General features: G+C 56.4%; 104 protein-coding genes, 3 pseudogenes and 1 riboswitch. Of the genes and pseudogenes, 56 read left to right on the top strand and 51 right to left on the bottom strand.

Translation table 11 applies throughout. From position 1 onward, the window contains the following. Positions 1-174 precede the first annotated feature (174 nt). Positions 175-828, bottom strand: a complete 654-nt coding sequence (gene fsa, locus D9K61_RS16455) for a fructose-6-phosphate aldolase (protein ID WP_120634506.1) — start codon at positions 826-828, stop codon at positions 175-177. Between the two features lie 90 nt (positions 829-918). Here fsa and D9K61_RS16450 point away from each other — a divergent pair, with 90 nt between their 5' ends. The 4 genes from D9K61_RS16450 (at position 919) to D9K61_RS16435 (ending at position 5,816) form a co-directional block, all read left to right on the top strand. Next, on the top strand, positions 919-3,114 hold the full coding sequence (locus D9K61_RS16450; protein ID WP_120634286.1) for a primosomal protein N': 2,196 nt from the start codon (positions 919-921) through the stop codon (positions 3,112-3,114). Positions 3,115-3,193: 79 nt separating this feature from the next. Beyond that, the gene (locus D9K61_RS16445; RefSeq protein WP_120634285.1) at positions 3,194-4,426 is read left to right on the top strand and encodes an MFS transporter; all 1,233 of its coding nucleotides are present in this window, start codon (positions 3,194-3,196) and stop codon (positions 4,424-4,426) included. A 66-nt stretch (positions 4,427-4,492) separates the two neighbouring features. Further along, a complete protein-coding gene (locus tag D9K61_RS16440; RefSeq protein WP_120634284.1) occupies positions 4,493-5,371 on the top strand; it encodes a 50S ribosomal protein L11 methyltransferase in 879 nt (292 codons plus the stop codon). A 100-nt stretch (positions 5,372-5,471) separates the two neighbouring features. Next, a complete protein-coding gene (locus tag D9K61_RS16435; protein ID WP_120634283.1) occupies positions 5,472-5,816 on the top strand; it encodes a hypothetical protein in 345 nt (114 codons plus the stop codon). 99 nt (positions 5,817-5,915) lie between these two features. Here the strand turns inward: D9K61_RS16435 and D9K61_RS16430 are convergent, their stop codons facing one another. Further along, complete coding sequence (locus D9K61_RS16430) at positions 5,916-6,131, bottom strand: DUF1127 domain-containing protein (protein WP_120634282.1); 216 nt, start codon at positions 6,129-6,131, stop codon at positions 5,916-5,918. Between the two features lie 333 nt (positions 6,132-6,464). Between D9K61_RS16430 and ruvC the strand changes: the two genes are divergently transcribed. From ruvC to folD, 17 genes are all read left to right on the top strand, one after another. After that, positions 6,465-6,962: a crossover junction endodeoxyribonuclease RuvC gene (gene ruvC, locus D9K61_RS16425; RefSeq protein WP_120634281.1), complete on the top strand. Its 498-nt coding sequence runs from the start codon at positions 6,465-6,467 to the stop codon at positions 6,960-6,962. After that, complete coding sequence (ruvA, locus tag D9K61_RS16420) at positions 6,959-7,636, top strand: Holliday junction branch migration protein RuvA (RefSeq protein WP_120634280.1); 678 nt, start codon at positions 6,959-6,961, stop codon at positions 7,634-7,636. The genes ruvC and ruvA overlap by 4 nt, the downstream gene beginning before the upstream one ends. A 4-nt stretch (positions 7,637-7,640) precedes the next feature. Continuing rightward, positions 7,641-8,660 (top strand): Holliday junction branch migration DNA helicase RuvB, encoded by a 1,020-nt coding sequence (gene ruvB / locus D9K61_RS16415; protein WP_120634279.1) that lies wholly within the window; start codon positions 7,641-7,643, stop codon positions 8,658-8,660. 63 nt (positions 8,661-8,723) lie between these two features. Beyond that, complete coding sequence (locus tag D9K61_RS16410; RefSeq protein WP_120634278.1) at positions 8,724-9,347, top strand: hypothetical protein; 624 nt, start codon at positions 8,724-8,726, stop codon at positions 9,345-9,347. Further along, complete coding sequence (gene ybgC, locus D9K61_RS16405) at positions 9,344-9,727, top strand: tol-pal system-associated acyl-CoA thioesterase (protein ID WP_120634277.1); 384 nt, start codon at positions 9,344-9,346, stop codon at positions 9,725-9,727. The genes D9K61_RS16410 and ybgC overlap by 4 nt, the downstream gene beginning before the upstream one ends. Positions 9,728-9,836: 109 nt before the next feature. Continuing rightward, positions 9,837-10,532 (top strand): protein TolQ, encoded by a 696-nt coding sequence (tolQ, locus tag D9K61_RS16400; protein WP_120634276.1) that lies wholly within the window; start codon positions 9,837-9,839, stop codon positions 10,530-10,532. A 1-nt stretch (position 10,533) separates the two neighbouring features. Further along, positions 10,534-11,010, top strand: coding sequence for a protein TolR (gene tolR, locus D9K61_RS16395; protein WP_120634275.1), 477 nt, complete (start codon positions 10,534-10,536; stop codon positions 11,008-11,010). Positions 11,011-11,019: 9 nt separating this feature from the next. Then, positions 11,020-12,123 carry an energy transducer TonB gene (locus D9K61_RS16390; protein ID WP_120634274.1) on the top strand — a complete coding sequence of 368 codons (1,104 nt, stop codon included), beginning with the start codon at positions 11,020-11,022 and terminating at the stop codon, positions 12,121-12,123. Beyond that, positions 12,120-13,439, top strand: a complete 1,320-nt coding sequence (gene tolB / locus D9K61_RS16385; RefSeq protein WP_120634273.1) for a Tol-Pal system beta propeller repeat protein TolB — start codon at positions 12,120-12,122, stop codon at positions 13,437-13,439. Before D9K61_RS16390 ends, tolB begins: the two co-directional genes overlap by 4 nt. Positions 13,440-13,522: 83 nt before the next feature. Then, positions 13,523-14,026, top strand: a complete 504-nt coding sequence (gene pal / locus D9K61_RS16380; RefSeq protein ID WP_120634272.1) for a peptidoglycan-associated lipoprotein Pal — start codon at positions 13,523-13,525, stop codon at positions 14,024-14,026. Positions 14,027-14,030: 4 nt separating this feature from the next. Beyond that, positions 14,031-14,855: a tol-pal system protein YbgF gene (ybgF, locus tag D9K61_RS16375; protein ID WP_120634271.1), complete on the top strand. Its 825-nt coding sequence runs from the start codon at positions 14,031-14,033 to the stop codon at positions 14,853-14,855. Continuing rightward, positions 14,846-16,105 carry a tRNA lysidine(34) synthetase TilS gene (gene tilS, locus D9K61_RS16370; RefSeq protein WP_371688481.1) on the top strand — a complete coding sequence of 420 codons (1,260 nt, stop codon included), beginning with the start codon at positions 14,846-14,848 and terminating at the stop codon, positions 16,103-16,105. The genes ybgF and tilS overlap by 10 nt, the downstream gene beginning before the upstream one ends. A gap of 76 nt (positions 16,106-16,181) precedes the next feature. After that, positions 16,182-18,098, top strand: a complete 1,917-nt coding sequence (gene ftsH / locus D9K61_RS16365) for an ATP-dependent zinc metalloprotease FtsH (protein WP_120634270.1) — start codon at positions 16,182-16,184, stop codon at positions 18,096-18,098. 100 nt (positions 18,099-18,198) lie between these two features. Continuing rightward, the gene (locus tag D9K61_RS16360; protein ID WP_120634269.1) at positions 18,199-18,774 is read left to right on the top strand and encodes an MOSC domain-containing protein; all 576 of its coding nucleotides are present in this window, start codon (positions 18,199-18,201) and stop codon (positions 18,772-18,774) included. A 164-nt stretch (positions 18,775-18,938) separates the two neighbouring features. Further along, positions 18,939-20,615, top strand: a complete 1,677-nt coding sequence (locus D9K61_RS16355) for a formate--tetrahydrofolate ligase (protein WP_120634268.1) — start codon at positions 18,939-18,941, stop codon at positions 20,613-20,615. A 57-nt stretch (positions 20,616-20,672) separates the two neighbouring features. Continuing rightward, positions 20,673-20,978, top strand: coding sequence for a chorismate mutase (locus tag D9K61_RS16350; RefSeq protein ID WP_120634267.1), 306 nt, complete (start codon positions 20,673-20,675; stop codon positions 20,976-20,978). A 51-nt stretch (positions 20,979-21,029) separates the two neighbouring features. After that, on the top strand, positions 21,030-21,932 hold the full coding sequence (folD, locus tag D9K61_RS16345; RefSeq protein ID WP_120634266.1) for a bifunctional methylenetetrahydrofolate dehydrogenase/methenyltetrahydrofolate cyclohydrolase FolD: 903 nt from the start codon (positions 21,030-21,032) through the stop codon (positions 21,930-21,932). Positions 21,933-22,174: 242 nt separating this feature from the next. Here folD and D9K61_RS16340 read toward each other — a convergent pair whose 3' ends face one another. Continuing rightward, positions 22,175-23,020 (bottom strand): DMT family transporter, encoded by an 846-nt coding sequence (locus D9K61_RS16340; RefSeq protein ID WP_120634265.1) that lies wholly within the window; start codon positions 23,018-23,020, stop codon positions 22,175-22,177. 140 nt (positions 23,021-23,160) lie between these two features. Here D9K61_RS16340 and D9K61_RS16335 point away from each other — a divergent pair, with 140 nt between their 5' ends. Next, positions 23,161-23,595, top strand: a complete 435-nt coding sequence (locus D9K61_RS16335) for a group II truncated hemoglobin (RefSeq protein WP_120634264.1) — start codon at positions 23,161-23,163, stop codon at positions 23,593-23,595. A 47-nt stretch (positions 23,596-23,642) separates the two neighbouring features. Here the strand turns inward: D9K61_RS16335 and D9K61_RS16330 are convergent, their stop codons facing one another. The 7 genes from D9K61_RS16330 to D9K61_RS16300 all read right to left on the bottom strand — a co-directional run bounded on the left by D9K61_RS16330 (position 23,643) and on the right by D9K61_RS16300 (position 30,553). Beyond that, the gene (locus D9K61_RS16330) at positions 23,643-24,353 is read right to left on the bottom strand and encodes a type 1 glutamine amidotransferase (RefSeq protein WP_120634263.1); all 711 of its coding nucleotides are present in this window, start codon (positions 24,351-24,353) and stop codon (positions 23,643-23,645) included. 80 nt (positions 24,354-24,433) lie between these two features. Next, a complete protein-coding gene (gene glnT, locus D9K61_RS16325; RefSeq protein WP_120634262.1) occupies positions 24,434-25,762 on the bottom strand; it encodes a type III glutamate--ammonia ligase in 1,329 nt (442 codons plus the stop codon). An 80-nt stretch (positions 25,763-25,842) separates the two neighbouring features. Beyond that, positions 25,843-27,171 carry an FMN-binding glutamate synthase family protein gene (locus D9K61_RS16320; RefSeq protein ID WP_120634504.1) on the bottom strand — a complete coding sequence of 443 codons (1,329 nt, stop codon included), beginning with the start codon at positions 27,169-27,171 and terminating at the stop codon, positions 25,843-25,845. A gap of 20 nt (positions 27,172-27,191) precedes the next feature. Continuing rightward, positions 27,192-27,875, bottom strand: coding sequence for a protein GlxC (locus tag D9K61_RS16315; protein WP_120634261.1), 684 nt, complete (start codon positions 27,873-27,875; stop codon positions 27,192-27,194). Between the two features lies 1 nt (position 27,876). Then, on the bottom strand, positions 27,877-28,806 hold the full coding sequence (locus D9K61_RS16310; RefSeq protein WP_120634260.1) for a glutamine amidotransferase family protein: 930 nt from the start codon (positions 28,804-28,806) through the stop codon (positions 27,877-27,879). A gap of 146 nt (positions 28,807-28,952) precedes the next feature. Next, a complete protein-coding gene (locus D9K61_RS16305) occupies positions 28,953-29,168 on the bottom strand; it encodes a hypothetical protein (RefSeq protein WP_120634259.1) in 216 nt (71 codons plus the stop codon). A gap of 11 nt (positions 29,169-29,179) precedes the next feature. Then, positions 29,180-30,553, bottom strand: a complete 1,374-nt coding sequence (locus tag D9K61_RS16300; RefSeq protein WP_120634258.1) for an ammonium transporter — start codon at positions 30,551-30,553, stop codon at positions 29,180-29,182. Positions 30,554-30,892: 339 nt separating this feature from the next. On the opposite strand from D9K61_RS16300, the gene D9K61_RS16295 reads away from it, so the two are divergent. From D9K61_RS16295 to D9K61_RS16255, 9 genes are all read left to right on the top strand, one after another. Continuing rightward, on the top strand, positions 30,893-32,038 hold the full coding sequence (locus tag D9K61_RS16295) for an aminomethyltransferase family protein (RefSeq protein WP_120634257.1): 1,146 nt from the start codon (positions 30,893-30,895) through the stop codon (positions 32,036-32,038). Between the two features lie 55 nt (positions 32,039-32,093). Beyond that, a complete protein-coding gene (locus tag D9K61_RS16290) occupies positions 32,094-32,690 on the top strand; it encodes a dimethylamine monooxygenase subunit DmmA family protein (RefSeq protein WP_120634256.1) in 597 nt (198 codons plus the stop codon). After that, positions 32,687-33,649, top strand: coding sequence for a PDR/VanB family oxidoreductase (locus D9K61_RS16285; protein WP_120634255.1), 963 nt, complete (start codon positions 32,687-32,689; stop codon positions 33,647-33,649). The genes D9K61_RS16290 and D9K61_RS16285 overlap by 4 nt, the downstream gene beginning before the upstream one ends. A gap of 13 nt (positions 33,650-33,662) precedes the next feature. Continuing rightward, the gene (locus D9K61_RS16280) at positions 33,663-34,730 is read left to right on the top strand and encodes a DUF3445 domain-containing protein (protein WP_120634254.1); all 1,068 of its coding nucleotides are present in this window, start codon (positions 33,663-33,665) and stop codon (positions 34,728-34,730) included. Positions 34,731-34,748: 18 nt separating this feature from the next. Beyond that, positions 34,749-35,255: an N-acetyltransferase gene (locus D9K61_RS16275; protein ID WP_120634253.1), complete on the top strand. Its 507-nt coding sequence runs from the start codon at positions 34,749-34,751 to the stop codon at positions 35,253-35,255. Positions 35,256-35,698: 443 nt separating this feature from the next. After that, positions 35,699-36,868, top strand: a complete 1,170-nt coding sequence (gene iadA, locus D9K61_RS16270; protein WP_120634252.1) for a beta-aspartyl-peptidase — start codon at positions 35,699-35,701, stop codon at positions 36,866-36,868. Between the two features lie 42 nt (positions 36,869-36,910). Next, a complete protein-coding gene (locus tag D9K61_RS16265) occupies positions 36,911-37,786 on the top strand; it encodes a cyanophycinase (protein ID WP_120634251.1) in 876 nt (291 codons plus the stop codon). A gap of 37 nt (positions 37,787-37,823) precedes the next feature. After that, positions 37,824-40,625: a cyanophycin synthetase gene (gene cphA / locus D9K61_RS16260; protein WP_120634250.1), complete on the top strand. Its 2,802-nt coding sequence runs from the start codon at positions 37,824-37,826 to the stop codon at positions 40,623-40,625. A gap of 14 nt (positions 40,626-40,639) precedes the next feature. After that, positions 40,640-42,382 carry a Mur ligase family protein gene (locus tag D9K61_RS16255; protein ID WP_120634249.1) on the top strand — a complete coding sequence of 581 codons (1,743 nt, stop codon included), beginning with the start codon at positions 40,640-40,642 and terminating at the stop codon, positions 42,380-42,382. 357 nt (positions 42,383-42,739) lie between these two features. Here D9K61_RS16255 and D9K61_RS16250 read toward each other — a convergent pair whose 3' ends face one another. The 5 genes from D9K61_RS16250 to D9K61_RS16230 form a co-directional block, all read right to left on the bottom strand. Continuing rightward, complete coding sequence (locus tag D9K61_RS16250; RefSeq protein WP_120634248.1) at positions 42,740-43,108, bottom strand: hypothetical protein; 369 nt, start codon at positions 43,106-43,108, stop codon at positions 42,740-42,742. Between the two features lie 109 nt (positions 43,109-43,217). Then, positions 43,218-44,174: an AraC family transcriptional regulator gene (locus D9K61_RS16245; RefSeq protein ID WP_120634503.1), complete on the bottom strand. Its 957-nt coding sequence runs from the start codon at positions 44,172-44,174 to the stop codon at positions 43,218-43,220. A 293-nt stretch (positions 44,175-44,467) separates the two neighbouring features. Further along, on the bottom strand, positions 44,468-45,961 hold the full coding sequence (locus D9K61_RS16240; RefSeq protein WP_120634247.1) for an aldehyde dehydrogenase: 1,494 nt from the start codon (positions 45,959-45,961) through the stop codon (positions 44,468-44,470). After that, the gene (locus D9K61_RS16235) at positions 45,958-47,121 is read right to left on the bottom strand and encodes an epoxide hydrolase family protein (RefSeq protein WP_162946941.1); all 1,164 of its coding nucleotides are present in this window, start codon (positions 47,119-47,121) and stop codon (positions 45,958-45,960) included. The genes D9K61_RS16240 and D9K61_RS16235 overlap by 4 nt, the downstream gene beginning before the upstream one ends. 163 nt (positions 47,122-47,284) lie before the next feature. Next, on the bottom strand, positions 47,285-48,748 hold the full coding sequence (locus D9K61_RS16230) for a PLP-dependent aminotransferase family protein (protein ID WP_120634245.1): 1,464 nt from the start codon (positions 48,746-48,748) through the stop codon (positions 47,285-47,287). 172 nt (positions 48,749-48,920) lie between these two features. On the opposite strand from D9K61_RS16230, the gene D9K61_RS16225 reads away from it, so the two are divergent. From D9K61_RS16225 to D9K61_RS16215, 3 genes are all read left to right on the top strand, one after another. Next, a complete protein-coding gene (locus D9K61_RS16225) occupies positions 48,921-49,961 on the top strand; it encodes a TRAP transporter substrate-binding protein (RefSeq protein WP_120634502.1) in 1,041 nt (346 codons plus the stop codon). A gap of 92 nt (positions 49,962-50,053) precedes the next feature. After that, positions 50,054-51,343: a TRAP transporter large permease gene (locus D9K61_RS16220; RefSeq protein WP_120634244.1), complete on the top strand. Its 1,290-nt coding sequence runs from the start codon at positions 50,054-50,056 to the stop codon at positions 51,341-51,343. 16 nt (positions 51,344-51,359) lie between these two features. Continuing rightward, entirely contained in the window at positions 51,360-51,920 is a 561-nt protein-coding gene (locus D9K61_RS16215) for a TRAP transporter small permease (RefSeq protein ID WP_120634243.1), read from the top strand. Between the two features lie 218 nt (positions 51,921-52,138). Here D9K61_RS16215 and D9K61_RS16210 read toward each other — a convergent pair whose 3' ends face one another. The 3 genes from D9K61_RS16210 to D9K61_RS16200 form a co-directional block, all read right to left on the bottom strand. Next, on the bottom strand, positions 52,139-53,071 hold the full coding sequence (locus D9K61_RS16210; protein WP_120634242.1) for a M23 family metallopeptidase: 933 nt from the start codon (positions 53,069-53,071) through the stop codon (positions 52,139-52,141). Positions 53,072-53,086: 15 nt separating this feature from the next. Beyond that, positions 53,087-53,425 carry an STAS domain-containing protein gene (locus D9K61_RS16205; protein WP_120634241.1) on the bottom strand — a complete coding sequence of 113 codons (339 nt, stop codon included), beginning with the start codon at positions 53,423-53,425 and terminating at the stop codon, positions 53,087-53,089. Positions 53,426-53,566: 141 nt separating this feature from the next. Further along, entirely contained in the window at positions 53,567-54,697 is a 1,131-nt protein-coding gene (locus tag D9K61_RS16200) for a hypothetical protein (RefSeq protein WP_120634240.1), read from the bottom strand. Between the two features lie 91 nt (positions 54,698-54,788). On the opposite strand from D9K61_RS16200, the gene D9K61_RS16195 reads away from it, so the two are divergent. Genes D9K61_RS16195 through D9K61_RS16170 form a run of 6 tightly spaced genes read left to right on the top strand, consistent with a single transcriptional unit; the run spans position 54,789 to position 64,577 of the window. Beyond that, positions 54,789-55,850 (top strand): hypothetical protein, encoded by a 1,062-nt coding sequence (locus tag D9K61_RS16195; protein ID WP_162946940.1) that lies wholly within the window; start codon positions 54,789-54,791, stop codon positions 55,848-55,850. Positions 55,851-55,898: 48 nt separating this feature from the next. Next, complete coding sequence (locus D9K61_RS16190; protein ID WP_120634238.1) at positions 55,899-57,152, top strand: NHLP bacteriocin system secretion protein; 1,254 nt, start codon at positions 55,899-55,901, stop codon at positions 57,150-57,152. A gap of 59 nt (positions 57,153-57,211) precedes the next feature. After that, complete coding sequence (locus D9K61_RS16185) at positions 57,212-59,449, top strand: NHLP family bacteriocin export ABC transporter peptidase/permease/ATPase subunit (RefSeq protein WP_216825826.1); 2,238 nt, start codon at positions 57,212-57,214, stop codon at positions 59,447-59,449. 13 nt (positions 59,450-59,462) lie between these two features. Next, the gene (locus D9K61_RS16180; protein WP_120634237.1) at positions 59,463-62,435 is read left to right on the top strand and encodes an NHLP bacteriocin export ABC transporter permease/ATPase subunit; all 2,973 of its coding nucleotides are present in this window, start codon (positions 59,463-59,465) and stop codon (positions 62,433-62,435) included. Then, positions 62,432-63,364 carry a M23 family metallopeptidase gene (locus D9K61_RS16175; RefSeq protein ID WP_120634236.1) on the top strand — a complete coding sequence of 311 codons (933 nt, stop codon included), beginning with the start codon at positions 62,432-62,434 and terminating at the stop codon, positions 63,362-63,364. The genes D9K61_RS16180 and D9K61_RS16175 overlap by 4 nt, the downstream gene beginning before the upstream one ends. 7 nt (positions 63,365-63,371) lie before the next feature. Next, a complete protein-coding gene (locus D9K61_RS16170) occupies positions 63,372-64,577 on the top strand; it encodes a hypothetical protein (protein WP_120634235.1) in 1,206 nt (401 codons plus the stop codon). 63 nt (positions 64,578-64,640) lie between these two features. On the opposite strand, the gene D9K61_RS16165 is transcribed toward D9K61_RS16170, so the two are convergent. The 10 genes from D9K61_RS16165 to D9K61_RS16120 form a co-directional block, all read right to left on the bottom strand. Beyond that, positions 64,641-66,260, bottom strand: a complete 1,620-nt coding sequence (locus D9K61_RS16165) for a hypothetical protein (protein ID WP_162946939.1) — start codon at positions 66,258-66,260, stop codon at positions 64,641-64,643. A gap of 62 nt (positions 66,261-66,322) precedes the next feature. Continuing rightward, positions 66,323-67,552, bottom strand: coding sequence for a YcaO-like family protein (locus D9K61_RS16160; protein ID WP_120634233.1), 1,230 nt, complete (start codon positions 67,550-67,552; stop codon positions 66,323-66,325). Beyond that, positions 67,549-68,844: a TfuA-like protein gene (locus D9K61_RS16155; RefSeq protein WP_120634232.1), complete on the bottom strand. Its 1,296-nt coding sequence runs from the start codon at positions 68,842-68,844 to the stop codon at positions 67,549-67,551. The genes D9K61_RS16160 and D9K61_RS16155 overlap by 4 nt, the downstream gene beginning before the upstream one ends. A 3-nt stretch (positions 68,845-68,847) precedes the next feature. Beyond that, positions 68,848-70,662, bottom strand: coding sequence for a sulfotransferase (locus D9K61_RS16150; RefSeq protein ID WP_120634231.1), 1,815 nt, complete (start codon positions 70,660-70,662; stop codon positions 68,848-68,850). Between the two features lie 25 nt (positions 70,663-70,687). Next, positions 70,688-71,857: a PP2C family protein-serine/threonine phosphatase gene (locus D9K61_RS27910; protein ID WP_371688485.1), complete on the bottom strand. Its 1,170-nt coding sequence runs from the start codon at positions 71,855-71,857 to the stop codon at positions 70,688-70,690. A 677-nt stretch (positions 71,858-72,534) separates the two neighbouring features. Then, the gene (locus D9K61_RS16140) at positions 72,535-73,314 is read right to left on the bottom strand and encodes a hypothetical protein (protein ID WP_120634229.1); all 780 of its coding nucleotides are present in this window, start codon (positions 73,312-73,314) and stop codon (positions 72,535-72,537) included. Beyond that, positions 73,311-74,336, bottom strand: coding sequence for an ABC transporter substrate-binding protein (locus D9K61_RS16135; RefSeq protein ID WP_162946938.1), 1,026 nt, complete (start codon positions 74,334-74,336; stop codon positions 73,311-73,313). The genes D9K61_RS16140 and D9K61_RS16135 overlap by 4 nt, the downstream gene beginning before the upstream one ends. A gap of 82 nt (positions 74,337-74,418) precedes the next feature. After that, positions 74,419-76,653 (bottom strand): MFS transporter, encoded by a 2,235-nt coding sequence (locus tag D9K61_RS16130; protein WP_120634227.1) that lies wholly within the window; start codon positions 76,651-76,653, stop codon positions 74,419-74,421. Beyond that, positions 76,653-77,420, bottom strand: a complete 768-nt coding sequence (locus tag D9K61_RS16125; protein WP_120634226.1) for a hypothetical protein — start codon at positions 77,418-77,420, stop codon at positions 76,653-76,655. Before D9K61_RS16125 ends, D9K61_RS16130 begins: the two co-directional genes overlap by 1 nt. 13 nt (positions 77,421-77,433) lie before the next feature. Further along, the gene (locus D9K61_RS16120) at positions 77,434-77,901 is read right to left on the bottom strand and encodes an ATP-binding protein (protein WP_120634225.1); all 468 of its coding nucleotides are present in this window, start codon (positions 77,899-77,901) and stop codon (positions 77,434-77,436) included. Between the two features lie 218 nt (positions 77,902-78,119). Here D9K61_RS16120 and D9K61_RS16115 point away from each other — a divergent pair, with 218 nt between their 5' ends. The 3 genes from D9K61_RS16115 (at position 78,120) to D9K61_RS16110 (ending at position 79,761) form a co-directional block, all read left to right on the top strand. Then, positions 78,120-79,079 (top strand): pyridoxal-phosphate dependent enzyme, encoded by a 960-nt coding sequence (locus D9K61_RS16115; RefSeq protein WP_162946937.1) that lies wholly within the window; start codon positions 78,120-78,122, stop codon positions 79,077-79,079. 73 nt (positions 79,080-79,152) lie between these two features. Beyond that, positions 79,153-79,311: a hypothetical protein gene (locus tag D9K61_RS27335; RefSeq protein ID WP_216825825.1), complete on the top strand. Its 159-nt coding sequence runs from the start codon at positions 79,153-79,155 to the stop codon at positions 79,309-79,311. A gap of 120 nt (positions 79,312-79,431) precedes the next feature. Next, the gene (locus D9K61_RS16110) at positions 79,432-79,761 is read left to right on the top strand and encodes a Nif11-like leader peptide family RiPP precursor (protein WP_120634223.1); all 330 of its coding nucleotides are present in this window, start codon (positions 79,432-79,434) and stop codon (positions 79,759-79,761) included. A gap of 170 nt (positions 79,762-79,931) precedes the next feature. On the opposite strand, the gene D9K61_RS16105 is transcribed toward D9K61_RS16110, so the two are convergent. The 3 genes from D9K61_RS16105 to D9K61_RS16095 form a co-directional block, all read right to left on the bottom strand. Continuing rightward, complete coding sequence (locus D9K61_RS16105; protein ID WP_120634222.1) at positions 79,932-81,383, bottom strand: NAD(P)/FAD-dependent oxidoreductase; 1,452 nt, start codon at positions 81,381-81,383, stop codon at positions 79,932-79,934. A 24-nt stretch (positions 81,384-81,407) separates the two neighbouring features. After that, positions 81,408-82,664 carry an FAD-binding oxidoreductase gene (locus D9K61_RS16100; RefSeq protein ID WP_162946936.1) on the bottom strand — a complete coding sequence of 419 codons (1,257 nt, stop codon included), beginning with the start codon at positions 82,662-82,664 and terminating at the stop codon, positions 81,408-81,410. Positions 82,665-82,861: 197 nt separating this feature from the next. Continuing rightward, entirely contained in the window at positions 82,862-83,194 is a 333-nt protein-coding gene (locus tag D9K61_RS16095) for a Nif11-like leader peptide family RiPP precursor (RefSeq protein ID WP_162946935.1), read from the bottom strand. Positions 83,195-83,462: 268 nt separating this feature from the next. Here D9K61_RS16095 and D9K61_RS27600 point away from each other — a divergent pair. Beyond that, positions 83,463-83,646: pseudogene (locus tag D9K61_RS27600) on the top strand (IS6 family transposase); the annotation flags it as partial. A gap of 24 nt (positions 83,647-83,670) precedes the next feature. On the opposite strand, the gene D9K61_RS16090 reads toward D9K61_RS27600, so the two are convergent. From D9K61_RS16090 to D9K61_RS16065, 6 genes and pseudogenes are all read right to left on the bottom strand, one after another. After that, on the bottom strand, positions 83,671-84,000 hold the full coding sequence (locus tag D9K61_RS16090; protein WP_120634219.1) for a Nif11-like leader peptide family RiPP precursor: 330 nt from the start codon (positions 83,998-84,000) through the stop codon (positions 83,671-83,673). 20 nt (positions 84,001-84,020) lie between these two features. Next, complete coding sequence (locus D9K61_RS16085) at positions 84,021-84,221, bottom strand: hypothetical protein (protein ID WP_120634218.1); 201 nt, start codon at positions 84,219-84,221, stop codon at positions 84,021-84,023. A gap of 67 nt (positions 84,222-84,288) precedes the next feature. Beyond that, positions 84,289-85,137: pseudogene (locus tag D9K61_RS16080) on the bottom strand (carbohydrate ABC transporter permease). Between the two features lie 43 nt (positions 85,138-85,180). Next, positions 85,181-86,215, bottom strand: coding sequence for a carbohydrate ABC transporter permease (locus tag D9K61_RS16075; RefSeq protein WP_120634217.1), 1,035 nt, complete (start codon positions 86,213-86,215; stop codon positions 85,181-85,183). Positions 86,216-86,279: 64 nt separating this feature from the next. Continuing rightward, positions 86,280-87,518 (bottom strand): ABC transporter substrate-binding protein, encoded by a 1,239-nt coding sequence (locus tag D9K61_RS16070; RefSeq protein WP_120634216.1) that lies wholly within the window; start codon positions 87,516-87,518, stop codon positions 86,280-86,282. A 27-nt stretch (positions 87,519-87,545) separates the two neighbouring features. Then, complete coding sequence (locus tag D9K61_RS16065; RefSeq protein ID WP_254055816.1) at positions 87,546-88,841, bottom strand: sulfatase-like hydrolase/transferase; 1,296 nt, start codon at positions 88,839-88,841, stop codon at positions 87,546-87,548. 163 nt (positions 88,842-89,004) lie between these two features. On the opposite strand from D9K61_RS16065, the gene D9K61_RS16060 reads away from it, so the two are divergent. Further along, positions 89,005-89,937 carry a LysR family transcriptional regulator gene (locus tag D9K61_RS16060; RefSeq protein ID WP_120634214.1) on the top strand — a complete coding sequence of 311 codons (933 nt, stop codon included), beginning with the start codon at positions 89,005-89,007 and terminating at the stop codon, positions 89,935-89,937. Between the two features lie 145 nt (positions 89,938-90,082). Here D9K61_RS16060 and D9K61_RS16055 read toward each other — a convergent pair whose 3' ends face one another. Next, the gene (locus D9K61_RS16055; RefSeq protein WP_120634213.1) at positions 90,083-91,171 is read right to left on the bottom strand and encodes a serine hydrolase; all 1,089 of its coding nucleotides are present in this window, start codon (positions 91,169-91,171) and stop codon (positions 90,083-90,085) included. Between the two features lie 236 nt (positions 91,172-91,407). On the opposite strand from D9K61_RS16055, the gene D9K61_RS16050 reads away from it, so the two are divergent. Then, entirely contained in the window at positions 91,408-92,115 is a 708-nt protein-coding gene (locus D9K61_RS16050; RefSeq protein ID WP_120634212.1) for a hypothetical protein, read from the top strand. 341 nt (positions 92,116-92,456) lie between these two features. Here the strand turns inward: D9K61_RS16050 and D9K61_RS16045 are convergent, their stop codons facing one another. Continuing rightward, positions 92,457-93,494 carry a LacI family DNA-binding transcriptional regulator gene (locus D9K61_RS16045; protein ID WP_120634211.1) on the bottom strand — a complete coding sequence of 346 codons (1,038 nt, stop codon included), beginning with the start codon at positions 93,492-93,494 and terminating at the stop codon, positions 92,457-92,459. A 167-nt stretch (positions 93,495-93,661) separates the two neighbouring features. On the opposite strand from D9K61_RS16045, the gene D9K61_RS16040 reads away from it, so the two are divergent. The 5 genes from D9K61_RS16040 (at position 93,662) to D9K61_RS16020 (ending at position 98,428) form a co-directional block, all read left to right on the top strand. Then, the gene (locus tag D9K61_RS16040; protein ID WP_120634210.1) at positions 93,662-94,657 is read left to right on the top strand and encodes a TRAP transporter substrate-binding protein; all 996 of its coding nucleotides are present in this window, start codon (positions 93,662-93,664) and stop codon (positions 94,655-94,657) included. 68 nt (positions 94,658-94,725) lie between these two features. After that, positions 94,726-95,229, top strand: coding sequence for a TRAP transporter small permease (locus tag D9K61_RS16035; RefSeq protein ID WP_120634209.1), 504 nt, complete (start codon positions 94,726-94,728; stop codon positions 95,227-95,229). 1 nt (position 95,230) lies between these two features. Beyond that, positions 95,231-96,511, top strand: coding sequence for a TRAP transporter large permease (locus D9K61_RS16030; protein ID WP_162946934.1), 1,281 nt, complete (start codon positions 95,231-95,233; stop codon positions 96,509-96,511). A 149-nt stretch (positions 96,512-96,660) separates the two neighbouring features. Beyond that, entirely contained in the window at positions 96,661-97,551 is an 891-nt protein-coding gene (locus D9K61_RS16025) for an NAD(P)-dependent oxidoreductase (protein WP_120634207.1), read from the top strand. Positions 97,552-97,564: 13 nt separating this feature from the next. Beyond that, the gene (locus D9K61_RS16020) at positions 97,565-98,428 is read left to right on the top strand and encodes a sugar phosphate isomerase/epimerase (protein ID WP_120634206.1); all 864 of its coding nucleotides are present in this window, start codon (positions 97,565-97,567) and stop codon (positions 98,426-98,428) included. Positions 98,429-98,647: 219 nt separating this feature from the next. Here the strand turns inward: D9K61_RS16020 and D9K61_RS16015 are convergent, their stop codons facing one another. Together D9K61_RS16015 and gspG are read right to left on the bottom strand one after the other, a co-directional pair. Further along, on the bottom strand, positions 98,648-100,582 hold the full coding sequence (locus tag D9K61_RS16015; protein WP_120634205.1) for an FAD-dependent monooxygenase: 1,935 nt from the start codon (positions 100,580-100,582) through the stop codon (positions 98,648-98,650). 226 nt (positions 100,583-100,808) lie between these two features. Beyond that, positions 100,809-101,204: pseudogene (gene gspG / locus D9K61_RS16010) on the bottom strand (type II secretion system major pseudopilin GspG); the annotation flags it as partial. A gap of 44 nt (positions 101,205-101,248) precedes the next feature. Here gspG and D9K61_RS27010 point away from each other — a divergent pair. The 5 genes from D9K61_RS27010 (at position 101,249) to D9K61_RS15985 (ending at position 104,224) form a co-directional block, all read left to right on the top strand. Next, positions 101,249-101,923 carry a type II secretion system F family protein gene (locus D9K61_RS27010; RefSeq protein ID WP_120634203.1) on the top strand — a complete coding sequence of 225 codons (675 nt, stop codon included), beginning with the start codon at positions 101,249-101,251 and terminating at the stop codon, positions 101,921-101,923. Between the two features lie 28 nt (positions 101,924-101,951). Further along, positions 101,952-102,305: a Tfp pilus assembly protein FimT/FimU gene (locus tag D9K61_RS16000; protein WP_162946931.1), complete on the top strand. Its 354-nt coding sequence runs from the start codon at positions 101,952-101,954 to the stop codon at positions 102,303-102,305. Continuing rightward, positions 102,298-102,654, top strand: coding sequence for a Tfp pilus assembly protein FimT/FimU (locus D9K61_RS15995; RefSeq protein WP_120634201.1), 357 nt, complete (start codon positions 102,298-102,300; stop codon positions 102,652-102,654). Before D9K61_RS16000 ends, D9K61_RS15995 begins: the two co-directional genes overlap by 8 nt. Next, complete coding sequence (locus D9K61_RS15990) at positions 102,651-103,217, top strand: prepilin-type N-terminal cleavage/methylation domain-containing protein (protein ID WP_120634200.1); 567 nt, start codon at positions 102,651-102,653, stop codon at positions 103,215-103,217. The genes D9K61_RS15995 and D9K61_RS15990 overlap by 4 nt, the downstream gene beginning before the upstream one ends. Positions 103,218-103,591: 374 nt before the next feature. Further along, a complete protein-coding gene (locus D9K61_RS15985; protein WP_216825823.1) occupies positions 103,592-104,224 on the top strand; it encodes a GntR family transcriptional regulator in 633 nt (210 codons plus the stop codon). Between the two features lie 6 nt (positions 104,225-104,230). Here D9K61_RS15985 and D9K61_RS15980 read toward each other — a convergent pair whose 3' ends face one another. The 10 genes from D9K61_RS15980 to istB all read right to left on the bottom strand — a co-directional run. Next, positions 104,231-104,989: a methyltransferase gene (locus D9K61_RS15980; protein WP_162946929.1), complete on the bottom strand. Its 759-nt coding sequence runs from the start codon at positions 104,987-104,989 to the stop codon at positions 104,231-104,233. After that, complete coding sequence (locus D9K61_RS15975; protein ID WP_120634197.1) at positions 104,986-105,606, bottom strand: pimeloyl-ACP methyl esterase BioG family protein; 621 nt, start codon at positions 105,604-105,606, stop codon at positions 104,986-104,988. The genes D9K61_RS15980 and D9K61_RS15975 overlap by 4 nt, the downstream gene beginning before the upstream one ends. Beyond that, entirely contained in the window at positions 105,603-106,889 is a 1,287-nt protein-coding gene (gene bioA / locus D9K61_RS15970; RefSeq protein ID WP_120634196.1) for an adenosylmethionine--8-amino-7-oxononanoate transaminase, read from the bottom strand. The genes D9K61_RS15975 and bioA overlap by 4 nt, the downstream gene beginning before the upstream one ends. After that, positions 106,886-107,506, bottom strand: coding sequence for a dethiobiotin synthase (gene bioD, locus D9K61_RS15965; protein WP_120634195.1), 621 nt, complete (start codon positions 107,504-107,506; stop codon positions 106,886-106,888). The genes bioA and bioD overlap by 4 nt, the downstream gene beginning before the upstream one ends. Then, positions 107,503-108,636, bottom strand: a complete 1,134-nt coding sequence (locus D9K61_RS15960; protein WP_120634500.1) for an 8-amino-7-oxononanoate synthase — start codon at positions 108,634-108,636, stop codon at positions 107,503-107,505. Before D9K61_RS15960 ends, bioD begins: the two co-directional genes overlap by 4 nt. Further along, on the bottom strand, positions 108,633-109,613 hold the full coding sequence (bioB, locus tag D9K61_RS15955) for a biotin synthase BioB (RefSeq protein WP_120634499.1): 981 nt from the start codon (positions 109,611-109,613) through the stop codon (positions 108,633-108,635). Before bioB ends, D9K61_RS15960 begins: the two co-directional genes overlap by 4 nt. A gap of 447 nt (positions 109,614-110,060) precedes the next feature. After that, positions 110,061-111,860, bottom strand: a complete 1,800-nt coding sequence (gene thiC, locus D9K61_RS15950) for a phosphomethylpyrimidine synthase ThiC (protein WP_120634194.1) — start codon at positions 111,858-111,860, stop codon at positions 110,061-110,063. 91 nt (positions 111,861-111,951) lie between these two features. After that, positions 111,952-112,073: riboswitch (TPP riboswitch) on the bottom strand. Between the two features lie 166 nt (positions 112,074-112,239). Further along, positions 112,240-113,076 carry an MOSC domain-containing protein gene (locus tag D9K61_RS15945; RefSeq protein WP_120634193.1) on the bottom strand — a complete coding sequence of 279 codons (837 nt, stop codon included), beginning with the start codon at positions 113,074-113,076 and terminating at the stop codon, positions 112,240-112,242. Between the two features lie 75 nt (positions 113,077-113,151). After that, positions 113,152-114,000 (bottom strand): AraC family transcriptional regulator, encoded by an 849-nt coding sequence (locus D9K61_RS15940; RefSeq protein WP_162946928.1) that lies wholly within the window; start codon positions 113,998-114,000, stop codon positions 113,152-113,154. Between the two features lie 697 nt (positions 114,001-114,697). Next, positions 114,698-115,343: IS21-like element helper ATPase IstB (istB, locus tag D9K61_RS15935; protein ID WP_120634191.1), on the bottom strand; the 646-nt coding region annotated here is incomplete at its 5' end.

Below are 115,343 nucleotides of genomic sequence, written 5' to 3'. Positions count from 1 at the left end.
CGGCTTATAACATGGGCTGACAGAATTGCTTTGTAAAAAAGCGCGCGACGACGGAATTCGTCGCGCACTGTGATTTTTCGGGAAGCTCCCGCCTGGTACGTCCTGATCACAGATCAGAACGTGACAGTTTGGCCGGGCGCGGCGCCTGACGGCGCCGCGCATCAGCGCATTGGATCAGAGGATTTTCTGACCGGTCTTGGCCCAGTCTGCCAAAAAGGTTTCCAGCCCTTTGTCGGTCAGCGGATGATCGGCCAGCTTTTTGATCACGGCGGGCGGCGCGGTAATCACGTCGGCGCCGATGCGTGCGCTGTCGGTCACATGGTTCACGGTGCGGATCGATGCGGCGAGGATTTCGGTTTCGAACCCGAAATTGTCATAGATCTGGCGGATGTCAGCGATCAGATCCATACCATCAACGTTGATATCGTCCAAACGCCCGATGAAGGGCGAGATGAAGGTTGCGCCGGCTTTGGCCGCCAGCAGCGCCTGATTAGCTGAAAAACAGAGGGTCACGTTCACCATCTGACCTTCGTCAGTCAGTGCTTTGCAAGTTTTTAGACCAGCCCAAGTCAGTGGGACTTTCACGGCGATATTCGGTGCGATCTTGGCCAGCTTGCGGCCTTCGGCGATCATGTCGTCTGCCTCAGTTGCGACAACCTCGGCCGAGACTGGGCCATCGACCAGATCGCAGATTTCCTTGGTCACTTCCAGAATGTCGCGGCCTGATTTCAGTATAAGCGACGGGTTGGTGGTCACACCATCCACCATGCCCAGATCGTTCAGTTCGGCGATGGCGTCGATCTCGGCTGTGTCTACGAAGAATTTCATCTGGCAGTCCTTTGATGGGTTGGCCTTGGTCGCGGATGCCTTTACCTCAAAGAGACCCATGCTGAAACCCCTGCCGAGGATACGCGTGCTTTGAGCACTCAGGAATATTTCGACCAAGGTGAGCTGGTGGCGGTTCTGACGACGCAGCCACTGGACCGGACGTTGGATTACAAAGCGCCCGAGGGCGGGTGTTTTCTGGGGGCGTTTGTCGAGGTTCCTCTGGGACCGCGCAAGGTGTTGGGTGTGGTCTGGGGCGCGGGGCAAGGGGGCTTTGACCTTGCTAAGGCCCGATCTGTGATCCGGGTGTTGGAGGTTGCACCCATGCGCGAAGAGATGCGTGTGTTTCTGGGCAAAGTGGCCGATTACACTCTGACGCCAATGCCCGCCATGCTGCGTCTGGCGACCCGCGCGCCGGGGCTGGGGGATCCGCCATCGATGCGCAAGGTTTACCGGTTGGGGGATGGCGAACCCGACCGGATGACCGACGCGCGAACCCGTGTATTGGAGGTGTTGCGCGACTATGGTGGGCTGGCGTTTACCCTTAAGGAGATGGCAGAGCAGGCAGGTGTGACGTCTTCGGTCGTCAAAGGGCTGGTCAAGCTGGGGGCGGTGCGGGAAGAAGACAGCCCACGGGATCTGCCCTATCCGCATCTCGAGCCGGAATTGCCGGGCAAGGAGTTGTCGGAAGATCAGGCGCGCGCAGTGGCGACCCTGCAGACCGGGTTGCGCACCGGAGACTATGGCACCACGTTATTGAAAGGTGTCACGGGCTCGGGCAAGACCGAGGTCTATCTGGAAGCCGTGGCTGAGACGTTGCGGATGGGGCGACAGGCGCTGGTTCTATTGCCCGAGATTGCCCTGACCGCCGAATTCCTGACCCGTGTCGAAGCCCGGTTTGGCGCCCGGCCGGCGGAATGGCATTCTGGCGCGACGATGACCGAACGTCGACGGGTTTGGCGCATGGTCGGGCAGGGTGATGCACAGATGGTGATTGGCGCCCGGTCAGCCCTGTTCCTGCCGTTTCGCAACCTCGGGCTTGTTGTGGTCGATGAGGAACACGATACGTCTTACAAACAAGAGGATGGCGTGCATTACAGCGCACGTGACATGGCGGTGTTGCGCGCAGCCATCTGTGGCGCGCGGGTGATCCTCGCCAGCGCCACGCCGTCTTTGGAAAGCTGGGCCAATGCCGAGGCGGGCAAATATGATCGGCTGGATCTGACCTCGCGCTTTGGCGCTGCGGTTCTGCCAAAGATGAAGCCCATCGATATGCGCGCCGAACAGATGCAGCCGGGGACGTGGATCTCACCCTCTCTGCGACAGGCAGTGCTGCAACGGATCGAAAAATCTGAACAATCCTTGCTGTTCATCAACCGCCGCGGCTATGCCCCCGTGACCCTGTGCCGGGCTTGTGGCGAACAGATCGCGTGCGTTCATTGCGACGCCCGAATGGTCGAGCATCGGTTTCTGAAACGTCTGATGTGCCATCAATGCGGCGAGACCAAGCCAATGCCCGAGGCCTGCCCGTCTTGTGGTGTGGAAGGGAAGATGGCGCCGGTCGGGCCGGGGATCGAGCGGTTGGCCGAAGAAGCCGAGGCAACGTTTCCTGATGCCAAGATTGCAATGCTCAGTTCAGATCTGTTTGGATCGGCGCGGGCGCTGAAAGCCAAGATCGAAGAGATTGCCCAGGGCGACGCAGATATCATCATCGGTACGCAGTTGGTGGCCAAGGGTCACAACTTTCCGAAACTGACCCTTGTTGGTGTGATTGACGCGGACCTCAGCCTGCATGGGGCGGATCTGCGCGCAGCAGAACGGACATTTCAATTGATGCGGCAAGTGTCCGGGCGTGCTGGACGGGCAGACAAACCAGGACTGGCACTGTTGCAAACGTTCCAACCCGAACATCCCGTGATCCGCGCAATCCTGTCAGGCGATGAGGAAGGGTTCTGGACCGCCGAAGCTGCTGGCCGTCAGGCGGCAGGCGTGCCCCCTTACGGGCGAATGGCTGGAATCGTGTTGTCCGGGCCAGAGGTTGGGCCAGTATTTGATATCGGCAACGCGATGGCGCGCAACGACGCACCGCTGCGCGAGATTGGCGCGCAGGTCTTTGGTCCTGCACCGGCCCCGATCGCCCGAATCCGTGGGCGCCATCGCGTGCGCCTGCTGGTCAAAGCCCCGAAAGCAGCGCCTATACAGGATGGGATTGCCAAGTGGATCGCGCCGTTGCGCCTGAAAGGTGATATTCGGTTGACGGTCGACATTGATCCACAGAATTTCTACTGACTTCTGCACCAATGCAGTGTCGCTGTGCACACTTAGCTTTCCCCTCGCCAATTTGGGGATTTGGGCGTAGAGGACTCTCATGCTGAAACCTACGCCACTTTCTGAGGCGCAAAGCCTGCCATTTTGGCGACGTCCCGTGACGCTTTTGTTCGTGATGGCACTGACCATGCCAATCGCGTTCAATGCGTGGAGCGCGCTGCTGAACAACTTCGTCATCGAAGTGGCAAATTTCGATGGGGCGGACATTGGCCTGTTGCACACGGTGCGAGAGATTCCGGGATTTCTGGCCGTTGGCGTCATCGCAGTTATCCTGTTTGTACGAGAACAGGTTCTGGCGATGATATCCCTGATGCTACTGGGTGTCGCAACGGCGATCACGGCTTGGTTTCCCAGTCTTGGTGGCCTCTTGTTCGTTACATTTTTCAGTTCGATCGGCTTTCACTACTATGAGACTGTGAACCAGTCGCTGCAATTGCAATGGCTTCGCAAAGACCGGGCGCCTCAGGTGTTGGGATGGCTTGTGGCCATGGGGTCGGCGTCGACCTTGGTGGTCTATGGCCTGATCGTACTGACTTGGGACCGGTTCGATCTGTCTTATGATACAGTCTTCATGGCTGCGGGCGGGTTCACCGCCGTGTTGGCATTGTTTTGCCTGATCGCCTATCCGCAATTCGATGCCCCCACACCGCAGACAAAGAAGGTTGTGCTGCGCCGACGGTACTGGCTGTATTATGCGTTGCAGTTCATGGCTGGCGCGCGGCGGCAGATCTTTATTGTCTTCGCGGGCTTCATGATGGTCGAGAAATTCGGCTTTGAGGTACATGAACTGACCAGCCTCTATCTGATCAATCTGGTGATCAACATTGCCGCCGCCCCTATGCTGGGTAAGGCCGTGTCGATGTTCGGCGAGCGCCGCACCCTGATCTTCGAATACACCGGGCTCGCCATTGTTTTCGCGGCCTACGGAGGGATCTACTGGTTTGGCTGGGGCGTTTTGCTGGCCGCAATCCTCTATGTGATCGATCACGTGCTGTTTGCGCTGGCGCTGGCGTTGAAAACCTACTTTCAGAAAATCGCTGATCCTGCGGACATTGCTCCAACAGCGGCTGTCGCCTTTACCATAAACCACATCGCGGCGGTGTTTCTGCCCGCCCTTTTAGGCCTGTTGTGGGTGGTGTCGCCTGGTGCCGTGTTTGTGCTGGCGGCAGGTATGGCGCTGATTTCTCTGGCGCTGTCCCTGCTGATCCCGCGTCATCCGGAGCCGGGCAATGAAACAATCCTGTCCAAATACACCCCCGCACCGGCGGAATAGGCGGCAACGCTTGACCTTGGTGATCTGTCGCCATAGGCGCTGGGCCAACTTGAACAGGAGGCTTTCATGCCCACATTCACCGCGCTGACCACCCTGACCGGCAAATCCGCAGCCGAAAATCTGGGCGAAGCGATGGAGCGTTTGGATCCCGAACCCACTGGCGTTGGTGTCTTTGAGGTCGAAGACGGCTCGGGCCTGTGGGAAGTTGGTGGGTATTTCACCGAAGCACCGGACGAAACCGCTCTGGCCGTGCTGACAGTGGCGTTTGGCGCAAAGCCCTTTGTCGTCTCCGAACTACCGGAAACGGATTGGGTCGCGCATGTGCGCCGTGAACTGGCCCCGGTCGAGGCCGGGCGCTTCTTTGTCTATGGCAGCCATGACGCCGACAAACTGCCCGAGAACCGCATCCCCCTGTTGATTGAGGCGGCAATGGCCTTTGGCACGGGGCATCATGGCACCACACTTGGGTGCCTGAAGGCGCTGGATCATCTGTTGGATCAGGGCTTCAGCGCAACCAAAGTGGCCGATATCGGGTGCGGCACCGCTGTTTTGGCAATGGCAGCGGCACGGGTCTGGGATGGCGATATTCTGGCCAGTGATATTGATCAGGTCGCCGTAGATGTCGCCGAGGCAAACCTGAAGGCAAACGGCATGTCCGGCGCGGTGCGCTGTGTCGAAGCGGCTGGTTTCGATCACCCGGACCTGCAAGCTTTGGCGCCATATGATTTGATCTTTGCCAATATCCTGAAGGGCCCCTTGGTGGCGCTGTCTCCTGAAATTGCGGCGAATCTATGCGATGGCGGACATGCCATCCTATCGGGAATCCTTAACGAACAAGCTGATGATGTGGTGGCGGTTTATCTGCAAAACGGATTTAATCTTAGTCATCGCAGCGAGATTGGTGAATGGACGACGCTAATCTTAACCAAACAGGGCGCAATTTAGGCCATTTGCAGGAGCTTTGTGGATTCTTGCCCAGATTTTGACGTAATCTCTATTTACCGTTTCTTAATGGATTTGAGGGGGGCGGTTTGTGGAGGCTGCCATGACGGGAAAACAACTAGAGTTTGATCAGCGCGTTCATCGCCTGAACAAAAAACATCAAAAGATGAGCCGCGGCTACCGTGCGTCAATGCGCAGGGATGGTCTGGTTGTGATGAAACCGCAGCGTGTGCGCTCGGCGGTGCCAGCGAAAGTGCTGTTGCTAAGCCTGTTGGCGTTCTTTGCATTCAAAGCGTTCTTATTGTCCAGTCTCGGGCCGTCCGGGTATCAATACCGGATCGACAGCCTGAACGATGGCACATCGGTCGAACAGGCTGGTGCTTGGGTCATGCAAATCGATCCGCTGTCCGAAGCGATGGCAGTTCAGCTGAACAAAATCCTCTACTAAGCTTTTTCTGACGTAAAAAAACACCGCGTGCTATCCGGCGCGCGGTGTTTTCTTTGCCCCACAGGGAGGATGTGGGGTGTGTGAGCGATTGGCCGGTGTTTACCGACGACCCTCAGCAATGGCGTCGATGTCGCCACGGCACAGGCCGATATCTTCCAGTTCGCGGTCGGTCAGACCAGTCAGCGCGTTCCGCGTTGCGCGGGCGTCATTCCATTCGACAGCAGCATTCACAGCTGTTGCGAAAAATGCGCCGATACGGCCGACGAGGCCGAATGAGCCAGTGGTTGCGAAGCGGGTTGTGTCTAGTGCAGCCATATCCTGTTTCCTTCTGGTTTGTGTTAACTTTTCAATCTTGCGATCTGAGCGGCATGTAGTGCTGCGATTCGATATGTGCAAGTTCAGTTTTTGCATGTGTCCTATGCAATTTCTGCAATACTTCACGCAGGTGTAATACCCTTAAATAATTGGTGAATTTGCGTTCATGAACGTGTCGAATTCAGGCTTTCTGAGGTCGCAAACTACCCTTGGCGACACGGCTGCGACATGCGTGTCGTTTTCCAGCTTCAGGTCAATTCGCTTGGAAAATGTTCACGCTTCGTGCTAGGCGTTGAAAAAAGATCACATAACCCGAGCAGGCCGAGACAAACTATGCGAATTCTAGGCATTGATCCGGGGTTGAGAACCCTGGGATGGGGCGTCATCGAATCGAATGGCAGCCGCCTGAGCCATGTTGCGAATGGTTTGTGCAAATCCGACGGGGATGACCTAGGCGAGCGGCTGTTGTCGCTGCACAATCAGATTGTGGAAGTGATCGCAGATCATCAACCTGATCAGGCCGCGATCGAACAGACTTTCGTGAACAAGGATGGGGCGGGGACGCTCAAACTGGGTCAGGCGCGGGGCGTGGCGCTGCTGACGCTGGCGCAGGCGGGGTTGCCAGTGGGTGAATATGCTCCGAACCGAGTCAAGAAAACTGTGGTGGGTGTCGGGCATGCCGAGAAAGAGCAGGTCTTGCACATGGTCAAGTTGCAACTGCCTGGTTGCCAACCCAAAGGGGCCGATGCCGCGGATGCGCTGGCGATTGCGATCTGTCATTCCTACTATGGCACTTCTCAACAGGCACGATTGAAAGAGGTGCGGGCATGATCGGAAAACTATCAGGGCGGCTGGACTATCGCGCCGCGGATCACGTGCTGATTGACGTCCGGGGCGTCGGCTATCTGGTCTATTGCTCGGACAGGACCATGGCGGCCTTGCCAGGCGTGGGTGAAGCGATCTCGATCTACACCGACATGGTCGTACGCGAAGACCTGATGCAGCTTTATGGGTTTCTTTCGCTTGTCGAAAAAGAATGGCACCGGCTGTTGTGTTCGGTTCAGGGGGTTGGGGCCAAGGTGTCGCTTGCGATCCTGAGCGCTCTGGGACCCGATGGTGTCAGCCGCGCAATTGCTTTGGGGGACTGGGCTACGGTTAAAGCCGCCAAGGGCGTTGGGCCCAAAACAGCGCAGCGCATCGTGCTGGACCTGAAGGACAAAGCCCCGGGCGTCATGGCGATGGGCGGTACGGTGACCGAGGCGATGGACGGCCCCGCGTTGGACGTAGTCGAGCCGGCTGACCCCACTCCGCTCGCAAAACGAGCGCCAAAACCACCTTCTGGAGCAGCCGCAACGTCAGCTAACGCCTTGTCGGCACTGGCCAATCTGGGATATGGCCCGTCCGATGCGGCCGCGGCGGTGGCCGAAGCTGCGGCGAACCTGCCTGATGCTGGAGAAACAGATCTGATTCGCGCCGCATTGAAACTGCTGGCTCCGAAAGGCTGAGTGAATGGTAGACGCCGATCCCACCCTGCGCCCCGAGCCGTTGCCGGAAGACAATGACCGCGCCCTGCGACCACAGACACTGGATGACTTCATCGGTCAGGCGGAAGCTCGCGCCAACCTGCGCATTTTCATCCAATCCGCCCGTCAACGTGGCGAGGCGATGGATCACACGCTGTTTCACGGCCCTCCAGGGCTGGGCAAGACGACGCTGGCGCAGATCATTGCGCGCGAGCTGGGGGTAAATTTCCGCATGACTTCGGGGCCGGTGCTGGCCAAGGCCGGTGATCTGGCGGCGATCTTGACCAATCTGGAATCACGGGACGTGTTGTTCATCGACGAAATCCACCGGTTGAACCCGGCGGTCGAAGAGGTGCTTTATCCCGCGATGGAGGATTTCGAGCTGGATCTGGTGATTGGCGAAGGGCCGGCTGCTCGGACGGTGCGGATCGAATTGCAGCCCTTTACTCTGGTTGGCGCGACCACCCGGATGGGATTGCTGACCACACCGCTGCGCGACCGTTTTGGTATTCCAACCCGGTTGCAATTCTATGAGGTGGAAGAATTGCACGAGATTGTCACCCGCAATGCCCGTAAACTGGGCGCACCTGCGGATGATGAAGGCGCGTGGGAGATTGCCAGACGCTCGCGCGGGACGCCTCGGATTGCGGGGCGTTTGCTGCGGCGGGTTGTGGATTTTGCCATCGTTGAAGGTGATGGACGCATTACACGAGACCTAGCGGATGGGGCGCTGACCCGGTTGGGCGTCGACAATCTGGGTCTGGATGGGGCGGATCGTCGATATCTGAAGCTGATCGCTGAAAACTATGCTGGCGGTCCTGTCGGGATTGAAACCCTGTCTGCGGCCTTGTCCGAAAGCAGGGATTCGCTGGAAGAAGTGATCGAGCCCTTCCTGTTGCAACAAGGTTTGATCCAACGCACGCCGCGCGGGCGGATGCTGGCGCAAAAGGCGTGGACGCATCTTGGAATGGCCGCGCCCAAGGGGCAGAACGATCTGTTTGGTTGAAGCCGAGGCTCAGAGATTTTATGCCTTCGGCGAGAGTATTTTCGAAAAGATGAAGGATTGCGCGTGACACCCGACGAGATCGAAGCGCTTTTTACACGCGATAGCGGTGAGTTTCTGTTCGCACGTTGGGGCCGACCCATCGTGCCGATTGTCTTTGGTGTCGAAGATGAAACGCTGGCCACGGTGAAAGGCGCTTTCGAGGCCGTCGTGACACTGGTAGGCCACCAGATGGCCGAGACTGACCCAGAACTGGGCGCAAACTGCATGGTCTTCTTCTTTCGCGACTGGCAGGAATTGATAGAAGTGCCGGATCTGGATCGCTTGATCCCGGACCTCGGGCCGTTGGTGGAGCGTCTGATTGCGGCGGGCGCCAATCAATATCGCATCTTTCGATTTGAAGAAGACGGTGCAATCCGCGCGGCCTTTGTGTTTCTGCGGATGGACACCGAGTTGTCAGACGTTCCGGCCGAAACTCTCGCGCTGACCCAGGTGGTGCAGACGATCCTGCTGTGGTCGGACACTGCTTTTCGTAATGCATCGCCTTTGGCCGTGGCGGGGGACGCCACGATCCTGCGACCAGAGATTGCCGGGGTGATCCGTGCTGCATATGATCCGGTTTTGCCGGGGTCGGCGCAGGATAAGTCTCATGCGCTCAGGTTGTTTGCCCGGCTGGAGCAACCTCAATGACACATACCTATCCTGTCCGCGTTTATTATGAAGACACTGATATGGGCGGCGTTGTTTATCACGCGAATTATCTGCGTTACATCGAGCGGGCTCGCTCGGACTGGGTGCGGAAACTGGGCAATGATCAGAACGCCATGCGCGAGGAAGGGATCGTATGGGTCGTGCGTCGCGTTGAAGCGGACTACCTTGCGTCAGCGAAGTTCGAGGACGAACTGGTGGTCGAGACGGAAGTTGTCTCGCTGTCGGGTGTGCGGCTGACCATGTCGCAGCTTGTCCTGCGCGGCGAGACCGAGATTTTTCGCGCCACCGTCACTGCCGTTTGCATCAACCGCACCGGCAAACCGATCCGCCTTCCGGCAGAGATTCGCGCATTGATGTAACAAATTGCGCGACCGGGGTGGTTCTGTTGGCTTTTCGGGACCATCTGCGATAGCGTCTGGCAAAATAAGGCCAGTTAAATGGCCGTCAGGCAAAACAAAGAGCAGGTTCATGGAAGCTGAAACGCTGGCGCTGGCGCAGGAGATCGACTTCTCCATGTGGGGGCTGTTTGCCCGCGCAACTTTTATCGTCAAACTGGTGATGCTGATGCTGGTCGTCGCATCGGGCTGGTCTTGGGCGATCATCATTCAAAAACTCATTAACTACCGGTCTGCGCGTCGCGAGGCGCAAATATTTGATGAGTCCTTCTGGTCCGGAAATCCGCTGGATGAGCTGTTTGAGCAGATCGGATCGCAGCCCGATGGCAGTTCCGAGAAGATTTTTGCCTCTGGCATGATCGAATGGCGCAGGTCGCATCGAAACGATGGTGGGTTGATCGCAGGTGCCACGGCGCGGATCGACCGGTCGATGGATGTCGCCATCGCGAAAGAGGCGGAAACCCTGCAGAAAGGTCTGCCGATCCTGGCGACGGTCGGTTCGACCGCGCCGTTTATCGGCCTGTTCGGGACCGTTTGGGGCATCATGAATGCTTTCATCGAAATCGCCGAGCAGCAAAATACCAACCTCGCCGTTGTTGCGCCGGGTATTGCCGAAGCTTTGTTGGCCACGGGTTTGGGGCTGCTGGCCGCGATTCCGGCGGTGATATTCTACAACAAGCTCAGCGCAGACAGTGATCGCATCGTTGGCGGTTATGAGGCGTTCGCCGACGAATTCGCCACCATCCTATCGCGTCAGTTGGACAGCTGACATGGGTGCGACCGTTCAGCAATCCTCGGGTGACAACGGCCGCAGACGTGGGCGGCGTCGGGGCCGCGCTCAGCCGATGGCCGAGATCAACGTGACCCCGTTTGTCGATGTCATGTTGGTGTTGCTGATCATCTTCATGGTTGCCGCGCCTTTGTTAACCGTGGGTGTGCCTGTGGATCTGCCCAAGACCGCAGCCAGTGCCCTGCCCGGAGACAACGAAGAACCGCTGACAGTGACCCTGACCGCTGAAGGCCGGGTACAGATCCAGACCACGGACGTGCTGCGCGAAGAGTTGATTGGCAAACTGCGTGCGATTGCAGCAGAACGCAGCAGTGACCGCGTATTCCTGCGCGCCGATGGCGCTATTCCCTATTCGCAGGTGATGCAGGTCATGGGCGCGCTGAATGCGGGTGGGTTTTCCAATGTGGGCCTTGTGACCGATACCGGTGGCCCGACGCTGGATGATGGTGGAGAGTGAGGTCGCACGGTGGACACCGGCACCAAGATTTCAGCGATTGCTCATGTGAGTTTGATTGGATGGGCGCTGTTCGGCGGGACCTTCAAGTCAGAACCGCTGCCTATGGCTGTGCAGGATGTGTCCGTGATTAGCGCCGAACAATTCGCGGCCTTGACTGCGCAGCGCAATGCGCCCGAGGTGCCGACCCCGCCCGGCACTTTGCAACAACCTGAAGAACCAGAGCCCCAGGCCAATGCGCCAGAACCGGTTCAGGAAGAACAGCCAAGCCCCGAACCGGTAACGCCGAGGGAACCTGAGCCGGAGGCGGAACCGGAAACGGTCGAAGCCCCACCTGAGCCCGAAGTGATCGAAGAGCCGCCGGTTCTGATCGAGCCTGAAACCGAAACCGCCGCACTGCCTGTCCCTCCGGGGCCCGAGGCACAGCCGCGCCCGGCTGACCGGATTGCACCGGAAGCGATTGCGCCGCCGCCGCCAGAGGCGAAACCGGACGACGTTGAAACGCCACCTGTGTCGCTTGATGAGGGTGCGGAAACCCAGCAGGAACAGCAGGATCAGACAGCGCCCGAAGAAGCCGCGCCGGAGATTGTGACCGAGGCCGAGGAAACCGAGGACCAATCGCCCCGCACGTCGCCGCGTCCGCGGGTGCGGCCCAACAGACCGACACCCCCGGCCGAACCGGTTGTGGCAGAAACACCTGAGCCGGCGCCGGAAACGCCTTCGCAGAACGACGAAGCGGCGATCAACGATGCCTTGACTGAGGCGTTGGAAGGTGGCGCGGAACCTTCGGGCCCACCGCTGACCAGCGGCGAAAAGGATGCGATGCGTGTGGCTGTTTCGCGCTGCTGGAATGTCGGGTCACTTTCGACGGATGCCTTGAACGTGGTCGTCGTGGTTGGGTTTTCGCTGAACCGAGACGGCACAGTTGTGGGCAACAGTGTACGCAAACTCGACAGCTCTGGCGGGTCGTCTGCTGCTGAGGGCCAAGCTTACGAGGCCGCACGACGCGCGGTTTTACGCTGCGGGTCCAAAGGTTACGATCTGCCTGCTGACAAATACGACCAGTGGCAGGATATTGAGATTACATTCAATCCCGAGAGGATGCGGATCAAATGATGAAACTTCTGACAAGCCTCGTTCTTGGCCTGACGCTATTGTCGGCACCGGTACATGCTCAGAGTGGCCCTCTTCGTCTGGAGATCGACGAAGGGATCATCGAACCGATGCCCTTTGCCGTTCCGAACTTTGTTCCGGATGATGCATCGGCCGCGCAATACGCCACGGATATCTCCCGTGTTGTTGCAGCAGATTTGACGGGGACAGGGCTGTTCCGGGAAATATCCTCGGATGCGTTCATCAGCCGGGTCAGCAGCTTTGATGCGCCGGTTCAGTTTGCTGACTGGAAGGCGATCAACGCGCAGGCCCTTGTTACGGGTGCGGTCAACGTTTCGGGTCAGCGTCTGACTGTTCGGTTCCGGGTTTGGGATGTGTTCTCGGGTCAGGAACTTGGGGATGGTCTGCAACTGGCCGGAACAACTGATGGCTGGCGGCGTATGGCGCACAAGGTTGCCGATCAGGTCTACAGCCGGATCACGGGAGAGGGTGGTTACTTTGACAGCCGTGTCGCGTTTGTCTCTGAAAGCGGGCCAAAGAACCAGCGCCTCAAGCGTTTGGCGATCATGGATTACGACGGTGCGAATGTGCAGTATCTGACGGACAGCGCCGCGATTGTGCTTGCGCCACGGTTCTCGCCCTCTGGCGACCGGCTGCTATACACCAGCTACGAAAGCGGTAGCCCGCGCATCTATGTTCTGGACGTAGGCAAAGTGCAGCGACAAGAACTGAAAACCCAGGACGGCACCATGAGCTTTTCGCCCCGGTTCTCACCTGATGGGCGGTCGATTGTGTACTCGCTGATCCAGGGCGGAAATACGGATCTGTGGAGGATGGATCTGGCCTCGGGTCAAAGTGCGCGGCTGACCAATACGCCAGCGATCGAGACCGCGCCAAGCTATTCGCCGGATGGCAGCCAGATCGTGTTTGAAAGCGACCGCTCGGGGACACCTCAGCTTTATGTCATGCCGGCCAATGGCGGCGAGGCGACGCGCATCAGCTTTGGGCAGGGGCGCTATGGCACACCCGTCTGGTCGCCGCGCGGAGATTTGATTGCCTTTACCAAGCAAAACAAAGGTCGGTTCCACATCGGCGTCATGCGGACAAATGGTGATGAAGAACGGTTGCTGACATCCTCTTTCCTGGATGAGGGGCCCACCTGGTCCCCCAATGGCCGGGTGATCATGTTTACCCGCGAAACGCAGGGTGCCAGCGGCCGCGCCACCTTGTACTCGGTGGATATCTCGGGCCGTAATCTGCGGCCGGTGCGCACGCCCGATGGTGGCAGCGATCCCTCCTGGGGGCCGTTGCAGAATTGATCGCTGCCGAGGCGCGGCAAAGTTCACAACAATACGCTGCTGTGGTAGACAGGCGGCAATAATCAAAACACGAGGCACTTGAAATGAACGTATTGGGCAAAATCCTGGCATTGGGCGCGCTGAGTGTGATCGCCGCCTGTTCAAACAATGATCCTTCGGCACTGGGTGGTGGCGCTGGTGGCAGTGGCGCAATTGTGCCAGGCTCACCCAGTGATCCGCGCTCACCCGCGTATTTTCAGCAGACGGTTGGTGACCGGGTCCTATTCTCGGTGGATCAGTCGACATTGACGCCGCAGGCCAAAACCACTCTGCAGGGGCAGGCCGAATGGCTTTTGGCGAACTCGGATTATGTGGCCAAAATCGAAGGCCACGCGGATGAACAAGGCACCCGTGAATACAACCTTGCTTTGGGCGCACGTCGGGCAAACGCAGCACGGGAATTCCTGATCTCACGAGGGGTTGCGGGCAACCGTTTGCAAACCGTGAGCTATGGCAAGGAACGCCCGATTGAGATTTGCAGCACCGAGGAATGCTATTCCAAGAACCGCCGCGCGGTCACGGTGCTGACTGGTTCAACATTGGGGTGAGACAATGCGAGTTGCAGGATGGGTCTTGGCCGCGGTTGTGGCAACAGCTGGCGTAGCACAAGCACAGGATCAACAAACGCTGGCGGATATCCGGCAGGAACTGACGGTGTTACATGTCGAAATTCAACGCCTCAAGCGCGAGTTTTCAACCACCGGATCACCGGCGCCGAACCTGTCGGGCAGTTCGGTTTTGGAAAGGGTTGATGCGATCGAGGCCGAACTTCAGCGTCTGACGCGTCAGACCGAACAATTGAACCAGCGCGTGCAGAACGTTGTCACCGACGGCACCAATAGGATCGGAGACCTTGAATTCCGGCTTGTTGAGTTGGAAGGCGGTGATCTATCGACATTGGGCGAGACTTCTACGTTGGGAGGTGAAAGCCAAACTGACGTCGTCGTTGCGCCCACACCCTCTGAGCCTTCGGATTCGGGTCAGGGAGAACTGGCAGTCGGTGAACGCGCCGATTTCGACGCGGCATCTCAGGCGCTGGCGGATGGTGATTTTCAAACCGCCGCCACCATGTTTGCGCAGTTTGACACGTCTTACCCCGGTAGCCCACTGGCGCCCGAAGCAAACCTGAAACGCGGTCAGGCGCTGGAAGGGATGGGCGACACGCGCGAGGCGGCGCGGGCTTTTCTTGCCAGCTTTACAGGCGATTCCGAAGGGACGTTTGCGCCCGAGGCTTTGTTTGAACTTGGCGCTGCTCTGGGGCGACTGGGGCAAACCGATCAGGCCTGCATCACACTCAGCGAAGTTGGTGTGCGTTTCCCATCCTCGGTCACCGCATCAAGCGCCACGCAGGAGATGTCGTCGCTGGGGTGCTCTTGAGCAGCGACGCAGACAGCTTACGTTCTGACCTTCGCGCGCGGCTTCCCAAGATTCTGCCGAACCGTCTTGGTGTCGCGGTTTCGGGTGGCGGCGATTCGGTCGCGCTGATGCATCTGTTGCACGAGATCGCGCAAGCGGAAGGAATCGAACTGCGTGCTGCTACTGTCGATCACGGCTTGCGCGCTGCTTCAGCGGATGAGGCCCAAACCGTTGCGGAACATGCAGGACGATTGGGGATCTTGCATGATACGCTCTGTTGGCGTGGGTGGGATCAAATCGGCAACTTGCAGGACCATGCCCGTCAGGCCCGGTATTCTTTGCTGACAAACTGGGCCCGCGATCAGGACATCACTGCCATTGCACTGGGGCATACGGCTGATGATCAGGCCGAAACTGTTTTGATGCGATTGGGTCGGGCCGCAGGTGTGACGGGGCTGTCGGCCATGTCAGCCATGCGTTCTCAGGATGGGATTCAGTTGCTTCGCCCGCTGTTGGATGTGACGCGCCAGAGGTTACGCAATTATCTGACCGAGATCGATGTCAGTTGGATCGAAGATCCTTCGAATCAGGACGCGCGCTTTGACCGGATAAAGGCGCGAAAAGCCTTGCAGGATCTTGAACCTGTAGGAATTACGCCAGAAGTTTTGGTACGGGTCGCTGAAAACCTTGCACAAGCGCGTGAGGCCCTGGCGGTCTTTGCGCAGGAATCCGCGCGCAAAATCGCATCTGTGAGCCATGGTGATGTGGTGCTGGATCGCGCAGGGTTTGGCGAACTGCCTGATGAAATTCAACGGCGTATTTTGGTGGGGGCCGTCTTGTGGATCGCCGGGGCAGGGTATCCGCCGCGGCGAACAGCAGTTGAACAGGCGACCAAGGCCGTCCTGACCGGACAAGCCGGGTCAATCGGCGGCTGCCTTTTGGTGCCAAAGGGTAATAAAGCTTGGATTTGCAGGGAATTCAGGGTCATTGAGGGGCTGGCCGCCCCCATCGGTGAACGTTGGGATGGACGCTGGGTTATGTCGGGACCCAAGGCGAAAACAGCAGAAATTCGGGGGCTTGGCGAGGACGGTCTGTTGCAACTGCCGGACTGGCGCGCAACTGGCAGGCCGCGCCTTGCCTTGAAGTCTTCACCTGCGATTTGGCAGGGAGAAGACCTGCTTGCGGCACCATTGGCGGGACATCCAAACGGATGGCGCGCTGAACTGACCTCGGATTGGCCCGAGTTTCACGCGTCGCTTTTATCGCATTGAACCTGCCACAATCCTCTCTATTTTAAGAAGTAACCCGGCAGATCCCCATCTGCCGTAATCTTTTGGGAGAATTTCCTTGGGCAACGCTCGCAATATCGCCTTTTGGGTCGTTCTGTTTCTGCTGATCCTTGCACTGTTCAATTTGTTCAGCGGACCGGGCGGAACGCTTCAGAGCAATGAAAGAACCTATTCTGACTTTGTCACTGCCGTGCAGGGGGGCGACGTCAAGAATGTGACCCTTGATGGTGAACAGATCCGCTACACGACCGAAAGCGGTGGCACCTATGTCACCATCAAACCGGGCGATGCCGAAGTAACCAAGCTTCTGATCGACGAGAACATTCCGGTTCGGGCTGAAAAGCAGCAGCAATCAGGCTTCCAATCGTTCCTGATCACGCTTCTGCCCTTCTTGCTACTGATCGGCGTCTGGGTCTATTTCATGAACCGGATGCAAGGTGGCGGCAAAGGCGGTGCGATGGGCTTTGGCAAGTCCAAAGCCAAGATGCTGACCGAAAAACATGGTCGTGTGACCTTTGACGATGTAGCTGGCATTGACGAGGCCAAGGAAGAGCTGGAAGAGATCGTTGAATTCCTGCGCAACCCGCAGAAATTCTCGCGTCTTGGTGGCAAGATCCCCAAAGGCGCGTTGCTGGTTGGCCCTCCGGGCACCGGTAAGACGCTTCTAGCCCGCGCCATTGCGGGTGAGGCCGGTGTGCCATTCTTCACCATCTCGGGTTCTGACTTTGTCGAAATGTTCGTCGGAGTTGGTGCATCTCGTGTGCGCGACATGTTCGAGCAGGCCAAGAAAAACGCGCCCTGTATCGTGTTCATTGATGAGATCGACGCTGTAGGTCGCCATCGTGGTGCGGGTTATGGCGGTGGTAACGATGAACGCGAACAGACCCTCAACCAGTTGCTGGTCGAGATGGACGGGTTCGAGGCCAACGAAGGTGTGATCATCCTGGCGGCCACCAACCGTAAGGACGTTCTGGACCCCGCACTGCTGCGTCCGGGCCGGTTTGACCGTAACGTGACCGTCGGCAACCCCGACATCAAAGGTCGTGAGAAGATTCTGGGGGTTCACGCTCGCAAGACGCCTCTGGGCCCTGATGTCGATCTGCGCATCATCGCGCGTGGTACGCCGGGCTTTTCGGGTGCCGATCTGGCCAACCTCGTGAACGAGGCTGCGCTGATGGCCGCACGCGTGGGCCGTCGCTTTGTCACCATGGAAGATTTTGAGAACGCCAAAGACAAGGTGATGATGGGGGCAGAGCGACGCTCTATGGTGCTGACCCAGGACCAGAAAGAAAAAACTGCCTATCACGAGGCTGGCCACGCCGTTGTTGGCCTGTCGCTGCCGCTATGTGATCCTGTCTATAAAGCGACGATCATCCCGCGCGGTGGTGCGTTGGGTATGGTGGTGTCGCTGCCCGAAATGGATCGACTGAACTATCACCGGGATGAGTGCGAACAAAAGCTGGCAATGACCATGGCTGGCAAGGCCGCCGAGGTCATCAAATACGGCGAAGATCACGTCTCGAACGGTCCTGCTGGCGATATCATGCAGGCCAGCCAACTGTCGCGCGCCATGGTGATGCGCTGGGGCATGTCGGATAAAGTTGGGAATATCGATTACGCCGAGGCACATGATGGTTACTCAGGCAACACGGCCGGGTTCTCGGTTTCGGCGCACACCAAGGAACTGATCGAGGAAGAGGTGAAGCGCCTGATCCAACAGGGATATGAACGCGCCCACCAGATCCTGTCCGAACAAGGTGAGGAATGGGAGCGGTTGGCGCAGGGCCTGCTAGAATACGAAACGCTGACCGGTGACGAGATCAAGCGCGTCATGAATGGTGAGCCGCCCAGTGAAAACGACGATGAAGGGGACACCCCTGATGAGGGCAGCGCACCCAGCGTGACCGCGATTCCCAAGACCAAAGTCAAAAAGTCTCCGCCCGAGGGCGGGATGGAGCCGGAACCCACGGCGTAGTGACAAAGACCCGGGCCTTGTCCCGGGTCTTTTCATTTTCCCTTTTCATCAGATCGCATCAGGTCAATATGGCGGGCGAATATCTTCCAAAGGGGTACACATGCCGGTCTTGCGCGAAACAGAGTTTGTAGGTGAAATCGTCTGGCTGGGTCATGTCCCTGCAGGTAAGTCGTTGCGCGCCCAAACGGTGAGTGCATTAAACCTTGGGTTCTCCGGTGAAGGAGGGGCCCGGCACGAAGGCATCACTCGTGCATCCTGCGTGCGGGTCAAGAACCTTTATCCGCAGGGCACTGAAATCCGAAATGTCCGCCAGCTTTCTGTTCTATCAGCCGAAGAGCTTGATGCGATTGCGCTTAAGATGGGGCTGGAGCAGCTGGATCCGTCGCATTTGGGGGCTTCGATCGTTTTGCGCGGCATTCCCGATTTCACCCATATTCCACCATCTTCGCGGTTGCAGGCCGCCAACGGTCTGACAATAACGGTTGATATGGAAAACCGCCCCTGCGTATTGCCAGGGCGCGAGATTGAAGTGGATCAACCGGGGTATGGCGCGGCGTTCAAACCCGCAGCGCACGGGCGTCGTGGTGTAACAGCTTGGGTGGAACGACCAGGTGTGCTTAGGTTGGGGGACACGATGACACTGTTCGTTCCCGATCAGCGCAATTGGGTGCAATAGAGTCCTCCGGTTTCCGATTGGCGACCTCAGTTGTACCCTGACGCCGTTTCACGGTATGAAAATGTCGGAATCCACATCCACTGAAATTGTACACAACGGTATGGATTGCACAGCACCGACGCGCCGCGTCGGTTTTGCACGGCATTCAATCAGGGACCCTGCCCATGAGTTATAAATCTGACATTGAGATTGCGCGTGAGGCGCAGAAGCAACCGATTCAGGAGATTGGTGGTAAGATTGGCATTTCCAGCGATGATCTGCTGCCTTACGGGCATGACAAGGCGAAGGTGAGCCAGGAGTTTATCAACTCGGTTCAGGGTCGTGAAGACGGCAAGCTGATTCTGGTGACGGCGATCAACCCGACGCCTGCGGGTGAGGGCAAGACGACGACGACGGTTGGTCTGGGCGATGGTCTGAACCGCATCGGCAAGAACGCGATGATCTGTATTCGTGAGGCTTCGTTGGGTCCGAACTTCGGGATGAAGGGCGGCGCTGCGGGGGGTGGTTATGCGCAGGTTGTTCCGATGGAGGACATGAACCTGCACTTCACCGGGGATTTCCACGCGATTACCTCGGCGCATTCGCTGTTGTCGGCGATGATCGACAACCACATCTACTGGGGCAACGCGTGTGAAATCGACACCCGCCGCGTCGCGTGGCGTCGTGTGGTCGACATGAACGACCGGGCGCTGCGTCAGATCACGGCGTCTTTGGGCGGTGTCAGCAACGGCTTCCCGCGGGAAACCGGCTTTGACATCACCGTTGCGTCCGAGGTGATGGCGATCCTGTGCCTGGCCAATGACCTGAAAGATCTGGAAAAGCGTCTGGGTGACATCATCGTGGCCTATCGCCGCGACAAGACAGCCGTCTACTGCCGCGACATCCAGGCCGCAGGCGCGATGACGGTGCTGCTGAAGGACGCGATGCAGCCGAACCTGGTGCAGACGCTGGAAAACAACCCGGCCTTTGTCCATGGCGGTCCGTTTGCGAATATCGCGCATGGCTGTAACTCGGTCATTGCCACCAAGACCGCTCTGAAAGTGGCCGACTACGTCGTGACCGAAGCGGGCTTTGGGGCCGATCTGGGTGCCGAGAAGTTCATGAACATCAAGTGCCGCAAGGCGGGCATCGCGCCGTCGGCGGTGGTGCTGGTCGCCACCGTGCGCGCGATGAAGATGAATGGCGGCGTGGCCAAGGCTGAGCTGGGCGCCGAAAATGTTGATGCGGTCAAGTCGGGCTGCGCCAACCTGGGCCGTCACATCGAGAACGTGAAGTCGTTCGGCGTGCCGGTTGTGGTTGGGATCAACCACTTCGTCACCGACACCGAGGCGGAAGTTCAGGCCGTGAAAGACTATTGTGCCGAGCACGGGGTCGAGGCGGTTCTGTCGCGCCACTGGGAACTGGGTTCGGAAGGCTCGGCACCTTTGGCCGAGAAGGTTGTGGAAATCGTCGAAGGCGGCAGCGCCAACTTCGCGCCGATCTACCCCGATGACATGCCGCTGTTCGAAAAGATCGAAACCATCGCCAAGCGCATCTATCGCGCTGACGAGGTTCTGGCCGACACCAAGATCCGCAACCAGCTGAAGGAATGGGAAGACGCCGGATACGGCAACCTGCCGGTCTGCATGGCGAAAACCCAGTATTCCTTCTCGACCGATCCGACCCTGCGCGGCGCGCCCACCGGCCATTCGGTTCCGGTGCGCGAGGTGCGCCTGTCCGCCGGTGCCGGCTTTGTCGTGGTGGTCTGCGGTGAGATCATGACCATGCCCGGTCTGCCACGCAAACCAGCTGCCGAGAGCATCTGCCTCAATGACGCAGGTGAGATCGAAGGCTTGTTCTAAGCTGCCGAATAAGACATCTCGTGGTCCGGGGAATCCCCGGGCCATGAGGAGACGAACATGCCCACTCTGACATCGCCACAGGACTGTCTTTCCATGCGGGAATTGCGGGTTCAGATCGACAGGCTGGACCGCCAGTTGATCGAATTGTTGGTGACCCGCGCAGGTTATATCGACCGCGCGTCAGAGCTGAAACCGGGCGAGGGCTTGCCCGCCCGCATCCCGGATCGGGTGGAAGATGTGGTGCAGAAGGTGCGCGCCAGCTCGACTGAGATGGGGATGGACCCCGATCTTGCCGAGACGCTGTGGCGCAGTCTGATTGACTGGTCGATTGCACGTGAGGAACGTGTGCTCGGCCCCGAGTAAAGACCGGGCGCGCTCTGCGCCCGTTTGGGTTTTGAAAGAAGGGATCAAAGGATGGTAGCGCAGGTTATCGACGGAAAGGCCTTTGCCGCCAAGGTGCGCGCGCAGGTGGCCGATCAGGTTGCAAAGCTGAAAGAGGAAAACGGCATCACGCCGGGTCTGGCCGTGGTTTTGGTGGGCGAAGACCCGGCCAGCCAGGTCTATGTCCGTTCCAAGGGCAAGATGACCGTTGAGGTCGGCATGAACTCTTACGAACACAAGCTGGATGTCGACACGTCCGAGGCGGACCTGCTGGCGCTGATCGACACGCTGAACAACGACCCGGCAGTGCATGGGATTCTGGTGCAATTGCCACTGCCCAAGCATCTGAACGAAGACCTGGTGATCAACTCGATTGATCCCGCCAAGGATGTGGACGGGTTCCATATCTCCAACGTGGGTCTGCTGGGCACCGGTCAGAAGTCGATGGTGCCCTGCACCCCGCTGGGTTGTTTGATGATGCTGCGCGACCACCATGGATCCCTGTCGGGCATGGACGCGGTTGTCATTGGCCGCTCGAACATCGTCGGTAAGCCGATGGCGCAGTTGCTGCTGGGCGACAGCTGCACCGTGACCATCGGGCATAGCCGCACCAAGGACCTGCCCGATGTGGTCCGCCGCGCCGACATCGTCATCGCCGCCGTGGGCCGCCCGGAAATGGTGCCCGGAGACTGGATCAAAGAGGGCGCCACGGTCATCGACGTGGGCATCAACCGCATCGACGCGCCCGAAAAAGGTGAAGGCAAAACCCGCCTCGTCGGCGACGTCGACTACGCCAGCGCGTCCCAACACGCCGGCGCCATCACCCCCGTTCCCGGCGGCGTCGGCCCCATGACAATCGCCTGCCTCCTCGCAAACACCCTAACCGCAGCATGCCGCGCTAACAAACTACCAGAACCTGAAGGCCTAACGGCCTAAGCGCTGCTACCGACCAATGGCCGGGCAGTAGCTGCCGTATCTCGGTATGGGGATGCCTCTGGATCAGCGGTTCTGGGGCAGAATACGCCGATGGAGAATTGCTGTACGCATATGACGGACCAGAACGCACAGGAGCATGGAACAACGCAGGACCGGTGCGCCCGGACGAGGTCGATTGCTTGCAGGGCAGTGCGATTTCGGGCTCATTGGGCGCAGGGGGTGGCCATCTCTTGGTGTGATGTTCAGAGGGCCAGATAGCCAATTCCAGCAAATGCTATGACACAGCCAAACCATTGGCTGGACGCCATGGTTTCCTTCAATACGGCCCATGCAAGAACAACAGTCAGCATCCCAAATACTGAGGCCGCGACAGAGGCGAACTGGGCATTTGGCAGCCCTCCGGCTGCAACCACGCTAAGAATTGCGACAGCGTCCAACACACCCATCAGACATAACAGAGGCAAGGCCCGCATCCCCGGCCAAATCGACTTGCGAGATGCAATGGCGATCAAGGCCAGTGCAAGGATCGCTGTGATCCGGCCGATCAGCGAAACGGTGAATTCATCGCTGAGTTCAGTGGCATATTGACCCAGAGCAAATGCTGCGGCGAACCCGATTGCAGCAAGTAATGACAACACGATGGTTGGTCCGGCGGCAGGGTAATTGGCCTCGTTGCTTTCGGATCGGGCGGCGACGATGGACACTCCAATGCCAATTGCGATCACAGCAAGCCAGTGCCCTGCAGTGACCGCGGAGCCGCGCCATATTGCGAGGATCACCGACAAAACCGGGTAGCTGGCTACAAGTGGGGCTACTAATCTGACCGGCCCACGCTGAAACGCCGTATACATGCTAAGACCCGCCAGAAGGTAAAACCCGCCAGTCAGGATAGCGTAAGAAACCGCCGTGCTGGTTTGTGGGCCGAAATCTCGCAACGCGACCACCAAACCAAACTGGAGCATGGCACCGAAAACCAACACAGCCATGAGCGAGGCAATCACGCTCACCGATTGGCTGATATACCGAACCGCCAGATCGTGAACACCCCAGCACATCGCAGCCAGCAGACCAAGCGCCAGCGCACTCATGTGAACAGCTCTGATGTCGGGACACTTCCGATCGACATCTCTCCAGTTAGTGATCGAAGCCGCGCCAACATGCCACTGTTGATAAACTTATTTTCCTGTTATGCAATATTATTGGCAATGAAGACCCGGAGACCCGACGCATGTCATCTGCTTTGGATCAACTTGGCGGCGAAAAACAACTGCGTGCTGTTGTCGAACGGTTTTACGACCGTATGGAAACTGACCCGGCAGCCCATTCACTGCACCGGTTACATTTTCGCGGCCATGGGCTGAATCATACCAGGCAGGCTCAGTTCGAATTTCTGAGCGGTTTTCTAGGTGGGCGGTCCTACTATCGTGAGCGTTTTGGTCACATGGATCTGCGAGAAATCCACGCTCATGTGCCGATACGCGAAGCCGATGCAGAGCTTTGGCTGGATACCTTTGATGCGGCTTTGGACGATTGCGGCATAGACGGTCCGGTTGTCGATAAGATGCGCGCCACGCTGCGCCGGGCTGCATTGATGTTGGTCAATGATGTGCCCGATTGGCGGGTTGAAGATGATGCGGGAAGAGACGTGGAAGCACCCGGCTAAGCGGATGTATAATTCTGCGTTCCCACTCCTGACCCCATAAATATTAATCAGATCTGACGCAAATTCGCGTAGATCTCAGACGTCATCCTGAATTGATCATCGGCAATTTTGTCGCTTTCCATTGACATGGTATGCGCCGCGTCAGTTGACCTCAGCCAGTTGACGGCACATTGATGATTGGCCGGATCATTCATCCAGGACTTTATGGTACCCTGAACAAGCTCGGGGTGAAACTGAACGCCCCACGCGCAGTCTGAGACGCGCAATGCCTGAATGGCGCAACCCGCGGACTGCGCCAGAACTGCCGAGCCGGGCGGCAGTTCGATCGCCTCGACCCCATGCCATTGAAGCACTTCGAATTGCCCGGGAAAGGAACCGAAAAGCGGATCACATTGCGCGTTGATATGCAGATCAACAGGCAGCACACCGATTTCGGGCTGTACCATAGGGGCACATCGTCCGCCAAGCGCATCAACCAACAGTTGATGGCCCAGACAAATGCCAAAATACGGTCGCTTCAAGTCCCGAACCCACGTCTTGATGGCCTGTTTCTCTGCGATAAGCCAAGGATGGGTCTCGGTTTCCCAGACGTCCATCGGACCGCCCAGAACAAGCAACAGATTGAAGTTTGCCAAATCGGGTACTGGCTGCCGATCATAAAGGCGAACAATCCGGGCAGTGTCGCCATTCGACGAGATATGTTCAAGAAACGCGCCCGGATTTTCACCTGGCGTATGTTGGAAGATTAGAACATTCATGCGGCTAAAGTAGCAGTTTGGTTAAAGAAGATAGGGCCGCAGATCAAACTGCGGCCCTGATTGTCGTCTGGTTCAAAGGATCAGATATCCAGCGTGTGTTCTTTTTCCCATCGCGAGAAGTGCGACACGAACGAGTTCCATTCCTGATGCTTCATTTTGAGGAACGCGCTTGAGAATTCCTGACCCATCATCGCCTTCAGCTCGGTGTCCTTGTCATAGTCACGCAGGGCGTCGAGCATATTAAGCGGCAGCTTGGGGGCGTCGGTCACGGTGTGGCCCTCGGCATACATGTCGATATCGTATCGACGTCCCGGATCGGCCTTGTTGTGGATGCCGGACAAGCCAGCGGCAATGATGACCGCCTGCAGCAAGTAGGGGTTGGTTGCCCCATCGGGTAGACGCAACTCGAAACGGCCGGGTCCTGGTACACGGACCATGTGGGTACGGTTGTTGCCTGTCCAGGTCACCGTGTTGGGCGCCCATGTTGCGCCCGACATGGTGCGCGGCGCATTGATGCGCTTGTAGGAATTCACTGTCGGGTTGGTGATCGCCGCCAGCGCGCTGGCATGTTTCATGATACCGCCAAGGAAATACTTGCCCTGTTCGCCCAAGCCCACCTCGCCAGTGGGGCCGTCGCCTTCGCCCGCGAAGACGTTGGTTTTTGCCGCATCACCCGGTGCATCCCATACCGAGATATGGGCATGGCAACCATTGCCGGTCAGCCCCTCGACGGGCTTTGGCATGAAAGTGGCGCGCAACCCGTGCTTTTCGGCCACCGATTTTGTCATGAACTTGAAGAAGGAATGCTTGTCGGCCGTGCGCAGGACGTCATCAAATTCCCAATTCATCTCGAACTGGCCATTCGCATCTTCGTGGTCGTTTTGATACGGGCCCCAGCCCAGTTCCAGCATGTAGTCGCAAATCTCACGAACCACATCATAGCGGCGCATTACCGCCTGTTGGTCATAGCAGGGCTTCTCGGCAGTATCGAACGGGTCGCTGATCTGCTCGCCATCCGGGGTCAGCAGGAAAAACTCGGCCTCAATGCCAGTTTTTACATGCAAACCTTCACTGGCGGCCTCATCAATCAACCGCCGCAGCACGTTGCGCGGCGCCTGAGCTACATCCTGACCCTCCATCACACAGTTGCCCGCGACCCAGGCTACTTCGGGTTTCCACGGCAATTGAATGACCGAAGACGGATCAGGAACCGCCAGCATATCCGGATGGGCCGGGGTCATATCCAACCAGGTCGCAAACCCGGCAAAGCCTGCGCCGTCTTCCTGCATGTCGGCAATTGCCTGCGCGGGTACCAGTTTAGCCCGCTGTCCACCGAACAGATCGGTGAACGAGATCATGAAGTATTTGACGCCTTTTTCTTTTGCGAAAGCTGCGAGATCTGTCGTCACGATTGCTTTCCTTTCCCTGTTGAATTTTAGTTTTTCAAAGCAAAAACGCGGCCCCCATCAGGGAGCCGCGCAGCATCTATTCAGAACCCTTCCTTACCGGGGTACCAACTGGTTCCCGCCAGCGGCACCCGCGCCATGGCGGCGGCCTCCATTGTCAGGGCACACAAGTCCTCGGGCTCGAGGTTGTGCAGGTGATTGTGCCCACAGGCGCGCGCGATAGTCTGCGCCTCAAGCGTCATAACTTTCAGGTAGTTACGTAGCCTGCGGCCCGCATCGACTGGGTCCAGACGTGCGGCCAGGTCGGGGTCCTGCGTGGTGATACCCGCCGGGTCCTGTCCTTCGTGCCAATCGTCATATGCACCGGTTGTTGTGCCCAGCTTCTGGTATTCGGTTTCCCATTTGGGATCGTTGTCCCCGAGGGCAACCAGAGCGGCCGTACCGATAGCAACCGCATCTGCACCCAGCGCCAAAGCCTTGGCCACATCGGCCCCGGTGCGGATCCCGCCCGAGATAACCAACTGCACCTCACGATGCACGCCTAGGTCCTGCAACGCCTGAACGGCGGGGCGTATGCAAGACAAAGTAGGAAGTCCGACATGTTCGATAAACACGTCCTGCGTAGCCGCCGTACCACCCTGCATGCCATCCATGACAACAACGTCGGCGCCAGCTTTTATGGCCAAAGCAGTGTCGTAATAAGGGCGTGTCGCACCAACTTTGACATAGATCGGCACTTGCCAATCGGTGATCTCGCGCAACTCGAGGATTTTAATCTCAAGATCGTCCGGGCCGGTCCAGTCGGGATGGCGACAGGCCGAGCGCTGGTCAATGCCTTTGGGCAGGGTGCGCATCTCGGCCACGCGGTCGCTGATCTTCTGACCCAGCAGCATACCGCCGCCGCCGGGTTTAGCGCCTTGGCCAACCACAATTTCAATTGCATCAGCCTTGCGCAGATCGTTCGGGTTCATGCCGTAACGCGAAGGCAAATACTGATAGACCAGCTTGGTCGAATGGCCGCGTTCCTCTGGTGTCATGCCACCGTCACCGGTGGTGGTTGACGTGCCCGCTGCGGATGCGCCGCGGCCCAAAGCTTCTTTCGCCGGGCCGGACAGGGCACCAAAGCTCATGCCTGCAATGGTGATCGGGATATCCAGCTCGATCGGCTTTTTGGCAAAGCGGGTGCCCAACGTTACTGAGGTATCGCAACGTTCGCGATAACCCTCCAACGGATAGCGCGATACCGACGCACCCAGAAACAGCAGATCGTCGAAATGAGGTACTTTTCGTTTGGCCCCCCCCCCACGAATGTCATAGATGCCGGTCGCAGCGGCGCGACGGATCTCGGCATTGATCGGGTTGGAAAATGTCGCCGACTGGATCGGCAGGGTGCGGGGGATCTGATCGTCCATATCTTTCATACCCTTCTTCCTCAGTAAGCGGCGGCGTTATCAACGTCGAAATTATAAAGCTGACGGGCCGAACCATAGCGTTTGAACTCTTCTGGCTTGGCGTCGCTGCCCGCGCGGGCCAGCAGATCCCTCAGGATATCCAGATGCTCGGGACGCATATCCTTCTCGATGCAATCCGCGCCGAGGCTCTTGACCGAACCACGTACGAACAGCCGGGCTTCGTAGAGTGAATCCCCCAGCGCATCCCCTGCGTCCCCGCATACAACCAGATTGCCGTCCTGTGCCATGAAGGCGGACATGTGGCCGATGTTGCCATGCACGACGATATCGATCCCTTTCATTGAGATGCCGCAGCGCGAGCTGGCATTACCTTTGATCACCAGCAATCCGCCATGGCCGGTCGCTCCGGCGTATTGGCTGGCGTCACCATCGACGATGACCTGACCGGACATCATGTTTTCGGCCACGCCCGGACCAACAGAGCCTTCGACCTTTATGGTTGCCTGCTGGTTCATCCCGGCACAATAATACCCGGTCGAGCCTTTGACCGTCACCTCAATCGGTGCGTCCAGCCCAACTGCAATGGCGTGGCTTCCCTTGGGGTTTACCACCTGCCAGCTTGTCTGGTTTGTCTCGCCGCGCTGCTTTTGCAGGGTCGAGTTCAGGCCCCGCAGTCCTTCTGCTTCAAGGTCATAGGTCTGCATTTCACGCGGCCTTTTCTTGGGATGTAGGGCTGTCATTGTGGGACCAGAAATAGACGGTGGCCGGTTCGGGTTCCCAAACACGTGCATCTTCAATGCCAGGCAAATTCACCAACGCGCGATATTCGCTGCCAAAGGCCACATATTGATCTGTCTCTGCCATAACGGCCGGCTTGCAGGCAATTGGATCGCGGACAACACCAAAGCCATCTTTGGTACCCACTACAAAGGTGAAAAACCCATCCAGATCATCCAGGCTGGATTGCAGGGCCTCGCCCAAAGTAGCCCCATTCATCATTTTCCATGTCAGATAGGCAGCACCAACTTCGGTGTCATTTTCAGTCTGAATAGTGACGCCTTCACGGCGCAGCTTGCGGCGCAATGAGTTATGGTTGGACAACGACCCGTTATGAACCAGACACTGGTCTGATCCGGTGTTGAACGGATGAGCGCCCATTGTCGTCACGGCGGATTCCGTCGCCATGCGTGTGTGCCCGATCCCATGAGTCCCGGTCATGCCACTCAGGTTGAACCGGTCTGCCACATCCTTGGGCAGGCCAACCTCTTTGTAAATCTCGAGGCTTTCGCCACGGCTCATAATGCGCACGGAAGGCCGGATTTCAGCCAGGGCGGAGCGTGCAGCTTCAAATTGCCCGGCGGGGATTTCCAGCACTGTATGCGTGTCGTTGTCCGTCTGCGTTACCGCCACGCCCAGGCTTTTGCCCAGCTCTTCGGCCAACCCGACAAAGTCATCGTCAGCATTGGGCGATTGAAGCGTGATCTTGGCTTTTCCAATGGAACCGTCGCCATAGATGGCAATTCCGGCGCTATCGGGGCCGCGATCCGTCATCGTGATCAGCATGTCTGTCAGCATACTACCCAGTTCGGGTGCAAGAGACTGGTCTTTGAGGAATAATCCAACAATTCCGCACATGGCTGGCAGATCTCCTTGTGTGTTTCGTTATGATTCGACGCTACCAACAAAATCGCAGGACATCAATAATCATAGGAAAATAATTTTCCTTAGAGGCAATGGGCGAAATATCGAATTTTGCGCCCATTGCCAGCGTTTGCAGTAAGTCAGTAGCGCTCCAACTGCGCTTTCACCTTCTCTTCGTCTCCGGTATGGCGTGCCTTTTCAAGGTGCTCGCCTTCCCGGACAAATTGGATGCGATGCCAGCCGATCCAGAAGACAACACCGATGATGACCATCAGGACTTCGTAACCCTGAAAGGGATAAACCGGTCCAACTTCGGCCAGATCGACTGCCCAGCTTGTGTATCCGTTTGTTGACATAACTACTCTCCCTATTTTGCGGCTACGCCGCGGGCGGCCAGCTCTTCTTTGTCGGCTTTGATGATCGCTGCTTTGGCGTCCTCGTAGGCATGATGCTCAGCGTAATCGAGGCCTTGAAGTTCAACTTCTTCCGGGATCCGCAGGACACCGGCAGCCGCCTGCATTTTGGCCACGATCCAGCCGGGCAGGAAACCCAGAACAAAGAACATGATGATCGCGCCAGTGATCTGGCCAATCGGATTGATTGTGGCATAGCCCTCGTATGGGGATGACGGAACACCCCAAAGGACGAAGCCCGAAATCACCAGCCCGACGACTCCGGCGTATCCATGGACAGCAACAGCACCCACGGCATCGTCCAGTTTGAACCGGCGTTCCACCCAGTAATGCAGTTTGTATACGATCACGACGCCGATTGCGGCGATGATCATCGCTTGGATCGGATGGTACAGATCATTGCCAGCCGACGCAGTGATAATACCAGCAAGCCCGCCTGAGAAGGTCCAGAACGCATCGCCTTTGGAGATCACATAGGCAGCCATCAATCCACCAGACAGCGACATCAGGAAGTTGAAGGTGATCGCCGATAGCGTTGTTGGGGCCAGATAGATGTTGGTCGCCGTCCAGGTCACTCCGGTGATCTGACCGTCAATAACTTCGGGCGCGATAATGGGCACATTGCATGCGGCATAAAATCCCCAGAACCCAGTATAGATCAGGAAAATCCCGATCGTCAGCAACCACGGATTATGCGGTGGGATATCCCGTGGCGTTCCGTCCTTGGCGAATTTGCCCAGGCGCGGGCCCAGAACCATGATCACACCAAGTGCGTAACCGCCTGCGATTGCGTGGATAACGCCCGATGCATAGGCATCGTGGTATCCAAGAACGCGCACCATCCAGCCAGCATAGTGCCAACCCCATGCGGCATCGATGATCCAGAAGACCGATCCGATCAAAACCGCATGTACCCAGAGCGCCGAAGATCTGATCCGTTCGATTACAGAGCCCGAAACGATCGACGCCGCAGTCCATGAGAACAGCAGGAATGCCGCCCAAAAGACCCCTGTGATTCTATCACCCAGATTGGTCGCCATCGTGTCAGCCCAAGGCAGATTTGCTGCACCAGCTGCAGTGTCCAGACCACCCCAGAACGGAAAGTTCGGAAAAGCCCAGTAGATCCACCATCCAAAGAAGAAGAATGTGACCGTCACCAGCGGTATGATCATGATGTTTTTCATCAATGTGTGCATATGGTTACGGGCGCGGCTGGCGCCTACCTCGTACATGCAAAAGCCCACATGGATGAGGAACATGAATACGACCGTTACCCAGTAGTAAAACTCGGTAAAGACCGTCGTGAGTGCGTTTAGATTACCATCCACTTCGTAGTCTCCCTGTTGTTGCAGTAGGAAATCCCTCTCCGAAGATTTTCCTGCTGGGAAATATAGTACACTCAGGGGACAATTTCATCGACCGTCTGTCAATAGATATGTGAGGCAAACATCTTTTGCTCCGCTGCCTCTAACGTGTTTGGCCATGTGATATTTTGCACTAACGCCGTGCAAAAACGTAATTATGCCGGCTCTTGGCAGGTATCTTTAGGGTGCAATAATTGCAGGCAAATATTCCCATCAGGAAAAAAATCTGCACGTAAGTGTTGATTTTCAGTCTGACATCGGTCTCAATATGCCAACAAAAGCAACCAACGGGAGACATGAACCATGGCCATTCTCTGGAGGACGTCTGCTCTGGCGCAGCGTCACGCCGAAATCGGCGGCGAGCTTGAAGACTGGAACGGGATGGGAACCGCATGGTTTTACGACCACAGTCCCGAGCGCGCCAAAGCCGATTATGAGGCCATCCGCACCAAAGCGGGTTTGATGGATGTCTCGGGTCTGAAAAAGGTTCATGTGGTTGGTGAAGACGCGGCCCATGTCATCGACCGGGTTACGACCCGGAACGTAGAAAAGATCATGCCGGGTCGGTCCACGTATGCCTCGATTCTGGATGCAAAAGGCAAATTCGTAGATGATTGCATTATCTACCGTTTGTCGGTGAACACATGGCTTGTTGTACACGGAACCGGAACAGGTATGGAGCAGCTGACATCGGTGGCGGCGGGCAAGAACTGCTCGGTCATTTTCGATGACGACATGCACGACATGTCGTTGCAGGGACCCGTGGCCGTGGATTTCCTGGCCAAGCATATTCCCGGGATTCGCGATCTGGCCTATTTCGGCATTATGCAGACCAAGCTTTATGGCTGCCCGGTCATGATCTCGCGCACTGGCTACACCGGCGAGCGTGGCTACGAGATTTTCTGTCAGGCCAAGCATGCCGTGCATTTGTGGGACAATATACTGGCCGAGGGCAAGGATATGGGCATCGTCCCGGTTCAGTTCTCGACGCTCGATTTGCTGCGCACCGAAAGCTACCTGCTGTTCTATCCCGGTGACAACTCAGAAACCTATCCGTTCGAAGGCGAGGCCTGTGGCGACACGCTATGGGAGTTGGGTTTGGAATTCACCGTCTCGCCCGGGAAAACAGGATTTATCGGTGCCGAGAACCACTATGCTGCAGAAGGCAAAGAGCGATTCAAGATTTATGGCGTCAAGCTTGAGGGCACGACACCGGCGGATGAGGGCGCAGACCTGCTGCAAAACGGCGAAAAGGTCGGTGTTGTCACCTTTGGTATGTACTCCGAAATCAATGGCCACAATGTTGGTATCGCACGGATGCCGGTAGGCTGTGCAGCGCCGGGTACCAAGCTGACGGTTCGCAATGGTGATGGAACCGAGATCGCGGCAACGGCGGAAGAGATGCCGTTCTATGACAAGGATAAGGCCATCCGTACCGCAAAAGGCTGATATTCAGGGGCCGCTACGGAGAAACCGCGGCGCCCCGATCCTATTTGAGGGCAAAATGTCAAAGTTCGAATTTCCCAAGTCAATCATAAGCCGCCCGGTCTGGGGCACGCTAGAGGTTCGCTCAGGTGAACATCATCTCATGATCGCCGAGGCCGAAGGGGCCAAAGCCACTCTTGACATCGCGACGCCCGAGCTGATGGCGCATACACATATCATCTACATTCCTCGCAACACTGACTTCGCAGATCGGTTGCGGGCTTTGAACTCCGCGCAGTTTTATGAAGGCCCCTCTTATTCAGCGTCGCTTCAGCGAATTCGCCGCGTTCTGTCGGATGCGCATATGGGGCTGCAGGTTTATCTGTCCGGTACCGAAGGCGTGATGGGTCAGGCCATGAACGAAGCAACGGCCGTCGGTATTCCCCACACCGCCATTCAGACAGAGCATCGTGGGTCTGTTGCCCGCCGGATGCAGTGCGTGCATTGCAAAGGTATCACCGAAGATGTCGAGGTTGATCCTTATGTTTGTGCCCATTGCGGGCTCAACCTGTTTGTGCGCGATCACTACTCGCGTCGGTTGGCGGCCTATCAGGGCGTGCGCGTTGATGCCGAGGATCACGGCAACGTGCCCGAACAGAAAGCGATATACGAATGAGTGGCGCCGAAAAAATCCAGGTTAAAGTGACCGAGGTCACCCCGCTGAATGAATTGGTGACACGGTTCCGGTTCGAACGAGTTGATGGTGGCCAGTTGCCAACCTTTTCGGGCGGCGCACATACAGTGGTCGAAATGCAGGATGGCGGTATTACCCGCCTGAACCCGTATTCGCTGATGTCCGATCCGTTCGATCAATCGTCATACACGATTTCGGTACGCCGTGACGATGCGGGGCGGGGCGGGTCGTTGTTCATGCACCGGCAGGTCAAGCTGGGTGATGAAATGACCATCAGCTACCCGGTCAATCTGTTCTCGCTTGATTTGCGGGCACGCAAGCACCTGTTTCTTGCGGGTGGCATCGGCATTACGCCGTTTTTGGCCCAGATAAAACAGTTGGACGTGCTGCACGGACATTGGGAGCTGCACTATGCCTGTCGCAACCAGGCCCTGGCATCCTATGCGGATGAGTTGACGGACCGGTTCCCAAATGAAACGCAGCTGTACTATGATGATCAAAACCAGACGATAGATCTGAAGACCCTATTGAGCGGGCAGCCTTTGGGCACACATGTCTATGTCTGCGGTCCCAAAGGCATGATTGACTGGGTTCGCAATACCGCTGCTTCTGAAGGTTGGCCCGAGGATTGCGTGCATTACGAAGAGTTCTTAGCACCTCAGCCCGGTAAGCCTTTCGAGGTTCGGTTGGCGAAGTCAGATAAGGTTGTCCATGTTGGCGAAAACGAAAGCCTGCTTGAGGCCATCGAACGCGATGGTGTCGATGCGCCGTATCTGTGCCGCGGCGGAGCTTGTGGCCAGTGCGAAACCGTTGTTCTGGACCACGAGGGTAACTTTGTTCATCGCGACCATTGGCTGACGGATGAAGAAAAGGCCGCGGGCAAGAAAATCATGCCCTGTGTATCGCGTTTCGAGGGCAAGTCCCTCGTGCTGGACCGCTGAGGAGAGGCCCGACATGACCATTCAATTCAACGACGAAACCTTTCGCGACAAATATACGTTCCGTAACTCGGAATGGGCCATTAAACGCTTCCCCTTTCCGTTCCACGAAGACAGCTACATGTATGCGGTCAATATGGAGCAGCACCGCGGCGGGCCGGAAGGGTCGGTATACGAAAAACGGTTCGACGTCGACGAACACTACGTTTCGGAGATGAAAGACCGCGCCATTGTTCTGGATCAGGACCCTCTGCGCTGCCAATCCCTGCCGCATATGACACTGGCGGGTTGGGACATTCTGGAACTGATCATGGTCTGCAAATCCGAGGACTACCCGGACCTGTTCGAACTGCACCGTAACGGTAACCAGTGGCGCTGGATCAATAGACCCATGGGGATCGACCACAGCTTTACCTTCATGGATGAAACAACTCTGCCCTACGGCCCGATGGAATACATCACCCGTCAAGCGCAGGGCGACTATGCGGTGCTGGATCAGCGTGATGACATGCTGTGGATGGATGCCGGGATGGTGACGACACAGGCCGATTGGAGCCTGGATTTTGACATCGGTATGAATTTTTTTGAATGGCATGCTCCGGTGCCGCTGGCTCATGAAATGGGTATATTTCAGCGCGCCTTGAAATTTCTGCTTAATATCCAGCAGGGCGCACCTGCGCGTCGTCTGAACTGGACCATGACAGTGAACCCGCTGCTGGATACCAGCCCCGAAAACTACCATAAATGGGGTATTCAAAAAACAACGCTAACGCCTGAGAACATCGGCCAAAAGCAACATCTGCGGGTCGAGCTACAGACTTTCTTTCGCCTGCCGCGTTCAAACGCCATGTTATTCCCGATCCGGTGTTATCTGTGCAGTTTCGAGGATCTGATGACCGTCCCCAAATGGGGCCGCCGTCTGCACCGGGTCATTCGTGACCTGCCCGACGAATTGGCCACTTACAAAGGATTCATCGACAATCGACCGATGATGCTTGACTACCTCACCCAGTTTGACGATGGCCTTCCGACGTCGCCAGGCATTTGGCCGGATCTCGAAACGGAACCACCATTGTCGAAGTAGGTAGCGTCATTGTTCGCTATGCACCCGGCAGGAGATCAGGATCATCCAATCTGGCGCATCGAGAGCGACGGGTCGGCACTACGTGATGTGCTCGAATTGCTTCAGGTATTGTTCCAATACATGGACACGCGAATAGATCCGCCATCCTCGGTTCACCGCTTGACGGTGGCGGGGATGCGGACCCATTGCCAAGATGGTGGTGAAATCTGGGCTATTGGCCGACCGCTTTTTGGATGCATGTTCTTGACACCTAAAGCCGAAAGCCTGCATCTAGGCAAGCTCGCGGTGCAGCCAGAGAAGCGCGGGCAGGGGATCTGTCGGATGCTCGTGAAACACGGAGAACGCCGCGCGGTTGAGCTAGGGTTACCCGCATTAGAGCTGGAAACACGCGTGGAATTGACCGAAAATCACCGGGCCTTTTCCAGGCTCGGATTCATGATCGCAGGCACGGGTTCTCATGCGGGGTGCGATCGCCCGACAGAATACCGATTGCGTAAGGCGATCAGTTCGTCTGTGGATAGTTAGCTACCGAAAGATAACGCTGGAAGGTAGTGTTACATTAACCATCGTTCGGTTGCTCATGTCGGGAATTGGACTAGGTGAGGGCGATGAAGTCAGCGTCACCGATTTTTGCCCCAGATCTTTGCGCACGCTATGTGATTCCATGTTTGTTTCAATTTACGACTGCGCGAAGTTGAAGAGATGCTACAGAAGCGCGGGATCGATGCGTCTTGCGAAAGCGTCCGGCGCTGGGTGACTACTCCAGTCCAAACGGGATAAACGAACCGCAATACGGGTGCTGCTCCACCTGATAAATTGCTTCCCTCTCCCCGGATGTATTAATACCACCAATTTTGCCGATACCGATTGGGTGTTTCCGTCTTTCAGGCCCGCATAACCAGCGTTGAGTTTGTAAACCGGGTGGCAAGCCGTTACGAAAGCGATGAAATCTTCAAAAGGTTTGGCATGTGCTAACACTTCTGACCAATGCAGAGATTTATGCGCCCGACCCACTTGGATCAGGTTCTATTCTGATTGCTGGCGAGAAAATCGTCTATCTTGGTGCCGAATTACCGGCTTTGCCCGCTGCACTAGACGTTTCCCTGCATGATTTGGGCGGAGGTTCAGTTGTCCCCGGCCTAATCGATGGACATGCCCATATCACCGGCGGCGGGGGTGAAACCGGGGCGTCAAGCCGTGTTCCGCCGCTTCAGCTATCCTCCTTCACCTCCGCTGGCGTCACTTCGGTCGTTGGCGTCCTTGGTACAGACGATTTGACCCGAAACACCGAAAGTTTGGTGGCGCAGGCCTATTGGCTGCGCGAAGAAGGATTATCGGCGTGGTGTCACACCGGTGGATACCATGTTCCCCTGACGTTGCTGACCGGTTCTGCACGGGGTGATATTGTGTTTCTGGATCCGGTAATCGGCGTCGGTGAACTGGCGCTGAGTGACCACCGGTCCAGCCAACCCACACTGAACGAGGTTCTGCGGATTGCCAGCGAGGCGCATGTCGCGGGTCTGATGACGGGCAAAGCGGGAATTGTGCATTTTCATATGGGTGATGGCCCCCGTGGTTTGGAAATGCTGGAACAGGCAATCGAAACCAGTGAGATCCCTGCACGGGTCTTCAACCCGACCCATGTGAATCGCAACAGACCCTTATTCGAGCAGGCTATAGCGCTTGCGCGGCAAGGTTGCTTTATCGACGCGACTGCCTTTCCTGAGGGTCATGTTGACCCCGGAATTTCGGCTGCCGAGGCGTACCTGCAGTTTCGTGAGGCCGGAGGTCGGGCTGAACGCTTCACAATCAGCTCAGACGGGGGCGGGTGTCTGCCGGCCTTTGACAGCGATGGCATACTGACGCGGTTCGGGGTGGGCGTTTCTCAGACCCTGCCTGACACGTTGGTCGAGCTTGTCGGGTTGGGCGTCCCGCTTGCCGAAGCGCTGACACCTTTGACGCGCAATGTCGCAGACCTGTTGAAACTGCATCACAAAGGTCGCCTGGCCGTTGGAATGGATGCCGACCTGGTGATTTTGGATGGTGATCTGGGCGTTCGGGATGTTATGGCTCGTGGTAAATGGCACGTACAGGATCATCAGACAGTGCGTCGGGGCATGTACGAAACCAGGAAATAGACCCTCCGAACAATCGGGACAAACGAAGGACAGAGAACGGCCATGTGCCCAGCACCAGCACAAGAAGAAACGGATCGTGGATTTATCATTCCGATCGGTGGGGGCGAAGACCGGGTCAAAGAGATGCAGATCCACCGGAAGTTTCTGGAGTTATCCGGCGGGTCAGACGCAGATATCGTCGTGATTCCGACGGCATCGATGTTGGAAGAAACCGGTCCCGACTATCACCGCATCTTCTCTGACCTGGGGGCGGGTGCGGTCGAGTTTTTGCCCATCTCGCGCCGCGCCGACTGCGACAATCCGGAGTTTGCCGATATGTTGGATCGGGCGACCGGAATTTTCATGACAGGCGGCAACCAGCTTCGCCTTTCAGCAATTCTCGGCGGAACTCTCGTGGCGCAAAAGATTCGGCGCCGGAATGCGGCGGGCGTCCCTGTCGCTGGCACATCTGCCGGTGCCTCCATCATGTCAGAACACATGGTTGCCGGTGGCAGCAGCAATGCAGCACCGGCAGAAGGCAACATCACTCTGGCGCCCGGTATGGGGCTGACCAATGCTGTGATCATCGATCAACATTTCACCCAGCGCAATCGTTTGGGGCGCTTGCTAACCGCCTCATCCTTCAACCCTTTTCTGATTGGCTTGGGGATCGACGAGGACACGGCGGCCTTCATCGGTTCCGACAATATTGTGGAGGTTGTAGGCAGCGGAACAGTAACAGTTGTTGATGCCAGCCACCTGACTCATTCGTCCATGTGGGACGCGCGCCGCGGCGAAGCGTTGAGCCTTCTGGGCCTCCGTCTTGACGTTTTGGGTGAAGGATGCCGTTATGATCTGACGGCGCGTCAAGCCTATCCACCCGACGAGCATGCGGCGTTCTGCACCCTTCCAGTGCCGAGTGGTGGCGACATCGGGTGATCGGGGCGGGAACAATAATTCTTGAACGGGGAAGCCTATGAAAATTGTCTCAACCAATGTCTATGTCGGTCCAAACGTCTGGGCGAGCTTTCCGGTCATCCGACATGTCATTGATTTGGGATTATTAGAAGACTGGCCCTCGGCAAAAATCGGTGGCGAGTTCATCGACGGGCTGATCACGGCATTGCCTGGACTGTCAGAGCATGGCTGTTCTTATCGTGAACCGGGCGGGTTCATTCGACGTCTGCGCGAAGATGAAGGGACCTGGCTTGGCCATGTGATGGAGCATTGCGCGCTGGAAATTCAGGGCGTTGCAGGTACTGATGTGACCTTTGGGCGAACCCGGTCCACCGGTGAGCCAGGGCAGTATAATATGGTTTACCAGTACCGACAGCGCGACGTCGGCCTAGATGCGGGCAAGTTGGCGTTGCGGTTGCTGATGCATCTGTTGCCGCAGGCACTGAAGGATCAGTCCGATTATGAGTTCGATGAGGATTTCAATTGGGAAGAAGCGCTGCGCACATTCGTGCTGCGCGCGCAACGCAAGGAATTTGGCCCTTCGACCGGATCTCTGGTCAAAGCGGCGGAAGAGCGCGATATCCCTTGGATCAGGCTCAATGAATACTCATTGGTCCAGTTTGGTCACGGCAAATATCAAAAGCGGATTCAGGCGACGATTACCTCTGAAACCAAGCATATCGCTGTCGAAATATCCTGCGACAAGGAAGACACGCACAATCTTTTGAACGATCTCGGGCTGCCGGTACCACAGCAGCAAATGGTCTATAGCGGCCGCGAAGCTACCCGCGCAGCGCGCCGCATTGGTCATCCGGTTGTCGTGAAACCGCTGGACGCAAACCATGGGCGGGGCGTGTCGATCAATCTCAACACGGACGAAGAAGTTGAGGCAGGCTTTCAGGAAGCCAAGGAACATTCCAAAAGCCGTGCCATCCTGGTCGAAAGTTTTGTCACCGGATTCGACCACCGGATGCTGGTCATCAACAACAAGCTTGAGGCGGTAGCGAAGCGCGTGCCCGGGCATGTGGTCGGCGACGGCAAAAGCACCATTGCCGAATTGATAGACATTGTGAACCTCGACCCGCGCCGGGGCATTGGCCACGAAAAGGTGTTGACTCAGCTGGAGTTGGACAATCAGGCCAACCGGTTGCTGGACGAAGCCGGATACAGTGCTGAAACCGTTTTGCCCGAAGGCGCGGTTTTCTACCTGCGCTCGACCGCAAATCTGTCGACGGGTGGTACGTCGATAGACATGACCGACGTTGTTCATCCCGACAACCGTGACATGGCAGAGCGCGCTATCATGGCTGTGGGTCTGGATGTTGGCGGGGTCGATTTCCTGATCGACGACATCACCAAATCCTACAAGGAAATCGGCGGTGCGATTGTCGAAGTGAACGCAGCGCCGGGATTTCGCATGCATGTCGCGCCCTCTGAGGGCCAGTCGCGTGACGTCTCGGGCAAAGTGATGGACATGCTGTTTCCGGTGGGGGAGGAGGTGCGCATCCCCATCGCTGCAATCACCGGCACCAATGGCAAAACCACGACGTCACGGATGCTTGGTCATATCATGAAAGGCAGCGGCAAGATCGTTGGCATGACGTCGACCGACGGTGTCTATGTGGATGGCAAGCTCAGCGTCAAGGGCGATATGACCGGCCCGAAATCCGCTCAGATCGTTCTGCGTGATCCGATGGTGGATTTTGCGGTGATGGAAACTGCGCGGGGCGGGCTGGTGCGGTCCGGTCTTGGTTACCAGCGGTCCAATGTGGCGGCCTGTCTTAACGTATCTGCAGATCATCTTGGCTTGCGCGGGATCAACACGGTCGAGGAGCTGGCAGTCGTCAAACGTGTGGTTGTCGAAAGCGCAACAGAAACGGCAGTTCTGAACGCGGACGACATAAACTGCCTTAAGATGGCGGATTACGCAGACGTCAATGCAATCTTCTATGTCACAACAAATCCCGGGCACAGTCTGGTGAAAGAACATATCAAGGCAGGCGGTAAGGCCATCGTGCTGGAAAGCGGCATGAATGGGGACATGCTGACCATCTACGATAATGGTCTGCATATGCCCGTGCTCTGGTCCCATCTGATACCTGCGGCGCTTGAGGGCAAAGCGATCTTTAACGTCCAGAACGCGATGTTCGCGGCGGCCATGGCCTATAGTTTCGGCGTCGATCTGGACAACATTCGCCATGGGTTGCGGACCTTTGACACCAGCTATTTCCAGGCTCCGGGTCGGCTGAATGTCTTTGACGAGCATCCGTTCAAAGTGATCCTGGACTATGCACATAATCCGGCGGCCATTGGCGTGGTGACCGATCTTGTGGACCGGATGGACGTAAAGCGCCGCCGTATTGCGGTGGCTGCGATGCCGGGTGATCGGCGAGACGAGGATATTCTGGAAAGCGCGGGGATCCTGGCTGGACATTTTGATCACTACATCTGCAAGGCGGATGATCGCCGCCGTGGGCGTGGCCATGATGAAGTACCGCAGATGATCAAGGCAGAGTTGATGCGAAACGGTGTGCCCGAAAATGCAATCAGCGTGATTCCAGACGAAGTCGAAGCGGTGAGTGCCGGATTGGAGATGGCATCCGCAGGCGACCTGCTCGTGATCTTCGGCGATGACAGCGCGCGTTGTTGGAAGCAAATCATCTATCACAACGCCGGAGATGATGAAGCCGAAGCCGAGATGCAAAGCCCAAGACCTGTCGCCTTGACAGATTTCGAAGAGATGTTTGAGTCCGACCAGTCGCTTATCCGGGACGAGCGTGGTGTGCGTCTTGCGCGCGAAATTGACGAAGAAGCCGATTGATCGGAGGATCGCCGATGGATCGTATCGAAGAACTTGAAACAGCATTGACGATTGCCAGTGCAACTGCGGACGATCTTGGTGTTGACGATGCCCGTCGCCTGACCGGGCCGGGGTTGCTTTGGGACCGCCCGGGCGCAGTGATTGACGTGTTTTGTGAGGACGCAAAGCGTGATTTGATTGCGCAATTATGGGAACGTCACTCCCGTAGGGTGCTGGATGCGTTGGGCTGGCCAAAAGAGGATCGCATCGTTCGTCAGTTTCAAGGCGGCGTGAACCTCGCCATTTCGGCCCCGATGGATCAGCTCTATTCCTCGATTTTTGCAGCTCAGACTGCGTGGCACTTTTGCGCCGCAGAGTTGCTTGGGCAAACACCGGGTGATTTCGCCACCATGATTGCGGATGTCAAAACGGTAATGATGAAAGAGGCGAACCCGGCCCTGATCGCTTTGATCGCTGCCGCCCAAAGCCGCAGTGTTGATGTCTTGTGTGATGACGATGAAATCTCGATCGGGCATGGCACTGGCAGTCAGGTGTGGCCGGTCGACTCTTTGCCGTCGCCGGATCAGGTTGACTGGGCGGCACTTCATGATGTGCCCATCGCCTTTGTCACCGGAACCAATGGCAAGACCACAACGACCCGGCTTTGCGCAGCAATTGCCCGAGTGGCGGGGATGACAGCGGGGCTGACCTCCACAGATTTTGTCCGCGTCGGTGACGATATTCTTGACCACGGCGACTATTCAGGTCCGGGCGGGGCCCGAATGCTGTTGCGTGATCCCCGGCTGGAGGTTGCCATTCTTGAGGTCGCCCGCGGTGGCATTCTGCGGCGCGGTCTGCCATCACGCCGGGCGAGGGTTGCCGTGGTCACCAATGTCGCCAATGACCATTTAGGGCAATATGGCGTGAACACTGTCCCTGATCTGGCCCAGGCCAAATTTGCAGTTCGCAGAACCTTGTCCGAGGACGGTGTGCTGGTTTTGAACGCCGACGACCCCTTTGTTGTCGCCGAAGCTGATCGTGTCGATGCGACGATCTGGTGGTTTTCCTTGGATCACAACGCACCAAAAATCAAAACATCGCGTGCCGATAGCATCCCCTGCGCATATCTGCTGGACGGTATGCTTGTCTTCTTTGATGGCAAAACCGAGCATTTGTTGACGTCTGTTCGCGATGTGCCGATCACGATGAATGGTGCGGCCAAGTACAATGTGTCCAACGCGTTGGCCGCTCTTTGTGTTGGGAAGGCATTGAATGTGGACGAGCGCTTTGTCCGCGCCGGCCTTGCAGAATTCAAACCCAATGCACGGGATAATCCCGGACGTTGTAATGAGTTCTCATATAATGGCGCACGTGTGTTCGTCGATTTTGCACACAATCCACATTCGATTGCTGCCGTATGTGATGCTATGTCCGCCATCCCGGCCAAACGGCGGTTTATCATGCTTAGCCACGCGGGTGACAGATCTGACCAGGATATACATGACGTCACTCTGACCGCGATGAAGTTCAAACCAGATGTGGTCGTGGCCGTCGAAATGGAGGGCTATTTACGTGGGCGAAAACTTGGGGAGATTCCAACTCTGATACGGCGCGCTGCGATCGATGCAGGTCTAAGATCAGATAGCGTGCTTTCCGCTGGCTCGCCCACAGAAGCGGCGCGTATTATCTTAGACCAGTTACAGCCCGGCGACTTGGCACTATTGCTCGTGCTATCCGAACGTGATGCAGTGTTTGAACTCTTGGAGAACCAACCCTGACGGATTGGTTCTGATGCCGCCGTAGACCAGTCACGGGATAACTCAGCCCGAGACAATGTTCGAAAATTTGCGATTTAGCCACCGCAAAGAGGTTGCGCCCTCTCACTTGTGAATAACCGCTTTGGCGATCAGGTGGGGTTGCTTTCGCGAATGTAGGAAGTTCACACTTTCCGCCTGCGGCTACTGGCCCTGATGGTTTTCGCAGATCAAGTCCCAAACGACTTATCGGGCGTCGGACGGGATGTCTTGGTTGACGGGTTTCTGTCCCATCCTCAACGAACTCGGTTACCTGCCATGTTCTGCCGTGATATGAGAAGGGTCGCATGCGGCATGCGGCCCCTGAAAAATCGGGGTCTCTTATGCCATTGCCGCCTGATCATCAGGCCGGTGCAACCCGACGACAGCAAGAACTGTCAGGCCAAGGACCATGTAGTACCAAAAGTCCAGGCCTGCGAAACCAAGCACGATGGGAGCGGCTACAAAGGCGATCCCAACAAGACCATCAACCGCAAGGTGGAGGGGGTAAGGCAGAACCCGAATGACGCCCAGATGATGATCCGTTAGGACAGTCAGTACAAAGGCCGCGACCCCAGTTACAACCGAGAGCCAAAACGCCAGAGGGGTCGTTTCGCCAAGCCCGAACAGAAACGGCATTGCGATCAGGCCAATGGCAACGGGGTAGTCGAGATATGCGTGGATGGATTTGGTGATGAAGCGTGGAAACATGAGTTCTTCTTTCTCTGTAGGAAGCTGCTAGTCAGCGTCGGTAGATTCAAAGTAGAACACAGGAATATTTCAAAACATGTCGAGCGGTCCAAGATTTGATGCAGATCGTTCAAATCTGTGAATGACTGGACTTTTCCGCCTTGCGAAATTTGGCGGGTGTCATGCCCGTTTCCTTTTTGAAGGTGCGGGTAAAGGCGGAATCCGAGGCGTACCCCGCACTTTCGGCAGCATCGGTCAATGAGGCATCGGCCTTTTGTAGGACTCTCTTGGCGATTTCCATGCGCCAGCCTGTGACATATTCCATCGGTGACATCTTCATCAACTTTTGAAACTGTACGGCAAAACCGGTTCGCGACATGCCCGCGACATTTGCAAGTGCCTCGACCGTCCACCGCTCCGCTGGAGCCTTGTGAAAGGCGTCCAAGGCGCGACTCAGGTTCTTATCGGAAAACGCGCCCAAGGAAGATTCCTCGGCGTCGCTACCCTCAATGAAACTTCTTATGGCCTGAGCCAGGATCGCTTCCGACATCTTGAGCGCAATGAGGTCTCCGCCCATTTTTCTTCCACCGGCTTCTTCGCCGATCACACGCAATGTGGCCTCCATCCAACGGCCGGCGCGTTCGCCGTAGTTGGTCAGGTGAATGTAGGGTGGCAATCGCTCCATCAAAATGTGCCGCGATTTGGGGTCAAAAGAAAAATGACCGCAGATGAGTTGCGTTTCGCTCAGCGGCTCTTCTCCGCCGTAGACCAGTACACCCGACCCCTCATAGCCTGACCGCTCCAGAACCACATCCAGCGGCATGATTGTGCGCTCAGGCTCATGACCACAATAAAGGTCGTGGGACGTGCCGTGCGGAATGATGACCAAATCTCCCTGGTTAAGCGATATTGGGTCCGCGACGCCATTGACCCTCACCAGACAATTACCGCGGTGCACGAAGTGGAACCGCGCCACGTTTTCATAGCTGGGCACTGCGACGCCCCAGGGTTTTGTGAACGACGTGCGGAAGTACAATGAACCACGCATCGACATGTTGGTGAGAATATCACTGAGAAGATCAAGCATGATCCTATCATGGTGCATCTGATGCGTTTGTACAGCTAACTGAACGATCTGCACGAAGTTTGGGACGCAAAGGCATATATCGCACGATTCAGTGTGAAACACCCCTGTTCCATCGACACATCCGATGGAGTCCTCAAGATGAAGAAATTGATTTCCGCCCTTGCAATGACCTGGCCCTGAGTGGCCCTCAGGCCATTACACAGGCCTCGCTGTGTCGTCTCACCAAAAAAGGTCCAGGCGCAGCGGAATTCAGTGCGGGCAGATTGATTTCCCAGCAGTGAGAGTGGTGGCCATTACCCGGAAGATGTCTGCACCCAAATGGTCTTTGTTTGCAGGTATTGCTCAAGCGCTTCTGTACCGTTGTCGCGGGCAAGCGACCCAGATTGTTTGTAGCCCCCAAATGGGGTCTTAATATCACCTTCGGAAAAGCCGTTAACCGAAACGGTCCCGCAAGGAAGTGAGCGAGCCATGTAAAGGGCGCGGTCGATATCTTGGGTAAACACGGTCGCGTGCAACCCGTAATCTGTGTCGCTGGCAACGGCCAAAGCTTCCTCGGCACTCTGCATGGGCATGATACCCAGAACGGGTCCAAAAATCTCTTCGCGCGCTATTTTCATTTCCGGGGTGACGCCCTGAAAAACCGTTGGTTCAATAAAGTAACCCGGAAGATCACTGTCCCCACCCATGGTCATCTGCGCGCCATCCTCAACGCCGCTTTGGATGTAATTCATCACCGATTCCTTGTGATCCTTGGTGACCATCGAGCCGATGTCTGTGGCCGGGTTCAGCGGATCGCCGAGCGTGAACGCTTTCACCCGTTCGATGATGCGCCCTGTGAACTCCTCGACAAGGGGTGCGGCGATCAGCTGGCGCATATTGGCAGAGCAATTCTGACCGCCATTCCAGAAGGCCGACATCGCGGCATGTTCGATCAGGTCGTCGTTAAGCTTCGCGTCGTCCAGCACAATGAACGGGCTTTTGCCACCCATTTCCAGGCCCACGCCCTTAAGGTTGCTTTCCCCTGAATAGCGCATGAACATGCGCCCGACTTCAGTTGAGCCGGTGAAGGACACGGTGTCGATATCCTTGTGCAACCCAATGGCCTTACCCGCAGTTTCGCCAAAACCCGGCACGATGTTGATCACCCCATCTGGCACGCCGGCCTCGCGCATCAACTCGGCCAGGCGAATGGTCGACAAGGGGGTCTGTTCGGCTGGTTTGATAACGGCGGAACAGCCCACCGCAAGGGATGGTGCAATCTTCCAGGCCGCCATGACTAGTGGAAAATTCCAGGGTAGCACTGCGCCCGCAATCCCTGCAGGCTCCTTAGTGATCAAGGCCATTGCCCCAGGGCCTGTGGGCGCGATTTTTCCAAAGGTCTTATCTGCAAGCTCGGCATACCACTGGAAAAAGTTGGGCACCTCGCCGCCGATTTCATCCATACAGTCATTGATGGTTTTGCCCGTATCCAGACTTTCCAGAACTGCCAGCTCATGAGTATTTTCGCGCACCAGCTGCGCGACCTTCAGAAGAACTTCCTTGCGCTCCTCAGGTTCTGCGCGCGACCACGTGCCTTCGTTAAACACCCGTCGTGCGGCAGCAACTGCTCGATCCACATCTGTGGCCTTGCAATGGGCAACCTCGGCCAGAACCTGACCGGTTGCCGGGTTGGTCGATTCGAACTTGTCACCGTCGGCGGCATCGCAAAACTGACCGTCAATAAATGCCTGCCCGTTCGGGGTCAGCATGGCAGCGATGGCCTGATACTCGGCGTGCGAAAGGGTCATTTTGTCTCTCCGTCGTTCTGGCCACGCAGACTGCGCGCGAATTTGCGAATGTCGTTCAGCAACATTTGGGGTTCTTCCATCGCTGCGAAATGACCACCGCGCGGCATCTCGGTCCAATGGGTGATGTTATAGATACGTTCCGCGTATGACCTGGGTGGCCACCGCAACATCTCGGCGGGAAAAACAGCGCAACCCGTGGGGATTTCTACGCGCCGACCTTCCGAGGATAGAATGCGCCCGCCCTCTTCACGTCGGCCATAGTAAATCCATGAGGCCGAGTTGAATGTGCGCGTCACGATGTAAATCATGATGTTGGTCAGCAGATCATCTTTGCTGTGTGATTGCTCGATCCCGCCAGCGGGTACGTCCGACCAATCGTGAAATTTCTCCACCAACCAGGCTGCAGTGCCAACGGGGCTGTCCATCATCGCATAGCTCAGCGTTTGTGGCCGTGTTGCCTGTTGAGTGCGATAGCCGTTTTGCATGATCTGGTCCTGCTCGAACTGCCTGGCCCAGGCAATTTCTTCGGGTGTTTTTGGCCCCTCCGGGTGGCGCATTGTCAGCACATTGATGTGAATGGCAGAGCATGCAGGCGCGTGATCGTAGCCCAGCCAGGAACATATCGCTCCACCCCAATCACCGCCCTGTGCAAGATAGGTGTCAAAATCAAGGGTCTTCGTCATCAAAGAGTTGACAACGCTTGCTATTTTGCGTGGCCCGTATGGGCGTGGCGGGCGTCCGGAAAATCCAAAACCGGGTAACGACGGAGCGATAACTGTAAAGGCATCTGCGACGTCGCCGCCAAAGCGTTCGGGATGCGCCAGGGGCTCGATCAGGTCGAAAAACTCGGCGACAGAGCCCGGCCAGCCATGGCTGATCATCAAAGGCATCGGGTTCGATCCGCTGCCTTCTTCGTAAATGAAGTGCATGTCGATGTCTTCGACGCGGGTCTTGAACTGGGAAAACGAGTTGATCCTCGCCTCTTGCTTACGCCAGTCAAACCCGTCGACCCAATAGGCACAAAGCTCCTGCATATACGCCAAATTGGCACCATAATCCCAGCCACCATCGTCGGGCATCTCGTGCCACGGGTAGTTTGCGACCCGATCAAGGATCGTGCGCAAAACATCCTCGGGCACGTGGCACCTGAATGGGGTCACGTTTTTGATGGTGTCCAATCGATCTTTCACAAGACGTGTTCCCTGATATGTCGCCGTTCGCGTACGGAGTAATGGATACGCGGTCCGATCCAGTTAACTGATTTGGATCAGAAACGACGAGAGACAGGTGGCGCAATTCGAAGGGACAGATGAAGATCTCTGGTCACAGGAGCGATCTGACCTCATTAGCGATAATCTCGATGCCTGCTTCAAGCTTTGACACCGGGACATAGGCAAACCCAAGCCGAAAGCTGCGGCTGTCGTTGTAGCCGAGATAGTAGTCCTGACCCCGATCAACCAATACACCTTTGGCCTTCAGCCTCCGTGTCAGTTCGGTCGCGTCAAAGCCGTTGGGACCTGTCAGCCAGAAAGATGTGCCTCCCTCAGACTCTGTCCGTTCTAACATCCCCAAATGTTTGGTGATCGCCTTGTTCATCGCGTGCCAACGTTTGTTGTAGCGTCTTTCAATGTTGCGCAGGTGTGAATCGTAGTGACCCAGTTGAAAGAACAACGCTACGATTTCCTGAACGATCGTGGGTGGGTGACGCATCATCACGCCGCGGGCAATGCGCGCCTCGCGTATGATGTCGCGATGGGCGACGATAAACCCAAGGCGAATGCCCGGAGATACTGTTTTCGACAGGCTACCCACATAGATGACACGCCCGGTTTTATCCATTGATCGTAACGAAGGAGAGGACTTGGCCACATAGTTCATCTCGGCCTCGTAATCGTCTTCGATAATCAGGAAGTCTTTCGCTACAGCAGCGGCCAACAACTCTTCGCGTCTCTTCTCGCTCATCGTGACCATTGTAGGAAACTGATGGCTGGGCGTCGTGAACACTAGCTGGCACCCGGATGGGATGGCGCTGGGGATGATACCGTCATCATCTACTGCGACACCGATCAGTTCACTGCCCGCAAGGCGAAAGGCGTTTCGCGCGCCAAAAAAACCAGGGTCTTCCAGAGCAAAGGGCTTGCCGCATTGAGCAAAAATTGTCCCCAAAATATAGAGGGCGTTCTGCGAGCCCAATGTGATGAGGATTTCGTCGTCATCTGCGTAGATGCCGCGGGTATTCAAAAGCCTTTGACGCAGCTGCCGCACCAGTTGCGGACTGTCGCTTTCAACGGAATCACTGGCCCAGACCGGCATCTTTCTGCGGCCCAACGCTTGCCGTGTGCATTCGCGCCAGCCATCGACGGGAAACAGCTCAGGATCGATTTGATTGTAGATGAATGGATAAGGGTACGCGTTCCAATCTAGTGGATTGACCACAGGCATAAGATTGTTCGGTCGAAAGGACACAGGACAAGGCGTGTCATCCGTTCGATCGCCTTCTTCCTTAATAAGCGCCTTGTTAAGCGCTGCAACCTGAGGCGCCACAAAATAGCCAGAGCGATCACGAGATACCAAAAGCTCAAGATCCACCAAGCGGTTGTAAGCAGCAAAAACCGTATTACGGGACACGCCAAGCTGGTCAGCCAGTTCACGGCATGAGGGCAGGGGGCGGTCGTAGGCGAGCGACTTTGATGTAATCGCCGCGCTGACCGTTTCGCAAATCTGATCACGTAAACTCAGATGCGAGCTTTCGGGAAGCTTCAAAAAACGTGGGGTGACAGAGGCCAACTGAAAGCTCCTTCGCGCGGGAATTCAGATACCAAACCCTAGTGGCATCAAGCCCAGACTGTCAGGTCGAAACTGATCTGTCCTCTTCTTTCAATCTATCTGTCACTTTCTTTGAAGTCGCCTGAGGTGAAAGATGCTGCAAAATAATGGTCAACGACGGGAGATGAGGAAGATGAAAATTGGTACCATCGGAAAGGTGCTGTGCGTCGCCGGCGCCCTGGCGCTTTCGGCGCAAACTGCCGCGGCAGAAAAGGTTCTGAAGCTGGGAACGGTCGGATTCATCGGCATGCCCATCGGAGACGCGATTGACCAAGCTTTGATACCAACCCTAGAGGAAGTCTCGGGCGGCAAGCTGAAGATCGAACCGCACTATCGCAAGTCGCTTTGCAGCGAGCAAACTTGTGGAGAACAAGCTAATCAAGGCCTTCTGGCCCTGTGGACCAGTTCAACTGCGAACTTTGGGAACTTTGGCACATCATTGGCGATTTTTGATCTGCCATACATCTTTAAAAGCATCGAGGATGCAGATCGGATATCATCCGAATGGCTGGCAGAAAAACAGTGTCAGATCGCGGCCGAGGAAGCAGGGCATGTTTGCCTAACCGTCTATTCCAGTGGAGGTTTCCGACAACTTGGTAACGCCCATGGGCCGGTCCACGTACCGGGCGACATGGAAGGCGTCAAATGGCGTGTAACCAAAAGCCCGATTGAATACACATTGGTCAAGAACTGGGGGGCGGTACCTGTTCCCTACGATTGGTCGCAACTGTACCAGGGTTTGCAAACCGGTGTGGTGTCAGGCCAATACGTTGCCACACCATGGCAACATGTTGCGAAGCTGCATGAAGTTGCACCTTATTTCACCGAAATCGGCGGGTCTTGGTCTGGCAACCAACTGTCAATCGACAAACGCCAGTATGATGCATTGACCGACGAAGAACAGGAATGGCTGCACATCGCGGCAAAGGCGTTTGGCCAAAAGGTTCAGGAACTTGATCGAGCATGGGTCGAGGCAGGCGAAGTCGAGATCAAAAAGACCGCGAAAGAATGGTATGTGCCATCCGAGGATGAGCTTGTTCAATGGCGAGCAGGCGCCATCGATGCATGGCTCAATGCGAAAGGTACATATGATCCCGACACAGCGCGCCAGGTTCTGGAACAGCAGGGCATGACCAGCTTCATCGTACAACTTGAAGAAGCTGGTGCTCTCTAAGGCCACGGTCAATTGACAAGGTAAACAAAGGCGCGGGATGATGTTCCGCGCCTTTTCATCACAAAAGACCGCCCCAACTAGGATCAACTCTCATGGAAAGCGTTGCGCTTCTGATCATTCTGGTCGTCCTGATCATGCTGGGTGCTCCGGTTGGGTTCATCATGATCCTGATCCCGGTGGTCTATATCCTGCTCACTGACGCGGCACCGATGATTTTGATTCCCAGTCAGATGTTTCAGGCGATTGACTCCGTGCCACTCACGGCGATCCCGTTCTTCATGCTGACGGGTGAATTGATGACCTCCGCCACGATCACCGACCGTCTGGTCGATCTCAGTCAACGTATTATTGGCCGGATGCGAGGCAGCATGGCGCAGGCGAACGTGTTGGTTAGTATGTTCTTTGCCGGGATGAACGGATCGGTGGTGGCAGACACTGCTACGGTCGGATCACTCTTGGTGCCGGGGATGAAAAAGGCCGGATACCCACCCGAGTTCGCCGCAGCAATTACAGCCGTGAGTTCAACAATCGGTGGTATCATCCCACCTTCAATCATGATGATCGTTCTGGCCAACGCGGGCGGAATTTCAGTAGGAGCGCTTTTTGCCGGTGGCATTATCCCGGGCTTGATGATCGGTGGGCTGTTGATGGTGATCAACCACCTCATCGCGCGGAAGAACAATTTCGAGCGCAGCGACCAGCCATTCAGCCTGAAAGGCATCGCGGTTGCGGGGTACAAGTCTTCTTTCGCCCTGCTAATTCCCGTGGTCCTTGTTGGATCGGTTGTTTTTGGTATCGCAGGTGTCGTCGAGGCTGGGGCATTGACTGCCACCATCGCGTTGTTTGTCGGCTTGTTCATCTATCGCACAATCACTTGGAGCAACTGCAAAAGCGCATTTGTCCGCGCCTTCCGCAATTCCGCCATGGTCTTTATCATCATCGCGGCATCAGGCCCCTTCAGCTGGCTTCTGGCATCTCTTGGCGCAATCAGTCAGTTGGAGACATGGCTGCTTGGATATACCTATAATCCGCTGATCTTTGCGCTCGTCCTTGTCTTGTTCATCTGCCTGTTGGGTATGGTGATGGACAGCGCAGCCAACATCATCGTCGCAGGCCCGGTACTCGTCGATGTGATGGTCAAGGCAGGTTACCCGGATGTGCAGGCCGCCCTGGTTGTTGTCGTAGGGTTTCTGATTGGATCAGTCACACCTCCTGTTGGTGTGGCGTTCTTTACGGCGGGTGCGATTGCAAATGTCAGACTGGAAAAAGTTGCCGTTGCTATGCTCCCGTATCTGATCGCGCTTTTTGCGCTGTTGTTTGTTCTGATCGTTGTGCCAGACATCACGATGTACCTTCCGCGCCTCCTTGGTTTTGCGAACTGATGGAGGGGTCCAGAAGATGATATCCGCAATCAAATTAATCGACAGGGCTGTCAAAAGAACACTGACGGCTTTCTGTGCGATTCTGCTTTTGATGATGGTCGCGTTCACAGTCTATTCGGTGGTCATGCGGTACGTCTTCAAAGATCCACCAATCTGGGGTGATCTGCTCACTGTGCTCAGCAACATCTGGCTGGTCTTTTTCGCTCTCGCGTTAACCGTCAGGGACAGAGACCACATCGCGCTTGATCTGATTTACGACTGGTTGCCTCCAAAAGCCGCGTTCTTCATCCAACAATTCTGGACAGCCGTTATCTTCTGCCTAGGCATTGTCATGATCGTTTGGGGCCTAGAAGCCGTTGCAACGATGGGCGGCAAATACTGGGAAATGTGGTATTTCGCTTGGGAAGACGGGGGGATTGTCTTCAAACCTAACTACATGCCCAAGAAATACGCGATCGCCATTGTGCCGATTTCCGGGTTTCTGGTTTGCATCGCAGCCCTTGCCTCTATCATCGAGGATAGTTCACGACTGATGGCGGGTACTTACGAGCAATCAAAAGATGTGGATGTCAATTAATAGGTCAGCGATAGGAACGCAGGCCAATCATGCACTAACATTCAAACTGGACCACTCGGGTGGGACAGATCAGCATCACCACGCGGCACTCATGTTAATGGCGGCAGTGCGGGAAAAACCGAACTTGTGCGACTGCAGCTGGTGCTCATGCAGAAAGCTGTAGCGTTTGCAGCAAAGTGCTAGAAGCTGACGTTAAGGCCTGATTTTAGGTCCAGACTCTAGTCTGGAATGGTGAAAACTCGGTTGCGCCGCAGCACTCGCACGCCCTGGAACCTGAACGGTATCGGATCGCCACTCAGCGGGTTGCCCGATCCGTCAGGCCGATGCACATGAATATGCAAATGTGGATCCGAGGAGTTTCCAGAATTGCCAATTTCGCCCACAAGCTGCCCGATCTTGACCACATCCCCCTTCGCAACCGAAACACTGCCTTTGCGAAGATGTGCCAGACAAACCTCGACCCTGCCAGAGTCGGGATCGTCACACTGAATGCAAACATAGTTTCCCAAAGGCGCTGTTCGATCCGAAGCTCCCAGCGCCTGGTCATCGGCTCCGTCGCTTGCGGCACTGACTTGCCCTGTGACCGGTGACAATAGTGGATGCCCATATATCCAGAAATCGTCCAGGCTTCGCGGCCAGACCTTGCGCGTTTGCAAACCGAGTCGCCCCGCAGCAACGATGTCGACCCCGTACAACTGGCCACGAAGATTCGGAATATGCAGGCATTTCAAGTGGTGGTTCAAAAATCGGCTGGCTCCGCCTTGTATAACCAGAAATCGGCCACCTGTTACAGGGCTGTGCAAATGCAATTCGGCCATTCCGGTCAGGCGTTTGCCCATCACAAGAAGGCAAAATGCACCAATTGGCAGGCTGATCGCCGGCCCTGCAAAAGCGTCCGACAACGTGCCAACCGGTAAGTAGGGTTGTGCAAAAACGGCCATTCCGATGGCGGCCCCACTGACCAGGATGACCCATCTGTCCCACGGCGGCGTGCGCGGTAGCATGATCTGGAAGAACAGGCAAAACACGATAAAGGTCAGAACGCTGGACATCTGCTCGGCCAAACTTGACGCAAGAACGACCTGAATCGCCAACAAAGGAGGCAAGACAGCGTTCGACAGTGCTGCCAGAAATGGGCGCGGGAAATACATCGCCGCGCAAATCCCCTAGCTGCTGACTTGACTCACACCGTCTTCGAGACTTTCAGCGATCGACAGAATACGATCAAACCCGCTCATTTTGAAGACGTTGCGAATATTGTCGTTCATCGCACAAAGGATCATTTGCGCAGCAGTTCCTTTGACCTTTTTTGCACCCATTAGGAACACCCTCAGCCCCGCGCTGCTGACAAAATCAACGGCCGTCATGTCCACGAGCGTCGACGTCGCTGCCCCGTCGAGCTGGGAGATCAGTGCGCCTTCGAACTGTGGGGCGGTTGAACTGTCGATACGGCCAGTAACAACCAGCTGCGCGTAGCCGTCATGCTGGATGACATTAATCTCCATCGGTCGCTCCCATGTAGCCTAAGGGCTTTATCTGCTCTTCTTGGTTCACGCCAAACTGGCAGGCTAACCAGCCAAAAGTCAATTGATGCCACCACACGACGCCGTAAAAAATTGCCATACGCTTTACGCTTCGATCGCCCGTCAGGAAACGCAGGCCCAGCCGAGGCTCTGGATGAAACGGTGTTCTATGTCGTCCGCTGCGAAGTCTTCGAAGCACAATGCTGAAAGGGCGAGCAAAACCTGCCCAAGACCTAAGGAGGCACCCAGTCGTGGCGCGACATGGTCCTGATGCAGCCTGTCCAGCGCTGAAGCAGCATGGGCCAGCAGTTTCAGCATACCGCGTTCAGCTGCGGGTGTGAGATTTTGGTCAAGGTAAATTCGGGCGCGGGCCAGAGGTTGAATCGTTTGGTCTGGTGTCAGCCCGATCATCATCAGAAACAACTCCGCATCGAACTGACCGGTCGCAGAAACAAGCCCGGCATAATCAGCCAACAGTTCGTCATACAGGTCGTTGCGCATTTGGCCGCAAACACGCCGGGTGAAGTAATGGGCGCATTCATGTTCCAGCCGGATCACCCGTGATAGCTCCAGAACCTTTTCCTGACCGCCGGGCAAATCATCGGCCGTCACGTTGCTGTAGGTGCCGTGTGACAGGATTATGAACCGATCCTGATAGAGAGATTTGTTGGGCACGATCTCTGCCTTGAAATGCGCTGTCCAGTCAAACTCGGAGTTGCCATTGGCAAGCCAGGTTGCCTTGAGCCGCGCTATTCGGTCCCAGTTGTTGAACCCGGACACCATAGCCGCCCCCATACTGCGGGGCACGGCAATGGGTTCGCAGCGATACAAAAATGCGCGCAGAAGAGCTTCAAAATCCGCTCGCGTGGCGGGTTCGAGAACGGGTATTCGCCCAGCCGCGGTCTGGTGTAGCGTTACGTTCAACGCCTTTGGCGCCTCCAGTTGCAAACCCTGGCCGGGGTCCGGTGCCAAAGACAGGTCCCCCCGCTTTGTCGCAGCCAGATAGCCGGGGTTCTGGCCTTGCATATCCAAAATCTCGAAACGCAGCTGTGGGATCTTGGTGGACAAGGTCAACCAGATGTCTGGGCTGCTTGCGTAACTATCCCATGCTTCCACAAAGGGTTCGTCCGACAATGGGAATTCTGGAGCCTTGTACGGACCCTCAAACGGTGGCGAAAGCGTCGCCAGAAGACTCTTGGCACCTGCGCCTGTCACACCGGCGACGTGCAACGCATTGGGTGCTTGCTCAAGCATCGTAAATCACCTTTACTTCCCAGTATATTGCGGGTGAGGTTGCGGTTATGACACGCGCCACCCGACATTCTTAGCAAGCTCAGAAGGTCCCATGTCAAGACTCTTGCTGCACATAGGCCACTCCAAGACAGGCACCAGTTTTCTACAGGCGCTTCTGAGGGAAAATCGATCTGTGTTGGCTCGATATGGCTATGATTACCCGCCGCCTACATGGCAGGAGACCGAAGAAGACAACGCGGAAGTCGGTCAGGGCAATGGCCTCGTGGCAGCGCAATCCCCGAATGCGATGCAAGACCTGCTGCACGACCGCCCCCACCCGGACCGAGGGCTGATCCTGTCGAGCGAAGAGTTCTTTCCGCAACTGGCGGCGGCTTCGGACCCGGAGCGATTGGGGCAGTTGGCCATCGAGGCTGGTTATGACGAAGTTTCCATTTTGCTTGCGATCCGAGATCCTGTTTCGCACGCGGCATCGCTTTGGATGCAATATGTGAAACGTGCAGGCGGAACGACGTCGTTAGAGCGTTTCTTTGACCTTTACTCCGTACCCGATCTGGTTTTGCGATTTCTTGATGCTTATGGCGGTCAACCGAACGTGTCGATCAAACTGTTCAACTACAGCCGCCACAAGGCACATCTTACCGACCGCCTGGCGGATTGGCTTGGCCTTGCTGCACAAGATCTCAATGCTCCGAGAGTAACAAAGATCAATCGGGGCCTGACCCGCGCGGAAACGGTTTTGCAACTGGCGTTGAACGCAAAAATAGGTCGGCGCGGCCGCATCCTCTCTGACGCGCTGTGCAGTGCGTTGCCAGACGTCGCCGTGCACGCGGCCTACCCTGCCAAAAGCGCGCAGGCCGCGATGCTGGACAGGCTGTCTTTAACTCTCGAGTGCCTAAATATGCGCCTTGAGCCAGACGAGCGCTATCAAGATACCCTGCATGAGCCACAGATGGCATTCCCCCAAAGTGAGACAAATTCCCTTTCACAACATCAACTTAAGGTTGTGGGTTCTGTTCTAGGTCATGAGATCAGGAACCTGTTGAAGTCAAAAGTCGATAGCACCAGCGAAACGCCCTATGAATCGCTTGACGGAACGGTTTTCACCGCAGAGAATTCAATCAAAGGGTCAGCCGAACCGGAGCGTGGCGGTTAACCGCAGAAATCCAAAAAAAGGGCCCGCAAAAACGCCGGGACGTGAGAGATGAGCAAGAATATCTTCCGCAAAAGTGCGATGGACCGGCTTGCTTCTCCAGAGCAACTCGACAGGTTGGTTCCGGTAACGGACAGCAAAGCGTGGCTCGCCATGTTGATGTTGATTTCCATGCTCGCCGCGGCCGTCGTCTGGAGTTTTCTGGGCTCACTCCCGTCTCGCGTAAAAGGCGACGGCATCCTGATCATCGAAGGCGGACGCGTCTTTGACGCCGTGGCGCAGGCCGACGGTATCGTTGAACGGCTGGAAGTCTCGATCGACGATCTCGTCGAAAAGGATCAAATCGTTGCGCGCCTGTCCCAGCGGGACCTGCAGATCGAGTTGGACAACACGATTGCGACAGTCCACGAGGCAAAGAGTGAACTGCGTCGCGTCCAGTCAGATGTGGAACGGCAGTCAGAGTTGCAGGACGATGCCCTTAAAGAGCAGATCAGCGCCACCAATGAGCGGGTAGAAGTCGCCCAGGAACGGCTGCAAAATGCGCGCGCGCGTCTGGAAGAATACGAAGACTTGTTAGAGCGCGGTCGTGTCACCAATGACGCCGTTCTCGAACGTCAGCTGGCGGTTGATGCCATCCTGAAGGAACTAGGTGAACTGCGGCAGGTCTTGTCCGATATTGAAGTGCGACGTTTCGACGCCCTAGCGAGCAACAACGAGCGCATTGAGCAGGCCCGGCAGCGTGTTTCCGAAGCGGAACGCAGGCAAGCCGCAATCGAAAGCCAGCTACAGCGTGGTTCGGTCATCGTTACCCCCGCCGCCGGCCGCGTGACCGAATTGCAAGCCACCGCCGGAGAGCTTTTGGGGCGCGGAGAAGCCGCACTGTCTTTTGAAACTCTGGGCGACAGCCTTGAGCTGGTCTTGTACGTCAATCCGTCCGACGGCAAATCGGTGGAACCGGGCATGCAGGTTCAGGTTTCACCGCTGACCGCGGCCCGTGAAGAATATGGCACCATTCGCGGTGAAGTCACCCAAGTGTCCGAGTTCCCCTCGACCGTCGATGGCATGATGGCGGTGCTGCGCAATAGTGAACTTGTGCGGCAGTTTTCCTCCTCGGGCCCACCCTACAGGGCGCTCGTGCGGCTTGATCGGGATTCGGATTCGGTTTCTGGCTATGCGTGGACGTCGGAAAGAGGCGCAGGGCTGGAACTTCGCTCAGGCACATTGACCGAAGCAGAAGTGACCGTACGCACCCAGCGCCCCATCGAAATGGTAATCCCGTTGCTGCGTGAATGGACGGGCCTCTAAGGTGCCCGGCCAAACCTCTCCGCGCTGCACTCGTTTTTTTGCACAAGGCTTGATCTGACGTGTTTTTCGGCTCCCAATCCAACGTCTCAGACGATCAGAGCGCTGACAAGGAATTGCAGGCCTTCAAAGAAGCGGCCCGCAAAAAGGGACGCAGAAAATCGGTGCCGACCGTGCTTCAAATGGAAGCCGTGGAATGTGGCGCCGCTGCACTGGCAATGGTCCTGCGCTACTATGGACGCTATGTCCCGCTTGAACGCTTGCGGACAGAATGCGGCGTCAGCCGGGATGGATCGAAAGCATCGAACGTTCTGAAGGCCGCGCGCGGGCATGGTTTGACAGCAAAGGGCTACAAATACAGTCTTCCCAAGCTGCTCGACATCAAGATGCCATGCATCGTGTTCTGGAACTTCAACCACTTCGTGGTCTTGGAAGGCGTCCGAGGAAAGAAAGTTCATATCAATGACCCCGCGATGGGTCCGCGCACGCTGAGTTTTGAAGAGTTCGATGAAGGTTACACTGGCGTTGTACTCGAATTCGAACCGGGGCCGGAATTCAAGAAGGGCGGTGAGCGCCCAAAAGACCTGGCCGGTCTTTTCCGCCGTCTGAGCAGTTCAAAGACCGCCGTGACCTTCGTTCTGCTGGCCACCTTGTCGCTGGTTATTCCGGGACTGGTCATCCCGGTTTTCTCAAAAATCTTCGTCGACGAAATTCTGATCCAGAACCTCGACAACTGGGTCATGCCACTTCTTATCGGAATGGCGCTCACTGGGCTGATGCGCGGAGCGCTGACATGGTTGCAACAGATCTCACTGGTGCGGCTGGACACCAAAATTGCCCTGACGCAGGCGTCGGCCTTCCTGTGGCATGTTTTCCGACTGCCCCAAGGCTTCTTCGACCAACGTTTTGCCGGAGACATACTGTCACGCATAACGGCAAACGACCGCGTGGCCACATTGTTGTCTGGCCCTCTGGCAACCAATCTCGCCTCACTTCCGACTGTTATCTTCTATCTGGTAGTTATGTTCGCCTTTGACCCGATCATGGCGATGGTGGGCGCAGGGCTTGCTCTGCTGAACGTGCTGGTCCTCAGGTTGCTCAATCGGGTGCGTGAAGACGGCAGTCGCCGGCTGATGCAAGATCAGGGCAAGCTTGCGGGCACGTCAGTTGCCGGCATACAACTTATGGAAACTCTGAAATCATCGGGCCAAGAGGATGATTTCTTTGCCAGATGGTCCGGGTACCAGGCCAAGTATCTGGCATCCCGACAAGAATTTTCTTTCTTCACGACGATCTTGGGATCGGTGCCCGTATTGGTATCGGCGTTGATCACCGTGGCGATACTTTTTCTCGGCGGGCTTCGGGTGATGGACGGGGCGATGACCATCGGCATGCTTGTCGCGTTCCAGAGCCTGATGCGAAGCTTCACTGGCCCGATCGAGCAAATGGTCAACCTTGCGGGCAGCCTGCAGGAAATCAAAGGCGACCTTGCTCGTCTTGATGACGTTCTCAACCATGAGCTTGATCCACGGTCCGGTGTGCAGGACGAGAGAACGCCTGCCGAAGCGGCCCTCATGAAATTGAACGGACGGATCGAATTGCGCGACGTTGTCTTTGGCTACTCGAAAGCCGGGCCCCCTCTCATCAACGGGCTGTCGTTGGTGATTGAACCGGGTCAGCGCGTGGCCCTGATCGGCGGATCTGGCAGCGGAAAATCAACAGTGGCCAAGTTGATTACAGGGCTCTATGCGCCATGGAGCGGGGATATCCTGTTCGACGGCAAGCCCCTTAGCGAGATCCCACAGCGGGTATTTTCGCAATCACTCTCGACTGTGGATCAGGAGATTTTCCTGTTCGAAGGATCGTTACGCGACAACCTGTCGATGTGGGACACACTGGTGCAGGAGCGTGACATTGTGAACGCGCTACGCGATGCCGCCATTCTGGACGTCATCGAGGCACGCGCCGGGCGGTATGACACACTGGTCTCTGAGATGGGCTCGAACTTTTCTGGCGGACAACGCCAGCGGGTCGAAATCGCCCGCGCCCTCACGGTTAATCCTTCGATCCTCGTGTTGGATGAGGCGACCGCAGCGCTCGATCCGATTGTGGAAAAACAGATCGACGACAACGTCCGACGGCGCGGATGCACCAGCGTGGTTGTGGCGCATCGGCTTTCGACTGTCCGGGACAGCGACGAAATCATCGTGCTGAGCCAGGGATCGGCGGTACAGCGCGGCATTCATGAAGAAATGATCGAACAGGACGGGCCCTATCGCAGCCTGATGCAGGCGGAATAGGAGGTTTGAGAACATGACACAAACAAACATGGCTCAGACCGAAACTCATGACGCCTTTGACGCCGAACTGCTGGGAAAGATCACCGGCACGCGCATGGCGGTGGGCGGGCACCGTCCCTTCCTGATCGAAGACACGTCCAAAATCTGGCTCGTGCTGGTGGGATACATCGACGTCTACGCAATCGAGATGTCGGGGGATCAGGTGGTTTCGACCGGGCGGCACGTCATGCATGTCGGCCCCGGCGCGGTGCTGTTTGGTGTACCCAGCCTTGAACTGCCCAATGGCAATCGGCTGGCGCTGCGGGCTGTGGCGGCCATGGGTACGCAGCTTTATGAAGGCGATGCCGCAGATGTTCAGGGCGATGACTTCGACATTATCGTCGTGGACTGGATCGATACCTGGGTCGGGCTGTTGTCGCACGCCATAGTCCAGAACCGAATTCCGCGCAACGCGCTGGTGCTTGAAGCGGAACCAGCTCAGACGTTCTCAGAAGGCACTGATGCCTGCGCACAGTTTCAGGATGTGGTCTGGGGCACGCTGGATGATGGCGATGCCAAGTTTCTGGACCGTGACGACTGCCAGTTGGAGCAAGGCGGCGTAGCGGTTCCCATAACAGATCAGAGCTGGATCAGTTTTGGAACCGACAGCACGATCAGCTGCGCCTATACCCCAACACTTCTGTTCTTGGGCGGTCTCTGGGAAGCTATGGACAACTTCCATCGCTACTTCCTCCCGATCATCCAGGAAGAAATCGATCTGGCTCGTACCGAGGCGACCGAAGTACGCGCGGCACGGTTCGGACAGCGACAAGCGCGTTTTACAGGTGCATTGGCCACGCTGGGTAGCGTGTTGCGTCCAGACCTGGAGCACATGGCCGAGACCGGCGGAGACACCGACACCGGCGAAGACCTGCTTTTCACGGCGTTTTCCCACGTGGTGCGCAGCCAGGGCAGTGTGGCAAAGAAACCAAAGCATGGCACCCACCGCAAATGGGTTGACCGGCTCAAGGAATATGCCCGCGCGTCGGGGCTGCGTATGCGGCGAGTTGCACTGCGCGACAAGTGGTATGGTTCAGATGTCGGAGCGCTTGTTGGGTATTTGGACGAGGACGAAACACGCCCCGTCGCCCTAATGCCAAGCTCTGCCTCTGGCGACTATGTCATGATAGATCCGGCGTCGGGGACACGCACCAAACTGACCTGGCGAAACGCAAGCAAGCTAAATGCTTTTGCCTACATGTTCTATGTGCCCTTCCCATTGAAGGGGTTGGACGTAAAGGAAGTTCTCTCATTTGGTTTGCGCGGCATGCGGCGTGAATTGTGGCTGGTGCTGTGCTTGGGATTACTGTCCGGCTTGCTTGGCCTCGCCGTGCCGGTTTCAATTGGCTATCTGTTCTCCGACGTGGTGCCGCGTGCCGATCTGAACACGTTCACAGCGGTCATCGGTGCTTTGATCCTAACCGCTCTGGGCGTCTTCATCTTTGACATAACCCGAGGCTTCACCGTTTTGCGCGTGACCGGAAAGATGGACGGGCGCATTCAATCCGCTGTCTGGGACAGGCTGCTTGCGCTGCCTTTGGGATTTTTCAGAGACTACACTTCGGGTGATCTGGCTGACCGGGCCAACAGCATCAACTCAATCCGCGAAGTCCTGACGGGCGCCACATTGCAATCCGTATTTTCGCTTATTTTCTCAATCTTTTCCTTCGCGCTGCTGTTCTACTACTCTTGGGAACTTGCATTGGTCGCCACCGGGCTGATCCTGGTCGTCATCCTCGTGACCACAATTTTCACCTGGGCGATGATTCCGCACAAACAGGCTGCGTTGGAAACGATGGGCAAGATCGAAGGTCAGGTGTTCCAGTTTCTTGCGGGAATCGCCAAGCTCAGAAGTTCACATAGTGAAAGCCGCGCCTTTGCGCGTTGGGCGAAGCTCTATCAGAAAACCAAAAGCCACACCTACGCCGCGTCCCGTTTGAATGCCGGTCAAGAGGTTTTCAACGCGATGTTTCCAGTGGCTGCCTCGATCACCGTGTTTGCTTATGTCTACTACCAACTGAATGACTCAAGCATTGACGGTCCTGGCTTCACCATTGGTGATTTTCTCTCGTTCAATGCAGCACTGGGTCAATTCAACGCCTCGGTTATGGCCTTCGCCGCTGCCGCTTCGCAGATCATCGAAATAGTTCCGCTCTATCGTCGCGCCGACCCGATACTCAAAGCGGTGCCCGAAGTACGCAGCGATGCCCTCGACCCGGGAGAGCTGACAGGCCAGATCGAATTGTCCAACGTAACCTTCCGCTATGACCCGGAAGGTCCTCCAGTCCTTGACAACGTCTCGATCAAAATCCGCCCCGGGGAATTTGTCGCGTTTGTCGGCGCATCCGGGTCCGGAAAATCCACGATCCTGCGCCTGATCCTTGGCTTCGAACAAGCCGAAGCGGGCGGCGTCTATTTTGACGGGCAGGATCTGCACGGGCTGAATCTTGGCGCCGTGCGCCGCCAGATTGGGGTCGTTCTGCAGGGCAGCCGTCTTACTTCAGGCACGATCTTTGAAAACATTGTAGGGTCTACGCGGCTGACACAGGATGATGCGATGGAAGCGGCAATTGCGGCCGGGCTCGAAGATGATATCGAAGCCATGCCGATGAAACTTCATACCGTGGTTTCTGAAGGCGCAGGTACTTTTTCGGGTGGTCAGAAACAGCGATTGATGATCGCCCGCGCGATGGCGCAAAAACCGCGCATCTTGATCCTTGATGAAGCCACAAGCGCGTTGGACAACAAGACCCAGTCGATCGTGAACGCTAGTCTCGACAAACAGAACCTGACCCGGATCGTCGTGGCACATCGCTTGACGACCATTGTAAATGCCGACCGGATCATCATGCTGGAGGGCGGCAAGATCATCGAAGAAGGGCGCTACAGCGAATTGATGTCCCGCGATGGATCGTTTGCCGCTCTGGCGCGGAGGCAGCTTCTATGATCGACAGCCAATGGCTGGCCTTGATCCTGACCTTTGGCCTTCCGCTTCTGTTTGCACTCGATCTGACCCTGAGGCGACCGCGAAACTGGGCGGATTGGCTTTTGCGGTCGGCACTGCTGTTGAGCTTTTCGACGTTTTTGTTTCTCGGTGGCGCCGTTTGGTTGGCCATCGGATCGCAATGGCGATGGGTCCTGATTGTTCTGGCGATTGCCTCAACGATTTGGTCATGTCCGATCCGTCAATCCGCTGAAACACAGTATGTCCCGAGCAGATGGGGTGGGTGGATTTCACTGATCGCATTTGCTTTGCCAACAGCCCTGTTCCTGTCCAACCTTCTACAAATCCTGACAGCAGGAAATGTGCCCAACGATGCCGTCGATCTGGCCCTGCCGCTAAATGGTGAGCGCGTTGCTGTTATGCAGGGCGGTCAATCGATCATCGTGAACCACCATTTCACCACGCCGAGCCAGAAATATGCCGTGGATTTGATAGCACTCTGGCCCGATGGGCGACGTGCCAAGTCCCTTTCCTCTTCAAACCCAGAGGATTACGCAATCTTTGGAATGCCGGTGATTGCGCCGTGTGAGGGAGATGTTCTTGCAACACGCGACGGCCAACCCGAAACACCTATCGGAGGCGCGAATCCGCAGGCACCGGCCGGAAACTTTGCTCTGCTCACCTGCGACGGCATCACCGTTCTACTGGCCCATCTCCAGCCGGGCAGTCTGACTGTCGATGCGGGCACCCGTGTTGGCACAGGGCAGGAACTGGGGCGCGTCGGGAACTCGGGCAATTCGACGGAACCGCATTTGCATGTTCATGCCGTCGAAGGCCAGGTGGCCGATGTCACTGCGGCGATCTCGACCGCGTCTGCGGTCCCGATTACATTCGACGGGCTTTTCCTGACCCGAAACATGGTTCTGAGGTAACAGGGATATGACCACCCCTTCAAACTCTGCCACAGCATCCACGATTGAGGACGATGTTCTAGCCACGCCTGCTGCCAAAAGGTCTCTGGCCCCGCATTGCCAAAGCGTCGGCGACGTGCTGCGACTGGTCGCGCCGCGTATTGGCCCCGAGCTGGTCGATTCAACCGGCATGTCGCGTCTCTTTCACGTGGCCGATCAATTGCCCGCAGAGATGGCGCCGTTTTGGGGTCTTGAACTCCGACTGGGTGATCCTGTTGCACGCGCAGATATTCTTTGGGAAATTGCACAGGGCAACGGGTCGATCAGCGCACTTGCCGGAGACCACGTGCCGGGGCATCCATCCTCGTTGTCCGCTCCTGTTCTGAAGCGGTCTGCGTTCTGGGGCGATCTGTCAGCCTTTGCGCTGGACTGGCGCGAGGGGCTGCTGTGGAAACCAATGCTTGGCAACGTCTGGCTGGAAGTCGACAGCGCAAGTGCCGAAGGGAACCATTTGGAAAACTGTCTCGACAAACCCTGCATGTTTTGGGGGCCAAACAGACAGTCCAAAGGCACCGATCGCGCCCTTCTCGCCGCGTTGCCCGAGCTTGGACGTCGGTTCTTCCAGCTGGACATCGACAACAGCCATTTGGCGAAGTTTGCCGATGCGCTTCCCGAAGACGCCACTGTCTTTCAGATGGGTGTGATGGGGGCCCGGGACATTGTTGTCACCCGACTATGTTTAACTGGCCTGAATTGCGACGCCGCTATCGCATGGCTGGACCAGATCGGCTGGCCCGGGGACTTGGGAACTGTCGAGACCGTCTGGCGGAAGTACGTTGACCCATTGGGCGACGCTGCTCTCAATATCGACCTGATGCCGGATGGCGTCGGACCCAAGCTGGGCGTCGAACTATATGCAAAGGAAAACACCTTCTCGACCCAACCATGGGAATCTGCTTTCAGCCAGCTTCAATCTGCAGGTCTGGCGCGGCCCGGGAAGATCAGCGCGCTGCGGGATTTGCCGTTTCTTGAACACTATGTGTTACCGACTTGGTCCCCTGACGGCCCGCAAATGATTTATCCTGCGCTCTCGTGCAACTTGCACCATCTCAAGCTGGTCATCGTCGGAGCCGAGGTCACCGAGGCCAAAGCATATGTCGGTGTGTTGCGTCCGCCTTTCAACCAATCGCCGACCCAAGGCGGCGAGGCCGAAGGTGGCGGCGGTTGGCGGTAAACGGGTCGTAAAGAAACGGCGGCCAAAAGGGCCGCCGGATCAATTTCAGAATTGATTGCCAAACTACGCGATCTCGACATCCCGCAGTGCTGGATTTTCCGCTTCCTTCCTGGTGCGGTAATCCTGCGTAATCGCCATTTCGCAGAGATACCCATTGGAGAACAGGTTATCGAGTATTGCCATAGCCGCCATCGGACCGATTTCCGGATGATCGGACAGATGATCAAACACTTCGCCATAGGTAAGCGTGCCTTCGGAAATCAACGCGCCAGTGACCAAATGCAATGTTCCACGCCGGAAATCGCGCCGGGTGGTCGGGGATATCAGGGTGAACCCGTCGTCCTGCTCGACGAATTTCAGATCGTCGCGCCACGTCATGGGCATCTCCTGATAGGGCCCGGTTACCATCGACCGGGCTACCATCTTTTCTAGCACCCGTTTGAAGTCCTCTCCGTCTTCAAATGTCGCCTTGTCGAACACGCGATAGCCATAACGATTTTCCAGCGTCGTATAGCAAGGGCTGATCAATTGAACGGACCGGTTGACCATGTTGACCAAAAGACCAGAGACGCAGGCAATCGAGCCTTGGGGCACGTCAAATCCGTCGGGCGGATTGTCCGTGTCAATATTTCGCAAGTCGTCCGACTCGACCAGCTGCTGCAGCATACGCTCGCGGCCCCCGGGCACCTTGGCACGGAAAACTTCAGCGTCAGCCTGCTGCATCAGAAGGATCGTGTCGCGCATTTCCGAAGGCGTGAACGTTTTGTGCAGCCGCCGCATGATGTTGCGTGACAGGACGCTGATACGCGGCCACGGCGCCGGAACTTTGCTGTAAAAACCGATCAACTCGCCGACCCAGTCTTCCTTGGCACGCGCTGTCGCGGTGCACAAAGACGCACCGGTAATCGAATGCCAGATCTCCAACAGTTTCACGTAGTGCGGATTATCATGGGGTTCCGTGCTCCAGTACAGCATCCCATGTGCGGCTGGCCACCCCAGCACATCAGCCATGCCCTGCGCGACCCCTGCCACCATCGCTTGGTTTTCCGGTACTGAAACGTCATATACCGTTTGCAGCTTCGGCGCATCGAAAGCACAGAAATGGCAGCCCACAGAACACCCAACGGCCATCTCGACGGCATGACAGGGATGATCGATATCCCAGCCGTAGCTACCAAGTTCATTCCGTGTGGTTGCGATACGACGTGCGCGCCAAACCGTGTATTCTTTGCTCAGCGACGGCGTAGTTAACACCATTTTCTTCTGAACAAAGCCAATATTCTCGCGCCGAAACCGCCACAAAAACCACGCGCGCAAACGCGGATAACGCGCCAATGTCTCGTGAATATCGGTCGGCAGTTCTTCGAAACTGTCCACCGGAAACGCGTGGTGACTGAACTCGGCGTTGAAGCTCGGCCGCTCCCACAGCAGGGCAAGCTCTTCGGGTTCAAATGTCACCCCGATGTCTTTCAGCATCTTACGCTGGTCGTCAGAGAAATTGCCGCCGTCATCCAGTGCTTTGCGGAAATCACGATCGCCCTCATAACACTCGATGAAGCGCTTCACCTGGCAGAGGCTTTCCATCTCTTCAGGTGAAAAGTCGCTAAGCGTGTCGACATAGCGGTTACGGTTGCGCATTTCTACGTTGGATTCTCCCCGTCCGGTCTCGATCATGCTGGTCAAGATATCGCTCCTCTAAGAACCGTGTTACGATCATAGTTTCGCACTATTCCACGCGACACAACCTAAAATAGTGCTTTGTCGAATTTGAGCTTGGGGGCCAGGATTCGAGCAGCAAAGAAACTATGTGTAGGATCGCTGAGATCGAACCCGAATACAGGGCCACGACCATTTTTCTCAAGCGCATCCACAATCCTTCTGATCGCGATGTCCGACCCTTGTCCCGGATCCAGGTAAGGGGCTTTGGAAATCGTGGCCCAGGAAGTATCGGGTTTCAGGGTTCGAAAAAACGCGAAGACCGGGCTCGTCGCAGGACCTTCCACCGCGTGGACAGGCTTGCGCAGAATATCGTCGCGGGCGCCATGGATCATGCCAAGTCTGGACTGAGCGGCTTCGGTGATGGCACGGTGAAGAGCGATATGCGGCTGCGCATGACATCCCCACCCGACATTGCAACTCGTCCGGGCGGAACCAGAGCCTTGATCTAACAAAACAGCCCAGATGACGGGCAGATTCACTGCGCCTGGAAGCGCGAACAGTCGCATCTCGGAACCCGTTTCGTGACAACGATCAAGGATCAGTCGCGCAACCGGGTCATCGACGCTATCGGGGTCGATGATCTGCGCTCTTTGCCGTAGCAACAGCTTTCCATTCTGTCGAACGGCACACATCGCGTCGCGCTCAATGACCTCGTAAAGCCCGTGCAGATAGGCCTCGGCCAACGAATTCCCAGAGGCGAGACCATTCGAACTGGTGTCATAATACCCAGGTCTGCGCAGGAAATAGACAGCGCTTGAGGGCGCAAAACACGGTTGGCTGTCGCACAGGTTTACACCCAGGATCCATTCCCCCGCAAACCCATCATCATAGTATCGCGGCAACAGACCCGGTAGCTCATGCGGGCGCAGGATGCGGTTTGCCCCTCCACTCCGCTCGTTCGGAAGGGATCGGCTCGAAGCCTGCCAAATCTGGCTGGGCAAAGGGTGTTCAGCCCGATGTAACTCGCAGGCCTCCATTGCGGCGGACACGCGCGCAGCGGCATCGGACAGCCCCTTGCCATTGGACACCTGAAGCACCATGCCACCTGGGCGCACGGCGACCCAGGACGGAACACCCAGCACATCTAGAGGCGTGATGGAGGCGACGCGGGTCACACCGCATGACTTCAGATCAGGTTGGATACGGGTCCAAGTTTCTTCCGCCGAATACTTACGCATTTGACCCAGTTGGCGTGAGTGTTTCGACAGTCCTGCTGCGAAGTGAAGTCCACTCAGATCATGCGTGCTGGTGTTCATGGTCTGGTCCGCTCGAACAGCTGATTTCCAGCGGTTGATGTATCGAGTAGGGCGACGTCCTCATGCCAGTCCACAGCCCCAAAAAACAACGGACCCTGTTGCACGAGCCAAGCGGCAGTCGCAGTTACCTCTTTCGCCGCATCCTCAGGCGGGACCACGCCAGAGCGCGCTGCCCAGTCAAGTAAGACTGCCATTTCGGAGGGCACCTCAGGACCGAAGCGACCTATCAAATTCAGATCTTCAACGGGTCGCCGCGCGATCCAATCGCTTGTGGCGTAGCCCTGAAAAATGGATGATAGCTCGTCAAACCGCACCCCATGCAATGCAAGCCAGCATTCTTGGTTTTGCCCGTTCGCCTTCGCATGTTCGCTTACGGCTTGACCTGCAAACCGTGAAACCTCCGCCTCGTTCGGGCCTTGCCGCGTCAATGCACACCAATCTTGAAGAAACCAATGACGTCGACTCAGTCGCCACGCCTCGGACAAGACTCCGGGCTGTTCGGCACGGGCCTGCAACTGCGCACTCAGAGACAACGGCCGGCCTTCTGGCCCATTCACAAGGCGCGATAGCCGCGGTTCAACATCAAGCAGCGCCGGGCCGGGGATTGGCCACAGGTCAGCCTTGTGGGCACCCGCAGGCCCGCTATCGGCCAACAGCATCAACGCGGCCCTTGCATCCAAGGTTTTCAATCGGGTTCGGTTCGCCAGTGAGTGCCTCAACTCTGCGCCGTTTAACCCCAACCGGTCGGCCGCAGCGACGATCCGTTCCACGGTTCGATTCACATGCCCCCAGGATTTGACCTGTGCGATCAGATTGCCAGTCTGAGGTTCATTTCCAAATATCTCTCCTACCACCCAACGCAGATCAACCAAAGGAACGGAAAGTTCGACATACCCCATCTCAGCTGGGCCGTGACTTAGTGCCACTTCGTCATCCCCTTCGATCTCGCCGTTTTCGAACAGTCGAAAGACCTCTCCTAATCCGACCATGCCATAAGGTGCCAGCTCTAACGCCCGCAACGCTCCCATGCTTGATGTTCCAAAAATCTCGATACCAGCGTGAAGCGCCGAAAGGATTTCTCGCTGCCAGACCGGTGTCTGCGCGTGAAAAAAACCATCGATGATCAAGACCCGGGCGGGCGGGCGGGCCAGAACAGCATAGAGATCGCCGAATTTGATTGGTGGTCGAATAACCGCTTCGGGGTGCAGCGCAACCGCCTTTGGCAAAGATAGGGATGGTCCCAGAAAGACAAGATCCCGACCCGAGAGCATCTGACTTTCCTGCACTGTCATTTTCTAAACAGTCGCCTGGTGCGCGTCGGCTTCGACGCTTGCGGCTAAATAGGCTGGGCCACAGATTTCTTGCGCCATCTGCGCCAATTCCGACCTGGATATTCCTTGCAGAATATCCGGGCCCGGCGGGCTGATATTGGCATGGCTTTCCGTTGTGATGTGCTCTTCTGTGATGCCAGCCAATTGGGCCAAATCTCCACGCCGCCGCCCAAGATCATGCGTGTGTAAGACAAGCCGGCGTTGCGGTGGAAGAACTTCGAGCGTGCGCGAAGTGGCATCAGCCCAATGACCAAGAAACCGTTCCGCAACCTTCGGCATGAAACGTTCGCGCGCGTCTTCCGTGGCGATTTCCGCCCAATCAAAATGGCCAAACAGGAGTTGGCCATACGCCTTCATCCAGTCTGGCGGGGTGCGGCCTTTGGCTTGAAACCCGTCATGCCAGCGCAGCAGCATTTTTAGATAGCTTTCGAACCACTCCGCAGGCGGCCTGATAGGCAACACAAAGCCAGCGTCTGGGCACTGGGTCACCAATTCCGGCGCTGCGAGATGCAAGAAACTGGCAGCATCCATCTCCAACGCGCTTTCGCGGTCGCGCCGGGCCAAAAAAGTAGCCAGGTCTGAACCCGGTATCTGACCGGTCAGTGCGTCGATGGTTGCTTTCTCGGCATATTCATTTGCTGCGCGCATGGGGCGGAAGAGCGTAAACAGAGACGTCGTCCCTGATCTGGGCAACCCCATGCACATCAAATGAAATCGGCGTTTTGGCCAATTCACAATCAAAGGAACCGAAAGGGATACCGCATCGCAGTTTCGCAAGGCAGCCCGAATTACACCGGGCAAGACAATCGGGTCTGCGGTGTCTTCTTCGGCCCGCTGTGCAACATCCTGTGCAAACAAAAGACCACTTTGCTCTCTCAGTCCTTTTGCAACCGAAACCGCATCCAGCACCATCGTGTACCACAGGCATGTTTGCCCGCGCCCGGCCATAAGAGCTGGAACGAGCGACTCAAAAAAATCGTAAACCTGACCTTCGCACCAAGCCAATTTTGCACTGCGCCATGCGGTTATCTCGTCATAGATGCCCAAAGCGGCAACCTGTTTAAGCCCCGGCATCACCAACAGATACTGTCGCGCCTCGGCCTGAGACATTGACTGCACGATAGCTCCGATTTCACTACAGATCCGGCAGGTCATGGCCGAAGCGAGGTCGGGTCGGATTTGCTTAGCGAGGTTCGAAGACCACCCGGTGCCGAAGGGCAAATCCTCGCCACCGCCATGCAGATAAATCAAGACTGCATCCGTGGTCTGAAGCGCAGTCGAAACATCGCCTTTTGCCGCCTGAACCCGCGCCCAAAGGTGAAGTGTATGAATGCGCCCGATATGCATCAGGTCATAGCCAAAGTCCTGCTCTAGTCGCGTATCATCCGCCATGGCCCGTTCCAGCCGGGCCTCTGCAGATTTCAAATCACCGAGCCGGACGTCGTAGAAGGCCATGGCCTGCTCGATCCAGCTTTGCGAAAGGGCGTCCAATTCCGGATCCGTGTCGGCGAGCGGCGCAGCTAAGCGCTGCGCCTTGGCAAAGACCTCGCCAGTTGCGTCGGTTCCCTCGCGATGAAGCACCGATACCGCCTCTCGCACCGTATCGCGAACTGTTTCATAGCTGACCAATCTGTCTGCCGACAGTTTCTCTGCTATCTGGGCTTGCATCAAATCGGCAAAAAGCTGACCCTTGGGTCCGGCCTCCATGGCGGCAGGCAAACTCCATCCGACACGGGTTGCGCGGACAATATGTACCAGCCAGGTTGCAATGGTTTTCATGCCCACCTCCCGTCAACTTGCTTGTTCAATCCGCCTGCTCCGCGATATTGCCTTCCGACTGCGATGACTGCCCCTTGAACTCTATCGACAGGCAGGTGATGTCATCACTGGTTTCAGCCCCTTCCGTAAAGGTCGAAACCGACTTCATGATCGCTTCGAGTTGGTCCGAAGGCGTGGCCCCCATCAGCGGGCGCATCGCCTCCAGCAGGCGCGCTTCGCCATACTCTTCCAGCTTGGCCGACATCGCTTCGGTCACGCCATCTGTGTAGCAAAACAACGTCTCTCCCGAGTTAAGCGCGCCAGTCTCTTCCTCGTAGTCGAAATCTTCCCACACGGCCAATGCAGGCTGACCCTGATCGAATTTCAGATAACGTGGTTCGGTTTCGGGACCGACGATGACCGGCGGATTATGCCCTGCGTTGCAGAAAACCATCGCGCCAGTATTCGGGTCGATTTCGACATAGAACAAGGTGACAAAGAGCATCGCGTCATTGTCGACGCAAAGGTAGTTGTTCACCATCGTCACGCAATCTGCGGGCCCCTGCGCCGATGCTGCAATCGCCCGCATGACGGTGCGCGAGATGGCCATGAACAGGGCTGCCCCCATGCCTTTGTCGGAAACATCGGCAATCACGCACCCGATCTTGCCCGACGGTAAGTCGAATACATCGTAAAAGTCCCCTCCGACCTCGCGCATCGGCACCATGTCCGCAGCGAAACTCATTTCTGCCAATTCGGGAAATGTTGTTGGAAGGCATTGCTGCTGAATACGTGTCGCCACATCCAGTTCGCGGTTGACCCGTTCCAATTCGCCACGGGCTTCCATACTTTTTCGAAAAACTTCGAACGTACCGGCAAGTCTGCCGATTTCATCATCTGTCTTTGGCACGTTCACGGCCTGATCTGTTTTACCTTCCGACAAAGCGTCGAGCGACCGTATCACCGCATTCAAAGGAAAGAACGAGTGTCTGAGCGACCAGTTGATAAATGCAAGAAACAGCGTGAGGCCGCTAGCAAGCGCAAGAGCGGATACGGCGTTTCCGATCCAGGTTTCGCGCAGCGCTTCAGAGGCATCTTGAATACCCACGACGTGCAGCGGTGCGTCTAGAAACGTGCTCGGAACAGGCAAGCTGGCAACCTGAAGAAACCTTCCATCATCTTCCAGAAGGGAAATGCCCGACCCGGTCGCCTGCATGTTGATTTTGGTCCGCTGCTCGTCGACCATGACGGTGCCGCTGCTTTGCAAGACGTCTCCGTCCTCCGACAAGGTCAGAACCTGCGAACCGAATCCTTTGGCCAACTTATCAGTTGTGCGTTGAAACGGGCTAACGACGATCGCCGCAGCTACCGGACGCGCCTGCACAAAGAGCGGGGCAGCCGCGACATGGACCAGAGACCCGTCTGCCCCGAATATCAGCCCGGTGGTCACGCGCCCCTGAGCCCGCAACAATTCCAGATGCCTGGCTTGCAAAATCGGTGCTTCGACCAGCGGGCTGTCGGAGCCGCCAAGAAACTCGCCATCGAAGCTGACAAACTGCGCAGCGGTGGGGTCAAGGTCGGCTTGCAATTCCACAAGCTGAAGATCAATCAGGTCGGTATCACCGTCAAGCAACCCCTGAGCAAGCTCCCGGTTTTCCTGAAACCGGCGCGCATAGGCCTCTGCACGCTGAAACTCGACGTCCTGCAAGCTCTCGAGATTGAGTTGAAGGCTTGTCAGCAACGCATTTTCCAGCCGCGTTTGCATTGCCCGTTCGCGGCTGTGCATCTCGAAAAGCAAAAGCGCGGTGAGAACCAGAAACACGATACAGACGATAGTCGTGATCCGACTGCGCAAGCTAAGCCTTGCAAGTGCCGCGGTGTCGGAGCCGGACGTCATCGGGCGGCCTCCTTCCCCGGCTTTGCGTAGACGAGCGACAAGGTACCATCGACATCTCGCAATGCGATGCCCACGCAGCCTGCCTGCAAGCGCCGTTCATGTTCTTCTGACTTTGCCAGCAGCGGTACCGTGACCGATTGGTAGTCGTCCTCATATGTTGGTTGGTCAGGCAGAGTCCGAACCAAAACAAACCGCAACGCATCATATTTGTGGATCAATCGTTGAACCGTCAGGCCACATTGCAACAGGTTCGACAAGGAAAAACCGTTCTGCGGTGACGCCATGGATATCACGGTTTTGCGTCCCAATGTCCGCGCCCGCTCCATGCGATACCCAGTCAGGTAGCGTTGCAAGCCAAGCCCGCGCCGATGCGGCAAAACACCTGTCCCATCCAAATGCGCAACCAGAGCGAGGCGCGCCTCGTCATCTATCCCTAGATCACGCCCGAAATTTACCGGGTCGGACGCGGCTGGTAATCCAATGACGGTATATCCGGCGAGCTGGTATTTGGGTCCTGCATTTTCCCAAAGGCCCCAAACCTCCCCTGCATTTGTCAGATGTTCGGCAAAGAACTCATCTTTTTCGCGTACGAATGGTGCGGGCTGCTGGTGGCTCAGTTGATGCAGCTCAGCATGCAATTCCACCAGCCTGTCCAAATCGCCGATATCCATTTTGCGCAGTGCTAGCCCATATGGCAGGGCCTGAGGCCAGCCCTCATGCAAAGGTGCGCGGCCCCCAGCTGCGTTGGCCGGTCCTTGGGACGCAGTGGCCATCATTCGGACTCTCCTTCGAGAATGCGGGCAAACTCCAGAATATCCAGTGGCGGGAATACACCAATGCGCAGCGCTACATTCATGCGCACGATATAGGTAAACCGCGCCAGAGTACCGATCGGAATTGTCTCGGGTGCTTCACCATCTAGAAGGATCCGCTCAATCAGCGATCCGTTGAGAAGTCCGAGATTGTAATATGGCGTGACCAGCCCGACCAATGCGTCCCCGTCGAGGATCTCAAGCTCGGTACCGGTAAAGCTTGGGATACCATACGACAAGGCCTCGCCAATTATGGTTTCCTGGTTGGTCCCCACAAAATTATCCGGACCGATATACAGAAACTGTACGTCTTGTGCGGCCATCAGGGCAATCAACTCTGGCAAGGTCGAGGGGTCAGGCTGGCCTTCGGAAACTTCCTCGTCGCCCCTGTCAGCTTCGACTTCTGTGTCGGACTCGTCCTGCCGCTCTTTGAGAGGAACCGAAATAGCCACAAGCTCAATGCCGATCTCTTCGGTCAGAGCACGCATCTCATGCATGTTCAGGACCGAGTTGTCTTCGCGCGGATTGAAGATCATCCCAATCCGGGTCACGTCGCGATAGGCAAGCATCGCCTTGAGTTGGGACTCCAACGGCACAGTATGCGAACTGCCTGTCAGGTTTCGCCCGCTGCCGTCAAAATTTGGCACGATTTTAGACTGAACCGGATAAGATACCATCGTGAACAGAACCGGTGTTTGCGATACCGGAAACACCGCCGCATCTTCTTCATATGTACCAACCGCGGCCAAAGTTGCAGACGTCCCCCAAGTGTACAACAGGTCGGGTTCCAGCTCCTTTGCCTGCTCAACAAGCTGCGCGAAACGCGAGCTGTCCCGATCAGCACTAAGGCAGGTGACATTGAATGTCAGGTCACGACTGTCGAGATAGGCCTGAAGCCCTTGCTCGACGGTTGTCGGACCGCGCCACAAAATCATCACGATATGGGGCACGCCGTCGATATGCGGACGTTCACAAAGGTCTGGCATCTGGTCCTGCGCCCGCAAACTTCCGGCGCCAAAGATCGTCACCAATGTCAGGGCACACCAGCTCGCAAGAGCGACGCGTGGATTACACAGCCTCAACATCGTACCCCCTTGTGCCGCGCGTTTTCAGGTCGTCATCCTCAGACCGCAAGCCCGAAACCAGGAAGAAAGCCGCAAAACCGGTACCTGTGACAACGGATAACCCGCCCAGAATTGCGGCCGCACCTGCGAGACCCCAATACTGCGATAGAATACCGGCTAGCAGAGGCCCGATGACTGACCCGGCTCGTTCAGTCATGCGATAGATACCCAAGACCCGACCCGGCCCATACGTCTCGATCTCGTGTTTTGCCAGAATCGTAAACAGAGCCGATTGCGCCGAAATGCTCATGGCCTGTGCAACGCCAAGGATCAAAACCGACCACGCCACTGCCGACACCGTGGCGCCATAGGCCAAAGGCACCAATCCCCATCCCGTCAGCAGGGCTCCGACGCTCACCATGAAGGCATGCAGCCCGAACCGGTCGCATAGCCGCGAGAACAGCGACAAAAGGATCAGCGCCGACGCCCCGTATAGCATCGTGATGCGGCCAATTTCATTGCTGGTCGCCCCAATATCGGTCAGGAGCAGGGGAACCAGGAAGAACAAGAAGCCCGACAGCAGAAGTTTGGCTGGCAAAGCCGCAAGCAAGGCGGCAACTACAAAGCGCGGTTGGCGCATGCACTCAAAGATAATTTTGGGTTCAAATCCAAAATGCGTTGACGTGTAAGACTGTGCCCCATCGCTGCGCCCGTCCAACAATCGCATCGCCAGTAGAATGCTGAGCACGCCCAATGCGGCGGCGACCAAAAGCGCGGACCTAAAGCCGAACTGTTCTGCCAGAATGCCACCAATCGCCGGCCCGCAGACATCCGCCGCCATGATGCCGCCCACGAAAACAGACATGCCCCGTGTGCGGTTGGCAGTTGTGGTCTGGTCTATCGCCTGCCCTTGGCAAGACAAGAAGCACAAAGCGTACCCAACCCCGGAAACAGTACGGGCCAAAATCAGAATCTCGAGGCTCGGAGCAAAGGCGGTTACAACAAGGCCGAGGCTGGCCAGTGCGGCGCCTATCATAAAGCCATTCCGGCGCCCGACCCGATCGGCCCAACCCGCCGCAAGCGTTCCGACCACCGCGGCGCCCAACATAAAGGCCGAGATCGGAACCGCGATCAGAATGGTACTGTCAAATCCGTCGAACCCTTGTGCGGGTCCGCTGCCCAGCACTTCCGAGATGAATTGTGGCAGAAACGGTCGAGTCAGTTCTTCTGTCATCACAAACAAGAATGCGGCACCGCGCACACCTGCCAGGTGGGCTGCCGTGCCGATCTTGTTGCGCCCGTCCTCCACGAACTCACCAACAGCTTTTAGCCGGGTGCGCATCCGATCTGCATCGGCGGCGTCAGCAAGGCCGGTTTCAATGCGCGTTTTTGTATCCGCCATCCGGGTCGACAGCGTTTCCAAAAGAGCATTGCCTGCCCGTATTGCACGACGCATATGCACGCCTCCAGCCGGTTTTTCCAACCGACGGAAATCTCGGCCCACCAGCGCATTGAGCAGCCTGGCCACCTGTGCCAACGGGCTGCTGATGCTGGCGGACGTCACGACCAGCAAAATCTCGACTGCCAACACCACAGCTACGAAGACCATGACCAAGATATCGGCTGCAGCATCTAGCAGTTGCTGCGTCACAAAGGTTTGGTCAATACGGGTGACAATCTGCCCGAACTCTGTTCCATCTGCGGTCAGCAACGGCAGGACGACAACGCCGCTTCCGGCGGTATCACCCTGCGTCGGGTCGCCCGTGGCGGACATCTCGGGCGACAGCCAGCGCAGCAGTTCGCTTTGTATCCCCGCAGGCAAAGCCTGCAAGCCACGGTCCCGCACACGATCAGGCTCCGCCTGCTCCGAACCGCTCGGTGCTTCGGTATCAGCTCCGGTCTGGTTAGGATTCGATTGCGCCTGGCCTGAGGCATACATCGCCACGCCACGGGGAGACGTCAGAACGATGCTTGAAATGCCATGGCTGCCCTCCAGCGCACGGTCAAGATATTCGTCCACCTGCGCCAGCCCCTCATAGGGTATCCCCATCGCCACAGCGCTTTCGATGCGGTCACGCACGCGTTCAGTGACGACCATCGCATTGGTTTCAAGAATGGGTCGCACATTGCGCTCAAGCAACCCGATCGAGCGCAGACCCAAGGCGCTCACGGAGACAACGAGACATAGAACCGCCGCCGACAGGATAAAAAGGGTAAAACGTCTGGACATCTGATCCATCAGGTCACCCCCTTGCCCGGTTCGGCTGGCTGCGCCGAATAGGACAAGCGCTGCACCTCTCCGTCCAGATCATCCAACTCTGCCTGGCTTGTGCGATAGGCGTGCACGGCGCTTTGCGCCAGCTGATCCAGCTGATCGCCACTTACCTCGGACATCGTCTCAGGCGACATGTCATTTTCCAACTGCACCGTCAGCCGGTCCAGCCTTTGATCGATACGCCGCGCGGCCATCAGACTGGCCACTCCGATCACACCGACGCAGGCCGCAAGCAGCGCGGCAGCTTCCAAAGCCAGAATTCGGGTGGACTCAGCAAGAATACTCTGTGCACCACGCGGGTCGTAGGAAACTTCCACACGCCCCACTTCGGCTCCGAAAGAGTTGATGATTGGTTCGGATACCGTTGCGATATCTTCTGCCTGTGCACTTTCTCGGCCTTCTGTTTGCGACTGCAACGCGAGGATTTCCTGACCATCCTCAGCAATCAGCCGGATGGCCAAAATCTCGGCGTCGGACTCAAGCCTGTCTTCAATCTGCACCGATACATTGGATACGATCTCTTCGACCGCGAGGCCAAAATTCACCCCTGTCTCAATATTGGCACGCAGGTCCGTCGCGACAATTCTGTAGCGCCCGTCAACCGCCTGCGTAAGTGCGGTGGACAGCTTGGCTATCGTTAGGGCAACTGCCGCTGCCAGAGCAATAGCAAATGCCACCGCCAGATAGGCGATGAGCCTTGCTGCAAAGCTCCCAACCAGCACACGCATCATTGTCTTCGCCTTCCTATTCGCCTTCACGGCCCAACGTTTTGCGCAGACGCATCACATTCATATTGCCGGCTCTTTCATAGCTTACGTCGTCCATGACTTGACGAACGAAAAACACGCCTAGCCCGCCAACCTTGCGATGGTCAACATCCAGCGTCACGTCTGGCTCGACCACGTCCAACGGATTGAAAATCCGGCCATGATCTCTCAACTCGCAAATGAGGTCTTCGTTTTGGCGTTGCAGGGCTACCTCAAGCTGTGAGGTCTGCCCCGCGTCAAACCCGTAGTTTATGGCGTTGGTGATCAATTCTTCCAGCGCGAGCTTGACCTGAAATGCGTCGGCATCAGGCACATCCATGGCGGCAAGGGTCCGATCCAGTTGGTCCAGCAAGCCCGGCACAGCCGAAAGTGTGTTGGCGAGCTGGATTTCGGCTTTCAACATCTGAAATGTCACCTTCTGATCCATCGGCCAAACAGCGCGCATTATTCACAATTTTGTGCTTGCTTCTATTTTAGATTGTATAGCTTCCCCCAAATGACAGCTAGAAGAATTTTCAAACATTCCTTTAGGAGCGCGCAGCTGTGCAAATCGGTTCTTCAAAAGCCTACCTTCGGAACGCTCATTGGTCACCCGCGCACCCCGGAACGGTGTTTGCCGCGCAATCCGACAGAATCCTTTCGGCCATCGCAAAGAATCCTGCCATGACGCAAACCCCTTTAATCGCAGATAAGCACAACACCGACGGACATGTAACATGCTGGATCAAGAATGAAGGCAAACGCTTTGCAGGTGAGGGCCTGTCCTGCTTCAAGGCGCTCGGTGTTCTTGGGGTACTGGCCGCAAAGCCGGACCTGGCAAACGCGGATAGGTTCGTCTGCGCATCCGATGGCAACCATGGTCGCGCTGTTGCATGGGCCGCGCAACGTCTGGGTGTTGCCGCGACCGTCTTTATGCCTGCATCCGTGCCACAAGAAAACTTTGATCGGATCACGCAGTTTGGCGCGCGAACTGTGGCGGTCGAGGGCGGCTATGACCGGGCGATAGCAGCTGCAGCCGAAGACGCCCAGAAGACTGGTGCCGTAGAATTTTCCGACACAGGTCGCCCCGGATGTGAGGAAATCCCCTATCTGACGCTCTTTGGCTATGGACGGATCGTGGATGAAATCCTCGAACAATTGCCATCGCCACCCACACATGTCTTGGTGCCAGCGGGTGTCGGTTCATTAGCGGCCGGCGTAGTGGCGCGGTTTGCCACAAGACTGGGTGCGCAGATGCCTCGCATTATCACCGTCGAACCGCTTCACGTGGCGCCTGTTGCCGCCAGTTTGGAGGCCGGGGAACTCAGAAGCGTTGCCGAAGGGGCCACGACCTCGATGGCGTGTCTCGCCTGCGAGACACCGTCCAACGTGGCTTGGGACCTCCTGCGTGACAGGCTTTTTGGTGCCATGGCCATTTCCGACCTCGCAGCCCTCAAAGCAATGAATGATCTTCGATTGTCCCATGCAACATCCCAGGTCTTCACCCAACCGTCCGGGGCGGCTGCCTACGCAGGGTTGCAGGAAGTCCTTTCGGATTCAGTTCTGCGTACTTGTGCCGCGCTCGACCGAGGGGCCAATGTGGTCACTCTCGTGACCGAAGGTCCATCTGTGGCCTCCGGTTAAGTACAACCGGTGACTTGGTCCAGTCGCGATAGTTGGTTCTCTCAGGCGGGATTTGGCCCACCTGGTTAGATCAATGCCAGTCGGCAAATCAGATGCTATCGCGCCCGACCCAAACCAAGGCTGCCTGCGTTTTCAGGTTTGCCACACCATGAAGCAGGCGACAACCTTCGTCGCACGTTCGACAACTCAGGCAAAAAAACTCGACTTTCAAATTACGGCGCTTGATTTTTGATGGGTCCTCGGTACACTTTTATCGTGTGAAGAATAACAAGGCCATTTGGTTTGGTTGTGCGTCCAATCACGGACCCGACATTGATTTGACCCATGGCGAAACGTGAGAAGGGACAATGCAATGAGTGTCGAAGACCTGAAGGAATATGCACGCCGCTGTGCAAGCGACGCCGATTTGCGGGCCAAGGCGAAAGAGATTGGCGCAACCAATCTGGATGGCCAGATTGAGCATGCCACATCCATGGGCCTGAATTGGACCAAGGAAGACATGGCCGCCTTCCAGGAGGAGCTCCAAGCCGATGGCGAGCTTGGCGAAGATGATCTGGAAAAAGTTGCCGGTGGTGTTGTAACCACCACGGCCGCGGCTGCAGCAGCCGTTGTCGGCGCAGCGGCAGCCGTTGTCGGCACCGCCGCCGCAGTAACGTCAGCCTCAACCGGTAGCGGTTGGTAAACTGGTTGACAGACAGTTGGAAGGGGCGGAGCACATCCGCCCCTTTTTTTGTTCTGACTTGAGCAGTGAATCCACCTCAGGTTGAAGAATGCAATCCGTCGCTATTAGGGACTCGAAGCCAAATTGTGTGCCTTCGCAATGACCCAGCCAGGGGAAGTGCAGGTTCCTTTTTAGACAGTAGGGGGGGCGGGTGTGCGTTTATGCGCCGGCATGATCCATTCGCCATACTCATCGATTGCCAACAAGTTGTGGATCGCGGGCAGGGCGGCAATTGGCGTCGCCTTTGGCGGACCGTCATAGGTCAATTGATAGGAATTGTACCCACGCATCATGGTCAGGTTTCTCTGAGCCTGTGCGTGCAGCTCTGCGTCGGAACAAGACGCGCCACCAACATTCAGCCCACCGGGATTGTCCAATGTCTGTCCCCGTTCCATGAGCACCCCGTTGCTGTTTTGTAACAAGGCGCGCAGCCAGCCGACATAATCCTGTGACCGCTTCTCCATATCGTAAAGACCCGATAGCCCTGCGTAGAACACAGAAAATTCTTGTCGCAGGCGACTCTCGTATTCGGCCATGGCAACATCTTCCGGTATCGCACCGGAAAGAGCCGCCTTAATCGACCGGGCTGCCAAGAGTGCTCCATAGGTTGCCAGATGCACGCCTGACGACAGAAGCACGTCTACGAAACAGGCGGCATCACCGATCTGCACGATACCCGGCGCGCTGAATGCGTTGGATGCATACGAGTAGTCCGCGCACAGACTCACCTGATCGTAGGGCGCATGCTCTGCGGGTGTGGCGTTACACAGAAGCTTGGTTGTCCGTGGGCAGGTCGCAAGCCAATTTGCCAAACCCGCCCGGGGATCCACACGCAGCTTGGTCAGGCAGTCGCGCGGGGCGACCACGCCCACGCTGGTCAATCCGTCCCGCAGGGGAATGTACCAAACCCAGGCCGTCCCATGTTCGGTTTCCAGGGTCTCGAAAAAGACGTTCCCATCCAGAGGGGCGTCAAGTCGCCCTCCGCCTGTCCAGTATCCCCAAACCGCCACCTTACGAAAAAAGTGCGAATGTTCGCGCGCGTCCAATTCCGGGATGTTCAGGCGCATTTGTCCGGTGGCGTTCACAACAAATCTTGCGTGCAAGGCATTTTGCCTCGCGCTCTGGCGGTGGAAATAGGTCACGCTGCGACCTTGCTGTGCGTCGCCGTCACCGACGGAAATTGCGTCATACCCTCTGAGCAGAGTCGCGCCGCAATTCTGCGCACTGGACAGGAGGATTTCGTCAAAACTTGCGCGATCAACGTTGAGGGCAAGAGGGGGATCATCGGCTTGGTCGGGGCCGAAGGCGAGGGTCCAGATGTCCTGTTTGTCAGCGCCCCACGAGAATGTGGCACCCCGCTTCACGGTATAGGTTTCGGCATCGACGGCGTCCTGTGCACCGATCAGGGGCAAAACCTGCCGCAGCGTGGCTGGCAACAGTGATTCACCGATGCGGTAGCGCGGCCCGGTCTCTCTTTCGAGAAGGACGGTGGACAGGCCAGCCTTGGCGCACAGACCTGCCAGCACCGATCCTGCCGGGCCGCCGCCAATCACCGCAACATCTGCTGTTTCCGCTTCGTCCATTTTCGCCTCCCAGGCCGAACTGGGCTATGTATTCAAAACACGCTGCGTGGCAGCCGCAAGTCTGCGAATCTGAGCAACGGTTACAGGCTCCGTCTCTTTCGATCGCTGCAGCTCTCCGATGTTAACAAGGCTTTGCGGATCATATTTCTTCTTCAAAGCACAAAACATCGTCCAAGTCTCTGCGTCGTAATAGTCCGCATAATCCAGTGACCGGCTCAGATTCTCAGCCTGCACGTAAAGGCGACCGCCTTCGTCAACAATGGATGAAACAAAGTCCTGCTCGGCTTCGACCAGCGCGGACTCCACCTCTGGCTTGCCGATGCCACGGCAGAGAGCCATGACTCCCATCAGGACAAAATCTTCGTCCCTTGGATACAGCAGTGGAGGCACCGGGGCACGCCGTTTGACAAGATACCGGAAGCCGATGGGCTTTCCATGCAGAGATGGCCCGACCCAACCGCCACTGGGTTCAAGCGTGGCGGAGTGCCGGTTTGCCCAATCTCCGATCAGCGCCCAGAACCGATCTTCTTCGTCGACCGGAACCATGGCCGAGAACCAATAAAGCCAGTCGATGCCATCCGGTCCCGGTAGGTCGTTTGTTTCGGATGGGTTGAGCGGATTGGTGACCGGAATTTTACCCGATTGACCAACCGCAAATTGATTGGTGACGCCCGGAATGGCCTTCAGTCGAAGGGTGACATCCAGGACCAAACCAAATTGCCCCATTGCAGCAAATACCCAACAAAAGTCAGGGTCTTCTGGGGTCAACTTACGCAGTTCACCGCGACCATCGACCAGAGTGAGCGCCTCGACATGGGCCCAAAAGCCGCCATGCGTTTCCGAGATTGAGACATAGCCGTCATTGGACTCTCCGCGCGCCGCTGCCTCTCGGGTGGTCGGCGGCACACGCAACCCCATGCCTCCCGCGTTGACATAGCCACCCAACGTCGGGCCAGCCCACCCACCATTGAAAACCGGCAAGCTCGCTCCATGAGCGGCTGCAAAATCGCGGATATCCCACATGATGGCACCGCACCCGACCCGCAGCAAGTCGGGTTCCACGACCTCAAACTGGTCAAGGCCATGCGTCAGAAACAGTGTTTCGCCTCTTCTGGGCAGGCTTGCACCGCTCAGACTATGACCGCTGCCTCGTACGCGCAGCCGGTGTCCACGAGAGAGTTCCTCACGCCACTGCGTGATGGCTTCTGCAGTAGACTGAGGCGCCCGCAGAGATGGCTCAAGCGGTGAAAGATATAGTTTTCCGTAGTCAGTGAGCGGCATAATGGGTCTTTTTGTTGATGCCTGACCGAGCGCACCTGAAAGGCCGCATTTTGCCAGACTGATTTGGGTCGCGCGATCCGATCCGGGGCACATTCCAATGCTGGGACGTTCCGCTGTCGCTCAACAAAATACCCTCCGGCCATTTGCCCAGAGGGTCGCGTTGAAATTTCGCAAGTCCCGAGGGCTGCGCCAAGTTATCACCAGCCACTGCCTGAAGTTGTGCTGGTGACTGCAGCCGCAGTCGCGACCACCGCGGCAGAGGCTGCGGACACAGCTACCGCCGCCGCTGCTGCGGTGGTAGTTACAACACCACCGGCAACTTTTTCCAGATCATCTTCGCCAAGCTCTCCATCGGCTTGTAGTTCTTCCTGGAAGGCGATCATGTCTTCTTTGGTCCAAGTCAGACCCATGGATGCGGCATGTGCGATCTGGCCTTCCAGATCAGTAGCGCCGATTTCCTTGGCCTTGGCGCGCAATTCAGGATCTGCGGCGCAACGACGTGCATATTCCTTCAGGTCTTCAACACTCATGCTAAACCTCCAAGCGATCTCAACGCCACCATACCGAACCTCGAAGTTTGCACTGTTCATAGACCACAGCTTTCCCGAACACCGGCCAGATGGCGCGCGCGCCAGTGCCGCTATAGTTGTGGAGAACAAGCGGCAAAAAAATCAAGCAACGGCCGAGGCGAATACAAAAACTGTCTGTCTGTACGCCTGTTTGGCATTGCCAGATTACTCACGTTGACCGTTCAGATATCTGGCGGCCACGATCAAACTGACAACTAAGCCGCGCCTGATGGGCTTCCGTTTCCCTCGCGAATTAATCGCCTACGCCATCTGGGCCGATCATCGGTGCAATCCCAACACGGTGGGCGTCGGGAAACTGCAAGCAGAGCGTGGGGCGGGATCGTCAGCCGTGAAACAATCCGTCTCTGGATGAAAACCGACTCAGCCCCCATTTTGCGTCCTGCATACAGCGCTCGCCCCGAAGGCGCGCCAATCTGTTACCAGCCGCTGCCGCTTGTTGTCGTGGTGACTGCAGTCGCTGTCCCAACCACTGCGGCGGCTGCGGAAACAACTGCTGCCGCTGCTGCTGCGGTGGTCGTCACGACGCCGCCAGCAACTTTTTCCAGGTCATCTTCGCCAAGCTCGCCATCGGCCTGGATCTCTTCTTGGTAGGCAGACATATCTTCCTTGGTCCAAGTCAGCCCCATGGATGCCGCATGTGTGATCTGGCCGTCCAGGTCAGTGGCACCAATTTCCTTGGCCTTGGCACGCAAATCAGGATCTGCGGCGCAACGGCGTGCATATTCCTTCAGGTCTTCAACACTCATGCTAAACCTCCCAATTATATCTATGCCACCATTTCCAATCCAGAAATCGGTATTGTTAATAGGCGGCCGTTTTCTCGAACACCGGCCAAGATGGCGCGCAGGCCAGTGTCACGATAGTTGTGCAGAACAAGCGACAAAAAATCAAGCACCGGTTGAGGTGAACAGAAAAAAGTACTGCCAGCACACGTGGTGGGCAGATTAGCCGGTGATTGGTCGATCATAGTCACTGGTCAAAAGCTTTGGTTGTCCGATCCCGATCGAGATGATCAGGCGCAAATATCAACAGTTTTAACCCTTCACCGCGCCTGCAGTTAATCCGCTAACCAGTTGCCGTTGGAAGAAGAGTGTCAGGAAAAACAACGGTATGATCGCCGAAACAACGGCCGAGACAGCAAACATCACGTTTCCTTCGACCTGCGTGGTGCCAAGAAAGCTTGCAATCTTTGGCACCATCGTCTGGTTTTCTTGGCTCAGAAGCATCGCTGCGACGGTAAAATCATTGTAAGCGAGAAGGAACGAAAAGAGCCCAGTTGTCACAACGCCCGGCCACATCACTGGTATGATCACATATCGAAATGCCTGAAACCGCGAACAGCCATCGATCAGCGCGCTTTCATCAATGTCGCGCGGGATGCCCAGGAAGAATGCGTGCAACATCCAAAGGGTGAATGGCTGGTTGATCGCAACCAAAACGATAATCGTCGTTGGCAGGTGACCCCAAAGGTTCCACTGGAAAAACGGATAAAGGTAACCCGAGACGAGTGTGATATGCGGCATGGCTCGAAACGCCAACGCAGCCATCAAAATCCAGAACGCCTAGCGACGGCCGGATCTGGCTAAAGCGTATCCACCCAGGGTGCCAAATGTCAGCGAAATAGTCACGGTGCATAAGACAACGATGAATGTGTTGAGCGTCGCGCGCCAGAACTCCTGTTCAATCCATGCGCCAGAATATCCTTGCCCAGTAAAGGGGCCGCCGGTCTCGATTGTTGTGCGAATACCATAGATTGCATTTGTCCAATCGGACTTCGAGAAGAAATCCCCTTGGACTTTGAACGACCCCCAGACCGTCCAAAGAAACGGACCGCCTGCTAGCATCAGCCAAAACAGGACCAGGCCAAACGCCGCGAATTTCATGCTGATGGGATGTTGTTGTGAGGCAGCGGACACGCGCGATCTCCTAAGCGGGCTTACTGTTGTGATCGCGCCAGGTTCGTATAAGAACCGGGATCAGCAATATGATCACGCCAACAAGGGTCAGAAACGAGGTTGCAGCCGCTGAGCCGAACAAAGTCGTCTCGCCTCCCCTCAGGTCATTGTAGATAATCCAGCTGAGCGAGGTTGCGTTTGCATCCGCCGAAAATCCGACAATCGGTTCAAAGACCCGGAAGTTGTCCATCAGTTGGATAAGCAAGACAAACGTGACAAGTGGCATGAGATGCGGAACGACGACATACCGGATCCGTTGGGCACGTGATGCTCCGTCGATCATAGCGGCTTCGAGTGTGTCCCGGGGAACGGTTTGCAACCCGGCATAGAAGACAATGAAGCTGAACGGGGTGGCATGCCATATGCCGTAGATAAACAGCATGATCCAAGTCAACGTTGGCGACGCTTTGAGCGAAAGATCAGGGTCTTTAAACAGCGTTTGCAGAGTGGCCCCAAGTATACCCTCAGCGTCAACTATCCAGGCAAGGATGAGGGAACCTACGAGCGGCGTCACGATCATTGGCAAGAGTGACACAAAGATCGCTGGCCCCTTCGTCATTCTGGGCAACATGTTCACGGCAAGGGCAATGACCAATCCAAGAGCAAGGACGAAAGGCGTTACAATTGCAGTAAACGCAATGGTGAACACCAACGCACGGTAGAACCGCAGGTTCATGATTGCAGATAGAAACTCACCAAATGTGTCTGCTTCGCGCCTTGCGCGTCCAAGGTCATCAAAGGCAAGGTGATTTCGGTCTGTATAGGTGCCCAACCCGTTAAAGCGCCCCAACGGCTGTGCCTGAGCCAGTGCTTGTGTGGCCTCTGCGTCGACAATGGTCTCATCGGTGCATCCACCAAACGGACTGCAGGTCTCGACCGTTTTCATGACCTGAGAATGCTCAACAAAGAGCGATTGGAGAAAGACCGAGCCAATCGGAAGCGCGATGAAGAGGATCATCGCCAGAAGCGACGGAGCCATGAACGAGAAGAATGCTTTGTCGGGCATAAGGGCCCCTTCGTTTTCGGTTTGAGAAGATGGGGGCCGAAGCCCCCATCCCCGGCAGTAGGCCTTATTCCAGAAAGCCTTTCTCCCGCGCTGCGGTCGTATAGGCTGCTTCTATGTCTGAAAGGGTCTGTTTGGCGGACTCATTGCCTTGCAAGAAATCGACCAATTCGCCACCAAGCGCGGTGTGCATGACGCCCATATAGGGCAGCATCGGGTAAGGGGACGCTCCGGCTTCCATGCTTGCGACGATCCCTGCGGTCGCTACGTTGGGCTCATAGCCTTCGATCAACCAAGCGGCTTTGTCGTTATTGGCCTTCACCATATCGGTGGAGATGCCGTTGACCATCGCGACAAAAGCAGCCTCAGCATCTTCGTCAGATGTGTTGGTGGCAATCGAGAAACCATTCCACCAGAGCGAAGTGGCGGGCTTGCTTCCACCTGCAACGGTAGGCGCACCACTCTGAATGGTGCTGGACACGACGGCCGCGTTAGATCCTTCGTCATCCAGAATGGCCGTGCCGCGTGAGCCCCACATAGTGGCCAAAGCCAAATCGCCGCTTTCCCAAAGTGCCTGTGTCGTATTGGAATCAAACGTCAGATAGTCTGGGTTGGAATACCCGGTCAGTGCCTTCAGCGTGTTTAGCGTTGACACGCCAGCGTCGTTGTTAATCGCAGGTTCGGCCGTGCCCGCTTTGAACATGGGGGTGTCGTGACCGAGATACATATTGATGAACTCTTCAGCCAAGTTCCATCCAACTTTGGTGTTCAGCGCTACGGGGTGTTCCATTTTGCCCGCCGCGCGGATTTTCTCTGCGACAGCCAGCACGTCTTCATAGGATTCCGGGGGCCGGGCACCTACCTGATCCAGGATGTCCTTGCGATAAAACAGATGCTGTGCGTTTGCCATAAACGCGACAGAGACGATCTTGCCATCCACACGGATCAACTGATTGGGAGCGAGGTTTTGACCGTGCTTGGCAACCAGATCATCCAAAGGACGGATCAACCCTTTCGCCAAAAGCGGCATAAGTTGCGAATTGGCGATAAACACGGCGTTGTATTCCGCGGGGTTTGCCGTCAATGCCGGGGACATGATTTCCCGATGCTCGGTTGTCAGGTTCGCTTCAACCTTCATGCCATCATGTGCACACGCAATCGCCTCATCTGCGACGGCTTGAAGAGCTGGAAAATCATTTCCCAAGATGTTGACGTTGCCCGAGGTGACGCCGCAGCCGGCATGGGCAACCGATCCCAATAGAACCAGTGCGCCTGCATAAAGCGATGTCTTCATTGTTTGTTTCATGTCTTCTCTCCCTGTTGGTCTCGTTGCTCAGAGCCGTCTGCGGACAGCCTTGCTTGCTTCTGGAACACCGTGCTGATCCATCCAGTCGACGTATTTCGCGTGAAGCCGCGCGACGATTTCTGGGTGATCTTTGGCGAGGTCGTGCTTGTGGTCTGGGTCATTGAAACGATGGTACAATGCATGCGGATCACCCTCGCGGGCATAAATGAACTCCCACTCGCCGTAGCAGATCGTGGACGGGCATGTTTCAAGGATCAGCCTTGGGACATCATCCACCGCCTTCGAGATATCGCGCATCATGTGCGCATCCGCATCGGCAGAGACGACTATATCGCGATGCTGTTGCGTATTGCCCTCAAGGACAGGGACGAGCGATTTGCCATGAATGTCATCGGGCGGTGTCCCGCCCCCAAGCTCAACCATAGTGGGAAGGAGATCGCACAACGACAGTAGGCAATCGTGTTGGCGAGGCTCCAGCCTGGGATGATGCATCACAAACGGAACCCTCGTCAGTTCCTGATGAAGCGGGCAGGAATAGTAATACCCTGTTTGTCCCGCGGTCCCGATCCGCTGTTGGTTCTGGGGAATTTTCTTATCCCACAGGAAGCGACGCTTGCCGAAAATGCCATGCTCGCCAAAGTAGAATCCATGATCAGACGCAAACAGAACGGTAGTGTCTTTCATCAGGTCAAGACTATCTAGCCGGTCAATCAGCTTGCCGAACCACTGGTCCACCACGGTAATCTCTGCGCGGTATCCGGCATGGGCGACCTCCAAATCGCGCTCGGTTACACCCGCATCACCAACATCCCAATACGCCGGAAAGACCTTCTCGCCCTCATAGTCTGGCAGATACTGTTTGACGTAATGGTCCGGTGCGTCCCATGGCTCATGTGGGTCCCAAGGTTCGACATAGAGAAAGAACTTTTCGTCCTGGTGGCGCTCAATCCAGTCAATCGCGGTGCTGAAGGTTTGTGGCGCACAGCGATCGCTTTCCGATGTCCATGTTGATTTCGTATCAACACCTTCGGCGCCGCCGCGTTGGCCTTTGATCCAGAAAAAGTCCTGAAACCCGCGATCATAGCCGTAACCATTGCGCAGAAGAAACGGATTATCGGCCACACCGCAGGTCAGGTAGCCTAAATCGTTCATATAGGCCGCCATGGTCTTTTCTTCCTGTGGCAGCGCTGACCAACCGGTGAAAGTAAAGGCAAATTTGCCCGTTGCTATATCGGCGCGGGCAGGCACCGTGGGGAAGGATCCCAGTCGGCATTCTGAGAAGACCTGAGAGCGTTTGGCAAATGCCTCAAGATTCGGGGCAATGATCTTTTTCGTGTTAAGCCCGGAAAGTGATCAAGCCGGAATGTGTCAGAGACTACGACGACGATGTTCGATGAATGTGCCCTCCAATTTCATTACTGCGCCCTAACGGGCGTGCAGTTTACGAAACCGTTGCATATGAGCGGCGTTGCGATAAATTGCGAATATGGCAAAAAGCATTGCGCAAACCGCAACACTGATGGAAAATTTGCACCTGTTGCATCGGTTTTTGGCAACGGCAGAAGCGGGTTCCATCACTGAAGCCGCGCGCCAGATCGGCTTGACCCCCTCATCGCTGACACGATCGATCAAAGCGCTAGAGGAAAACCTCTCCTTGCGGCTTTTCGACCGGCATCCTTTGGGTGTGTCGCTTACACCCAGTGGCAAGCTGTTGTTGTCACATACAAAGGCGGTGGAGAGAGAGCTTCACTACGCCTCGGCCGAACTGAACGCATTTAGCGGCGGTCAACGTGGGACGATCCGGGTCGGCGCAATGCCATTCTGGGCGCATCAGGTCTTGCCACCGGTGATTGCGAAGCTCCAAAGAAAATTCACCGGATTTCGCGCCGAGTTGGCAGTTGGGACCGGGTACAGCATCTATGCACGCCTCATTGATGGCGAGCTTGACGTTGCCACGATCAGTTCAAAGGCCGTTGGCGACGTTCCCCCTTTTATTGGCACCCTGCACGGACCAGACGTCGTGATTGTTGCTGCAGCAAGCACGGATCACCCAATTCATTCTGATCCAAACCTTTCGCCTACCCAGCTCCTTAAGTATCCTTGGGCAATGTACGGTGAAGACCGGGAAAATCTCGCCGCGATCAATAGTCAGATGAATGATATTGCAGGAGGTACTCCTGACATCGCCGTGGTCTCTGCGTCCTTGGAAGCCATCATTCAGACGGTATCGTATGGCCCTTACATCACCTGGATCGCTGAACCGCTGTTGGCAATCGGCCGGGCAAACCCACTCTCTCCGATCAAGAATGTCGGGCCTCTATTGCATTATGAGACGAGGGTTTTGTATCGGAAGAGCCTGATGAACGTCTCACCTTTCAAGTTCTTCTTGGACCGTTTGAAAGCTGAGTTTGAAAATTAGGTCATGTGTGCCTTCAACTCGGATCCTGAGGGCAGGGGTTTTCTCATGCACGCAAATGCTGAATAGTCATGTTGATCGGCTAGTCGTCGTCCGACAACAGCTTTTGGATCAAATCATAGGTGGCGCCAACTCGGGCCTTGTGTGGTTAGTTGCGATTGGCCAGAACCACAATTCCAAGATCTTCGCCGGGTAGAAGCGCCACATAGGCACCAAACCCGTTGGTCGATCCCGTCTTGTTCAGAATGACGTCCCGTTGCGGTGGTATAGGTGGATCAAACCGCTCCACGGGTTTTGTTCTTGGGACGAAGTTGTATTCAGCCCCCTTTTCCATTTGTTTGAGACTGACAGGCCAGGGATATTGTTCCCAGATCATACCCTGCACATAATAGGGCGTTTTGGTCTGTCCTTGCCGCGTCCTCTCCAGAGCAGCCGACAGTTCTGAAGAACCCCCTGTGTGGCCCAGTTCCAGATCTAGAAGACGGAGCATGTCCCGCGCCGTCGACTTTAAGCCATAGGCTTCGGCATCCAACACACCCGGATTGACCCGTATCGGCTCATTGGTCTTTCGATCATAGCCGAATGCATATCGATCCATCGCCCCTTCCGGGACATCCACCGATGTGCTTTCAAGTCCCATGGCCGGAAACAGGACCTGTTCAGTTGCTTCCGAATAGCTCATCCCAAGGGCATCAGAGGTGATATGGCCAAGAAGCCCGATACCAATATTCGAATAGCTGCGAGTGCCCTCTTGCTGAGGCTGCCAGTCAGCCAGCCAGTCGATCAGGTCAGGAACATCTTGCACCGTTGTCGGTACCTGAAGCGGTAATCCTCCGGTCGTGTGCGTGGCCAAGTCCATCAGACGGATGTCGTCAAATGCGCTCTCTCGCAGTTCGGCGACCCGGTCGGACACCGCTGAACCAAGTTCCAATTTTCCTCGTTGCTCGGCGAGCGCGGCAAGGCTGACGTTGAAGATTTTGCTGACGGAGCCGAGTTCGAAGATAGTATCGGGCGTTGCGGCTATGTTTTCTTCGCGCGATGCAAGGCCTGTTGCGTAGAAGTAGTGTTCGCCTCGCATGGTGACACCAACGACGAGGCCCGGAATATCGTAGCTTGCGACCACAGAAGAAAAACTGTGCTCGGCCAGATCAGCAACCTTGCCTTTGGTGACGACTTGTGCCGGAAGCGCGGTGGAAAACGAAAACAACAGGGATACCAGGAGTCCAATTTTTTTCATAGCTGCCTCAACTCTGTAATCGGCGTTCGGGATATCGAAACAGTATCGGTATGCGCTGAGATGCTCAAACGACAGCCTACTGATCTTGGCAATAGTTTGCTCAGATCCAAAACTGTTCACTTGAGTTTGGCAGAGTTATCTATCTAGCCTTACCAATTGGTCAGTCACTTAGTCTTACGTTGCCCCAGGTTGCGCCTGTTTGGCGGTCGCGCAAGACCTTCGATGAAGAGAAGCAGATGTCATCACTCATCGAAACAATTCGCAAAGAGATTGCTGACGAGGACTTGTCGCCCGTGAAACTGGCGCAGTTCGAAAGAGAACTCGTTGCAGTTGCAACCCGCGACAGTCTTGGTGCTCAGATTGAGTCCGCTATCAACGCTCGTAAGCAAGGTCGCATGAACGATGCTATCTCTCAGATCACTAGAGCGAACCGAACACAACTCGACGCAATCGAGAGAATTATGGACAAGTTGGACAAACTGTTCGAACGTCCGCCAAGCAAGGTGATGTTTGCCAGATATCGCCAAACGATTCCATTTGAAATGGGCGTCGAAAATGCGGCTGATGTGATTGATCTTGTTCAGGCCGTTCACCAGCATGGGCTATTTGAAATCACCTCGAATATTGAAAAGCTGCACTGTTTGGAAGTGGCACGAGCAGAGGAGGCTGAAGCGCTTGAGTTTTTCGAAAACCGGTTTCGGAGCGGCGGTGCCGAGTTGGAGATTGTGCAAGCTCAAGAAGTGATCGGCTCGATAACCGAAGAGCTAATAGACGTGAAGTCAGCAATTTTGGGTGCTGTTATTCCTGTAGTTATCGCCATGCTGACCGAACACGGCATCAGGAGGAATAAATCTCCGGCAATATACGAGATTTCGGGGTGGCTATACCAGATTATCACCAGCAAAACCCGTACAAAGCCCGCCGAGAGCGTGAAGGTAGATTAACCTAATCAAAGCCGACTGCGCCACTTGAGTGGTCCAAGTCGAAAGTCAGTGCATGGTTGGCCTTTCGCTCCATGGGGACGATGGCTTCCGGAGTTGGATCGGCTTGGAAAGAGCAGGGTTGATGTTGCAACAGTAGACCGGGTTCTGTCTGCGGCTGTTAGGTTGGGTTACCGTTCTGCTGGGTCGAAGAGATGGCACCTGTTAAGCGGTTGGGTTCTATCCATCGGAAAGAAGGAAAGTGGCTTTACCGCGAACTGGCGGTCGCGCTGCAACCCGAGGCTGAAAATCTGCGCAGTTTCCGGGCCAGTTTGGGCCTGCGTTTTGTCGAAAGCCTGTCAAGATCAGCCGAACGTGGCCCCGTTGATGTTTTCCCGCGTGATGACTTCAACAGGTACGACCTCTGCCTGATGCGGGCGGTTTTCCAGCATTGCGATCAGGGTCTGCACCGACTGTTCGGCGATCCGGCGCATGTTCTGATGGATAACGATGTCCATCGACCCTTCGAGCAGATAATTGCGCGTCTTCGGCGTCAGGTTGTGGCCGATCAGCATGATCTCTCCGGTCACACCACGATCCGCCAAGGCGGCAACGATGCCTTCATTGCCACCGCCGACATTGTAAATGCCAAGCAGGCCGGGGTGCTCGTCCAGCATCTGGCCAACGACCGTGCGGTTTTCATCCACATCGTCATGGCCGATATAAGTGCCAACCACCCGCAGATGGTTAAAATCCCGTCGCAGGGCGGACCGAAACCCCATCTCACGATCAGAATGGTTGCGATACAGTTGCTCGCCCGAGATCACGCCTACCAATCCGGCCTGCCGCACCATGCGCCCCATAAGATACGCCGCCGTGCGCCCCGCAGCCATATTGTCCGTGCCAACAAACTGACCCAGAACAGGGCTGATCAGATCGGAAACGACAGGAACGCAGGGAATATCCAACGCGTGCAATTCTTCAACCGCATCCCGAACGCGCGGATCATCCAAAGCCTGAAAGCCCACCGCATCAACCCCTTGACCGGCGCAGGCGCGAAGTTTTCGCGCCAGCACCGACGGCTCCAACTTTTTGGAGAACACACATTCGACTGTGGCGCGACCATTGGTAAAGACGTTTTGAAAACAATCCCCCAAAAATTCCGTCGACGGGCCAGCCTCTTCCGGCAAGAAGATTTTCAGACGCCACGGGCGTGCACGCTGGTCCAGTTGGGCACCGGATTCGATGGCGTATTTGGCCTGCAGAACGCGCTGCCGCGTCTCGGGTTTGACATTTGACCGGTTGTTCAGGACGCGGTCCACCGTGGCAGTGCCAACCCCCGCAAGCTTGGCGATCTCGAACACACGTGCTTTTTTTGAAACGATGGGCTCTTCTTCACTCATCCATTTGATTTACCATCATTTAGGATCAAAAACACCCTCAAAAACAATTCATAATCCATCAAAAACCATCAATTACGTCATTTGATGCGGTTTTTCTTGCCAGCCAAACGGGACGAGGCTTATCCCAACGGTATGCAACGGGATCGAGTCCCGTTCAGGGAGGAAAAATGACCAACATAGCCAAACTTCTGGCCGGTGCTGCCGGCCTAATGATGACCGCCAGCGCAACATTGGCGGCGGATTTCACATTCAAATACGGCAACGAGCAGCCTGAAACTTCGATCCGTTCGCAATCCATGGAGTGGTTCAAGACTGAGCTGGAAAAACGCACCGATGGCCGCATCGAGGTCGAGAACTTTTTTGGTGCCGCTCTGGGAAATGAGCGTGAGATGATGGACCAGGTGACCGCTGGCCTGCTTCAGGGCACGCGCGGTGGTTTCTTTGCCGATGCATCCGGCGCGTTCAATCTGTATCAGTTGCCATTTCTTGTGGCCAACTGGGATGAGATGGAATGTCTGGTCGGGTCGGACTTTACCAAAGGCGTTCAGGCCCGTGCCGAAGAGAAGGGGTATCACATCCCTGCAACCGGTATCAGCCAGGGCTTCCGCGCCTATACCAACAACGTGAAACCGATCACCTCAGTTGACGATCTGCAGGGTCTGCGCATCCGCGAACCACAGTCTGATCTAATGATCGCCACAGGTACGGCCATCGGTTCGGTTCCCGTCGCTATGCCGTTTTCCGAAGCCTATCAGGCGTTCAAACAGGGCGTGATCGACGGGCAGCACAACCCGCCGCAGAACATCTGGGATTTCAACATTCACGAGGTACAGAAGTATCTGACCCTGTCAAACCATATGACGGGCCCCGATCCACTGATCGTCAACCAGGCGTGGTATGACAGCTTGCCCGAGGATCTGCAGGCTACTTTCAATGAGGTTGCCGTCGAGGCGATGGCGATGTCCGATAAGCTGTACCGTGATGCAGAAACCAACATCGTCGGTGAACTGGGCAAACACATGGAGATCAACGAGCTGACACCAGAAGCACTGGCAGGTTTCCAGGAGGCGGTTGCACCCGTCTATCAGCAGATGATCGATGCGGGCCATTTCACACTGGATGATGTTGACGCAGCACGCACAGCGGCTGCATCCTGCGGCTGATTTGACCTGAAACCGGTGGGCCCGGCGCAAAGCCGGGCCCGGACCTCTCACTTACTCGGAACCGGGCTATGGATACGCTTTCCACAATCGACCGTGTCCTGACACGCGTCATCGAAGGGCTGATGGTCGTGCTATTCGGCATGTTTCTGGTGATTGTCGTCACCAAGGTCCTGATGCGGCCCTTCGACATGGCAATCTACGGCGTCGACGAGCAGGTTAAGATCGCGTTTCTGTGCACATCCGCATTAGGCGGAGCCGTCGCGATCACCAAGCGTGAACACATAGCCATCACCTTCTTCATCGACCTGATGCCCTACTACGTCAAAATGGCGTTTTATGTGGCGGGCCTTGTTCTGGTTGGCGTGATGAACGCAGCACTGGTCTGGCTGTCCTTCGACTGGATCGCAGGACCGGGGCGGAATATGTGGCAACCCTTCGGGATGCCTCAAGGGTATGTCTTCATCATCGTTCCGATATCTTGCGCGATTGCCGTTTTCTACTGCTTTGTTCGGGTGGTCCTGACTCTGGGTGGCCGGGATTCCATCGATGTTCTCTGGATGCCGGAGGACTGAGATGCTGATCCTGTTCGCCACTCTTGGAATTCTGTTGGTCTGCGGCGTCCCGATCGCGTATTCGCTGGGGCTGGCCTCGCTGGCGTATTTCCTGATCGAAGCGCCAACCGCGACCGGATTTGTTGTTCAGCGCTTTTTTTCGGGGATCAACAACTACCCTCTGGTCTCGCTGCCCTTTTTTATCCTGATGGGATTGGTGATGAATTCCAGCGGCATCACACGGCGCTTGCTGGATCTGTCGATGTTCTTCGTCGGACGGCTCAAGGGCGGGCTTGGTCTGGTCAATGTGGTGGGTTCGATGATTTTCGGCGGGATCTCGGGATCTTCCGCGTCAGACACCGCATCCATCGGATCCGTGCTGATCCCTGAAATGGAGAAGCGGGGGTACCCCAAGAGTTTCGCAGCCGGGATCACCGTTGCCTCGTCCACCATGGGCATGATCATCCCGCCGTCGGTTCCGATGATCATCTACGCCGTTGCCGCCGAAGAAAGCATCGGCCGCCTATTTCTGGGCGGGATCATTCCCGGAATCATGGTCGGACTGATGCAACTGGTTGTCGTTTGGCTCTTGGCACGCAAGTACAATTACCCGACGGAAAACGTACCTTTCACGCTGGCCGAGGCAGGGCGTCAGGCGCGTCGTTCAGCAGCCGTCGCCATGATGCCCGTTCTTATCGTTGGCTCTGTCGTCTTTGGCTTTGTTACTCCTACCGAAACAGCGGGCGCAGCTGTGGTTTATGGCCTGATCATTGGCCTGTTCATTGTCGGCTTTGGCGTTCTGCGGGATCTGCCCGGTGCCATGCGTCACGCCATCATCATGTCGGCCAAGATCATGATGATCATCGCGTTCAGTCAGGTGTTCATCACAGTTCTCGCGCTCGAGCGTGTACCCAACCAGATTGCAGATTTAGTGTCCGGACTCGGGCTGGGCCCTGTCGCCTTTATGGTGCTGACCGCGATTCTGATCCTGCTGGCAGGCACCTTCATTGATGTCAGCCCTGCAATCCTGTTGCTGACGCCGGTTCTGTTGCCAGTAGCTGAAAAGATGGGCGTGTCGGGTGTGCATTTTGGCGTGGTCATGGTCTCGGGTCTGGCGGTTGGGGCATGCACACCCCCTGTCGGCAATTGTCTGAATGTCTGCGCTGCGATCTGCCGGCTGCCAATCGGGCGCATTTTCATCGGCGCCGCCCCATTCCTGATGGCCAATGTGGTGGTGCTGCTTTTGATCGCGGTTTTTCCGCAATTGGTCATGTGGATACCCGACGCGGTGATGGGGCCTTGAACTAAAGAATTGGGCAGCGGGGTGTCTTCCGGACCTGCCCGGCCTTGGTCCGCCAAAGCCTGAAACCCCGCACACATCGACGCCTTGGAGTTTCGGGGCGCCAAATCTCAACTCCGGCCGCGGCTGGACGACACATTAGGAAGACAGTTATGCAACGTGCAGGCGTCATTGGATTGGGCGATATGGGCAGCGGGCTGGCCAAGAACCTGATCAAGAACGGGTTCGAAACCACCGGTTTTGATCTGAGTGAGGCGCGAATGAGCGCGTTGGCCGAAATGGGGGGAACGCCGGCGACCAGCGTGGCCGACGTCGGCGCCAATGCCGATGCGGTCTATGTCATGGTCATGAACGGCGATCAGGCCAAAGCCGTCATTCTTGGCACGAACGGACTTGTCAGTCACATGGCACAGGGCGGCGCCATCATCCTGACCGCCACAATCAAACCGCGAGAGGCGCGGGAGATCGGCGAGGCCATGGCCGGGTCCGGCATTCACCTGATCGACAGCCCGGTATCTGGTGGATTTCCCGGTGCGCAAGGTGGCACCCTGACCATGATGGCAGCTGCGCCCGACGCAGTACTGGACGAATTCCAGCCGGTAATGGAGGCGGTTTCGGCCACCATTCACCGTGTCGGGGATGCAGCGGGGCAGGGGCAGACCGTGAAGGCGTGTTTGCAGACCCTGATCGGCTCGATCTTTTCAGCGACGTTTGAGGCATCCGTTCTGGCTGCAAAGGCAGGGGTAAAGGGTGCGAACCTATTCAAGGTTTTTTCAACATCCGGCGCCGGGTGTGGCTGCACCAATACCGCGCTTGAAAACATCATCGACCGCAAGTTTGCGGATACCGGATCCGGCATCGGTACGATGCACAAGGACCTGACCATCTCGCTGGATCTGGCCGAAGAACTGGGCGTTCCGATGCACACTGCCTCGTCAGCGATGCAGATTTTTCACGCAGGCAAGGCCAAGTTCCCGGATGGCGACAACTGGGCTTGTACCCGCGTTATCGAAGATATTGTCGGCGCTGAGCTGCACCGCTGAGAAAGGAAAACCCATGAAACTTGGCGTTATCTGTGATGGCATCAGCCGTGATCTGAAACACGCGGTAGACGTGATGGACGAGTTTGATCTCGAATATGCCGAACTGCAATTTGTTGGTGACACCGAGGTCGGCGATCACTCAGCTGATGAGATCAAAGAGATTGACACCCTGCTGCGCGATCGGGGCAAACCAGTGTCCTGCCTGTCCCGCCATATCTTTGCCGGGATGACCGGGGCGAACAAAGCAGGGGATGACCTGCACACCAAACACATGGATGCCTTGAAGCGCGTAATCGACATGGCGCATGTGGTTGGCAGCCCGTTGGTGCGCATCATGACCCCAAAAAAAGAACAAATCCTTTGGGGCTTTGGAGGCGCCGAGAAATGGAATGTCGCCAAAGGCGCTTGGGACGCGATGCTACCTCTGATCGCGCCCGCGATTGATGTCGCCAAGGACGCGGACGTGACTTTGGTCGTTGAAACAGGCAATGGCACCATGGTGAATTCGAACTACACCGGGCGCAAGCTGATCGACGATCTGGATGCCAAGGGCACGTTGAAGGTTCTCTGGGACCCGGCCAACAACTGCTGGTGCCACGAGCAGGCATTCCCCGCCGGATATGACGAGGTGAAAGATGGCTACCTGGGACATATCCATATCAAGGATGTTCAGGTCGACACTCCACGCGCGACGCTGACGGTCAAGCAAATGGGTGAAGGCCAACTGGCAGATCAATTCCAGCCCATGGCAGATGCCCTAAGAGCTGACGCCTATGATGGCGTCATATCGTTCGAGAGTGTCTACCATCCAGGAAACGGAAGCTTTGAAGAGGGATTCCGTCTTTGCGTAGATCACTTCCGGGAGTATTTCGGCTGATTTCGTAAAAGGCCACCAACGGCCAGCCGATGTTTCTCCCATTACGTCGCATGGCCGAAGCACAGGTCCGCCGACAGGCGGGCCTGTATTACGCCTTTAGTTGGCAATCCGCAGAACTACGAAAAGACCTGCCTCTACCAAAGCATCAAGGAAGTTCGCTTGGTTTGCGCGGGCTGCGGGTTTCCGTCGATTAGCTGTAAACAGATGTGCGTGGGCGCTTTATGGCTGCTCAATCATGAAGACATCAAAGAACCTTGAGAGCTCCACATGTGCTGAGACGGGCAAGATCGAGGCGACATGCTGATCAGGTCTAACTATCGCAACGCAGCCACTGCTGCGGTCAATGCCGCGAAGGTCGTAGACGTCGTTACCCTCTTGGGCGTGGAATACTTTTTCATAGTCTCGCAGCCCGTACTTGCCTTTTCCTGGCCACAGGTAGCCATGTAGATCATGCATTGACAAATCCCGTTGCTGGAAGACAGCATAGGTGTCAATGACCGAGTCAATATCAGAGCCCTTCGACGTGTATTTGTTCACTGGTGAAGAGGCGGAGTTAGCCAGAAAATCAATGAGTTGATATGCTGCGGACGAAGTCTGGGTCGGATCTTGAGAGCCACCAAACAAGAAGATGCGCCAGCGACCGTCGGCCTTGACCAAGTGGCCCAAATGCTGGCTTCTGCCATCGGCCACGCGAGTCGCCTCTGCCGAGTGGAACCGTTGACCGATTTTATACCCAGCCGCCAAATGTTGGTTTTCTTGCCCCGTGCAAATGTAAGATGGGAAGTACTCGATTGACGTTCCGCTTACAAAGCCGCTTTGCCGCTTCATAAAGGCTTCGATTTCGGCCGTGTCGATTTTAGCCTGCTCTGAAGCATCACCTGTCGTTGGCCGTGTCGCAACCAGTTTTGACAGCTCTTTGTCTGCGTCAATCAGTTGTTGTGCAACTTTGCGCCGCTCCGTGCTGTAGGTGCTGAGCAACTTTGGATCGCTCCTGCCTTGGAGAACTGACGCCATTTTCCAGCCGAGATTAAAGGTGTCTGGCAATGAAGTGTTCAGGCCCCAACCGCCTTTGGGGCTGTGCGTGTGGCAGGCATCACCGGCAACAAAGGCGCGCGGAATAATATCGTCCGGACTTCCCACTGGTCGGTTGTCAAAACGCTCGGCGATGCGTTGACCCACGGAATAGATTGACCACCAAGCCACTTCTTTCACGTCCAGTGTGTATGGATGGAAAATCTTCTGCGCTTTCGCGATCAGGTCCTGCTCGGTCACATCGATGTCCGACGCGCGCGTGTTCTTGTCAATCAGATCCAGCTCAACATAGAATCGACATAGGTAGCCGCCCTCGCGCGGGATTGTCATGACGGCACCATGGTCTTTGGATTGGATAAAGCTCTTGACGCGGATGTCCGGGAAATCCGTGTTGAGCAGGATGTCCATGACGCCCCAAGCCTTGTTGGCGGAATCGCCCTCTAGCGAGATGCCTAAGCTTTTGCGAACGCGGCTTCTGGCGCCATCGCTGCCTACGATGAAACGCGCTTTGACCGTTTCGACCTTGTCGGCACCCGCTTCGTCGGTTCGTTTGAATGTCGCGGTTATCGGGTAAGCATCCAGATCCTGAGTGAGACCGTCATCAATGTCCATGTCGACCAATGCGCGGCTATAGTGCGGGCGAAGATTGGTGATCGAGTTCGCCATACCATCGATCAGTAGTTCGTGTAGGCGCGCCTGATTGACAATACCGTGTGAAAACTCAGAAAGACCGGCTCGTGCATCGGCGATCTTCTCGGTGCGTTTGATGTTCTTGGGGTTTGCTTCGTCCGGTTCCCAAAACGTGTTTTGTTTCAGCTGGTAGGTCTCTTTGACCACCATTTCGCTGCTGTTGAAGGCCTCCATGATTTCTATTGTCCGGCAGGAGATGCCGTCTGCGCGCCCGAACAGCAACGGACCAGGTTCCATGTCAACAATGCAGGTTTTTATGTCAGAGAACTCGGACATCTGCCGCGCCATGGTCAGGCCTGCGGGGCCGGTGCCGATGATCAGAACGTCCACTTCGCTAGGCAGGTCCTCAATGGGAGGGTTGGGGTAAGGCTTTCTAGCTGCATCAGGAACCTGATAATTGCCCGGCTTGAATCCATTCAGATGGAACTGCATTGTAAGCTCTCCCTACGGATCATTTCGCTATCGCTTGATAGCTTCTTAATTCATATGTTAATTGTTAACATTAAATGATGAGACGTGCAAGTGAACGACAGGTCTGGTCAGCGCCTGCAGAGCTGCTTAATCAACCCGACCGGGTCAGTTGCATTGACCGTCAGCAGGTCCGACAATGGATTGGCGATGATTGGTTGGGATCGGGCATTACCATTGATAAACAGGCTTAGCCTGCAATGTCACCGTCCTCACCGGTTCCTCCGGGCGCTCCATCTCGGCCATAGCTGACAACGCTGGGTTTGCCCTGTTCATCAGGCTCTGAGTAGACGTATGTCCTACCCCATGGATCGTTCAGGCCTTCGTTGCTATCTAGGTACGGGCCCGCCCATGAGATGTCTCCTGGCGGTGTTTCTACTAGCACCGTCAGGCCCTCAGAATTGGTCGGGTATCGCCCTGTATCAATGTAAAATAGCTGAAGCGCATTTCCAATCTGCCTGACTTGAAGTTGGGCGGTTTCGGATTTGGCGCGTCCCAGATACCCAATCAGCCGAGGGCCTGCGACCGCCGCGATCATCGCGACGATTGCTAGAACAATTAGCACTTCCAAAATTGTAACGCCGCTGCGGCGGTTCCTCTGCGAGGATTTATCCGATTATTCTAATCGTCATGTCCTTGTTCGTGATTGCTCTGCTTGTTCTTTACCTGGCCCCAACACTGATTCCAGTTTTTGAGAACGCAGATACGGAACCACCTTTTGTCTTGGGCAGCATGGCCGGGTTTCGCGATCTGCTAGTGGAAAGATGGCCTGTTTTCATTGTTCTGGGCATCGGTTCTCTTGCGCTTTGGCAAGCCCTTAAAAGGAAACTAAAACAATCGGCATACCCGCTTCTCCTGAGATTACCGCTTGTTGGAAAATATTTGCGAATTCCAGAGACCCTCAGAATCCTTGATGCCTTGACCATGATGCTGTCAATTGGCTCAACGCTTCCGCGAGCGGTTGAAATCGCGCGACAGGCAACGGATCAACGTGCCTATCAAAACCTGCTAGAGCGAGCAGGAGAAATGATTGTCGCCGGAGACAGTCTTTCGTCTACGTTGCAAGGGACGTCTTTGATCGACCCTTTGACCGTAGCAATGATTGAAGCCGCCGAAGCTTCAGATCAGATGAACCAGGTTTTGGATCGGCTGGTCGCAGACCTCCGTGCCCGCAATTCTCAGATTCGGTCGCAATCCATTCGGATGATAACGCCGCTACTGACTCTTGCGATTGGCCTCGGCGTCGGTGGTGTCATTATGTCAACAATTTCAGCAATTATGTCACTGAACGATGTCGCATTCTGAAAGTGCCTGTTGTTCAGCTTCACGCTCAATGGGCACCGAAGGTTTCTCGTTGTTCGAAGTCTTGATCGCGCTTTCAATTCTCGCATTGGTGGTCACAATCTCTGTTTCCAGCTTTCGTCCACCGTCGGATAAGATGCTGTTGAACAAAGTGATTTCGGATTTCATCTCCGAGGTCAGCGAAGCGCGCTTGCATGCGATCCGATCCGATCAGGTGGCTGCAGTCGAGATTTCTGATTGCCGTGACGAGCTTGTGGAGTTGGATTTTTACCCCGATGGCACCGCAGCAGGAGGTGAAGTGTGTTTGGCTTCGGGACAAAGCCAAGGAATACTACAGATTTCGCCTTTGACGGGTCAAGTAACCGTAGGGCTCGACGATGAGTAGTCGCGCAGGGTACTCGTTGTTTGAAGTGCTGATCGCTTTTGCGGTAATGACGATGGTTCTGTCAGTCGTACTACCACGCCAGGCAGAGTTGTTAGAACGTTCTGCTTCCAGTGCAAAACGTATTTTGGCTGCAGATATTGCATACTCCAGAATGAGTGAACTGGGTGTTAGCCGCCCTCTGGAATTTGGAGAATCTACCGAAAGACATGGCGAATGGGTGGTGCGCCAGCGTATTTCCCCCCATGACAACAAATTCACACAGTTTGCTCTGGCTGAAATCACCATAAGCGTCGAAGACAATAGGAAGCACGTTATCTTCGAAACCAACGAGATAAGGTGGATCGAATGAACGCGCGATCTGGCCTTAGTCTCTTTGAGCTTCTAATCGCATTGGCGCTGCTAGCCCTTATCGCCGTAGGCTTGTCCGGGTCACTGAACTTTGCAGTTTTGGTGTACAGTCGCGCGCACATCGATCCTGAGATCGCCACCCATGCCGCTATGAAAGCACGCGTAAGGTCTTGGTTGATCAGTGCTGCTCCCCCGTCGTCTATCACTGCTTACCCCACTGAGTTTGCTGGCGAACCCACAAGGTTGGAATTTACAACAACGCATACGAAAGGGTTCGCGAAGGACGCCGCCGCCCTTAGAGTTTCTTTAGAAAGTGTATCTAGCGCCCTGATTTTGACCGTTTCTGAGATCGATGATGGCGGAGCAACCGTAACCACCCACAACGTCACAGCAGCCAACGGAATGGATTTGGTATTTTCTTACTATGACACACAAACGGAACAGCAGACTTGGAACGATTCTTGGAACGATCCGTCCCGTTTGCCGGATCTGATAAAAATCGACACTCAAGACGAACGCATATCGGATTGGCATGCATTTATAGTTAGACCAGTTTTGCGGTAACTTGTGAGGACTCTGTTGCACACTTTTGACGGCTGACGTTCATTGATTGTCCGTTGTCAGAGTTTTTGGAACCAAGAGCGTCTTAAACTAGAAGAGAGACTGGCTCATCTAATTGGTTTGATTATGCGGCGTGCTGGCGGTGATGCAAGCGACGCGCTTCGAGCGTCTTTCGTTTGATCTTTTCCCTTTGTTTAGTCAGAACCTCAACCAGCCGTAACTTGATGAAAATCTCTTCCGGCTTCGGTCACTTGTTTGCCATCTCTTTCCTCCGTCTTCCTAAGCATATCGGAGGGCCACTTCAGTGGGGAAGGATCAGAGCTGGTCTGTTGCCCAATCAGGCACATATCGGTAATCGTCTTGATACGCGGATTGTTATGGGCAAGATCGACGGGGGCCAGATGTCGGATCAGCAGATCAAGAAATCGGATGACATTACACAAAAGCTATCGGCGAGAATTGTCCGGGGTGAGTTTCAACCCGGAGAAAAGCTTCCGCAGGACCTGATCGCCTGCGAGTTCGGCGTAAGCCAGGTCACTGTCCGTGAAGCCTTGTTGCGACTTGCATCACAGGGACTGGCGGTTAGCTTGCCGCGCAGAGGTATGTGTGTGGCCCCTATGGATCAGGATGCGGTGGAAGAGTTGCGCGTTATGCGCAGTGCGCTGGAACCAGCCGCATTGCAGCGGTCAGTGCCCAATCTGACGTCAAACCAGATCGCGGAGATCAAGCAGATCCACGAAGAATGTAACGCCGCTGAAACGTCTGAGGACTGGGAGGAGGCTAACCAGCGCTTTCACATGGCTGTCATCGCCGCGTGCCAGATGCCGCGCCTGATCGCTGAAATCAGCAACCTGCAATTGCTATATACTTGGCATTTCAACAAGCGTCACACGGCAAAATGGCGCCGGCGCGACGACCCGGATCATGCAGCCATTCTGGCCGCGATAAAGGACCGTGATGCCGTGCGTGCCCGCACGGTGATGCAGCGTCATCTTGCGAGGTTGTCATAGGTCGAATTAGCTTCGTTTGCGGGCGATAATCCAGATCGGGTGATAGGTCAGCGGCACGCCTGCTTCGCCATCGAAACGCCGCGTGTATTCTCTTGAGAATTGCAACAGACAAGATTTGGTCCAGACTTTTTGGGCGCGTCCGTTCACACCGGTGTTCCGCAAATGCTTTAATACCTTTTCCGGAGAGGCAAAGTGGATCTGCTGCACGGTTTCCCCGGTTGCCACGATTTCCAGATCCCCTTGCACAGCGGCGGCGAGATCATCGGGCCGGAGCAATCCGGGTGCTTTCGCAGAAGACCCGATCTGCGCCAGTTCGCGGTACTGCTCCGGGCCAAACCCGGACACAGCCAACCATCCATCCGCAGCAAGCGCCGCTGCTGCTCTGCGCAGGAATGCGGCAGGGGCAGGCAACCATTGGATCATCGATGCGGATGCAACCAGATCGGGTTGTTTCGGCCATTCAATCTGTTTTGCATCACCGCGCAGGAACATGGCTCCGGCGGCGTCCGCGACAAGCTGCGTCTCGGGCGAAAGATCGTTAACAATCAGTGTGCCAAAGCTGAACTCTGCGCAGAGCCGCCGTGTCAGGTGGCCGGTGCCAGCGCCCAGCTCTAATGCAGATGTGAAATGCCGCCGCGCGGCGGTGTCGCACAGTTCCTGAACCAATCGATCTGCAATCTGCACCTGTTGGCCGGCGGCCTCGTGGTATGTTCCAAAGCTTCGGCTAAAGCTGCGCTGGACACGATCTGCCAGTGGGACAATCATGCGACCCACTCCGCCCAGCTTTGCCCGGCGCGGAACGGAATATGTGAGCCGGGAATATGCCGAATAGCCTGGCGTTGCTGTTTCCATGCGGCCTCTTGGGCGCGTGTTGGAATTATCCAGTCCTGTTTTGGAATCCAGATGCGGTCGAAACGGTGCTCGGGGGCCGGACCACGGTTGATCACAGCATGAAGCTCTGCCCGCGCGACGTTGATATCGATGGTGGGCGCCGGAGTTTGCAGACCAGCGCGCCGGCAAAACTTGGCAAAACTGCTGTCGCACAGTTTATCTGCCGTTCTGCGGATTATGTCCGGAGCGATACCTTTTTCGGCGTCCGCGGGTGAAAGCGTGCCGCTGACCGCAGTCAGATGCGCCGGTAGAAATCCGGCCATCGACATCCAATGCCCGGCAGAGGCCACGCCGAAGGAAAAGGCAATGAGATCAAACCGATCATACAGCGCCAGTTCCGACAGAGGATCGTCCAGATGGGTATAGTCATCCACCAGCAGCAGATCTTTATCTCCCGTCAGGTCAGCGAAAGGGGCCGCGCCAAGCGCCCAACCCCCGAAAACTAGGGTCAGTTCAGCTGTACCGGAACGGGTCAACCATTGGCGTTTCATCCGGTACCTCCGGCCAACGCCACCATTGCCGCCGTTATGCGGCTCAACTCATCCGGCGAAATGACATAGGGCGGCATGCAATAGATGTTTCTTCCGAATGGACGCAACCAGACACCGGTTTCCGGCGCCATTCGGTGGGCGATGGATGGATCAACCCAGTTCTCCATCTCGATGACCCCGATCGCACCCAGCACGCGAACCTCGGCGACGCCTCGTAATCCACGTGCTGGTGCCAGTTCCTGTGTAAGCTGGCTGGAGATGTTGCTGACTTCGTCGCGCCAATTTCTTGCAGACAGCTGATCAAGGCTGGATATCGCCGCAGCACAGGCCAAAGGACTGGCCATATAGGTCGGCCCATGCATTAGGACGTTGGCTTCGCTTTCACCAATCCCCGCAGCGACGGTTTCTGTTGCGATGGTGGCGGCCATGGTAACGTGTCCACCGGTCAGAGCCTTGCCAAGGCACAGGATGTCAGGCACGACATTCGCGTGACGCATCGCGAACAGCGTGCCGGTGCGCCCAAATCCTGTGGCGATCTCATCAAAGATCAGCAACACCCCATACGCCTTGCACATCTCATGCGCGCGCTTAAGCCAAGCCGGGTGATAGAAATACATGCCACCCGCGCCCTGTACCACGGGCTCTACGATCAGGGCCGCGATCCGATCACTTTTGGACTCCAACAGCTCTTCTAAGGGGTCCAGGCCGTTGAGGGTGTGATGCTCCGGCCAGTCCTGGTCAAGCGTGATCTGCGGACGTGGCAGGAAATGCTGGATCGACAGGGCGCCGCGAAATAACCCGTGCATGCCATTGACGGGATCGCAGACACTCATCGCCTTCCAGGTGTCGCCGTGATAGCCACCGCGAATAGTTGCGAATTCCGTCCGTCCTGTATGGCCCATAGCCATCTGGTACTGAACCGCCATCTTCAGCGCCACCTCGACTGCAACGGAACCGCTGTCGCAATAGAAGATACGATCCAGCCCATCAGGCAGCATAGCAATCAGCTTTCGGCCCAGTTCAATCGCAGGTTCGTGAGTCAGACCGCCAAACATCACATGCGGCATCTGCGCCAGTTGGGCCTGCATTGCACCGATGATGGCCGGATGACGATGCCCGTGCACAGCACACCACCAGGACGACATCGCGTCGATCATCTTTGTACCGTCATCCCGGGTCAACCAAACTCCTTCTGCCTCCGTGATCAGATGCATCGGCCCGGGGTTCAGCACGTTGGTATACGGGTGCCACAGATGGCGGGCGTCAAAGTCAAGCGGGGTCACAGGAAACCCCGGATTGTACTGATGTCGATTGCACCGAATGCTTCAGACAGCGTTTCGCGGGACAAGTCATCTATCTGCGGCAACCGGCCCAGATGCCGGACCTCGCCCATCTCGACGATGGTTTGTTCCACATCCGGTTCCGCGTCCCCAACGAACGCCACACCAATCACGGTGCATCCCGCACCACGCAGTGCCATCAGAGAAAGGGTCGTGTGATTGATCGTGCCAAGTGCCGTGTGCGCAACCAGAACGACAGGGGCCTGCCATTGCGCAAAGAGATTTAGAAAGAAGTGTTTGCGGTTCAACGGCACCATGATCCCGCCCGCGCCTTCGACAACCAGTGGCCCTGTGACCTGTGGAAGCGAAAGGCAAGACAGGTCGATCTCGACACCCATGTCTTCGGCAGACAGGTGGGGCGAGGCCGGCATGTTGAGCCGGTACGTTTCAGGCAGCACGTCGACCCCCGACAGCACCTTGATAGTTTCGGTATCTGTCACGCCTTCAAGTCCCGATTGCACAGGTTTCCAATAGCTGGCGCCAAGTGCTGCGGTCAGCCCGGCGGCGAAAACGGTTTTGCCGACGCCGGTGTCGGTGCCTGTTACGATGAGGGCGCTCATGCTGCTTCTCTTTCGTAATGTGCGAGTGTTTTGAACAGGTTGCTGATGTCAGCCTTGCTGACATTACCAGTAATGGAAATTCGAAGCCGCGACGTGCCGCGCGGCACCGTCGGCGGACGGATACCGCGTATATCGAAGCCTTGCTCCTGCAACATAGCCGCCATTTCCATAGTCCGTGCGTCATCGCCAATAATGACGGGAATGATCTGGCTGTTCAGTGTATTCTGTGTCAGCCCATGGTGCCGGGCTTCGGCATGGGCATGCTGAATGCGATCACGTGCGGCGCTGACCAACCCGCTGTCCGATTGCAGCATGTCAAGCACCGCGCGCACCAGGGCGGCATTGAACGGGGCAGGGGCCGTGGCAAAGATGAAGGGCCGTGCGCGGTTGATCAGACCGTCAATCATCACCTGAGATCCGCAGATCAGCCCGCCCGAAACCCCAAGACCCTTGCCGCATGTATGCAATGTCAGCAGCTCGGCCTTTAACCCATGGGTCAGCCCCTTGCCCATTGGACCAAAGACACCGGTAGCATGGGCTTCGTCCACCACAAGAACCGCGTCAAAGTCACGGGCGAGATCTGACAGCTCTTCCAGCGGTGCGATATCGCCTTCCATGGAATAGACGCTTTCCAGCGCGATCCAGATCTGGCCAGATCCTCTGGCTGATTGCCACTCTGCAATGACCCGCCGCGCATCGGCGACATCGTTATGGGCGAATTCACGTGTTTCTGCGCGACCGATGCGCAGGCCCTCATGAGTGCTGGCATGCACCAGTGTATCGTGCAGGACCAGATCTCCGGCGGCAGGTAGAGTGGAAAAGATCGCCTGATTTGCCTGAAACCCACCGCCCATATACAGTGCGCCCTCGGTGCCAAAGAAAGCCGCAGCTTCTTGTTCCAGTGCTTCGTGCTCAGGGTGGTTGCCCCGCAAAAGACGTGACCCGCCAGAGCCGAGCGGCACCCCACGCTCTAACGCCTGTCGTGCCGCTTGCTCCAGCATCGGTGATTGGGACAGCCCCAAATAGTCATTGGACGCAAAATCCAGACCGCGCGGGGGTGACAGCACCCGGCGGCGATGCCGGTTGTTCAGCGCCTCCAGCATGGAATTCAGACGGTCTGTCGCCTTCATTCGGCGGCCTGTGTGCATGTCCGTTCGGTTGCAGTCTCAGCCTGAATGCCAAGCTTGGCAAACAGGATCGCATCGGCGTCTTCTTCGGGGTTTTCTGCGGTCAAGAGAGTTTCACCGACGAAGATCGAGTTTGCCCCGGCCAGAAAACACATAGCCTGCAATTCATCGCTCATCTCACTGCGTCCGGCGGACAGGCGCACATAGGATTTCGGCATCATGATACGCGCAGTGGCAATGATGCGCACAAAATCAATCGGATCAATTGGTTTGGCGCCGGCCAAAGGTGTATCTTCTTGCGGCATCAGCATGTTGATTGGCACAGAATCGGGCGCTGGCGCCATGTTGGCCAGCGTCACCAGCATATCAACACGGTCCCAGATCTCTTCCCCCATCCCTAGGATACCACCGGAACACACCTTGATCCCGGCCTGCTGAACCCGATTCATCGTGTCGATCCGATCGGCGAAAGTGCGGGTGGTGATCACCTGAGAGTAATACCGTTCGGACGTATCGATATTGTGGTTGTAATAGTCCAGCCCGGAATCACGCAGACGGACGACCTGATTGTCATCCAGCATGCCAAGGGTCATGCAGGTTTCCATGCCAAGATCACGGACCCCCTCGACCATGGCCACAATCGCATCCATATCTCGGTCTTTCGGCTCGCGCCATGCGGCGCCCATGCAGAAGCGGGTCGCTCCCCCGTCACGGGCCCTGCGCGCTTCGCTCAGGACACGCTCGACCTCGATCAGCTTCGATGCCGGTAGTTTCGAGCCATTTCGAGCCGATTGCGAACAATAGGCGCAATCCTCGGCGCAGCCGCCGGTTTTGATCGACAACAGCTTAGAAGCCTGGACTCTGTTGGGATCGAAATTTTCGCGATGCGCTGTCTGAGCCTGAAAGAGCAGATCCATCAAGGGCAGATCATATAGAGCCTGAGCGGCCCCGCGGGTCCAGTGGAGAGGAGTGTTTTTCATATTATCGATAATTTCGCCACACGATTCCATTTGTTGAAATTATTATCGATAGATTTGAGAGCCGCAACTTGAATCTCTCAAGCCATCTTTGAATCAAGCAAAAACCCGTCAAGAATCGACACAGTCGCGTCGTGCAACATTGGTTGAGTTGGACTCTCAACGGCCCAATGCAAATGCGGCTCGGTTCAAAGTTTGGGCATCAAGGATGGCTCTGCGTCGCGCCGGCATGCGCGTCCGGACAAGACCCGCATACCAACTCACTAAGCGCGAAAGTGCCACTTCGTCAGCGCTCTAACCTTTGCGCGACAGCACCAGAATGCCGCCTGCAAAGCAGCAAAAACTGCGGGCTCGGATCTCAGCCCAGTCTCGCAAACTTGAACCGACGCCCGAGAGAGAGCGTTCCAAAGCCAAAGCGGGGCCGAAAAGATCGGCCGTCCGCAAAGGTGATCAATCACGCGACTCTTTGACGGGAATGTACAAGTCGCCTCCTTCGCGAAACTTCGCCGCCATGGTTGCCATTCCGTCTTTTTGCACTTCGTTGCAGATGTCGTGGCTGATCTTCATAGAACAGAATTTCGGCCCGCACATGGAGCAGAAATGCGCTACTTTATGGGCCTCTTTTGGCAAGGTCTGGTCGTGGAAGTCTCGCGCTGTGTCCGGGTCAAGCGACAGGTTAAACTGGTCTTCCCACCGAAACTCGAACCGCGCGCGACTCAGCGCATCATCCCGGCGCTGCGCCCCGGGCAAACCCTTAGCGAGATCGGCGGCGTGAGCGGCAATCTTGTAGGTGATCACCCCTGTCTTCACATCATCCCGGTCGGGCAGGCCCAGATGCTCTTTGGGCGTCACATAGCAAAGCATCGCACAGCCAAACCAACCGATCATCGCCGCGCCGATGCCGCTGGTGATGTGGTCGTAGCCCGGTGCGATATCCGTGGTCAGCGGCCCAAGCGTGTAGAACGGTGCCTCATGGCAGCACTCCAGCTGCTTTTCCATGTTTTCTTTGATCTTGTGCATGGCCACATGGCCGGGGCCTTCAATCATCACCTGGCAGTCCTTGGCCCAGGCGATTTTGGTCAGTTCACCCAGGGTTTCCAGCTCGGCGAATTGTGCTTCGTCATTGGCATCGGCGATAGAGCCCGGGCGCAAGCCGTCCCCCAGGGAAAAGCTGACATCGTATCTCCGGCAGATGTCGCAGATCTCCTCGAAATGCTCGTAGAGGAAGCTATCCTTGTGATGGTGCAAACACCATTTCGCCATGATCGAGCCGCCGCGACTGACGATCCCTGTCACCCGGTTGGCCGTCATTGGCACCATGTGCAACCGCACACCCGCGTGGATGGTGAAGTAGTCTACGCCCTGCTCGGCTTGCTCGATCAGCGTGTCGCGGAAGACCTCCCATGTCAGGTCTTCGGCGATGCCGTTCACCTTCTCCAGCGCCTGATAGATCGGTACGGTACCAATGGGCACGGGGCTGTTGCGGATGATCCACTCGCGCGTGTTGTGGATGTTGCGACCAGTGGATAGGTCCATGACCGTGTCCGCGCCCCAACGAATGGCCCAGACCAGTTTCTCTACCTCTTCGCCCATCGAAGACGTCACTGCCGAGGTGCCCATATTGGCGTTGATCTTCACCAGGAAGTTGCGCCCGATGATCATCGGCTCCAGCTCCGGGTGGTTGATATTGGCCGGGATAATGGCGCGCCCCGCAGCAATCTCGTGGCGGACAAATTCCGGTGTAACATAGTCGGGAATATTGGCGCCGAAATCCTCGCCGTCCCGATCCTCGGCCACAGCGTCGCGCAGTTGGTTTTCGCGGATGGCCACGAACTCCATTTCCGGCGTCACGATGCCCGCGCGTGCATAGGCCAGCTGCGTGACCGCCTGATCGCCCTTAGCCCGCAACACTTGCGGCTTGGTTGGGAACTCTGCGGTGAGCCGGGCACCCGAGACAAAACCGTTATCGGCGGACTGGACCTCGCGCCCCTCGTAGACCTCGGCATCTGCCCGGGCCGCGATCCATTCGCTGCGCAGCGGTGCGAGACCGCGATTGATATCGGTGGCGATGCTGGAATCCGTGTAAGGACCGGACGTGTCATAGACCGTCAGTGGTGGCTCATCGGCCGTGGGATGTACGGAAATTTCGCGCATCGGCACCCTGAGGTATGTATGCACAGCGCCATCGACGTAAATTTTACGCGAGGCGGGTAGGTTTCCGGATGTGATTTCGGGGGTGTGGATCGTCACGACGGTGTCTCCTCCGTAGGTTCATTGAAGATGACCCCGGCGAAGTGCGGACGTATTTTAGATCAGATGTAGGCTTCAGCGTGTGCTGATACAGTCTTTTCATGTCGCTTCCTCCGCCAGTATGAACTGGGTCAGGTTCGAAGGGTCGCGACACCGCGTTTACAACGCCAGTCGCCTCTCAGTCCCTTGGGTGGGACTCCCCTGCAAGAAGTAGCGATAAAGCGGAACAACCCCTTTGTAAAGATCTGGCAAATGGTCATTCGAGGCGTGCGCAGCGAAAGACCGGTTTCAGAGTTCCGTGACGGCTCTGGCGCAACCTGCAGCACCGGCAGAATCCTTGTGCGGCAACTGCTTGGATTTGACCAGGAGATTTGCGCCCTTAAATTTCAACCGCAACAGTTTGACTGACATGGAGCTCTCCCGGCGATGCGACGACTGCGAAGGCCCCAAGACATGGGAACAGGCCAGGCGCGAGTTCTGGCATCTCGGTGCGGTTGAGACGCGCTACGGCAGAGACCGCACCGGGGCTTGCAGCCAATACGCCATGCTCCAGCATTGGCACTGCGCAACGCGGTGTCGGCGCGACGATTTGCAGCTTCACGTCACCGATTGTGATCATGGCACCGCGCCATTCGTTCTCAATGAACGGTGGCGCATCGGGGAGGTCCAATAGGATGTTCGGGCGGTAGCGCTCCTTGGTGATCTTCTGATCGGGAACGGCAGATGCTATCTCTTGCAAAGAATTTTTCGACAGCACCTGAACCGGTGCGAAGTCAAAAAACCCGCCCTTGGGCGCCGCCTGACCGATTTCCAACGAATCAGACGCAACCTGCGCGTGCACCCCCATTTCCAGAACCTGTTCAGGGTCTGAACGTTCCAGGCTCGCACCTGCCGCGCGCGCTGGAGACAGCGACAGACGCCGCCCGAGACGCTTTGAGAGTGCTTCTGCGACGTCGTCTTCAAGTAGCACCGCACCATCCGGCATTGTGACCGCTATGCCATCCGATGTGCGGGCCGCGCGATATTGCAGCAGGTCGCGCCAAAGCCGGGGTACCTTGGCGCTAGCCACCTTACCGGTTTCATCATCGATGAGACCGTATGTTCGGTCGCCGTCCAGGCCGCGCTCTGTGACCATGCTGGCCTCCATTGGTTCGCCCAACAAAGACTTTATGGGATATCGATAGAGAGCCGCGATGGTACCGTACAAAGTTTGCATGGTGATCCTCCTTGGGTCAGGCAATATCCCAGGCGGCTTTGCTCGGCTTGTAGCTTCTTGCGCGAGTTGGGGCGATTATTGCTCTTTTCGAAAGGCGCTCGGGCTCGTGCCCACGAACGCCTTGAAACGAGACGAAAAGTGGCTTTGATCCGCGAACCCAAGCATCACAGCCAGTGTTGCGATTGGAAGATCGGATTTCAGAAGGCGCTTGGCTTCTTCGATACGGCGTGTCGTGATGTAGCGGTGAGGCGAGAGACCGGTGACTTGTTTGAATCGACGCGCGAAATGGAAACGGCTCATCGCGGCCGGTCCAGCCAGATCATCAAGACTGATGTCCTCGGCGAAATGCGCATCAATATAGTCCAGCACGCTTGACAGTCGTTTTGTGGGCAAGTCCGGCTCTTTGCCCGCAAGGGGCTGCGGTCCGGCCAAAACTCGGAGCAAAAGTGCCTGTTCCAACGTTTCCGCGAAACTGCGCCCATTGCGAAATCCACACATTGTCTCATTGGACAGGCCAACGACCAACTCTCGCAAAAGCGGATCGCCTATGCCGTAACCGGGCCTGATGTCCTTCAATATTCCGTCACCAATCGTATCCAATGCGTCTGTCACCTTACTCCGGTCAAAGTAGACGGAGGATACCAAGGTGGTTGATGACAGCTGAAAGCTATGTGGCTGACCAGATGGAATGACCGCCACTTCGCCCGATTTCATAAATATGCGCCCCTGCTTGCCATTACTGCGATGCCAGGATGCTTTGATCCCGCAGGTGTTGTCACCGACCGCGAGCTGAATTTCGTCGTGTTCGTGTTCTTCAATGGTCTGGGGAGGCAACTCCCCCCGGAATGCGCTCGAACGAATAGCCGGGCGGCGTGTGTCGTAGGTCAGATTTTTTTGCGTAACACTTTGGGGTATAGTGCTCATTGACGTCTTTTCCGGGTCAGCCAGCATACATCTTAGTGGACCTTGATCAATTTGTCAGGACTCGTGGCTTAGTCCCACAACTGTGAATCTTCGCCATCAGATTTGCAGCGATTTAGTTGAGCGGCGGCTGTTCCCCCTGTGAGGCAGCACAAAGTTGTACACCGGCACAAAATTCATCGCTGCGAGCGCGCGCCGCGAAATTCCTACGCTTCCGAGAAGGGCTCTATGCTGTCGTTCGCTTCCAGTTTGTTGAATTTCCGCTATGGGTCAGTGCTGGGCGCAGGGCATTCTGTTGATCCACCAAGTCCGAAGGAGACACACTCTGCCAGTCTTTAGGCTGCGAGGTTAGGCTTTCTATGTAACCACGATGCGCTTCAATGCCAACGAGCGTTCACCGGGTGTTGGCATCGACTTCTAACGCCTGGGTTGGCGAAACAAGCGAAAATCTTAAGGTGCTGAATTCAATGGGAGGCGAGTCTCATTATTTACGTACTCCGACAAGCTTTGCGGCTACACGCTAATAGCACGATAAGACTTGTTATGTTAATAAACGTGTCAACGGCGGAGTAAAATTCTGCCACGGGGCGGAGCAAAAGTCGTCCATTGCTTGGGTGGCCGACGCCTTGGCAAACGCGCTCCCAAATAGCTGGCGGTTGCCAAGGCGTCTTGGTCCGTCAGGACCAATCTTTTCCGCGTATTAGGAGTTCTGCCGAGCCCTGCTCTGTGCCAGACGATAGCTTTCTCCGTTCATCTCCAGGATGCTGACATGGTGGGTCAGCCGGTCGAGCAAGGCACCGGTGAGGCGCTCTGATCCGAACGTTTCCGTCCACTCATCGAAGGGCAGGTTTGAGGTGATCATGATGGAGCCGCGTTCGTACCTTTGGGAGATCAGTTCGAACAGCAGCTCAGCGCCGGTTTTGCTGAGGGGCACGAAGCCCAGCTCGTCGATGATCAGGAGCTTCTGTTTCACCAGTTGCTTTTGCAGCCGCAGGAGCTGGCGCTCGTCGCGGGCCTCCATCAACTCGTGGACGATTGCGGCAGCGGTTGTGAAGCGAACCGCCAGGCCTTTCTGGCAGGCGGCCAGACCGAGGCCGAGCGCCACGTGGGTCTTACCAGTGCCGCTGGGGCCGAGAGCGATGACGTTTTCGCAGCGGTCGATCCATTCACAGCGCGCCAGTTCCAGCACCTGCATCTTGTTGAGGCTTGGGATCGCCGTGAAGTCGAAGCTGTCGAGACTTTTGGTTGCAGGGAACCGCGCTGCCTTGATCCGGCGCTCGATCATCCGCCGTTCCCGGTCGATGAGTTCGAGCTCGATCAGACGGGCCAGGAACTGGACGTGATCT

This window comes from Ruegeria sp. EL01 (assembly GCF_900313035.1).
Classification (GTDB): Bacteria; Pseudomonadota; Alphaproteobacteria; order Rhodobacterales; family Rhodobacteraceae; genus Ruegeria.
The sequence above is the reverse complement of the archived record's forward strand: the minus strand, read 5'-3'. Positions and strand labels throughout refer to the sequence as shown.

Excerpts from the sequence above, each read along its gene's own strand:
- fsa (WP_120634506.1), bottom strand. The coding sequence starts at position 828 with ATGAAATTCTTCGTAGACACAGCCGAGATCGACGCCATCGCCGAACTG.
- D9K61_RS16445 (WP_120634285.1), top strand. The coding sequence starts at position 3,194 with ATGCTGAAACCTACGCCACTTTCTGAGGCGCAAAGCCTGCCATTTTGG.
- D9K61_RS16440 (WP_120634284.1), top strand. The coding sequence starts at position 4,493 with ATGCCCACATTCACCGCGCTGACCACCCTGACCGGCAAATCCGCAGCC.
- D9K61_RS16435 (WP_120634283.1), top strand. The coding sequence starts at position 5,472 with ATGACGGGAAAACAACTAGAGTTTGATCAGCGCGTTCATCGCCTGAAC.
- D9K61_RS16430 (WP_120634282.1), bottom strand. The coding sequence starts at position 6,131 with ATGGCTGCACTAGACACAACCCGCTTCGCAACCACTGGCTCATTCGGC.
- ruvC (WP_120634281.1), top strand. The coding sequence starts at position 6,465 with ATGCGAATTCTAGGCATTGATCCGGGGTTGAGAACCCTGGGATGGGGC.
- ruvA (WP_120634280.1), top strand. The coding sequence starts at position 6,959 with ATGATCGGAAAACTATCAGGGCGGCTGGACTATCGCGCCGCGGATCAC.
- ruvB (WP_120634279.1), top strand. The coding sequence starts at position 7,641 with ATGGTAGACGCCGATCCCACCCTGCGCCCCGAGCCGTTGCCGGAAGAC.
- ybgC (WP_120634277.1), top strand. The coding sequence starts at position 9,344 with ATGACACATACCTATCCTGTCCGCGTTTATTATGAAGACACTGATATG.
- tolQ (WP_120634276.1), top strand. The coding sequence starts at position 9,837 with ATGGAAGCTGAAACGCTGGCGCTGGCGCAGGAGATCGACTTCTCCATG.
- tolR (WP_120634275.1), top strand. The coding sequence starts at position 10,534 with ATGGGTGCGACCGTTCAGCAATCCTCGGGTGACAACGGCCGCAGACGT.
- tolB (WP_120634273.1), top strand. The coding sequence starts at position 12,120 with ATGATGAAACTTCTGACAAGCCTCGTTCTTGGCCTGACGCTATTGTCG.
- pal (WP_120634272.1), top strand. The coding sequence starts at position 13,523 with ATGAACGTATTGGGCAAAATCCTGGCATTGGGCGCGCTGAGTGTGATC.
- ybgF (WP_120634271.1), top strand. The coding sequence starts at position 14,031 with ATGCGAGTTGCAGGATGGGTCTTGGCCGCGGTTGTGGCAACAGCTGGC.
- D9K61_RS16360 (WP_120634269.1), top strand. The coding sequence starts at position 18,199 with ATGCCGGTCTTGCGCGAAACAGAGTTTGTAGGTGAAATCGTCTGGCTG.
- D9K61_RS16355 (WP_120634268.1), top strand. The coding sequence starts at position 18,939 with ATGAGTTATAAATCTGACATTGAGATTGCGCGTGAGGCGCAGAAGCAA.
- D9K61_RS16350 (WP_120634267.1), top strand. The coding sequence starts at position 20,673 with ATGCCCACTCTGACATCGCCACAGGACTGTCTTTCCATGCGGGAATTG.
- folD (WP_120634266.1), top strand. The coding sequence starts at position 21,030 with ATGGTAGCGCAGGTTATCGACGGAAAGGCCTTTGCCGCCAAGGTGCGC.
- D9K61_RS16340 (WP_120634265.1), bottom strand. The coding sequence starts at position 23,020 with ATGAGTGCGCTGGCGCTTGGTCTGCTGGCTGCGATGTGCTGGGGTGTT.
- D9K61_RS16335 (WP_120634264.1), top strand. The coding sequence starts at position 23,161 with ATGTCATCTGCTTTGGATCAACTTGGCGGCGAAAAACAACTGCGTGCT.
- D9K61_RS16330 (WP_120634263.1), bottom strand. The coding sequence starts at position 24,353 with ATGAATGTTCTAATCTTCCAACATACGCCAGGTGAAAATCCGGGCGCG.
- D9K61_RS16320 (WP_120634504.1), bottom strand. The coding sequence starts at position 27,171 with ATGGACGATCAGATCCCCCGCACCCTGCCGATCCAGTCGGCGACATTT.
- D9K61_RS16315 (WP_120634261.1), bottom strand. The coding sequence starts at position 27,875 with ATGCAGACCTATGACCTTGAAGCAGAAGGACTGCGGGGCCTGAACTCG.
- D9K61_RS16310 (WP_120634260.1), bottom strand. The coding sequence starts at position 28,806 with ATGTGCGGAATTGTTGGATTATTCCTCAAAGACCAGTCTCTTGCACCC.
- D9K61_RS16305 (WP_120634259.1), bottom strand. The coding sequence starts at position 29,168 with ATGTCAACAAACGGATACACAAGCTGGGCAGTCGATCTGGCCGAAGTT.
- D9K61_RS16295 (WP_120634257.1), top strand. The coding sequence starts at position 30,893 with ATGGCCATTCTCTGGAGGACGTCTGCTCTGGCGCAGCGTCACGCCGAA.
- D9K61_RS16290 (WP_120634256.1), top strand. The coding sequence starts at position 32,094 with ATGTCAAAGTTCGAATTTCCCAAGTCAATCATAAGCCGCCCGGTCTGG.
- D9K61_RS16285 (WP_120634255.1), top strand. The coding sequence starts at position 32,687 with ATGAGTGGCGCCGAAAAAATCCAGGTTAAAGTGACCGAGGTCACCCCG.
- D9K61_RS16280 (WP_120634254.1), top strand. The coding sequence starts at position 33,663 with ATGACCATTCAATTCAACGACGAAACCTTTCGCGACAAATATACGTTC.
- D9K61_RS16275 (WP_120634253.1), top strand. The coding sequence starts at position 34,749 with ATGCACCCGGCAGGAGATCAGGATCATCCAATCTGGCGCATCGAGAGC.
- D9K61_RS16265 (WP_120634251.1), top strand. The coding sequence starts at position 36,911 with ATGTGCCCAGCACCAGCACAAGAAGAAACGGATCGTGGATTTATCATT.
- cphA (WP_120634250.1), top strand. The coding sequence starts at position 37,824 with ATGAAAATTGTCTCAACCAATGTCTATGTCGGTCCAAACGTCTGGGCG.
- D9K61_RS16255 (WP_120634249.1), top strand. The coding sequence starts at position 40,640 with ATGGATCGTATCGAAGAACTTGAAACAGCATTGACGATTGCCAGTGCA.
- D9K61_RS16250 (WP_120634248.1), bottom strand. The coding sequence starts at position 43,108 with ATGTTTCCACGCTTCATCACCAAATCCATCCACGCATATCTCGACTAC.
- D9K61_RS16245 (WP_120634503.1), bottom strand. The coding sequence starts at position 44,174 with ATGCTTGATCTTCTCAGTGATATTCTCACCAACATGTCGATGCGTGGT.
- D9K61_RS16240 (WP_120634247.1), bottom strand. The coding sequence starts at position 45,961 with ATGACCCTTTCGCACGCCGAGTATCAGGCCATCGCTGCCATGCTGACC.
- D9K61_RS16225 (WP_120634502.1), top strand. The coding sequence starts at position 48,921 with ATGAAAATTGGTACCATCGGAAAGGTGCTGTGCGTCGCCGGCGCCCTG.
- D9K61_RS16220 (WP_120634244.1), top strand. The coding sequence starts at position 50,054 with ATGGAAAGCGTTGCGCTTCTGATCATTCTGGTCGTCCTGATCATGCTG.
- D9K61_RS16215 (WP_120634243.1), top strand. The coding sequence starts at position 51,360 with ATGATATCCGCAATCAAATTAATCGACAGGGCTGTCAAAAGAACACTG.
- D9K61_RS16210 (WP_120634242.1), bottom strand. The coding sequence starts at position 53,071 with ATGTATTTCCCGCGCCCATTTCTGGCAGCACTGTCGAACGCTGTCTTG.
- D9K61_RS16205 (WP_120634241.1), bottom strand. The coding sequence starts at position 53,425 with ATGGAGATTAATGTCATCCAGCATGACGGCTACGCGCAGCTGGTTGTT.
- D9K61_RS16200 (WP_120634240.1), bottom strand. The coding sequence starts at position 54,697 with ATGCTTGAGCAAGCACCCAATGCGTTGCACGTCGCCGGTGTGACAGGC.
- D9K61_RS16195 (WP_162946940.1), top strand. The coding sequence starts at position 54,789 with ATGTCAAGACTCTTGCTGCACATAGGCCACTCCAAGACAGGCACCAGT.
- D9K61_RS16190 (WP_120634238.1), top strand. The coding sequence starts at position 55,899 with ATGAGCAAGAATATCTTCCGCAAAAGTGCGATGGACCGGCTTGCTTCT.
- D9K61_RS16180 (WP_120634237.1), top strand. The coding sequence starts at position 59,463 with ATGACACAAACAAACATGGCTCAGACCGAAACTCATGACGCCTTTGAC.
- D9K61_RS16175 (WP_120634236.1), top strand. The coding sequence starts at position 62,432 with ATGATCGACAGCCAATGGCTGGCCTTGATCCTGACCTTTGGCCTTCCG.
- D9K61_RS16170 (WP_120634235.1), top strand. The coding sequence starts at position 63,372 with ATGACCACCCCTTCAAACTCTGCCACAGCATCCACGATTGAGGACGAT.
- D9K61_RS16160 (WP_120634233.1), bottom strand. The coding sequence starts at position 67,552 with ATGAACACCAGCACGCATGATCTGAGTGGACTTCACTTCGCAGCAGGA.
- D9K61_RS16155 (WP_120634232.1), bottom strand. The coding sequence starts at position 68,844 with ATGACAGTGCAGGAAAGTCAGATGCTCTCGGGTCGGGATCTTGTCTTT.
- D9K61_RS16150 (WP_120634231.1), bottom strand. The coding sequence starts at position 70,662 with ATGAAAACCATTGCAACCTGGCTGGTACATATTGTCCGCGCAACCCGT.
- D9K61_RS27910 (WP_371688485.1), bottom strand. The coding sequence starts at position 71,857 with ATGCAGGCGACCGGGTCGGGCATTTCCCTTCTGGAAGATGATGGAAGG.
- D9K61_RS16140 (WP_120634229.1), bottom strand. The coding sequence starts at position 73,314 with ATGATGGCCACTGCGTCCCAAGGACCGGCCAACGCAGCTGGGGGCCGC.
- D9K61_RS16135 (WP_162946938.1), bottom strand. The coding sequence starts at position 74,336 with ATGCCAGACCTTTGTGAACGTCCGCATATCGACGGCGTGCCCCATATC.
- D9K61_RS16130 (WP_120634227.1), bottom strand. The coding sequence starts at position 76,653 with ATGGATCAGATGTCCAGACGTTTTACCCTTTTTATCCTGTCGGCGGCG.
- D9K61_RS16125 (WP_120634226.1), bottom strand. The coding sequence starts at position 77,420 with ATGATGCGTGTGCTGGTTGGGAGCTTTGCAGCAAGGCTCATCGCCTAT.
- D9K61_RS16120 (WP_120634225.1), bottom strand. The coding sequence starts at position 77,901 with ATGCGCGCTGTTTGGCCGATGGATCAGAAGGTGACATTTCAGATGTTG.
- D9K61_RS16115 (WP_162946937.1), top strand. The coding sequence starts at position 78,120 with ATGACGCAAACCCCTTTAATCGCAGATAAGCACAACACCGACGGACAT.
- D9K61_RS27335 (WP_216825825.1), top strand. The coding sequence starts at position 79,153 with ATGCCAGTCGGCAAATCAGATGCTATCGCGCCCGACCCAAACCAAGGC.
- D9K61_RS16110 (WP_120634223.1), top strand. The coding sequence starts at position 79,432 with ATGAGTGTCGAAGACCTGAAGGAATATGCACGCCGCTGTGCAAGCGAC.
- D9K61_RS16105 (WP_120634222.1), bottom strand. The coding sequence starts at position 81,383 with ATGGACGAAGCGGAAACAGCAGATGTTGCGGTGATTGGCGGCGGCCCG.
- D9K61_RS16100 (WP_162946936.1), bottom strand. The coding sequence starts at position 82,664 with ATGCCGCTCACTGACTACGGAAAACTATATCTTTCACCGCTTGAGCCA.
- D9K61_RS16095 (WP_162946935.1), bottom strand. The coding sequence starts at position 83,194 with ATGAGTGTTGAAGACCTGAAGGAATATGCACGTCGTTGCGCCGCAGAT.
- D9K61_RS16090 (WP_120634219.1), bottom strand. The coding sequence starts at position 84,000 with ATGAGTGTTGAAGACCTGAAGGAATATGCACGCCGTTGCGCCGCAGAT.
- D9K61_RS16085 (WP_120634218.1), bottom strand. The coding sequence starts at position 84,221 with ATGATCGACCAATCACCGGCTAATCTGCCCACCACGTGTGCTGGCAGT.
- D9K61_RS16075 (WP_120634217.1), bottom strand. The coding sequence starts at position 86,215 with ATGCCCGACAAAGCATTCTTCTCGTTCATGGCTCCGTCGCTTCTGGCG.
- D9K61_RS16070 (WP_120634216.1), bottom strand. The coding sequence starts at position 87,518 with ATGAAACAAACAATGAAGACATCGCTTTATGCAGGCGCACTGGTTCTA.
- D9K61_RS16060 (WP_120634214.1), top strand. The coding sequence starts at position 89,005 with ATGGCAAAAAGCATTGCGCAAACCGCAACACTGATGGAAAATTTGCAC.
- D9K61_RS16055 (WP_120634213.1), bottom strand. The coding sequence starts at position 91,171 with ATGAAAAAAATTGGACTCCTGGTATCCCTGTTGTTTTCGTTTTCCACC.
- D9K61_RS16050 (WP_120634212.1), top strand. The coding sequence starts at position 91,408 with ATGTCATCACTCATCGAAACAATTCGCAAAGAGATTGCTGACGAGGAC.
- D9K61_RS16045 (WP_120634211.1), bottom strand. The coding sequence starts at position 93,494 with ATGAGTGAAGAAGAGCCCATCGTTTCAAAAAAAGCACGTGTGTTCGAG.
- D9K61_RS16040 (WP_120634210.1), top strand. The coding sequence starts at position 93,662 with ATGACCAACATAGCCAAACTTCTGGCCGGTGCTGCCGGCCTAATGATG.
- D9K61_RS16035 (WP_120634209.1), top strand. The coding sequence starts at position 94,726 with ATGGATACGCTTTCCACAATCGACCGTGTCCTGACACGCGTCATCGAA.
- D9K61_RS16030 (WP_162946934.1), top strand. The coding sequence starts at position 95,231 with ATGCTGATCCTGTTCGCCACTCTTGGAATTCTGTTGGTCTGCGGCGTC.
- D9K61_RS16025 (WP_120634207.1), top strand. The coding sequence starts at position 96,661 with ATGCAACGTGCAGGCGTCATTGGATTGGGCGATATGGGCAGCGGGCTG.
- D9K61_RS16020 (WP_120634206.1), top strand. The coding sequence starts at position 97,565 with ATGAAACTTGGCGTTATCTGTGATGGCATCAGCCGTGATCTGAAACAC.
- D9K61_RS16015 (WP_120634205.1), bottom strand. The coding sequence starts at position 100,582 with ATGCAGTTCCATCTGAATGGATTCAAGCCGGGCAATTATCAGGTTCCT.
- D9K61_RS27010 (WP_120634203.1), top strand. The coding sequence starts at position 101,249 with ATGTCCTTGTTCGTGATTGCTCTGCTTGTTCTTTACCTGGCCCCAACA.
- D9K61_RS16000 (WP_162946931.1), top strand. The coding sequence starts at position 101,952 with ATGGGCACCGAAGGTTTCTCGTTGTTCGAAGTCTTGATCGCGCTTTCA.
- D9K61_RS15995 (WP_120634201.1), top strand. The coding sequence starts at position 102,298 with ATGAGTAGTCGCGCAGGGTACTCGTTGTTTGAAGTGCTGATCGCTTTT.
- D9K61_RS15990 (WP_120634200.1), top strand. The coding sequence starts at position 102,651 with ATGAACGCGCGATCTGGCCTTAGTCTCTTTGAGCTTCTAATCGCATTG.
- D9K61_RS15985 (WP_216825823.1), top strand. The coding sequence starts at position 103,592 with ATGGGCAAGATCGACGGGGGCCAGATGTCGGATCAGCAGATCAAGAAA.
- D9K61_RS15980 (WP_162946929.1), bottom strand. The coding sequence starts at position 104,989 with ATGATTGTCCCACTGGCAGATCGTGTCCAGCGCAGCTTTAGCCGAAGC.
- D9K61_RS15975 (WP_120634197.1), bottom strand. The coding sequence starts at position 105,606 with ATGAAACGCCAATGGTTGACCCGTTCCGGTACAGCTGAACTGACCCTA.
- bioD (WP_120634195.1), bottom strand. The coding sequence starts at position 107,506 with ATGAGCGCCCTCATCGTAACAGGCACCGACACCGGCGTCGGCAAAACC.
- D9K61_RS15960 (WP_120634500.1), bottom strand. The coding sequence starts at position 108,636 with ATGAAGGCGACAGACCGTCTGAATTCCATGCTGGAGGCGCTGAACAAC.
- bioB (WP_120634499.1), bottom strand. The coding sequence starts at position 109,613 with ATGAAAAACACTCCTCTCCACTGGACCCGCGGGGCCGCTCAGGCTCTA.
- D9K61_RS15945 (WP_120634193.1), bottom strand. The coding sequence starts at position 113,076 with ATGCAAACTTTGTACGGTACCATCGCGGCTCTCTATCGATATCCCATA.
- D9K61_RS15940 (WP_162946928.1), bottom strand. The coding sequence starts at position 114,000 with ATGAGCACTATACCCCAAAGTGTTACGCAAAAAAATCTGACCTACGAC.